General features: G+C 70.0%; 104 protein-coding genes and 3 tRNA genes (1 of these 107 cut by a window edge). 80 read left to right on the top strand and 27 right to left on the bottom strand.

What is annotated here, in order from left to right; genetic code table 11:
- Positions 1-29 precede the first annotated feature (29 nt).
- The 11 genes from QN206_07330 (at position 30) to QN206_07280 (ending at position 14,024) form a co-directional block, all read left to right on the top strand.
- Positions 30-2,129 (top strand): HDIG domain-containing protein, encoded by a 2,100-nt coding sequence (locus QN206_07330; GenBank protein ID MDR7614623.1) that lies wholly within the window; start codon positions 30-32, stop codon positions 2,127-2,129.
- A complete protein-coding gene (gene ybeY / locus QN206_07325) occupies positions 2,068-2,544 on the top strand; it encodes an rRNA maturation RNase YbeY (protein ID MDR7614622.1) in 477 nt (158 codons plus the stop codon). The genes QN206_07330 and ybeY overlap by 62 nt, the downstream gene beginning before the upstream one ends.
- Complete coding sequence (locus QN206_07320; GenBank protein MDR7614621.1) at positions 2,525-3,055, top strand: diacylglycerol kinase family protein; 531 nt, start codon at positions 2,525-2,527, stop codon at positions 3,053-3,055. The genes ybeY and QN206_07320 overlap by 20 nt, the downstream gene beginning before the upstream one ends.
- Before the next feature lies 1 nt (position 3,056).
- Positions 3,057-4,310, top strand: coding sequence for a hemolysin family protein (locus QN206_07315; GenBank protein MDR7614620.1), 1,254 nt, complete (start codon positions 3,057-3,059; stop codon positions 4,308-4,310).
- 10 nt (positions 4,311-4,320) lie between these two features.
- Complete coding sequence (locus tag QN206_07310) at positions 4,321-4,722, top strand: cytidine deaminase (GenBank protein MDR7614619.1); 402 nt, start codon at positions 4,321-4,323, stop codon at positions 4,720-4,722.
- Positions 4,719-5,609: a GTPase Era gene (gene era, locus QN206_07305; GenBank protein ID MDR7614618.1), complete on the top strand. Its 891-nt coding sequence runs from the start codon at positions 4,719-4,721 to the stop codon at positions 5,607-5,609. Before QN206_07310 ends, era begins: the two co-directional genes overlap by 4 nt.
- Before the next feature lie 51 nt (positions 5,610-5,660).
- Positions 5,661-5,873 carry a rhodanese-like domain-containing protein gene (locus QN206_07300; GenBank protein ID MDR7614617.1) on the top strand — a complete coding sequence of 71 codons (213 nt, stop codon included), beginning with the start codon at positions 5,661-5,663 and terminating at the stop codon, positions 5,871-5,873.
- A gap of 160 nt (positions 5,874-6,033) precedes the next feature.
- Entirely contained in the window at positions 6,034-8,139 is a 2,106-nt protein-coding gene (gene uvrB, locus QN206_07295) for an excinuclease ABC subunit UvrB (GenBank protein MDR7614616.1), read from the top strand.
- Positions 8,136-8,558, top strand: coding sequence for a VOC family protein (locus QN206_07290; protein MDR7614615.1), 423 nt, complete (start codon positions 8,136-8,138; stop codon positions 8,556-8,558). The genes uvrB and QN206_07290 overlap by 4 nt, the downstream gene beginning before the upstream one ends.
- Before the next feature lie 48 nt (positions 8,559-8,606).
- Complete coding sequence (uvrA, locus tag QN206_07285; protein MDR7614614.1) at positions 8,607-11,507, top strand: excinuclease ABC subunit UvrA; 2,901 nt, start codon at positions 8,607-8,609, stop codon at positions 11,505-11,507.
- Between the two features lie 24 nt (positions 11,508-11,531).
- The gene (locus tag QN206_07280; protein ID MDR7614613.1) at positions 11,532-14,024 is read left to right on the top strand and encodes an AAA family ATPase; all 2,493 of its coding nucleotides are present in this window, start codon (positions 11,532-11,534) and stop codon (positions 14,022-14,024) included.
- On the opposite strand, the gene QN206_07275 is transcribed toward QN206_07280, so the two are convergent.
- Positions 13,996-15,162, bottom strand: coding sequence for an aminotransferase class I/II-fold pyridoxal phosphate-dependent enzyme (locus QN206_07275; GenBank protein MDR7614612.1), 1,167 nt, complete (start codon positions 15,160-15,162; stop codon positions 13,996-13,998). The two genes, QN206_07280 and QN206_07275, sit on opposite strands and share 29 nt — an antisense overlap.
- An 89-nt stretch (positions 15,163-15,251) precedes the next feature.
- Here QN206_07275 and QN206_07270 point away from each other — a divergent pair, with 89 nt between their 5' ends.
- Positions 15,252-17,888, top strand: coding sequence for a cation-translocating P-type ATPase (locus QN206_07270; GenBank protein ID MDR7614611.1), 2,637 nt, complete (start codon positions 15,252-15,254; stop codon positions 17,886-17,888).
- On the opposite strand, the gene QN206_07265 is transcribed toward QN206_07270, so the two are convergent.
- The 4 genes from QN206_07265 to QN206_07250 are packed head-to-tail and all read right to left on the bottom strand — an operon-like array spanning position 17,875 to position 21,933.
- Positions 17,875-19,257, bottom strand: a complete 1,383-nt coding sequence (locus QN206_07265; protein MDR7614610.1) for a hypothetical protein — start codon at positions 19,255-19,257, stop codon at positions 17,875-17,877. The two genes, QN206_07270 and QN206_07265, sit on opposite strands and share 14 nt — an antisense overlap.
- Positions 19,254-19,922, bottom strand: coding sequence for an ABC transporter ATP-binding protein (locus QN206_07260; protein ID MDR7614609.1), 669 nt, complete (start codon positions 19,920-19,922; stop codon positions 19,254-19,256). The genes QN206_07265 and QN206_07260 overlap by 4 nt, the downstream gene beginning before the upstream one ends.
- A complete protein-coding gene (locus tag QN206_07255) occupies positions 19,919-21,085 on the bottom strand; it encodes an FtsX-like permease family protein (GenBank protein ID MDR7614608.1) in 1,167 nt (388 codons plus the stop codon). The genes QN206_07260 and QN206_07255 overlap by 4 nt, the downstream gene beginning before the upstream one ends.
- Before the next feature lie 2 nt (positions 21,086-21,087).
- Positions 21,088-21,933, bottom strand: coding sequence for an ABC transporter permease (locus QN206_07250; protein MDR7614607.1), 846 nt, complete (start codon positions 21,931-21,933; stop codon positions 21,088-21,090).
- Positions 21,934-21,960: 27 nt separating this feature from the next.
- Here QN206_07250 and QN206_07245 point away from each other — a divergent pair, with 27 nt between their 5' ends.
- Positions 21,961-26,172, top strand: coding sequence for a DEAD/DEAH box helicase (locus QN206_07245; GenBank protein ID MDR7614606.1), 4,212 nt, complete (start codon positions 21,961-21,963; stop codon positions 26,170-26,172).
- Positions 26,173-26,235: 63 nt separating this feature from the next.
- Entirely contained in the window at positions 26,236-28,119 is a 1,884-nt protein-coding gene (gene uvrC, locus QN206_07240) for an excinuclease ABC subunit UvrC (protein MDR7614605.1), read from the top strand.
- Here uvrC and QN206_07235 read toward each other — a convergent pair.
- The 5 genes from QN206_07235 to QN206_07215 are packed head-to-tail and all read right to left on the bottom strand — an operon-like array spanning position 28,095 to position 33,350.
- On the bottom strand, positions 28,095-29,222 hold the full coding sequence (locus tag QN206_07235; protein ID MDR7614604.1) for a 5-(carboxyamino)imidazole ribonucleotide synthase: 1,128 nt from the start codon (positions 29,220-29,222) through the stop codon (positions 28,095-28,097). The two genes, uvrC and QN206_07235, sit on opposite strands and share 25 nt — an antisense overlap.
- On the bottom strand, positions 29,219-29,713 hold the full coding sequence (gene purE / locus QN206_07230; protein ID MDR7614603.1) for a 5-(carboxyamino)imidazole ribonucleotide mutase: 495 nt from the start codon (positions 29,711-29,713) through the stop codon (positions 29,219-29,221). Before purE ends, QN206_07235 begins: the two co-directional genes overlap by 4 nt.
- On the bottom strand, positions 29,714-30,973 hold the full coding sequence (locus QN206_07225) for a glutamate-5-semialdehyde dehydrogenase (protein ID MDR7614602.1): 1,260 nt from the start codon (positions 30,971-30,973) through the stop codon (positions 29,714-29,716). It lies immediately after the preceding gene.
- Entirely contained in the window at positions 30,970-32,133 is a 1,164-nt protein-coding gene (gene proB / locus QN206_07220; protein MDR7614601.1) for a glutamate 5-kinase, read from the bottom strand. Before proB ends, QN206_07225 begins: the two co-directional genes overlap by 4 nt.
- Before the next feature lie 2 nt (positions 32,134-32,135).
- On the bottom strand, positions 32,136-33,350 hold the full coding sequence (locus tag QN206_07215) for a multidrug effflux MFS transporter (protein MDR7614600.1): 1,215 nt from the start codon (positions 33,348-33,350) through the stop codon (positions 32,136-32,138).
- 173 nt (positions 33,351-33,523) lie between these two features.
- Between QN206_07215 and QN206_07210 the strand changes: the two genes are divergently transcribed.
- From QN206_07210 to QN206_07100, 23 genes are all read left to right on the top strand, one after another.
- Entirely contained in the window at positions 33,524-34,699 is a 1,176-nt protein-coding gene (locus tag QN206_07210) for an ABC transporter substrate-binding protein (protein MDR7614599.1), read from the top strand.
- Between the two features lie 3 nt (positions 34,700-34,702).
- On the top strand, positions 34,703-35,632 hold the full coding sequence (locus QN206_07205; GenBank protein ID MDR7614598.1) for a branched-chain amino acid ABC transporter permease: 930 nt from the start codon (positions 34,703-34,705) through the stop codon (positions 35,630-35,632).
- Between the two features lies 1 nt (position 35,633).
- Positions 35,634-36,614, top strand: coding sequence for a branched-chain amino acid ABC transporter permease (locus QN206_07200; protein ID MDR7614597.1), 981 nt, complete (start codon positions 35,634-35,636; stop codon positions 36,612-36,614).
- Positions 36,611-38,113, top strand: coding sequence for an ATP-binding cassette domain-containing protein (locus QN206_07195; GenBank protein MDR7614596.1), 1,503 nt, complete (start codon positions 36,611-36,613; stop codon positions 38,111-38,113). The genes QN206_07200 and QN206_07195 overlap by 4 nt, the downstream gene beginning before the upstream one ends.
- A gap of 45 nt (positions 38,114-38,158) precedes the next feature.
- Positions 38,159-38,935, top strand: coding sequence for an SDR family NAD(P)-dependent oxidoreductase (locus QN206_07190; GenBank protein ID MDR7614595.1), 777 nt, complete (start codon positions 38,159-38,161; stop codon positions 38,933-38,935).
- Positions 38,936-38,946: 11 nt separating this feature from the next.
- Entirely contained in the window at positions 38,947-40,503 is a 1,557-nt protein-coding gene (locus QN206_07185) for a benzoate-CoA ligase family protein (protein MDR7614594.1), read from the top strand.
- The gene (locus QN206_07180) at positions 40,503-41,354 is read left to right on the top strand and encodes an LLM class flavin-dependent oxidoreductase (GenBank protein MDR7614593.1); all 852 of its coding nucleotides are present in this window, start codon (positions 40,503-40,505) and stop codon (positions 41,352-41,354) included. The genes QN206_07185 and QN206_07180 overlap by 1 nt, the downstream gene beginning before the upstream one ends.
- Positions 41,342-43,492, top strand: coding sequence for an FAD-dependent monooxygenase (locus tag QN206_07175; protein MDR7614592.1), 2,151 nt, complete (start codon positions 41,342-41,344; stop codon positions 43,490-43,492). Before QN206_07180 ends, QN206_07175 begins: the two co-directional genes overlap by 13 nt.
- Positions 43,493-43,505: 13 nt before the next feature.
- Positions 43,506-44,228, top strand: coding sequence for a Crp/Fnr family transcriptional regulator (locus QN206_07170; protein MDR7614591.1), 723 nt, complete (start codon positions 43,506-43,508; stop codon positions 44,226-44,228).
- A 180-nt stretch (positions 44,229-44,408) separates the two neighbouring features.
- Complete coding sequence (locus tag QN206_07165) at positions 44,409-45,890, top strand: carotenoid oxygenase family protein (GenBank protein ID MDR7614590.1); 1,482 nt, start codon at positions 44,409-44,411, stop codon at positions 45,888-45,890.
- A 46-nt stretch (positions 45,891-45,936) separates the two neighbouring features.
- Complete coding sequence (locus QN206_07160; protein ID MDR7614589.1) at positions 45,937-46,995, top strand: ABC transporter substrate-binding protein; 1,059 nt, start codon at positions 45,937-45,939, stop codon at positions 46,993-46,995.
- 36 nt (positions 46,996-47,031) lie between these two features.
- Positions 47,032-47,697 (top strand): nuclear transport factor 2 family protein, encoded by a 666-nt coding sequence (locus QN206_07155; GenBank protein MDR7614588.1) that lies wholly within the window; start codon positions 47,032-47,034, stop codon positions 47,695-47,697.
- Positions 47,698-47,731: 34 nt separating this feature from the next.
- Entirely contained in the window at positions 47,732-48,760 is a 1,029-nt protein-coding gene (locus QN206_07150) for a substrate-binding domain-containing protein (GenBank protein MDR7614587.1), read from the top strand.
- 7 nt (positions 48,761-48,767) lie between these two features.
- Positions 48,768-50,570 carry an iron ABC transporter permease gene (locus tag QN206_07145; GenBank protein MDR7614586.1) on the top strand — a complete coding sequence of 601 codons (1,803 nt, stop codon included), beginning with the start codon at positions 48,768-48,770 and terminating at the stop codon, positions 50,568-50,570.
- Positions 50,540-51,598 carry an amidohydrolase family protein gene (locus tag QN206_07140; GenBank protein ID MDR7614585.1) on the top strand — a complete coding sequence of 353 codons (1,059 nt, stop codon included), beginning with the start codon at positions 50,540-50,542 and terminating at the stop codon, positions 51,596-51,598. Before QN206_07145 ends, QN206_07140 begins: the two co-directional genes overlap by 31 nt.
- A 21-nt stretch (positions 51,599-51,619) precedes the next feature.
- Positions 51,620-52,699 (top strand): DUF763 domain-containing protein, encoded by a 1,080-nt coding sequence (locus tag QN206_07135; GenBank protein ID MDR7614584.1) that lies wholly within the window; start codon positions 51,620-51,622, stop codon positions 52,697-52,699.
- A gap of 93 nt (positions 52,700-52,792) precedes the next feature.
- On the top strand, positions 52,793-53,497 hold the full coding sequence (locus tag QN206_07130; protein MDR7614583.1) for a PD-(D/E)XK nuclease family protein: 705 nt from the start codon (positions 52,793-52,795) through the stop codon (positions 53,495-53,497).
- 74 nt (positions 53,498-53,571) lie between these two features.
- Entirely contained in the window at positions 53,572-54,063 is a 492-nt protein-coding gene (locus tag QN206_07125; GenBank protein ID MDR7614582.1) for a ferritin-like domain-containing protein, read from the top strand.
- Positions 54,064-54,180: 117 nt separating this feature from the next.
- Positions 54,181-55,941 carry an N-acetylmuramoyl-L-alanine amidase family protein gene (locus QN206_07120; GenBank protein MDR7614581.1) on the top strand — a complete coding sequence of 587 codons (1,761 nt, stop codon included), beginning with the start codon at positions 54,181-54,183 and terminating at the stop codon, positions 55,939-55,941.
- Positions 55,942-55,975: 34 nt separating this feature from the next.
- The gene (locus QN206_07115) at positions 55,976-56,731 is read left to right on the top strand and encodes an MBL fold metallo-hydrolase (protein MDR7614580.1); all 756 of its coding nucleotides are present in this window, start codon (positions 55,976-55,978) and stop codon (positions 56,729-56,731) included.
- A 23-nt stretch (positions 56,732-56,754) separates the two neighbouring features.
- Positions 56,755-57,477 (top strand): ribonuclease PH, encoded by a 723-nt coding sequence (gene rph / locus QN206_07110; GenBank protein MDR7614579.1) that lies wholly within the window; start codon positions 56,755-56,757, stop codon positions 57,475-57,477.
- Positions 57,474-58,070, top strand: a complete 597-nt coding sequence (locus tag QN206_07105; GenBank protein MDR7614578.1) for an XTP/dITP diphosphatase — start codon at positions 57,474-57,476, stop codon at positions 58,068-58,070. Before rph ends, QN206_07105 begins: the two co-directional genes overlap by 4 nt.
- A gap of 36 nt (positions 58,071-58,106) precedes the next feature.
- Complete coding sequence (locus tag QN206_07100) at positions 58,107-58,793, top strand: hypothetical protein (GenBank protein MDR7614577.1); 687 nt, start codon at positions 58,107-58,109, stop codon at positions 58,791-58,793.
- Here QN206_07100 and QN206_07095 read toward each other — a convergent pair.
- Positions 58,782-60,416 (bottom strand): DUF885 domain-containing protein, encoded by a 1,635-nt coding sequence (locus tag QN206_07095; GenBank protein ID MDR7614576.1) that lies wholly within the window; start codon positions 60,414-60,416, stop codon positions 58,782-58,784. The two genes, QN206_07100 and QN206_07095, sit on opposite strands and share 12 nt — an antisense overlap.
- A gap of 108 nt (positions 60,417-60,524) precedes the next feature.
- On the opposite strand from QN206_07095, the gene QN206_07090 reads away from it, so the two are divergent.
- The 7 genes from QN206_07090 to QN206_07060 all read left to right on the top strand — a co-directional run bounded on the left by QN206_07090 (position 60,525) and on the right by QN206_07060 (position 66,899).
- Positions 60,525-60,599, top strand: a tRNA-Pro gene (locus QN206_07090).
- 193 nt (positions 60,600-60,792) lie between these two features.
- Entirely contained in the window at positions 60,793-62,046 is a 1,254-nt protein-coding gene (locus tag QN206_07085) for an ABC transporter substrate-binding protein (GenBank protein ID MDR7614575.1), read from the top strand.
- A 6-nt stretch (positions 62,047-62,052) separates the two neighbouring features.
- Complete coding sequence (locus QN206_07080) at positions 62,053-62,922, top strand: branched-chain amino acid ABC transporter permease (protein ID MDR7614574.1); 870 nt, start codon at positions 62,053-62,055, stop codon at positions 62,920-62,922.
- A 15-nt stretch (positions 62,923-62,937) separates the two neighbouring features.
- Entirely contained in the window at positions 62,938-63,900 is a 963-nt protein-coding gene (locus tag QN206_07075) for a branched-chain amino acid ABC transporter permease (protein ID MDR7614573.1), read from the top strand.
- The gene (locus QN206_07070; protein MDR7614572.1) at positions 63,897-64,685 is read left to right on the top strand and encodes an ABC transporter ATP-binding protein; all 789 of its coding nucleotides are present in this window, start codon (positions 63,897-63,899) and stop codon (positions 64,683-64,685) included. Before QN206_07075 ends, QN206_07070 begins: the two co-directional genes overlap by 4 nt.
- Before the next feature lie 6 nt (positions 64,686-64,691).
- Positions 64,692-65,399 carry an ABC transporter ATP-binding protein gene (locus QN206_07065; protein ID MDR7614571.1) on the top strand — a complete coding sequence of 236 codons (708 nt, stop codon included), beginning with the start codon at positions 64,692-64,694 and terminating at the stop codon, positions 65,397-65,399.
- 9 nt (positions 65,400-65,408) lie between these two features.
- Positions 65,409-66,899, top strand: a complete 1,491-nt coding sequence (locus QN206_07060; GenBank protein ID MDR7614570.1) for a biotin carboxyl carrier protein — start codon at positions 65,409-65,411, stop codon at positions 66,897-66,899.
- Positions 66,900-66,908: 9 nt separating this feature from the next.
- Here the strand turns inward: QN206_07060 and QN206_07055 are convergent, their stop codons facing one another.
- A complete protein-coding gene (locus QN206_07055) occupies positions 66,909-67,934 on the bottom strand; it encodes a glycosyltransferase (GenBank protein ID MDR7614569.1) in 1,026 nt (341 codons plus the stop codon).
- A 278-nt stretch (positions 67,935-68,212) separates the two neighbouring features.
- On the opposite strand from QN206_07055, the gene QN206_07050 reads away from it, so the two are divergent.
- From QN206_07050 to QN206_07040, 3 genes are read left to right on the top strand one after another with little or no spacing between them, the layout of a single operon-like run.
- A complete protein-coding gene (locus QN206_07050) occupies positions 68,213-69,394 on the top strand; it encodes a glycosyltransferase family 4 protein (GenBank protein MDR7614568.1) in 1,182 nt (393 codons plus the stop codon).
- Positions 69,395-69,403: 9 nt separating this feature from the next.
- Positions 69,404-70,387, top strand: a complete 984-nt coding sequence (locus tag QN206_07045) for a glycosyl transferase (GenBank protein MDR7614567.1) — start codon at positions 69,404-69,406, stop codon at positions 70,385-70,387.
- Positions 70,388-71,422: a glycosyltransferase family 4 protein gene (locus QN206_07040; protein ID MDR7614566.1), complete on the top strand. Its 1,035-nt coding sequence runs from the start codon at positions 70,388-70,390 to the stop codon at positions 71,420-71,422.
- A gap of 2 nt (positions 71,423-71,424) precedes the next feature.
- Here the strand turns inward: QN206_07040 and QN206_07035 are convergent, their stop codons facing one another.
- Positions 71,425-72,441 (bottom strand): glycosidase, encoded by a 1,017-nt coding sequence (locus tag QN206_07035; GenBank protein MDR7614565.1) that lies wholly within the window; start codon positions 72,439-72,441, stop codon positions 71,425-71,427.
- A 161-nt stretch (positions 72,442-72,602) separates the two neighbouring features.
- Here QN206_07035 and QN206_07030 point away from each other — a divergent pair.
- The 6 genes from QN206_07030 (at position 72,603) to ruvB (ending at position 78,000) form a co-directional block, all read left to right on the top strand.
- Positions 72,603-72,678, top strand: a tRNA-Ala gene (locus tag QN206_07030).
- A 141-nt stretch (positions 72,679-72,819) separates the two neighbouring features.
- Positions 72,820-75,033, top strand: coding sequence for a penicillin-binding protein 1A (locus QN206_07025; GenBank protein ID MDR7614564.1), 2,214 nt, complete (start codon positions 72,820-72,822; stop codon positions 75,031-75,033).
- 48 nt (positions 75,034-75,081) lie between these two features.
- Positions 75,082-75,828, top strand: coding sequence for a YebC/PmpR family DNA-binding transcriptional regulator (locus tag QN206_07020; protein MDR7614563.1), 747 nt, complete (start codon positions 75,082-75,084; stop codon positions 75,826-75,828).
- A gap of 65 nt (positions 75,829-75,893) precedes the next feature.
- Positions 75,894-76,376, top strand: coding sequence for a crossover junction endodeoxyribonuclease RuvC (locus QN206_07015; GenBank protein ID MDR7614562.1), 483 nt, complete (start codon positions 75,894-75,896; stop codon positions 76,374-76,376).
- A complete protein-coding gene (ruvA, locus tag QN206_07010) occupies positions 76,373-76,987 on the top strand; it encodes a Holliday junction branch migration protein RuvA (protein MDR7614561.1) in 615 nt (204 codons plus the stop codon). Before QN206_07015 ends, ruvA begins: the two co-directional genes overlap by 4 nt.
- Positions 76,984-78,000 (top strand): Holliday junction branch migration DNA helicase RuvB, encoded by a 1,017-nt coding sequence (gene ruvB / locus QN206_07005; protein ID MDR7614560.1) that lies wholly within the window; start codon positions 76,984-76,986, stop codon positions 77,998-78,000. The genes ruvA and ruvB overlap by 4 nt, the downstream gene beginning before the upstream one ends.
- Positions 78,001-78,008: 8 nt before the next feature.
- On the opposite strand, the gene QN206_07000 is transcribed toward ruvB, so the two are convergent.
- Both QN206_07000 and QN206_06995 read right to left on the bottom strand, forming a co-directional pair.
- Positions 78,009-78,722: a DUF72 domain-containing protein gene (locus QN206_07000; protein MDR7614559.1), complete on the bottom strand. Its 714-nt coding sequence runs from the start codon at positions 78,720-78,722 to the stop codon at positions 78,009-78,011.
- Positions 78,723-78,734: 12 nt separating this feature from the next.
- Entirely contained in the window at positions 78,735-79,313 is a 579-nt protein-coding gene (locus tag QN206_06995; protein MDR7614558.1) for an isochorismatase family protein, read from the bottom strand.
- An 80-nt stretch (positions 79,314-79,393) separates the two neighbouring features.
- On the opposite strand from QN206_06995, the gene QN206_06990 reads away from it, so the two are divergent.
- The 12 genes from QN206_06990 to QN206_06935 all read left to right on the top strand — a co-directional run bounded on the left by QN206_06990 (position 79,394) and on the right by QN206_06935 (position 90,306).
- Entirely contained in the window at positions 79,394-79,855 is a 462-nt protein-coding gene (locus QN206_06990; protein MDR7614557.1) for a hypothetical protein, read from the top strand.
- A 2-nt stretch (positions 79,856-79,857) separates the two neighbouring features.
- The gene (locus QN206_06985; protein ID MDR7614556.1) at positions 79,858-80,205 is read left to right on the top strand and encodes an ASCH domain-containing protein; all 348 of its coding nucleotides are present in this window, start codon (positions 79,858-79,860) and stop codon (positions 80,203-80,205) included.
- A gap of 29 nt (positions 80,206-80,234) precedes the next feature.
- Positions 80,235-81,113, top strand: coding sequence for a dihydropteroate synthase (folP, locus tag QN206_06980; GenBank protein ID MDR7614555.1), 879 nt, complete (start codon positions 80,235-80,237; stop codon positions 81,111-81,113).
- Position 81,114: 1 nt separating this feature from the next.
- Positions 81,115-81,483 carry a dihydroneopterin aldolase gene (folB, locus tag QN206_06975; protein ID MDR7614554.1) on the top strand — a complete coding sequence of 123 codons (369 nt, stop codon included), beginning with the start codon at positions 81,115-81,117 and terminating at the stop codon, positions 81,481-81,483.
- The gene (locus QN206_06970; GenBank protein MDR7614553.1) at positions 81,480-82,241 is read left to right on the top strand and encodes a biotin--[acetyl-CoA-carboxylase] ligase; all 762 of its coding nucleotides are present in this window, start codon (positions 81,480-81,482) and stop codon (positions 82,239-82,241) included. Before folB ends, QN206_06970 begins: the two co-directional genes overlap by 4 nt.
- Position 82,242: 1 nt before the next feature.
- A complete protein-coding gene (locus tag QN206_06965; GenBank protein ID MDR7614552.1) occupies positions 82,243-83,205 on the top strand; it encodes a P1 family peptidase in 963 nt (320 codons plus the stop codon).
- 157 nt (positions 83,206-83,362) lie between these two features.
- Positions 83,363-84,151 carry an ECF transporter S component gene (locus tag QN206_06960; protein ID MDR7614551.1) on the top strand — a complete coding sequence of 263 codons (789 nt, stop codon included), beginning with the start codon at positions 83,363-83,365 and terminating at the stop codon, positions 84,149-84,151.
- A 1-nt stretch (position 84,152) separates the two neighbouring features.
- Entirely contained in the window at positions 84,153-84,947 is a 795-nt protein-coding gene (locus tag QN206_06955) for a type III pantothenate kinase (protein MDR7614550.1), read from the top strand.
- Between the two features lie 48 nt (positions 84,948-84,995).
- The gene (locus QN206_06950; protein MDR7614549.1) at positions 84,996-85,964 is read left to right on the top strand and encodes a quinate 5-dehydrogenase; all 969 of its coding nucleotides are present in this window, start codon (positions 84,996-84,998) and stop codon (positions 85,962-85,964) included.
- A gap of 25 nt (positions 85,965-85,989) precedes the next feature.
- Entirely contained in the window at positions 85,990-87,165 is a 1,176-nt protein-coding gene (locus QN206_06945) for a shikimate dehydrogenase (protein ID MDR7614548.1), read from the top strand.
- Positions 87,166-87,175: 10 nt separating this feature from the next.
- Positions 87,176-87,643, top strand: coding sequence for a transcription elongation factor GreA (gene greA / locus QN206_06940; protein MDR7614547.1), 468 nt, complete (start codon positions 87,176-87,178; stop codon positions 87,641-87,643).
- Positions 87,644-87,846: 203 nt separating this feature from the next.
- Complete coding sequence (locus QN206_06935; protein MDR7614546.1) at positions 87,847-90,306, top strand: ATP-dependent Clp protease ATP-binding subunit; 2,460 nt, start codon at positions 87,847-87,849, stop codon at positions 90,304-90,306.
- Here the strand turns inward: QN206_06935 and hpt are convergent.
- Positions 90,294-90,866, bottom strand: coding sequence for a hypoxanthine phosphoribosyltransferase (hpt, locus tag QN206_06930; protein MDR7614545.1), 573 nt, complete (start codon positions 90,864-90,866; stop codon positions 90,294-90,296). The two genes, QN206_06935 and hpt, sit on opposite strands and share 13 nt — an antisense overlap.
- Positions 90,863-91,216 carry a hypothetical protein gene (locus QN206_06925; GenBank protein ID MDR7614544.1) on the bottom strand — a complete coding sequence of 118 codons (354 nt, stop codon included), beginning with the start codon at positions 91,214-91,216 and terminating at the stop codon, positions 90,863-90,865. Before QN206_06925 ends, hpt begins: the two co-directional genes overlap by 4 nt.
- Positions 91,217-91,323: 107 nt before the next feature.
- Between QN206_06925 and QN206_06920 the strand changes: the two genes are divergently transcribed.
- The 11 genes from QN206_06920 (at position 91,324) to QN206_06870 (ending at position 101,653) form a co-directional block, all read left to right on the top strand.
- On the top strand, positions 91,324-92,502 hold the full coding sequence (locus tag QN206_06920; GenBank protein MDR7614543.1) for a HEAT repeat domain-containing protein: 1,179 nt from the start codon (positions 91,324-91,326) through the stop codon (positions 92,500-92,502).
- Positions 92,503-92,820, top strand: coding sequence for a divalent-cation tolerance protein CutA (gene cutA / locus QN206_06915; protein ID MDR7614542.1), 318 nt, complete (start codon positions 92,503-92,505; stop codon positions 92,818-92,820).
- A 112-nt stretch (positions 92,821-92,932) separates the two neighbouring features.
- On the top strand, positions 92,933-93,625 hold the full coding sequence (gene ftsE / locus QN206_06910; protein ID MDR7614541.1) for a cell division ATP-binding protein FtsE: 693 nt from the start codon (positions 92,933-92,935) through the stop codon (positions 93,623-93,625).
- Between the two features lie 31 nt (positions 93,626-93,656).
- Positions 93,657-94,559: a permease-like cell division protein FtsX gene (locus QN206_06905; GenBank protein MDR7614540.1), complete on the top strand. Its 903-nt coding sequence runs from the start codon at positions 93,657-93,659 to the stop codon at positions 94,557-94,559.
- On the top strand, positions 94,556-95,689 hold the full coding sequence (locus QN206_06900) for a peptidoglycan DD-metalloendopeptidase family protein (GenBank protein MDR7614539.1): 1,134 nt from the start codon (positions 94,556-94,558) through the stop codon (positions 95,687-95,689). Before QN206_06905 ends, QN206_06900 begins: the two co-directional genes overlap by 4 nt.
- 66 nt (positions 95,690-95,755) lie before the next feature.
- Positions 95,756-96,760 (top strand): radical SAM protein, encoded by a 1,005-nt coding sequence (locus QN206_06895; GenBank protein MDR7614538.1) that lies wholly within the window; start codon positions 95,756-95,758, stop codon positions 96,758-96,760.
- Positions 96,761-96,826: 66 nt separating this feature from the next.
- Entirely contained in the window at positions 96,827-97,783 is a 957-nt protein-coding gene (locus QN206_06890) for a cation diffusion facilitator family transporter (protein ID MDR7614537.1), read from the top strand.
- Positions 97,784-97,867: 84 nt separating this feature from the next.
- A complete protein-coding gene (locus QN206_06885) occupies positions 97,868-98,521 on the top strand; it encodes a metal-dependent transcriptional regulator (protein MDR7614536.1) in 654 nt (217 codons plus the stop codon).
- Entirely contained in the window at positions 98,518-99,411 is an 894-nt protein-coding gene (locus QN206_06880; GenBank protein ID MDR7614535.1) for a metal ABC transporter substrate-binding protein, read from the top strand. Before QN206_06885 ends, QN206_06880 begins: the two co-directional genes overlap by 4 nt.
- On the top strand, positions 99,408-100,166 hold the full coding sequence (locus QN206_06875) for a metal ABC transporter ATP-binding protein (GenBank protein MDR7614534.1): 759 nt from the start codon (positions 99,408-99,410) through the stop codon (positions 100,164-100,166). Before QN206_06880 ends, QN206_06875 begins: the two co-directional genes overlap by 4 nt.
- On the top strand, positions 100,163-101,653 hold the full coding sequence (locus tag QN206_06870; GenBank protein MDR7614533.1) for a metal ABC transporter permease: 1,491 nt from the start codon (positions 100,163-100,165) through the stop codon (positions 101,651-101,653). The genes QN206_06875 and QN206_06870 overlap by 4 nt, the downstream gene beginning before the upstream one ends.
- A gap of 23 nt (positions 101,654-101,676) precedes the next feature.
- On the opposite strand, the gene QN206_06865 is transcribed toward QN206_06870, so the two are convergent.
- Entirely contained in the window at positions 101,677-102,369 is a 693-nt protein-coding gene (locus QN206_06865) for a heat-stable protein (protein MDR7614532.1), read from the bottom strand.
- A gap of 119 nt (positions 102,370-102,488) precedes the next feature.
- Between QN206_06865 and QN206_06860 the strand changes: the two genes are divergently transcribed.
- Positions 102,489-102,563: transfer RNA gene (locus QN206_06860), tRNA-Thr, on the top strand.
- Positions 102,564-102,852: 289 nt separating this feature from the next.
- Here QN206_06860 and QN206_06855 read toward each other — a convergent pair.
- The 9 genes from QN206_06855 to QN206_06815 all read right to left on the bottom strand — a co-directional run bounded on the left by QN206_06855 (position 102,853) and on the right by QN206_06815 (position 112,174).
- A complete protein-coding gene (locus QN206_06855; GenBank protein ID MDR7614531.1) occupies positions 102,853-103,626 on the bottom strand; it encodes a hypothetical protein in 774 nt (257 codons plus the stop codon).
- Between the two features lie 337 nt (positions 103,627-103,963).
- Positions 103,964-104,839, bottom strand: a complete 876-nt coding sequence (locus tag QN206_06850) for an N-acetylmannosamine kinase (GenBank protein MDR7614530.1) — start codon at positions 104,837-104,839, stop codon at positions 103,964-103,966.
- Positions 104,840-104,842: 3 nt separating this feature from the next.
- A complete protein-coding gene (locus tag QN206_06845; protein MDR7614529.1) occupies positions 104,843-106,357 on the bottom strand; it encodes a DUF4127 family protein in 1,515 nt (504 codons plus the stop codon).
- Positions 106,354-107,724 (bottom strand): FAD-dependent oxidoreductase, encoded by a 1,371-nt coding sequence (locus QN206_06840; GenBank protein ID MDR7614528.1) that lies wholly within the window; start codon positions 107,722-107,724, stop codon positions 106,354-106,356. The genes QN206_06845 and QN206_06840 overlap by 4 nt, the downstream gene beginning before the upstream one ends.
- Complete coding sequence (locus QN206_06835) at positions 107,721-108,548, bottom strand: carbohydrate ABC transporter permease (GenBank protein MDR7614527.1); 828 nt, start codon at positions 108,546-108,548, stop codon at positions 107,721-107,723. Before QN206_06835 ends, QN206_06840 begins: the two co-directional genes overlap by 4 nt.
- Positions 108,542-109,465, bottom strand: a complete 924-nt coding sequence (locus QN206_06830) for a sugar ABC transporter permease (GenBank protein ID MDR7614526.1) — start codon at positions 109,463-109,465, stop codon at positions 108,542-108,544. Before QN206_06830 ends, QN206_06835 begins: the two co-directional genes overlap by 7 nt.
- Positions 109,452-110,693, bottom strand: coding sequence for a sugar ABC transporter substrate-binding protein (locus tag QN206_06825; protein MDR7614525.1), 1,242 nt, complete (start codon positions 110,691-110,693; stop codon positions 109,452-109,454). Before QN206_06825 ends, QN206_06830 begins: the two co-directional genes overlap by 14 nt.
- Positions 110,686-111,399, bottom strand: coding sequence for an N-acetylmannosamine-6-phosphate 2-epimerase (locus QN206_06820; GenBank protein ID MDR7614524.1), 714 nt, complete (start codon positions 111,397-111,399; stop codon positions 110,686-110,688). The genes QN206_06825 and QN206_06820 overlap by 8 nt, the downstream gene beginning before the upstream one ends.
- Before the next feature lie 16 nt (positions 111,400-111,415).
- On the bottom strand, positions 111,416-112,174 hold the full coding sequence (locus QN206_06815; GenBank protein ID MDR7614523.1) for a dihydrofolate reductase family protein: 759 nt from the start codon (positions 112,172-112,174) through the stop codon (positions 111,416-111,418).
- Between the two features lie 86 nt (positions 112,175-112,260).
- Here QN206_06815 and mgtE (QN206_06810) point away from each other — a divergent pair, with 86 nt between their 5' ends.
- The 3 genes in view from mgtE (QN206_06810) to recO are tightly spaced (at most 1 nt apart) and all read left to right on the top strand, a layout consistent with a single transcriptional unit that may run on beyond the window.
- Positions 112,261-113,601 carry a magnesium transporter gene (gene mgtE / locus QN206_06810; protein ID MDR7614522.1) on the top strand — a complete coding sequence of 447 codons (1,341 nt, stop codon included), beginning with the start codon at positions 112,261-112,263 and terminating at the stop codon, positions 113,599-113,601.
- The gene (gene mgtE / locus QN206_06805; protein MDR7614521.1) at positions 113,598-114,929 is read left to right on the top strand and encodes a magnesium transporter; all 1,332 of its coding nucleotides are present in this window, start codon (positions 113,598-113,600) and stop codon (positions 114,927-114,929) included. Before mgtE (QN206_06810) ends, mgtE (QN206_06805) begins: the two co-directional genes overlap by 4 nt.
- A 1-nt stretch (position 114,930) precedes the next feature.
- Positions 114,931-115,343 carry the 5' portion of a DNA repair protein RecO gene (gene recO, locus QN206_06800; GenBank protein MDR7614520.1) on the top strand. The gene runs 373 nt beyond the window's last position, so 413 of the gene's 786 nt are visible here — the first part of the coding sequence; it begins with the start codon at positions 114,931-114,933; the stop codon falls past the right edge of the window.

Here is a 115,343-nt window from a genome sequence, read left to right as displayed (position 1 = left end):
TAGGGCCGGTCTGGTACAATCCACGGGGCATGGAGCGGATCCGGGTGAACTTCCTCCGTCCCGGGCGGGTCTCTCTCCGGCGGGTCCTCCTCTTGGGGGGATTCCTCTTGGCCCTCTGCGCGGTGGGATCCGTGCAGTACCTGCCCCCGCGGGTCACCCTCCGGGAGGGCATGGTGAGCCCCTACGAGGTGGCAGCTCCCCGCAGCGTGGAGTACGTGGATTGGGAACGCACGGCGCGGCTGCGGGAGGAAGCGGCGGCCGCGGTGCGCCCCGTCTACCGCCTGGATTCCGTGGCCACCCGGGAGGCGGAGCAGTCCGTGCGCGCGGCCTTCGAGGCCATCTGGGGCATCCGATCCCGCCGGCCGCAGACGGACCTGGAGCGCCGGCAGCAGCTGGTGCGCCTGGGGCTCCGGGGTCCGGCGCTGCGGGCCGCGGAAGCCCTCAGCCGCCCAGACCTCGAACGGGTGCGCGACGGCGCCCTCGCCCTTCTCAGGCGCCTCATGCAGGAGGGGATCCGGGCGGAGGATCTCCCCGCCGCCCAGGCCCGGGGGCAGGCCCTGGCACAGGGCTTGCCCTTTGCAGAGCCGTCCAGGGCCCTGGTGGCCTGGGCCCTGGAGCGGGCGCTGCGTCCCAACCTCTTCGTGGATCACCTGCAGACCCGGCGGCAGCAGGAGGCGGCCCGGGCCAGCGTGGATCCCGTACGGGAGCGGATCCTGCGGGGGGAGGTGATCGTGCGGCGGGGAGACGTGGTGACCGCGGAGCAGGTCCGGAAGCTGGCGGCCCTGGGACTGGTCTCCCCGCCCCTCCGGTGGGAGGGGGTTGTGGGAACTTCCCTCTTCCTCGCGTTGCTCGTCGTGCTGGGAGCCGCGTACCTCTGGCGATTCCAGCCGGAGATCTGGGCCGATGAACGGCGCCTCCTCCTTCTCTGCCTGCTGGGCCTGGTGGCGGCGGTGGGCAGCCGGGTCATCGCCACCCGGCTCAGCGGGTTCCTCGTCCCCGTGGCCTCCGTGACCATGCTGCTCGCCATCCTCCTGAACCCCCGGGTGGCCTCCTTCGCGGGCGGGAGTCTGGCCCTGCTGACGGGGGTGGTGGGTGGGAACGACCTCCGGATGAGCGTGGTGGCCTACGTGGGGGGCCTCACGGGAGTTTACGTGATCCGGCGGGTGCAGCGCCGGGCGGACCTGGCATACGCGGGGCTCGCGGTGGCCGGTGCGAACGCGCTCGCGGTGACCGCGGTGGACCTGGTGGCCGGCGCACCGCTCATGGAGCTTTTGGGCGATGCGGGCTGGGGAGCCCTCAACGGGCTGCTCTCCGGGATTCTCGCGGTGGGCGCCCTGCCATACCTGGAGGAGGTGTTCGGGCTCGTGACCCCCATCAAGCTCCTGGAGCTCAGCGACCCCAGCCATCCCCTCCTGCGCCGCCTGCAGCTGGAGGCTCCCGGCACCTACCACCACACGGTGCTGGTGGCGAACCTCGCGGAGGCCGCGGCGGAGGCGGTGGGAGCGGATGCCCTGCTGGTGCGGGTGGGGACCTACTACCACGACATCGGCAAACTCCGGCGGCCGGCTTTCTACGTGGAGAACCAGCTGGGCCGCACCAACCCGCACGACCGCCTCTCCCCCAGCCTCAGCGCCCTGGTCGTCGCAGCTCACGTGCGGGATGGATTGGAGCTCGCGCGGCAGTACCGGCTGCCCAGGCCCGTGACGGCCTTCATCCCGGAGCACCACGGCACCAGCCTCATCTCGTACTTCTACCGCCGGGCCTTGGAGCACGCGGAGGGACCGGTGGACGAGCAGACCTACCGCTACGAGGGCCCCAAGCCCCAATCCAAGGAGACCGCCATCGTCATGCTGGCGGATGCGGTGGAGGCCGCGGTCCGCACCCTCCCGAATCCCACCCCGGACCGGATCGGAACCCTCGTGCGCCAGCTGATCCGGGAGCGGCTGGAGGACGGGCAGCTGGACGAATGCGACCTGACCCTCCGCGACCTGGACCGGATCGCCCAGACCTTCACCCGCATCCTGGTGGGCATGTTCCACCCCCGCATCGAGTACCCGGAGGTGAGCCTTGAGGCGCGCCGGGCGCAGCGTCGTGGCGGTGCGCAACGATCAGGGCACCCATCCCGTTGACGTGCGCTCCCTCCGGCGGGCGGTGCGGGCCACGTTGCGGCAGGAGGGGATCGAGGAGCCCGTGGAGGTGAGCGTGGTGCTGGTAGACGACGCCGCCATCCGCGCCCTGAACCGCACCTACCTCGGTCGGGACGAGCCCACGGACGTCCTGGCGTTCCCTCAACCGGGACCGCACGTGGGCCGCTGGGTGCTGGGGGACGTGGTGATCTCCGTGGACCGGGCGGCGGAGCAGGCCCGGGAGGCGGGATGGTCTCTCCACGAGGAGCTCATGTTGCTCACGGTGCATGGGACCCTGCACCTCCTGGGCTACCGGGACGAGGCCGCGTCGGACCGCGCCCGGATGTGGGAGCGGCAGGAGGCCGTCCTCCGAGCCCTGCGGATCCGGGGACCCTCCCATGCCTTCCCCCTTCCGTGATGCCCTGAGCGCGGCGCTTTGGGGGGTCCGGTACGCCGTCCGGACCCAGCGCAACCTCCGCGTCCACTTGGCCGTGGCGTTGGGGGTGTGCCTGGTGAGCCTGTGGCTCCGCGTCCGTCCCCTGGAGGCGGCCCTGCTCGTGGTGCTCATGGGGATGGTGGTGACCGCGGAACTTTTCAACACCAGCCTGGAGGCCCTGGTGGACGCGGTGATCCCGGAGCGGAGGGAGGCGGCGCGCGTGGTGAAGGACGTGTCCGCGGCCGCGGTCCTCGTGGCCGCTCTCATCGCGGTTGCGGGCGGGGCCCTCGTCCTGGGCCCCGCCTTGCTCGCACGACTGAGACTGACCAGCGGGTGGGTGACGCCCGCGGTGCTGGGAGCCCTGGCCCTCGGCGCCGCGGCGGGTCTCCTCCGGTTGAGCCGGGCCCGTCCCCCGTGGTATGATGGGGCTGACCCGCCCCCGCGGAGCGAAGAAGGGAGGGCGGGTCGGTCAAGGAGGGAGGAACGGTCCTGAATTGGACGACTCAGGCAGCTGGGTTCCGTACGTCCTGCTGGGCGTCCTGATCCTCCTTTCCGCCTTCTTCTCCCTCGCCGAGGTCGCCCTTCTCGGTGTGAGCTCCAAGCGGTTGCGGGAGCTCGCGGAGGCAAAGGGGTCCCTACGTGCCTCCATCGCCCTTCGCCTGCTGGAGCATCCCTCCCGACTGGCCAGCACCCTGATGGTGGGGAGCACCATGGCGCGGCTGGCCGCCGCCGTGGTCGCCGCCCGGATGGCCATTGAGGGGCTGGGCTTCGGGCGGGGGGAAGTGGTGGCCTTCCTGGTCATGACGGTAGGGATCCTGCTCGCCGCGGAGGTTCTGCCGAGGGCGATGGGGGCGCGTCACCGGGAGACCTGTGCCCTGTGGTGCGCGGTCCCGGCCTACCTCTGGGCTGCGCTGATGGCGCCCGTGGGTGCCCTCCTCGCCCGGCTCCCGCTGGACCGGACCGGGATCACCCAGGAGGAGCTGCGTATGCTGGTGGAGGCGGGAGAGGCGAACGGGGCCCTGGAAGCTGGGGAGCGGGAGATGATCTCCTCCATCTTCGAGTTCCGGGAGACCATCGTGCGGGAGATCATGGTGCCCCGGGTGGACATCCGGGCGGTCCCCGCGGGCGCGAAGCTGATGGAGATCGTCGACCTGCTCCTCCGGGAGGGCCATTCCCGATACCCCGTGTACCGGGAGACCGTTGACCAGGTGGTGGGCGTGGTGTACGTGAAGGACCTCTTCCGGTACATCCGGGAGGGCCGGACGGAGATCACCGCGGAGGAGATCATGCGGCCCGCGTACTTCGTGCCGGAGACCAAGAAGGTGGACGAGCTGTTCCGGGAGATGCGGCAGAACCACGTCCACCTGGCCATCGTGGTGGACGAGTACGGGGGCACCGCGGGCCTGGTCACCATCGAGGACGTCCTGGAGGAGATCGTGGGCGAGATCCGGGACGAGTACGACGTGGAGGAACTCCCCTCCCTGGTGCGGGTGGACGAGTCCACCGCGCTCGTGGACGCCCGCATGCTTCTGGAGGACGTGAACGAGACCCTGGGGCTTGCGCTCCCCACGGACGAGGTGGACACGGTGGGCGGGTTGGTCTACAGCCGATTGGGCCACGTGCCCGCCCAGGGCGAGGAGATCACGGTGAACGGGGTCCTGATCCGGGTGGAGGAGGTGGAGGGACACCGCATCGCCCGGGTTCGGATCCAGAAGATCACTCCCCAGGCGGCGCCGAGCCGCACCTGAGCCCTCCTCCATGCGCAGGGAACTCCCAGAGGACACCGCCCAGCGGCTGCTCCGGGCCGCCCGGGCGGTCCGGCGGCGTGCGTACGCCCCCTACTCCCGCTTCCGGGTGGGCGCCGCGGTGCTGGCACCGGACGGGTCCGTGTACACGGGATGCAACGTGGAGAACGGGTCCTACGGGCTTTCGGTGTGCGCGGAGCGGGTGGCGGTGCAGAAGGCGGTGAGCGAGGGGCAGCGCCGGGTGGTGGCGGTGGCGGTGGCAGGGCCGGAGGGCACAGAACTCCTGCCGTGTGGGGCGTGCCGCCAGGTGCTCCTGGAGTTCCGCACGCGGTTCGTGGTGACCGCGGGACGGGGGCATCTCCGGATCTACCGCATGGAGGAGCTCCTGCCGCAGCCCTTCCGGCGGCCCGGATGAGCGTTTTCCGGAGCGGATTCATCGCCCTCCTGGGCCCGCCCAACGCGGGGAAATCCACCCTCACCAACGCCCTGGTGGGCACCAAGGTGGCCATCGTCACCCCCATCCCCCAGACCACCCGCACCGCCATCCGGGGCGTGGTCCACCTTCCCCATGCCCAGATGGTGCTGGTGGACACCCCGGGCGTCCACTCCCCCAAGCACCGGCTGGGCGAGCACATGATGCGGACCGCCCGCGCGGCCCTGCAGGAGGCGGACGCGGTCCTCCTCGTCCTGGATGTCAGCCGGCCCGTGGGTCCGGAGACGGAGATGGCGGTGGCCCTGGCCCGGCAGAGCGGTCGGCCCGTGGTGGTGGCCCTGAACAAGTGCGACCTGGCCTCCCCCCGGGAGATCGAGGCCCGGGAGGCCTGGGTGCGGGCGGAGCTTGGCGAGGCCCGGGTGGTGCGCACGAGCGCCCTGCGGGGCCAGGGGCTTCCGGAGCTCGTGGAAATCCTGGTGGGGCTGCTGCCTCCCGGCCCCCGGTACTTCGAGGAGGAGGACCTCACGGACCAGCCCCTCCAGCGACTGGTGGCGGAACTGATCCGGGAGAAGGCCATGGAGCGGGTGCGGGAGGAGGTGCCGCACGCGGTCGGGGTGGAGATCGAGGAGTTCCGGGAAAAACCCGAAGAGGGCCTCACGTACATCCGGGCCACCCTGCACGTGGAGAAGCCTTCCCACAAACCCATCCTGATCGGAAAGGGCGGCCGTATGATCCGGGAGATCGGGACCGCGGCCCGAAAGGAGATCGAGGCCCTGCTGGGGACCCGGGTGTACCTGGACCTTTGGGTGAAGGTGAGCGAGGACTGGCGGGATGACGAGCGGATGATCCGTGCCCTCTACCCCTCCTGATCCCCCTCCCCCGTACAATGGTCCAAACACCGCAAACAGGAGGTACGTCCCGTGGCAGAGGACCTCCCGAGGATGACCGTGCAGGAAGTGGCCCGGCGTCTTGGGACGCCGGGATTCTACGTCTTCGACAACAACCACCCCCGACGCTGGGCGACCGGGCACGTACCGGGGGCCCGGCACCTGGACCCGGGTGGGTTCACCGCGGCGGACCTGCCGCCGGATCGGGACGCGGTGCTGGTCTTTTACTGCTCCGGCCCCCGCTGAAGGGCCTGTCACCGGGCGGCCCGTCGGGCCCGGCAGCTGGGCTACCGGAACGTGTACATCATGCCGGAGGGCATCACGGGGTGGGTGGCGGCCGGACTCCCCGTGGAGCGGACGGCTGAACCGGCCGTATAATGGAGTGTCGCGCGAGGGGGATCCGCCCATGCCCGAGTTCCGCATGGTCACGGACCTGCCGCCCCGAGGGGACCAGCCCAAGGCCATCGAGGAGCTGGTTCGTAGCCTCCGGGCAGGCCACAAGTACACCACCCTGCTGGGCGTGACCGGCAGCGGGAAGACGTACACCATGGCCCGGGTGATCGAGCGCATGCAACGGCCCACCCTGGTGATCGCCCACAACAAGACCCTGGCCGCGCAGCTCTACAGTGAGTTCCGGGAGTTCTTCCCCCACAACGCGGTGCGCTACTTCGTGAGCTACTACGACTACTACCAGCCCGAGGCGTACGTGCCGCAGCTGGACCTGTACATCGCGAAGGACGCCAGCATCAACGAGGAGATCGACCGGCTGCGGCACGCCACCACCAAGGCCCTCATGGAGCGCCGGGACGTCATCGTGGTGGCTTCCGTCTCCTGCATCTACGGCCTGGGCCGGCCAGAGGACTACCGGGAGGTGACGCTGGTGGTGCGCCGGGGGGAGCGCCGCGCCCGGGAGGAGATCCTCCGGCGGCTGGTGGACATCCAGTACGAGCGGAACGACGTGGACTTCGCCCGGGGTCGGTTCCGGGTGCGGGGGGACGTGATCGAGGTGTTCCCCAGCTACGAGGACCACGCGGTTCGCATCGAGCTCTTCGGCGACGAGGTGGACCGCCTCCTGGAGCTGGATCCCCTCACGGGCGAGGTGCTGGAGGAGAAGGAGGCGGTGGCCATCTGGCCCGCGAAGCACTGGGTCACCACGGAAGATCGCCTCGCGCGGGCCCTGCGGAGCATCGAGGAGGAGCTCCAGGAACGGGTGGCGTGGTTCCGCGCCCAGGGGAGGCTCCTGGAGGCCCAGCGCCTGGAGTTCCGCACCCGGTACGACATGGAACTGTTGCGGGAGACGGGGTACTGTCCGGGAATCGAGAACTACTCCCGCCACCTGGACGGCCGGGCCCCGGGCGAGCGGCCCGGGTGTTTACTGGACTACTTCCCCCGCGACTACCTGATGTTCATCGACGAGTCCCACGTCACCGTCCCCCAGATCAAGGGGATGCACGAGGGAGACCGGGCCCGCAAGAAGAACCTGGTGGACTTCGGGTGGCGGCTCCCCTCCGCCTACGACAACCGTCCCCTGCGGTGGGAGGAGTTCGAACAGCTCATCCACCAGTGCGTGTTCGTCTCCGCCACCCCGGGCCCCTTCGAGCTCGAGGTCAGCCGTTGCGTGGTGGAGCAGATCGTGCGGCCTACGGGCCTCGTGGACCCGTACGTGGAGGTGCGGCCCGCCCGGGGACAGATCGATGACCTCCTGACGGAGATCCGGGCCCAGGTGGCGCGGGGCGAGCGCACCCTGGTCACCACCCTTACCAAACGCATGGCGGAGGACCTCACGGGGTACCTCCAGGAGATGGGGATCAAGGTGCACTACCTCCACTCGGAGATCGACACCATCGAGCGGGCTCGCCTCCTCAAGGACCTGCGCCTGGGCACCTACGACGTGCTGGTGGGCATCAACCTCCTCCGGGAAGGGCTGGACCTCCCCGAGGTGTCGCTGGTGGCCATCCTGGATGCGGACCGGGAGGGGTATCTGCGCAGCGAGACCGCCCTCATCCAGACCATGGGACGGGCGGCCCGGCACGTCTCCGGTCGGGTGATCCTCTACGCGGACGAGGTCACGGAGTCCATGCGCCGGGCCATCGAGGAGACCAACCGCCGCCGCCAGATCCAGCTCCGGTACAACGAGGAACACGGGATCACCCCGCAGTCCGTGCAGAAGCCCATCCGGGACCTCCTCGACCTCCCGGAGGTCTCGGAGGAACCCGAGACCTACGCTCCGGGTGGGGAACCCGCCACCGCGGAGGAGCTGGTGGAGCTCGTGAAGGAGCGGGGACGGGTGCTCCCGTGGGAGGTGGCCCGGATGCTGCTCCTGGGCCCGGAGGAGGTGGAGGCCACCCTCCGGCGGCTGGAGTCGGAGATGCGGCGGGCGGCCGCCAACCTGGAGTTCGAGCGGGCCGCAAGGCTGCGGGACCAGATCCTGGAACTGCGACGGGGACTCGGAGAACCCGTCCAACCCGGGCACAGGGGCGTCCGGCGCGGACGGGGCTCCCGGCGACGGTGACCGTGCGCATCGAGCGGGTACACCACGTACACCTCACAGGCCCGCCGGGATGCGAGGCGCAGGCCCGGTGGTTCTACGGGGAACTTTTGGGTCTGCGGGAGATTCCGAAGCCCCCGGGGCTTGCGGAGCGGGGGGGCGTATGGTTCCTGGCGCCCAACTGTGAGGTCCACGTGGGGGTGGAGGACCCGAAACTCCTGGTGCGGTCGAGGCGGCACGTGTGCTTCGAGGTGGACGACCTGGACGAGGCCCGGGTGATCCTGCTGAGCAATGGGATCGCGGTCCAGGACCTGCCGCCTCAACCGGGGGTTCGTCGGTTCTTCTGCCGGGACCCCTTCGGCAATCAGATCGAGCTCATCAGCAGCGAGGACGCCGCCCGCCGGGCGGAGGCCCTGGACCAGGCGGCGAGCCTTGCGGAATGAGGTGGACTCCGCTGCGTTGAGATTCCTGCAGAATCCGCAGGGGGCATCATGCCGCTGGACCGGATCATCGTACGGGGCGCGCGGGAGCACAATCTGAAGAACCTGACCGTGGAGATTCCCCGGGAGAAGCTGGTGGTCTTCACGGGGATCTCGGGGTCCGGGAAGTCCACCCTGGCCTTCGACACCATCTACGCGGAGGGGCAGCGCCGGTACGTGGAGTCCCTGTCCGCGTATGCCCGGCAGTTCCTGGGCCTTATGGAGAAGCCGGATGTGGACGCCATCGAGGGCCTCTCCCCCGCGGTCTCCATCGATCAGAAGGGTGCCCCCCGCAATCCCCGATCCACCGTGGGCACGGTCACGGAGATCTACGACTACCTGCGGTTGCTGTTTGCCCGCATCGGCCAACCCCACTGTCCCGTCTGCAACCGTCCCATCGCCCGCCAGACCCCGGAGCAGATCGCGGACCGGATCCTGGCCCTCCCGGAGGGCACCCGGATCTACGTGATGGGCCCCGTGGTGCGGGGCCGCAAGGGCGAGTACCGCCAGCTGTTCGAGGACCTGCGGCGACAGGGGTTTGTGCGGGTGCGGGTGGACGGGGTGCTGTACGAGCTCGGGGAAGAGATCTCCCTGGACCGGAACCGCAAGCACGACGTCGAGGTGGTGGTGGACCGGCTGGTGGTTCGGCAGGATGTCCGTTCACGTCTGCACGACTCCCTGGAGACCGCCCTCAAGCTCGGCCAGGGGCTCGTGCACGTGTGGCGGGAGGGCTCGGACGGATCCGGGGAGGTCCTGGTCTTCTCCACCGCCTTCGCCTGCCCGGACCACGGGACCACCCTGCCGGAGATCGAGCCCCGGATCTTCTCCTTCAACAGCCCCTACGGGGCCTGCCCCGCCTGTTCGGGACTCGGGTTCCGGCAGGAGATGGACCCGGATCTGATCCTGGACATGGACAAGCCGCTCCTGGAAGGCGCGGTGGTGCCCTGGGCGGAGTCCGCGAGCGAGTACTACACGGAGTTGCTGCGCGCCCTGGCCCAGGCCCACGGGGTGGACCCGAAAGCCCCCCTCCGGAAGCTCCCGAAATCCTTCATCCGGGCCCTGCTGTACGGGTGGGACGAGCCCATCCGGGTGCGCTACCACAACCGGTACGGGATCCTGCGGGTCTACGAGACCACCTTCGAGGGCGTGGTGCACCATCTCGAGCGCCGCTACCGGGAGACGGACTCGGAGTACGTGAAGGAGGAGCTCGAACGCTACATGAGCACCACGCCCTGCCCGGAGTGCAGGGGCACGCGGCTGCGGCGGGAGAGCCTCGCGGTGCGGGTGGGCGGGAAGAACATCGCGGAAGTCACCGCCATGACCGTGCGACGGTGCCTGGAGTTCCTCGACCACCTCTCCCTGACCGAGCGGGAGGCCCTCATCGCGGCCCAGATCCTGAAGGAGGTGCGGGCCCGGCTGGGGTTCCTGGTGAACGTGGGGCTCGATTACCTCACCCTGGACCGGCCCGCCAACACCCTCTCCGGCGGGGAAGCCCAGCGCATCCGCCTCGCCACCCAGATCGGCTCGGGACTGATGGGGGTTCTGTACGTCCTGGACGAACCCAGCGTGGGCCTCCACCAGCGGGACAACCACCGGCTCATCGAGACCCTGAAGCGCCTGCGGGATCTGGGGAACACCGTCATCGTGGTGGAGCACGACGAGGACACGATTCGCGCCGCGGACTGGATCGTGGACATCGGGCCGGGGGCCGGCGTCCACGGGGGGGAGGTGGTGGTCAGCGGGACCCTGGAGGACGTGATCCGGGAGCCCCGGTCCCTCACGGGGCAGTACCTCTCCGGCAAGCGTCGGATCCCCGTACCGGAGCGCCGCCGTCCCCCGAGGGGCGGGCGCCTCGTGGTGCGGGGCGCCCGGGAGCACAACCTGAAGAACATCGACGTGGCCTTCCCCCTCGGGGTGTTCATCTGCGTCACGGGGGTGTCCGGCAGCGGGAAGTCCACCCTGGTGGATGAGATCCTCTACCGGGCCCTGGCCCAGCGGGTCATGGGGGCCCGGGTGCGGCCGGGCGCCCACGAGGGCATCGAGGGCGTGCACCTCATCGACAAGGTGATCAACATCGATCAGTCGCCCATCGGCCGTACGCCCCGCAGCAACCCTGCCACCTACACGAAGACCTTCGACCTCATCCGGGAGCTCTTCGCGCAGCTCCCGGAGGCCCGGATGCGGGGCTACAAGCCGGGCCGCTTCTCCTTCAACGTGCGGGGCGGCCGGTGCGAGGCCTGCGAGGGCGATGGGATCGTGCGGATCGAGATGCACTTCCTTCCGGACGTGTACGTGCCGTGCGAGGTGTGTAAGGGCAAGCGCTACAACCGGGAGACCCTGCAGGTCCTGTACAAGGGGAAGTCCATCGCGGATGTGCTGGAGATGACCGTGGACGAGGCCCTGGAGTTCTTCGGGGCCGTCCCTCGGCTCCGGCACAAGCTGCAGACCCTGCACGACGTGGGATTGGGCTACATCAAACTTGGGCAACCCGCCACCACCCTCTCGGGCGGGGAGGCCCAGCGGGTGAAGCTGGCGGCGGAGCTCTCCCGCCGGGACACGGGCCGCACCCTGTACATCCTGGACGAACCCACCGTGGGCCTGCATTTTGCGGACGTGGAGCGGTTGCTGCAGGTGCTGCACCGGCTGGTGGATGCGGGCAACACCGTGGTCGTCATCGAGCACAACCTGGACGTGATCAAGACCGCGGACTGGATCATCGACCTGGGGCCGGAGGGAGGGGACGGGGGCGGCTGGGTGATCGCGGAGGGAACGCCCGAGGAGGTGGCGGCCCAGGACCACTCCTACACGGGCCAGTTCCTCCGGAGGGTGCTGGACCCGGAGAAGGTGGAGGCGGCCCGACGGCGCATCCAGGCCCAGAGGGCGACTCCGGAGGCGGTGGCGGGAACCCGATGAAGATCCGCTCAAGGGGAGGGGAGCATGCAGCGACTGGAACCCGCGCATCTGCGCCGTACCGTTGATCCCACCACCCTGGGGATCGAGAGCACGGACCAGGTTCTGCCGCTCGAGGGCATCGTGGGACAGCCCCGGGCCGTGGAGTCCCTGCGGTTCGGCCTCCAGATGCGGGACCGGGGGTTCAACGTATACGTGGCGGGGCTGCCGGGGCTTGGGAAGATGACCGCGGTGCGGGCCTTCCTGGAGGAGACGGCCCGGCGGCAGCCCACCCCGCCGGACTGGTGCTACGTGAACAACTTCACGGATCCCTATCAGCCCCGGGTGGTCCAGCTGCCTCCGGGCCGCGGGCGGGAGTTCCAGCAGGACATGCGGGCCCTCATCGCCCGGGTGCGGCGGGAGATCCCCAAGGCCTTCGAGAGCGAGGAGTACGGCACCCGGCGGGACGAGATCATCAAAGGGCTGGAACGGCAGCGCTCGGAGATCTTCGAGCAGCTCCAGCAGCGGGCCGCGCAGGCGGGATTCACGCTGCAACCCACCCCCATCGGCATCCTGGTGATCCCCGTGCTGGGTGGACGGCCCATCTCGGACGCGGAGCTGCAGGCCCTGCCTGCTCCCGCGCGGGAGGAGCTCCAGCGGCGGCGGGAGACCCTGCAGGAGGAGGTGAAGGCCGCCCTCAAGCAGGTGCGGGTCCTGGAGCGGGCGGCGGAGGAGCGGCTGCGGACCCTGGACCGGCAGGTGGCCCTCCACGTGGTGGGCGGTCTCATCGAGGATCTCATGGAGAAGTACGCGAGCTGCCCGGAGATCACGGAGCATCTCCAGGCGGTGCAGCAGGACATCGTGGAGAACCTGGAGTTCTTCAAGGGACCCTCGGAGGCGCCTGCTCCTGCCGTCGGCGGGATGCTCCCGCCCATCCCGCTCCCCGTGCCCTGGAGCCGGGAGCTGTTCCTGCGGCGGTATGAAGTGAACCTGCTGGTGGACAACAGCCATCAGCAGGGCGCCCCCGTGGTGGTGGAGCTCAACCCCAGCTACACCAACCTCTTCGGCAAGGTGGAGAAGGAGACCCAGTTCGGGGCCCTCTACACGGACTTCACCATGATCAAGCCCGGTGCCCTCCACCGGGCCAACGGCGGGTACCTCGTGATCCCCGTGGAGGATCTCCTGCGCAACGCGGTGAGCTGGGACGGCCTCAAGCGGGCGTTGCGCAGCGAGCAGGTGGAGATCGAGGACCTGGTGGAACGCCTGGGGTTGGTCACCACCAAGACCCTGCGGCCCCAGCCCGTGCCCCTCCGGGTGAAGGTGGTCCTGGTGGGCCACCCCCTCTGGTATTACCTCCTGTACGCCCTGGACGAGGAGTTCGCGGAGCTCTTCAAGATCCGGGCGGACTTCGATGTCCAGATGCCCTACGATGAGGAGCACGTGCGCAGCGTGCTCGCGTTCATCTGCAAGCTGTGCCAGGAAGAGAAGCTCCGGGCCCTCGACAGCGGGGCCGCGGCGAAGATCTTGGAGCACAGCCTGCGGCTGGCGGACGATCAGGAAAAGCTCTCTGCCCGATTCGGAGCCCTCAGCGACGTGATCCGGGAGGCGAACTTCTGGGCGGAGCGGGACGGCGCGGACCGCGTCACCGCGGACCACGTCCGCAAGGCCCTGGAGAGCCGCGTCTACCGGTCCAACCTCATCGAGGAACGGATCCGGGAGCTCATCGCCCGCGGCATTCTCCTCGTGGATACGGACGGGGAGGCCGTGGGCCAGGTGAACGGACTGTCGGTGATCCAGCTGGGAGACTACGCCTTCGGACGACCCAGCCGCATCACCGCCAGCGTGGCGCCCGGGAGGGAGGGCATCATCGACATCGAGCGACAGGTGCGGCTGGGCGGTCCCATCCACAGCAAGGGGGTCCTCATCCTCAGCGGATACGTGTCCCAGCGCTACGCCCAGGACAAGCCGCTTACCCTGAGTGCGCGGTTGGTGTTCGAGCAGAGCTATGAGATGGTGGAAGGCGACAGCGCCTCCGCGGCGGAGCTGTTTGCCCTGCTCTCCGCCCTGAGCGGGGTCCCCATCCGGCAGGGGATCGCGGTCACGGGCTCCGTAAACCAGCACGGTCAGATCCAGGCCGTGGGCGGGGTGAACCAGAAGATCGAGGGGTTCTACGACGTGTGCCGGGTGAAGGGGCTCACGGGGCGGCAAGGCGTGATCATCCCCGCGAGCAACGTGAAGAACCTCATGCTCCGGGAGGATGTGGTGGAGGCGGTGCGGGAGGGGAAGTTCCACATCTGGGCCATCGAGACCGTGGACGAGGGCCTCGAGATCCTCACGGGCTTGCCCGCGGGCGAGCGGGGCCCGGACGGCCGCTTCCCCGAGGGGACGGTGAACGCCCGGGTGGACCAGCGGCTGCGGGAGTTCGCGGAGCGGGTGCGGGAGGCTCCGGCTCCCTCCCGGCCGGAGGAACGGCCCTCCGGGGAGGCTCCCCGCGAGGGGGAAGACGAGAGACCTAAACCCGGGCGTGGACAAAGGCGCTGAGCCGCCGGGCAGCCTCGGCCAGGATCTCCGGCGGCTGCACCAGGGCTACCCGGATGTACCCCCTTCCGCCCGGCCCGAAGCCCTGACCGGGGGAGACCGCGATCCCGGTCTCGCGCAGCAGTCCTACGGAGAAGGCCACGTCGTCGGTCCCCTCCGGAAGCCGGATCCACAGGTAAAGGGTGGCCTTCGGGGGCTCGATGGACCATCCGGATCCCCGCAGGGCGGACACCAGGGCGTCCCGGCGGGCCCGGAAGACCTCCACGTCCCGGCGCACCCGCTCCTCCGGGAGGGAGAGGGCCGCGATTCCCATGCGCAGGATCCCGAGATACTGGTTGAAGTCCACGGGGGCCTTTGCGGCTTCCAGGGCCGCGATGGCCTCCGGGTTGCCCAGGGCGAACCCCAGCCGGAACCCGCCCATGTGGTAGGACTTCGAGAGGCTGAACAGCTCCACCACCCGCTCCCGGGCTCCGGGCAGCGCGAGCGGGGAAGGGGCTTTCCCTTCGAACACGATGTCCACGTACGGGTTGTCGTGTACCAGTAGGAGGTCGTGCCGCCGCGCGAAGTGGAGGGCCTCCTCGAAGAAGGCCTCCGGGGCCACCGCGGCGGTGGGGTTGTTGGGGTAGTTCAGGATCAAGAGCCGCGCCCGCCGGGCCACGGCTTCGGGCACCGCGGCGAGATCCGGGAGGAGGTCGGATCGGAGGGGAACGGGGTAGACCTCCAGTCCCGCGATGGCCGCGGCCCCCCAGTACGAGGGGTATCCCACCGCGGGCAGGAGCACCAGGTCCCCGGGGTCCGTCACCGCCCACAGGAGATGCGCCAGGCCCTCCTGGGATCCCACCAGGGCCAGGGCTTCCCGATCGGGATCCAGTTCAATCCCCCACCGTCGCGCGTACCACCGGGTGGCGGCCTCCAGAAACGGCCGGGTGTCGGAGCGCAGGCAGTAGCGGTGGGTGGTGCGGTCGCGGACGGCTTCCTGCAGCACCTGAAGCACCTCCTCCGGAGGCGAGAGGTCGCTGCTGCCCAGGGAGAGGTCCACCACCTCCCGCCCGGCCTCCCGGAGCCGGCCTTTCTCCCGGTCCATGAGGAGGAAGACGCTTTCGGGCATACGGCGTACCCGTGCGGAAGTCCAGCGTCCCATGGCTGCCCTGCCGGCAGGAATTTTTTTCCAGTCTACGGACTGTCGGCCCCGCCTGCCTAGGGGCGGGCCCGTTGTACCCTGGATCCGGGATGGCCGCGGACGTCTCGGAACCCCGGTGGCACAGCCTCCCGTTAGAAGAAGTGATCCGCCAGCTCGGGACGGATCCCCATACGGGCATCTCCGACCGGGAGGCAGAAGAGCGCCTGCGCAAGTGGGGCCCCAACGCCCTCCCCCAGCCCACCGCGCGCGGTCCTCTCGGGATCTTCCTGGAGCAGTTCCGAAGCGCCCTCGTGCTCGTGCTGCTGATCGCGGTGGCCCTCTCCGCGGTCCTAGGAGACCTCCCGGAAGCCGCGGCGGTGGCCGCGGTTCTGGTGCTGAACGCCCTCCTGGGATACGTCCAGGAGTACCGGGCGGAGCGGGCCATGGAGGCCCTGCGGCGGTTGGTGGTCCCTCAAGCCCGGGTGCGTCGGGCCGGACGCATCCGAGAGATCCCCGGTACCCACCTGGCTCCGGGGGACGTGGTGATCCTGGAGGCAGGGGACCGGGTCCCCGCGGACATCCGGCTGGCGGAGACCGCGGGTCTGCGCGCGGACGAGTCCACCCTCACGGGAGAATCCGAGCCCGTGGACAAGGACGCCTCGGCACGACCGGATCCCCGGACGCCCCTCGCGGAGCGGCGCAACATGGCCTACGCGGGGACCACGGTGACGGCAGGCCGCGGGGTGGGGATCGTGGTGGCCACGGGCCTGCGGACGGAGTTGGGACGGGTGGCGTCCCTGGTGGCGGTGGTGCGGCCCGAGCGCACGCCTCTACAGGACCGGCTGGAGCGGCTTGCCCGGCAGCTGGGGATCGCGGCCCTGGGGATCGTGGCGGTGGTCACGGTCCTGGGGCTCCTGCGGGGTGAAGGGTGGGACCGGGTGCTCCTGGTGGGGGTGAGCCTGGCGGTGGCCGCGGTCCCGGAGGGATTGCCCGCGGTACTCACCATCGCGCTGAGTCTGGGAGCCCAGCGGATGCTCCGGCGCCGCGCGCTGATCCGGAAGCTCGCCGCGGTGGAGACCCTCGGGAGCGTCACCGTGGTTTGCACGGACAAGACCGGAACCCTCACCCGAAACCAGCTCTCCGTGGCCCGGTGGTGGACTGCCGGAGCTCCGTCCGAGCCGCTCCCGGCCTTTTTGGTGGCGGCGATGTGTAACGACGCCCAGCAGGACGCGGACCACCGGGTGGTGGGAGATCCCGTGGACGTGGCCCTGCTGGAGGCCGTCCGGGCAGAGGGCGGGGACGTCCGAGGCTGGCGGCAAAGGCTCCCCCGGGTGGGGGAGTGGCCCTTCGATGCCCGCCGGAAGCGCATGGTCACCGTGCACCGGGTGGAAGAGCCGACGGGGATCCCGTGGCTTGAAACCGCGCCTTACGCGGTGTTCGTGAAGGGGGCACCCGAGGTGGTGGTTCCGGGATGTACCCGGTGGTGGACTGCCGGCGGGGCGGAACGGTTGGGGGAGAAGGCGCGGGTACGGGTGAACGCCCGGGTGGAGGCCATGGCCCGAGAAGGGATGCGGGTGCTGGCCCTGGCCTTCCGTACCGCCGAGGCGCCCCCGGACCGCGAGGAAACCGCTGCGGACGGACTCGTGCTCGCGGGCCTGGTGGGGCTTGTGGATCCCCTCCGGCCGGAGGTCCCGAGGGCCGTGGAGATGTGTCACCGGGCCGGAATCCGGGTGGTCATGGTGACCGGTGACCATCCCACCGCGGCCCGGGCCATCGCCCGGGCCGCGGGGATCGTCGAGGACCCCCACGCCCAGGTGATCACGGGGTCCGAGCTGGAGGAATTGCCGCAAGAAGCCTTGGGTCGGCTGGTCCGGGAGGCCTCCGTGTACGCCCGGGTGGTGCCGGAGCAAAAGCTGCGTCTGGTGGAAGCCCTGCAGGCGCAGGGGGAGGTGGTGGCGGTCACGGGGGACGGGGTAAACGACGGACCAGCGCTGCGTCGGGCGGACGTAGGCGTGGCCATGGGAAGTGGCACGGAGGTGGCGAAGGAGGCCTCGGCGATGGTGCTGCTGGACGATCACTTCGCCACCCTCGTGGCCGCGGTGGAGGAGGGACGGGTGGTTTTCGACAACGTGCGGAAGTTCGTCCGCTACCTCTTCACCACGAACGCCGCGGAGCTGGTGACGATGCTGGCCGCGGGGATCGCGGGCCTTCCGTTCCCTCTCTACCCCCTCCAGATCCTGTGGATCAACCTCATCACGGACGGGCTCCCCGCCTTGGCCCTCGCCCTGGAGCCACCAGAGGAGGACGTGATGGATCGTCCGCCGCGCCGTCGGGACGAACCGGTTCTGGACCGTGCCTCGGGCTGGGCCGTGATCTGGGTCGGACTCCTCACGGGTCTCCTGACCCTGGGGATCGGTACGGGATACCTGCGGGCCGCAGATCCCCGGTGGCAGACGGTGGTATTCGTGGGGCTTGCCTTCGCCCAGTTCGGTGGGGTCTACGCCCTGCGCACCCATAGATCCGCGTGGCGTACCGCCCTGCAGAACCGGGCCCTGGCCGGCGCGGTGGCCCTGGGCATCGTTTTGCAGCTCGGGGTGGTGTACCTCCCGCCCCTTCAGGGGGTCTTCCGGACCCTCCCCCTGGATCCCGCTGCCCTCGGGGTGACATTCCTCCTCGGAATGGTGGCGCTCGGGGCGGTGGAGCTGGAAAAGGCGGTGCGGCGGGTGCGGCGTCCTACCGCCCCGTGAAGGTCTCCGCAAACCCCAAGGCGTCCACCGCCACCGGCCGATCCGCCACCACTCCCCGAATCCGGTAGCGGGTTCGGAGCTGCCAGAAGGTGGTTCGGCCCGTGGAGGTGGGGATGGCGTCCAGCACCTCCAGTTCCGCGGTGAGGGTGTCCCGGGCGTCGTTGGCGGCCCGGAAACGCAACCGTGTGGGGGCGGAGCGCCCGTCCTCCCGTACCGGCACCGTTCCCCGCAGGACGCTCAGCAGCCCGGACCGCGGCCGGGTGGCGTACAGGGCCACCAGGGTCTCCCGGTTCCGCAAGGAGGGGTGCCGCACGAGTCCGTACAGCAGGGCGTGGTTCGCGGTGCTCGCGCTTCCCCACTCCCACCTCACCCCGGTCCAGTTCCCCCAGTTGTGGTCGTGGTAGGCGGTCCCCCGAACCGGCAGAACCCGTGCCCCGATCCGCATCTCTCCCTTGATCTCCGCGCGGAGGGCCGGAACCGTGTACCCGGACCGGAAGCTTCCGGACCGCCACTCCACGGGCGGGAAGTACAGGCCCGGAACCGGCGTGATCTCCAAGTCCGCTGCGAACCCAACCCGGCGTACCCGGACCCGGTAGCTCCCCCCCCGAAGCTCCGCCCGGTGCGGTCCGGCCTCAAACCGAAGGGGACCCGAGCTCCCTCCAAAGGGGAGCGCCCGAGCCCGGTACCGGTCCGTCCAACGTACGAGCCCTCCGTCCCCGAGCCGCACGGTGGCACCTACCGCGGCCTCTCCTCTCGCATCCGCGATGAAGGAGAGATACCCGTAGGTGCCGTCCCCCGCCGCGAAGTTGAAGTACCACCACTCCGCCCACGCCGGACCGCTGGGGGCGTGGAACCGGTCCATCTCGGCCAGCAGGGCCGCCGAGTCCGGGCTGAGCCACGCCCGATCTTCCGCCGTATCCTCCCACCCCGGAACCGCGAGGGCGCTGCGGGTACGGTGCGCCGCGGAGGGGAGGATGCCGTTCGCCCGCACCGCGTACACTTTTCCCCGCACCCGCACGTACACCACCCGGTCCGTGACCTCCGGGGAGACGGCGGCGATGACGGGCGCGTAACGGGGCCCCAGAAGGATCTGCCGGACCAGGTACCGGGCATTGGGAATCTCCAGGTACATCCCCGTGACCCCACCCACCTTCAGGACTTCGGGGTCCACGCCCTCCGGGAGCAGCACCACATCCCCGCCCGCCACCACGTCCCGGTCCCGGGCCTGGAGGAGGAGGGCGTCCCCCACCGCGAGGAGGGCCACCATGACACCGACGCCGAGCCCGTACCCGAGGAGGAGGACCGCGGTGCGGCGAGGGCGGCTGAGGAGGGTACGGAAGGTGAGGAGGAAGGCGGTAGCCGGGTTCACACGAACCTCCCATCCCGGATGGTGAGCACCCCTTCCGCGAGGGAGGCGAGTTCCGGGTTATGGGTGACCACCACCACGGCCACCCCGTCCTCCCGGATCCTGCGGAAGAGTTTCCCGATCTCCCGCCCCGTCTCCTGGTCGAGTTCCCCGGTGGGCTCATCCGCGAGGAGCAGCCCGGGGCGGTTCGCGAGGGCGCGGGCGATGGCCCCCCGCTGCATCTCGCCGCCCGAGAGCTGCCCGGGCAGGTGGTGCCGCCGGTGCAGGAGCCCCACGTACCCCAGCAGCTCCTCCACCCGCTTCCGCCGCTCCTCCGCGGGAACCCGGGCCTCCAGCATGGGGAGGAGCACGTTCTCCTCCAGGGTGAGGTGGGGGAGGAGGAAGAACCGCTGGAAGACAAATCCCACGCGGTGCAGGCGCAGGGCCGCGCGCTGCGCCTCCGTCATGCGGTGGGTGGGGTTCCCGAACAGCCGCACCTCCCCCGCGGTGGGAAGATCCACCCCGCCCATGAGGTGCAGGAGCGTGGACTTCCCGCTGCCCGAGGGTCCCACGATGGCGAGGAAATCCCGGGGGTGTACCTGGAGGGAGACCCCCCGCAGGGCCGGGACCTCAACCCCGTTTAGCCGGTACACGCGCCAGGCCTCCCGAACCTCCACCACGGCCGTCACGCCTGCACCTCCTGGTGGAGGGTGGTGGCGAGGTGGAGGCTTCCCGCCACCCAGGCGGGGTACGCGGCCCCCAGGGTTCCCGCGGAGAGGAGGAGGAGCACGGTGTGCAGGACCGCGGAGGGGGAGAGCACGAAGAACCGGAGGTCCTGAGGTACCCCCGGCATGGTCCGGAGGATGGCGTCGAGGGGCTCGCTGAGGCCTAGCCCGATTCCAAGGGCGAGGGGAGTGCTGATGGCCGCGAGGACAAACCCCTCCGCGAGGATCAGGAGCACCACCCGAGATCTCCGGAGCCCGATGGCCCGGAGCACCGCGAGCTCTCCCAGCCGCTCCCCGATCTGCAGGGTAAGCACCGTTCCCACGAGGAGCGCGGCCACCACGAGACTCACCCCGCTCAGGATGACGGAGAAATGGTCGAAGTACCGGAGCTGTCTGCGGACCGCTTGGAGCAATGCCGGGATGGAGAGGGCCTCCAGCTCCGGGAAGGTCCGGTTCACCCACTCCCGCACCGCCTCCGGATCCGCTCCCTCCCGTACCTTCACCACCAGGAACGAGGCGCTGTCCTGGGTTCCCAACAGCGCCTCCAGGACCCGGAGGGCAACCGCGAGGGTGCGCTGGCCCCGTAGGTCAAAGGGAAATTCCCCAAGCCCCGCCACCCGCACCTCCGCGGCAGTCTCCGGGGCCAGGGTCTGGGGGCTCAGGCGGGTGCCGAGCCGAATGCGGTCCCCCGGACGCACCCGCAGTTCCCGGGCGAGAAGGGCGTTGAGCACCGCCCCCCCTCGGACGTCCGCCTCTGTCCGCACGAGGCCGGGAAGGCGGGACGGGATCCCGTAGGCCACCACGCTGAGCCGCCTTCCTCCGGCCTCCGCGTAGAGCTGGGTGGCAATCATGGGAGTTGCCCAGGCCACGTCGGGATGCGCGGCGATCCTCCTCGCGATCCCCGAGGCGTTCGGGATGAGGAGGGTGGAGGAGAGGGGGAGGGTGCCGCGGGGAACCACGCGGATCTCGTACCCCAGCCTTCCCAGCACGTCCCCGAAGCTCTCCACCAGCCCCGATCCCAGCATGGTCATGTCGAGCAGGAGGCTCCCGGAGAGGGTGATGCCCGCCAGCAAGAGCAGGGTCCGGGCAGGAGACCGGCGGAGGGAGCGGAGGGCCAGGAACGTCACCACTACCGACTCACCTGTTCGAGGGGAGGCTGGCGCAGCAGCCGCGCGGCCACGGCGACGCCCGAGAAGATGCCCAGAAGCACCGAGAAGGCCGCGGCGGCCGCCACCGTCCGCGGTTCCAGCACCGCGAAGACCAGGGAGGTCTGGAAGAGGGGCTGGTAGTACGCGTTGATGGCCGCCACGAGGACCGCACCGATCCCGAGCCCCAGCAGGGTACCCAAGAGCGCCACGCCCGTGGCGATGCCCACCACCGCGAGGGCGATGGTCCCCCGGCCGATCCCCACCAGACGCAGGGCCCCGATCTCCCGCCGCATCTCGCTGGTGCGCAGGCCCGTCACCGCCACCAGGAAGATCCCTCCGGCGAGCAGGGTCACGAGGGCGATGGCCCGGTGGAACCGGGAGACCACCACGAAGGCCCGGGAGGTGTGGGCCGCGAGCTCCTCCGCGGTGTACGCATCGAAGCCCACGGCCCACGCCTCCAAATCCTCCCGCACCCGTTGGGCCTGCGCACCCTGCCGCAGCCGCACCACCACCCGGTCCACCGTATCGGGACGACCCGTAAGGGCCTCCAGGAACGGGAGCCGCAACACCAGCCGCAGCTCCTGGCGGGCCACGTCCGCGGGGTGCTCTGCGGGGTTCCACACCACCGCCACCCGAACCCGCTGGGCGCGGCGCATGGCGGGATCCGCGGCCACCTCGAGGACATCTCCTGGCCGTACCCTCAGCCTCCGGGCTGTCCGCTCCGGGACCGCGGCCTCCGGGAGGTCCGCCGCAAACCCCGGGAGCGCGAGGAGAAAGACGAGGGGGACGAGCAGGCTTGCGCGCGCCACGCTCCTATGATGCCCCATCCTCCCGGCCCTGTCTAAAATGGTCGCATGGACCTTCCCTTCCACCCTCTCGTGACGCGCTGGTTCCGGGAACGGTTCCCGGAACCCACCCCGGCCCAGCGTCTGGGTTGGCCCGCCATCGCGGCAGGAAGGGACACCCTCATCGCGGCCCCCACGGGCTCCGGGAAGACCCTCGCGGCCTTCCTGTGGTCCCTGAGCGAGTTGCTCTCCTCGCCGCTGCTTCCGGACCAGACCCAAGTGGTGTACGTCTCGCCCCTGCGGGCCCTGAGCAACGACATCCACCGCAACCTGCAGGAGCCCCTTCAGCAGATCCGGGAGCTCGCGGGGCGGGAGGGGACGTGGGTGCCGGAGGTCCGGGTGGCGGTGCGTACGGGCGATACCCTTCCCCGCGAGCGGGACCGGATGGTGCGCCGTCCCCCCCACATCCTCGTGACCACCCCGGAGTCCCTGTACCTCCTGCTCACCGCGGAGCGCGGCCGGCGGGTTCTGCGTACCGCCCGCACGGTGATCGTGGACGAGCTGCACGCCATCGCCCAGGACAAGCGGGGAGCCCACCTCACCCTCTCCCTGGAGCGGCTGGATCACCTCGCGGGGCGGCGCTGCCAGCGCATCGGGCTTAGCGCCACCGCCCACCCTCTCGAGGAGCTGGCCCGGCTGCTGGTGGGGACCGCCCGGTGTGGGTCGGACGGCTCCCCGGACTGCGCCATCGTGGACGCGGGCTGGCAGAGGGCCTGGGATCTCTCCATCTGGGTCCCCGAGCAACTCCTCGGGCCCGTGGCCACCCATGAGATCTGGGCGGAGGTGTACGACCGGATCGCGGAGCTCGCAGGACGCCACCGCACCACCCTGGTGTTCGTCAGCACCCGGAAGCTGGCGGAACGGGTGGCCCACCGCCTCTCCGAGCGCCTGGGTGAGGGCCGGGTGGCCTCCCACCACGGGAGCCTCGCCCGCACCCTGCGGCAGGAGACGGAGCGCCGGCTCAAGCAGGGCGATCTGTCCGTGGTGGTGGCCACCGCCTCCCTGGAGCTCGGCATCGACATCGGCCACGTGGACCTGGTGTGTCACGTGGGCGCTCCCCGGGCCCTTTCCACCCTCCTCCAGCGGGTCGGCCGGTCCGGGCACGGGATGGACCGGATGCCCAAGGGCGTGCTCTTCCCCCTCACCCGGGATGAGCTCATGCAGTGCGCGGCCGCGGTACAGGCCGTTCGCCGGGGGATTTTGGACCGGGTACTCCTCCCGGAAAAGCCCCTCGACGTGCTGGCCCAGCAGATGGTGGCCATCGCGGCCTGTGCGCCCATCGCAGAGCACGAGCTCTTCGCGCTCGTGCGGGGGGCCTATCCGTACCGGAATCTGAGCCGGCGGGAGTTCGAGCAGGTGCTGGAGATGCTCTCCGAGGGGATCGCGGCCCGCCGAGGGAGAGCCGGTGCCCTGCTGCACCGGGATCGGGTGAAGGGCGTGGTGCGGGCCCGCAGGGGTGCCCGGATGGTGGCCATCACCTGCGGGGGCGCCATCCCGGAGACCTTCGACTTCGACGTGATCGCGGAGCCCGATGAGACCCTCGTCGGCCGGGTGAACGAGGAATTCGCCGTCGAGAGCGCACCGGGAGACGTGTTCCTCCTGGGCAACACCTCCTGGCGGGTGCGCCGGGTGGAAAGCAGCGGACGGGTGCGGGTGGAGAACGCACACGGTGCTCCGCCCACCATCCCCTTCTGGCTCGGGGAGGCGCCGGCCCGCACCTGGGAGCTCTCGCAGGCGGTCTCGGACCTGCGCGCGGCGGTGGCGCAACGGATCCACGACCCCTCCGGTGCCGTGGCCTGGCTCGTGCAGGAGACGGGCCTGGACGAAGCGGGCGCAAAGCAGGTGGTGGACTACATCCGGGAGACGGTGGCGGTGCTGGGCTGCGTGCCCACCCAGGATTGCTTGGTGGCGGAACGGTTCTTCGACGAGGCGGGCGGGATGCAGATCGTGCTGCACACGCCCTTCGGCGCCCGGGTGAACCGGGCATGGGGGCTCGCATTGCGCAAGCGCTTCTGCCTCACCTTCGACTTCGAGCTGCAGGCCGCGGCCACGGACGACGGGATCCTGCTCTCCCTGGGCGAGCAACACAGCTTCCCCCTCGAGCTCATCTTCTCCTTCGTGCGGTCCCAGACCGTCGAGAAGGACCTCCTCCAGGCCACCCTGCAGTCTCCGCTTTTCCTCACCCGGTGGCGACAGAACGCCCAGCGGGCCCTGGCCGTCCTGCGGCAGCGGGGCGGTCGGAAAGTACCGCCCCAGATCCAACGCATGCAGGCGGAGGACCTCCTGGCCGCGGTGTTCCCGGATCAAGTGGGCTGCCAGGACAACCGCATGGGCCCCATCACCCCGCCGGACCATCCGCTGGTAAACGAGACCATCCGCAGCTGCTTGGAGGAAGCGATGGACCTCGGGCGCCTGGCGGAGATCGTGGGACGCATGGAGCGGGGGGAGATCCGCACCGTGGCCGTGGAGACGCCGATTCCCTCCCCCGCCTCCCACGAGATCCTCAACGCGAACCCCTACGCCTTCCTCGACGACGCGCCCCTGGAGGAGCGGCGGGCCCGGGCGGTGCAGCTGCGCCGGGTGGACCCGGAGCTCGCCCGGGGCCCCGGAGCTCTGGATCCCGAGGCCATCGAGGAGGTGCGGGCCCAGGCATGGCCGGACGTGCGGGATCCGGACGAACTCCATGACCTCCTCCATACCCTCGTCCTCCTCCCGGTGCGGGAGGCGGGTCTTTGGGAAGCCTTCGCGGAGAGCCTCTTGCGCGAGGGGCGGGCCACCGTGGCGGTGGCCGGTGACCTCCGGGGATACGTGGCCGCAGAACGCGTGCCCTTCGTCCGGGCCATCTGGCCCCAGGCCCGCTTCCAACCGGAGCCCGAGCGGGCCACGGACCTACCGCAACCGACCCGGGAGGAGGCGGTGCTGGCCGTGGTACGGGGCTGGATGCCGCACCTCGGCCCCACCACGGCCCCGGCCCTGGCCGCGCGGCTGGGTCTTCCGGAAGGGGAGGTCACGGCGGCCCTCGCGGCCCTGGAAGGGACGGGGATGGTGCTGCGGGGGCACTACACCCCGGGGCTCGTGGAGGAGGAGTGGTGCGAGCGCAGGCTCCTCGCGCGGATCCACCGGCTCACCGTGGGCCGGCTGCGGCGGGAGATCGAGCCTGTGGCGCCTTCGGACTTCATGCGGTTTTTGTTCCGGTGGCAGCACGTGCACCCGGGAACCCAGCTGCACGGTCGGGACGGCCTCCTGCAGGTGATCGGCCAACTCCAGGGTCTGGAACTTCCGGCGGAGGCCTGGGAGACGAGCGTGCTTCCCGCCCGGATCCGTGCCTACAACCCCGCGGACCTGGAGGCCCTCTGCCTGAGCGGGGTCGTGACCTGGGGCCGGATCGGGCGGGACGGAAACCCGGAACCCAAGGGGATCCGGCGGCGCAGGAGCTTTTTGCGCACGACGCCCATCGCCTTCCTGCTGCGGGAGGACCTGGAGGTCTACGCGCAACGGGACGGGCTCTCCAGGGAAGGGCTTTCCGTGGTGGCCCGGGACGTCCTGGCGTACCTGGAAGCCCACGGCGCCTCCTTCCTCTCGGACATGGCGAGGGCCCTGCGCCGGCTTCCCTCGGAGGTCGAGGCGGCCCTGTGGGAGCTGGTGGGCGCGGGGCTCGTGAGCGGGGACGGGGTGGGAGGGTTGCGACAGCTCCTGCGCCGGGGGCGGCGGGGGCTGCGGGTACTCCCCGGAGGGCTCCACGGTCGGTCCCTCCCCGTGGGCCGGTGGGCCCTGTGGGGGTCTGGTGGGAAGATCCCGGAGCCGGAACGCACGGAGCGGATCGCGCAGCAACTGCTGCGGCGGTACGGGGTGGTGTTCCGGGAAGTCCTCATACGGGAGCGGATCGCCCCTCCGTGGCGGGATCTCGTGGGGGTGTACCGGCGGTGGGAGCTGCAGGGGCGGATCCGGGGAGGCCGGTTCGTCGGTGGCTTCACGGGCGAGCAGTACGCGCTCCCGGAGGCGGTGGAAGCCCTGCGGGCCGTGCGGCGGACAGCCGGAGATCCGGAAGTCGTGGTGCTCTCCGCCGCGGATCCCCTGAACCTGGTGGGGATCCTGGTCCCCGGGGAGAGGCTCCCGCCCTGGAGCGACCTGTGGATCGCCTTCCGGAACGGCGTGCCGGTGGAGGCCGCGCCGCTTGGGGCGCTGTTGCGGCGGGTGGGGGCGCAAGGTACGGACGCTTGAGGAACTCCGAGGCGGGAGCTGGAGCCGCTTTCCCCAAGAACCTTGGGATATGATGGAAGGGCCATGGAGCGGGCCCCGAACCTGGAGGAGAAGCTGCGGGCGCTTCCGGCCCAGCCCGGGGTGTACCTCCTGCGGGACCGGGCGGGCCGGGTGATCTACGTGGGGAAGGCCGCGTCCCTGCGGAACCGGGTACGCACCTACTTCCAGGACCCCCGCACCACCTCCTCCCCCCGCATCCGCCACCTCATGACGAAGGTCTTCGACTTCGACGTGGTGGTGTGCGCCAACGAGGTGGAGGCCCTGGTCCTGGAGACGAACCTCATCAAGCAGCACCGCCCACGGTACAACGTGCGGATGGCGGACGACAAGGCTTATCCCTACATCAAGATCACGAACGAGCCCTATCCCAAGATCGTGATGACCCGGAAGATCGCGCAGGACGGGGCCCGCTACTTCGGCCCCTATCCGTACCACGAGCCGAAGCTCGTGCGTCGTACCATCCGAACCATCCGGAAGCTCTTCCGGCTGCGTAGCTGCCGGATCGAGATCGATCGGTCCCTCCCGCGCCCCTGCCTGGATCACGCCATGGGGTTGTGCACCGCCCCTTGCGTGGCTTGGGGCGCCAGCCAGGAGGAATACGCGGAGCAGGTGCGCCAGGCGGTGCTGTTCCTGGAAGGGAAGCAGGAAGCGGTACTGGAGGCGCTGCGGCGGGAGATGCAGACGGCCGCAGACCGACTGGAATTCGAGCGGGCGGCGGCCCTGCGGGACCAGATCCGGGCCATCGAGGCCATCCGGCAGCGACAGCGCACCTCCGGTCCGGGCTTGGAGGATCGGGACGTGGTGGCGGTCCACGTGGACGGGGACGACGCCTGCGCCCAGGTGCTCTTCGTCCGCGGGGGGCGGCTCGTGGGGCAGGAACACTTCTTCCTCACGGGCGCCCTCGCGCACGCCCCTGCGGAGGTCCTGCGCACCTTCCTGGAGCAGTTCTACGCGCACGCCACCACCGTTCCGCCGGAGGTCCTCATCCCCGAGCCCGTGGACGACCAGGAACTCATCGCCCGGTGGCTCCGGGAGCGGCGGGGGGAGCCGGTTCGGGTGACGGTGCCGGAGCGGGAGGCGGACCGGTGCCTGGTGGAGATGGCCCGGGAGAACGCCCGGGTGCACCTGGAACAGGAGCGGGTGCGGCTCGTGGGGCGGGAGGGGGCGGCGGTGCGGGCGCTGCAGCAGGTGTTGGGGCTTGCGGAGGTCCCCTTCCGCATCGAGGGCTACGACGTCTCCAACTTCCAGTCCGGGGAGGCGGTGGCGTGTCTGGTGACCTTCGAGGGAGGGCGGCCCCGCAAGGACGCCTACCGCCGGTTCAAGATCCGGTCGACGCCCGGGCCCAACGACGTGGGCATGTTGCAAGAGGTTCTGCGCCGCCGGTTCGAAAACGCCCGGCAGGAAGAAGAAGCCCTCCAGAGGGGCGCAGTCCGCAAGCCCAAGTGGTCCGTGCTCCCGGACCTCATCCTGGTGGACGGCGGTCGATCCCAGCTCAGTGCGGCCCTGGCAATTCTATCCGGACTCGGCATGCGGATCCCCGTGGTGGCCCTCGCAAAGCGGGAGGAGCTCGTGTACCGATCCGATGCGCCGGAACCTCTCCGGCTCCCGCAGGAATCCGCGGCCCTGCAGCTCCTGCAGCGGGTGCGGGATGAGGCCCACCGGTTCGCGAATGCCTACCACCGCATGCTCCGGGACCGGCGCATCGTGTACTCGGTCCTGGACGAGATCCCGGGGATCGGGGAGAAGCGCAAGCGGGAGCTCATCCGGCACTTCGGATCGGTGCGCCGCCTGCGGGAAGCCCGGGAGGAGGAGGTGGCCGCGGTGGTGGGTCCAAAGGTGGCCCGGCGGCTGCTGGAGTACCTGCGCGGCCAGGAGGTGCCTTCTTACCGGGAGGAGGCCATCCGGTAGGGCTCCGGAAGCCGCTCTCCCGCGAGAGCGAGCAGCCGCGGGAGGAGCTCCAGGACGGCTTGCTCCGAATCCGCCCGCAGGGTGATGTGCCCCACCTTCCGGCCCGGCCGCACCCGCTTCCCGTACCAGTGGAGGTGCGTTCCGGGAAGGGCGAGCAGCTCCCGGAACTCAGGCTTCCGCCCGATGAGGTTCACCATGGCGCTCCACCCTCGCGGGGCGGTGGAGCCGAGCGGGAGTCCGGTGATGGCCCGCAGGTGGTTCTCGAATTGGCTCGTCTCCGCGCCCTCGATGGTCCAGTGCCCGCTGTTGTGGACCCGCGGGGCCATCTCGTTGGCGAGGAGCTCCGTTCCCACCTGGAACAGCTCCAGGGCGAGTACCCCCGCGTATTCCAGGGCCTCCAGGATCCGTTTTGCGTACGCCTCGGCCTTTCCCTGGAGTTCTCGGGTGAGCTGAGGCGCGGGGGCCAGGGAGAGGCGCAGCATCCCCTCCCGGTGATGGTTCTCCACGAGCGGATAGCAGGCCATCTCCCCGCTGGGGGAGCGGACCGCCAGCACGGAGAGCTCCCGATGGAAGGGCACGAACTCCTCCAAGATCAGGTTCGCTCCGCCCAGGGCCGCCCACGCGGGCTCCAGGTCTTCCCGCCTCCGGAGAAGGACCTGGCCCTTACCGTCGTACCCGCCGCGTCGGGTCTTGAGGAGGGCCGGCAGGCCGAGGCGTTCCACCCCTGCCTTGAGGTCTGTGGGGTCGTCCACCGGATGGAAGGCGGGGGTGGGAATCCCCAGGGACGCGAAGAACCGCTTCTCCGCGAGCCGGTCCTGGGCCACCTCCAGGGCCTCGGGCGGGGGGTGGAGGGGAAGGGTTTCGGCCAGAAACCGGGCGGCCTTGACCGGCACGTTCTCGAACTCGTAGGTGACGACCTCCAGCCCTTCCGCGAACCGGCGCAGGACTCCTTCATCCCCGTACTCCCCCACCTGCAACGCCCCCACCTGCCCCGCACAGGCCTCCGGGGAGGGGTCCAGGAACCGGAAGGAAAAGCCAAGAGGGTAGCCGGCCAGGGCCAGCATCCGGCCGAGCTGGCCGCCTCCGAGGATCCCGATCCTCACGGCTCCGCGCGGGGGTCCGGGCGGGCGAGCACCTCCTGCTTGCGCGCCTCCCGGTACCGCCTGACCCGCTCCAGAACCTCTGGATGCTTGAGTCCCACGATGCTCGCGGCCAGCAGAGCCGCATTGACGGCTCCGGCCCGTCCGATGGCAAGGGTGCCCACGGGCACCCCGGCCGGCATCTGCACGATGCTGAGCAGGGAATCCAGGCCCCGCAGGGCCTGGGACTCCACGGGCACGCCCAGCACCGGGAGCACCGTGTGGGCCGCGGTCATGCCGGGCAGGTGGGCGGCCCCGCCGGCGCCCGCGATGATGACGAGCAATCCCCGCTCCTCGGCACTCCGTGCGTACTCCGCCATGAGCTCCGGGGTGCGGTGGGCGCTCACCACCCGCACCTCGTACGGCACCCCGAGCTCCTCTAACGTGGCGGCCGCATGCCGCATGGTCTCCCAGTCGGAGGCGGATCCCATGATGACGCCCACCACGGGCTCCATCTAGGTCCGCACCTGCCCCTGGCCCAGGGCCACGAACTTGGTGGTGGTGAGCTCCCGCACGCCCATGGGGCCGTACGCATGAAGCTTCGTGGTGCTGATCCCGATCTCCGCGCCCAGACCCAGCTGGAACCCGTCGTTAAACCGGGTGCTGGCGTTCACCAGCACCAGGGAGGCGTCCACCTCCCGGAGGAAGCGCATGGCCCGGTCGTGGTTGCGGGTCACGATGGCCTCCGTGTGCCGGGAGCCGTACCGGGCGATGTGCTCCAGGGCTTCCTCCAGGGAGTCCACCACCCGCACCGCCAGCACAAGATCCAGGTACTCCGCCCGCCAGTCCTCCTCTTGGGCGGGCTTGAGGGCGGGCGCGATCTCCCGGGCCCGGGGACAGCCCCGGAGCTCCACCCCGGCCTCCCGCATGGCGGCCACGAGCTGGGGCAGGAACTCGGCCGCCACCGCTCGGTGTACCAGTACCTTCTCCAGGGCGTTGCAGGTGGCAGGGCGCTGGGCCTTGGCGTTGACCGCGATGCGCACCGCCATCCCGAGGTCCGCCTCCTCGTCCACGTACAGGTGGTTCACCCCCTTGGCGTGGGCCAGCACCGGGACCCGGGCATGCTCCTGCACGAACCGGATCAACTCCTCCCCACCCCTCGGGATGAGGAGGTCTAACCACCCCTCCATCCGACACATCTCCAGCACGGACTGCCGGTCCCCTGCGGGGACGAGCTGCACCGCGTCCGGAGGAAGACCGGATTCCGCCAGGGACGAGCGGATCAGGCCCACGAGGGCCTCGTTGCTGTGCCGGGCCTCTTTCCCGCCCCGCAGGAGGATGGCGTTGCCGGCCTTGAGGGCCACCGCGCTGGCCTCCACCGTGGCATCGGGTCGGGCCTCGTAGATGAGGCCGATCACGCCCAGGGGGATCCGCATCCGACCCACCAGCAAGCCGTTCGGCCGCACCACGAGCTGCTCGATCTCGCCCACGGGATCCGGGAGGGAGGCGATCTGCCGCAGGCCCTCGACGAGGTCGTCCCGCCGGCGATCCCCCAGGCGCAGGCGCTCCAGTTTGGGCTTCGGCAGCCCCTGGGCCTGCGCGGCCTCCAGGTCCCGCCGGTTCGCCTCCAGAACCTCCGACCACCGAGCCTCCAAGAGCTCCGCGGCCCGCACCAGGGCCCGCTGCTTGGCCGCGGGGGAAGCCCGCAGGAGCTGCTGCGCGGCCGCCCGGGCCCGCTCTCCCAACTGCCGCAGCTCGCTCGCCAGCTCGATCATCGCACCCCTCCCGTATAGGATGTTTCCGCCTCCAGATCCCCGGCCAGCACGAAGTGGTCCCGGTGGATCACCTCGTCGGAGTGCTTGTACCCCAGCCGGATCTCGATCTCCCGGGTATGGGCCCCCTTGATGCGCTCGATCTCGCTGGAACCGTAGTTCACCAGTCCCACGCCGACCAGTCGCCCTTCGGGGTCCAGGCACCGCACGGGATCCCCCACTCCGAACTCTCCCCGCACGCCCAGGATCCCCGCGGGCAGGAGCGAAGCGCCCTCCTCCCGGAGGGCCCGGGCCGCGCCCGCGTCCAGGAGCAGCTCCCCCGCGGGCCGCGGCAACTGGTACAGCCACAGTTTCCGACCCGAGTACCGTCTCCGGGGACTCCAGAAAAGCGTGCCGATCTGGGCTCCGGAGAGGGCCTCTCGGACGGCGCCCGGACGATGGCCGGGAAGCAGCCAGAGAGGGATGCCTGCAGCCAGGGCCTTCTCCGCGGCCAGCAGCTTCGACCGCATCCCCCCGGTGCCCACCTGCCCGGGGCCTGAGCCCGCCCGGGCCAGCAGTTCCCGGTCCACCCGGTCCACCCGTCGGATGGGCCGGGCATCGGGGTAGCGGCGGGGATCCCGGTCGTACAGGGCCTCCACGTCGGACAGCACGAGGAGCAGATCTGCGCCCACCAGGGTGGCCAGGAGCACGGAGAGGTGGTCGTTATCGCCGAACTTCAGCTCCTCCACCGCCACGGTGTCGTTCTCGTTCACCACGGGGATCGCCCCCCACCGAAGCAGGTTTTCCAGGGTGTGGCGGGCGTTGAGGAACCGCGCCCGATCCGCGAGGTCGAAGGCGGTGAGGAGTACCTGGGCCACCACGAGGTCGTGGTGGGCAAACGCCTCGGCCCACGCCTGCATGAGAAGGGGCTGGCCCACCGCGGCCGCGGCCTGCTTTGCGGGGATGGAGAGGGGTCGGGCAGGAAGCCCCAACCGCGTGCTGCCCAAGGCCACCGCCCCGGAAGAGACCACCACCACCTCCCGCCCATCCCGCCTCAGCGCTGCCAGTTCCGCCGCAAGTCGGCGGAGGGTGGAGAAGGCCGGATCCGCGATGAGGGCGCTGCCGACCTTCACCACGATCCGGCGGCACGCGGAGGGATCGAAGGGAGCGAAGTTCTCGTCCATGCTCACCTAGAAGATACCACCTCCTCTCCCGGAGCGCGTTCCTGGACGTCCTTCCGGGCCGAGGTGCGGAGGGGACCCCAGAGTCCGCAGAGGAGAGCCCCCGACCCAAGCACGAGCCATCCCACCCCGAGGCGCAGGGGGTCTCCGCCCGTCCACTGGCTCAGGACCGTCCCCAGGGAGCTCGCGAGCAGCCCGCTGCTGAACCCCACCACGCTGCTGGCAAAGCCCGCGATGCTCCCCAGGGGCTCCATCGCCAGGCTCATGGCGTTGGGAAACACGAGCCCGATGCCGAAGAACACCAGGCTCGCGTGCAGCCAGATGAGGATGGCTTTCCGGAGGAGGAGCACGTGGAGGGGGAAGAGGGCCGCGGAGGTGAAGAGGCACAGGAGCGACCACCACAGGAAGGAGCGGAGACCGAGTCGGTGGACCGCAAGCCCCGTGCACAGCATGGCCAGGCTCTGGAACGCCGCGGTCCCTCCAAAGGCCAGGGCGAATTGCGTGTTGGAAAGCCCCAGGTGCGTCTTGTACAGCTGCGGCGCGTTGAGGAGGTACATGTGGAGCATGGCATAGCTGAAGGTCAGGAGGAGGGTGGCCACCAGGCTCTCCGGGGTGCGGAGGAGAAGGCGGAGGGCATCCCGGAGCGGGCCGAAGCCCGGGGGACGGCGGCGGGGCGGGGGAAGGGTCTCTGGGAGCCGGAGGGCGGCCCACCCGAGGAGCACCAGCGCGAGTCCCCCCAGGAAGAGGAGGACCGCGCGCCAGCCGAACCCGAGGAGGAAGGTCCCGACGGAGGGTGCCAGGATAGGGACCACCAGGAACACCATCTGGATGAAGGAGAGGATGCGGGCCATGTCCTCCCCGCGGTACTGGTCCCGCACGAGGGCGGTGCCCACACTCCGCATGCTGGAGCCGAAGAACGCCTGGAAAAACCGAAGGGTCACGAGGAGGGGGAAGGAGGGGGCGAACGGGATGAGGAGGCTTAAGGCCACGAACACACCCAGGGCCGAGAGCAGCACCCCTCGCCGGCCGTAGCGGTCACTGAGGGGCCCGAAGAGGAGCTGGCCCGGGGCGAACCCCATGAGGTAGACGCCCACCACCAGCTGCGCCTTGGTCTCCGTCACCCCGTACTCCCGGGCCATGACGCTGAGGGCCGGCAGCATGGCGTCCACGCCGAAGGCCACCAGGGCCATCAGGAGCCCGAGCAGGACCGTGAGCTCCACCAGGGACACAACCTGAAGTGTACGACGCCTCCGGGGGCCGGGTGCAACCGGCCGGGGCTGGCAGACACCGGAGGGGTTGACGGAGGAACGGGCCCGGCGGTGTACATAAATAAACAAAGGCGGGCGGCCTGAAAGCACGGCCCCGCCTGCGCACAAAGATCCGGAGGGGGACCATGGGGAACCGGACGCTCTCCCGTCTGGTGATCGCTTTGGCCTTGCTGGTGGCCCTTCCCGCGGGGGCCCAGCCCCGCACCGTGCGGATCGGGTTCGTGAGCACCCTCTCGGGCGGTGGGGCAGCCTTGGGGCAGGATGTCCTGGATGCCTTCAACCTGGCCCTCCGGCATCTGGGCAACCGCCTGGGGGGACTTCCGGTGGAGGTGCTCGTGGCGGACGACCAGCAGAATCCGGACGTGGCCCGCACCGCGGTGGAGCGCATGCTGCGGCGGGACCGGGTGGATTTCGTGACGGGCATCATCTTCTCCAACGTCCTGCTGGCGGTGGGAGACCTGGTGTTCCAGAGCCAGACCTTCTACATCAGTCCAAACGCGGGGCCCTCTGAGTACGCGGGAGAGCAGTGCAACTTCTATTTCCTCAACGTGGCCTGGCAGAACGACAATATGCACGAGGCCATGGGACACTACGCCCAGCTGAAGGGGTACGAGACCGCCTTCATCCTGGCGCCCAACTACCCCGCGGGCCGGGACGCCCTCACGGGGTTCAAGCGCTTCTACAAGGGACGCGTGATCGGGGAGGTGTACACCCGCCTGGGGCAGCTGGATTACTCCGCGGAGATCGCCCAGATTCGGGCCGCGGCCCCCAAGGCCGTGTATGCCTTCTACCCGGGAGCCATGGGGGTGAACTTCATCAAGCAGTACGCGGAGGCGGGCCTCATGCAGCAGATCCCGCTTCTGCTGCCCGGCTTCTCCGCGGATGCGGACGTGATCCGGGCCGTGGGCCGGCCCATGGTCGGGGTGTTTAACAGTTCCCATTGGGCCCTGGAGCTGTTCAACCCCATCAACCGCCGGTTCGTGGAGGACTTCCGCCGCACGTACAACCGCATCCCCACCCTGTACGCCTCCCAGGGGTACGACGCGGCTCTGGCCCTGGACCACGGGCTGCGGGCGGTGGGCGGGGATCTCTCCCGCAAGGCGGAGTTCCGACGCGCGGTCCTCTCCGGGTTCGAGACCACCCGGGGTCGGGTGCGGTTCAACCGGAACGGGTACCCCATCCAGAACTACTACCTCCGGCAGGTGGTGGAGATGCCGAACGGCGAGATCGTGAACCGGCTACGGGGCACCATCTTCCGCAATCACGGGGACGCCTACGTCTCCCGTTGCAGGCTTCCGTAGGGAATGTCCGGGTTCCCCGCGGCCCTCGTTCTGGAGCAGCTGCTGAACGGGCTGCAACTGGGACTCATGCTCTTCCTGCTCGCTTCCGGCCTCACCCTGGTCCTGGGGATCATGGACGTGGTGAACCTCGCGCACGGCTCCCTGTACATGCTGGGGGCCTACTTCGCCGCCACCCTGGCCCGCGCGACGGGATCCTTCTGGGCCGGTGTGGCCCTGGCGGTCCTGGCCACCGCGGGAGTAGGGGTCCTGTTGGAGGTCTCCGTCCTGCGGCGGGTCTACGCCCGGGATCACCTCACGCAGGTGCTGGCCACCTTTGCCCTCATCCTCGTGTTCAACGAGGGGGTCCGGATGATTTGGGGGCCCCAGGCCCTGTTGCTCACCGTGCCCCAGGAGCTCGCAAGACCCGTCCGGCTCCTGCCGGGTCTGGGATATTCCGCGTACCGTCTGTTCCTCATCGGGGTCGGCATCGGGCTCGCGGCCGGCCTCTTCCTCCTGATCCACCGGACACGTCTGGGGATGTGGGTGCGGGCAGGAGCCTCCAACCGGGCCATGGCCCAGGCCATGGGGATCCCCATCCGGCGGGTCTTCACCCTGGTGTTCGGGGTGAGTGCCGGGCTGTGTGCGGTGGCAGGAGCTCTGCTGGGCCCCATCCTGGCGGTGCAGGTGGGCATGGGGGAGGAGATCCTCATCCTCGCCTTCGTGGTGATCGTGGTCGGCGGCATCGGCTCGGTGAAAGGCGCGCTCGTGGGGGCGCTCCTGGTGGGGATCGTGGACACCGCGGGCCGGGCCCTCCTCCCGCCCCTCTTCCTGCGTCTCCTGCCCCCGGAGGTGGCCTCGAACCTGGGCCCGGCCGTGGCCTCCATCCTCATCTACCTCCTCATGGCCGCGGTCCTCTTCCTGCGCCCTCAGGGGCTGTTCCCGGTCCGGGCTTAGCATGCGGATCCGGCCGCTCCCCGCTTCGGAAGTCCGCCGCATCTCGGTGGCGATCCCTCGGGGCGCGGCGGGCCGGCTCCCGCTCGCCGCGGCCGGGATCCTCCTGGTCGGGTTTCCCGCCCTCGCGGAGGCATTCGGCTGGCGGTTTTACCTGAACCTGGTCACCAAGGCCATGATCCTGGGTCTTGCCTGCAGCGGCCTCAACCTCGTCCTGGGCTATGGGGGGCTTGTGAGCTTCGGGCACGCCACCTACTTCGGGTTGGGGGCCTACACCGTGGCCGTGCTGGCGCGGGAGGGAATCCACGCCGCATGGGTGATCTGGCCCGCGGGGATCCTGGTGGCCGCGTTCGCGGCCCTCGTCATCGGTGCCGTGTGCCTGCGCACCCGGGGCCTTCCCTTCATCATGATCACCCTGGCCTTCGCTCAGATGGTGTACTACGGGGTGGTCTCCCTCAAGCAGTACGGCGGCCAGGACGGGCTCCGGGCACCCCGTACGGAGCTCGGATTCCCTCTCGGAGACGTTGCGCTCTATTACCTCACCCTGCTCCTGCTCTCCGCGTGCCTGGGGATCCTGTGGCGGGTGGTCCACGCCCGGTTCGGCCGGGCCCTGCAGGCCATCCGGGACAACGAGGCCCGGGCCGTGGCCATCGGCTTTCCCGCGTACCCTTTCCAGCTCGTGGCCTTCGTGCTCTCCGGCGCCCTCACGGGCCTGGCGGGGATCCTCATGGCCCACCACGCCCAGTACGTCTCCCCCGCCATGCTCAGCTGGCCGCAGTCCGGAGCGTTCCTGCTCATGGTGATCCTCGGCGGGGTCGGGAGGTTCTGGGGCGGGGTCGTGGGGGCGGCCGCCATGGTGGCCCTGGAGGAGGTCTTCCACGCGGCCACCATCCACTGGCAGCTGCCCGTGGGGCTGATCCTGCTCGGGGTGGTGCTCTTGGCGCCCCGGGGACTGGTGGGTCTCCTGGAGGGCAGGCCCCGATGAGGGTCCTGGAGATCCGGGGTCTCACGAAGCGGTTCGGGGGCGTGCTCGCCCTGTGGCGGTGTGACCTCGCGGTGGAGCGGGGAGAGGTGCACGCGGTCATCGGACCGAACGGCGCGGGGAAGACCACCCTCGTCAACCTGGTGGCCGGCGTCTTCCCGCCCACGGAAGGCCGGATCCTCTTCGATGGGGAGGACATCACGTACCTGCCGCCGCACGTCCGGGCCCTACGGGGGATCGCCCGCACCTTCCAGGTAACCAACCTCTTCCCCCGCCAGACCGTACTCGAGAACCTCAGCCTCGCGGTCCAGGCGCGCACGGGGAGTTCCTTCCGGTTCTGGCACCCCGTGCACCTGGAGAGAGGGCTCAGGGAGGAAGCGCGGGAGTACGCGGCGCGGGTGGGGCTTGCGGATCGTACGGACGTCCCCGTGGCGGCGCTCTCCCACGGGGAGCAGCGGCAGCTGGAGATCGGGCTGGCGCTCGCCTGCCGGCCCAGGCTCGTGCTCCTGGACGAACCCACCTCCGGCATGAGCCAGGAGGAATCCCGGCGGATGGTGGAGCTCATCCGGGGCCTGCGGGGCCAGGTGACGGTGCTGCTGGTGGAGCACGACATGGACGTGGTGTTCTCCGTGGCGGACCGGATCACGGTGCTGGTGGACGGGCGGGTGCTGGCGAGCGGCTCCCCGGAGGAGGTACGGGCAAATCCGGAAGTGCACCGGGCGTATCTCGGGGAGCCCCGGCCTCGGAGCCCCGCATCCTCCGCCCCTTCCGGGGCGCATGCGGTAGCGGGCGGGGAGCCCCTCCTGCGGGTGGAGGGGCTGCAGGCCTCCTACGGTCCCAGCCCGGTGCTCTTCGGGGTGGACCTGGAGGTCCCCGCGGGCCGCATCGTGACCCTCCTCGGCCGGAACGGCATGGGCAAGACCACCACCGTCCGCGCCATCCTGGGACTCCTGCCGCCCCGGGCCGGACGCGTGATCTTCTGCGGAGAGGAGATTCAGGGGAGGCCTCCCGAGACCATCGCCTCCGCGGGCATCGCTCTCGTCCCGGAGGGCCGTCAGATCTTTCCCAACCTCACGGTGCGGGAAAACCTCCTGGCGTTTGCGGCCAACCGCAACGGATCCTCTCGGCCGTGGACGCTGGACCGGGTGCTGGAGCTGTTCCCGCGACTCCGGGCCCGGCTGAACCGCCTGGGTGTCCAGCTTTCCGGGGGCGAGCAACAGATGCTCGCCATCGGACGGGCGCTCATGACCAACCCGCGCCTGCTGATCCTCGACGAGGCCACGGAGGGCCTTTCGCCCGTGCTCCGGGAGGAGATCTGGCGGTGTCTGGAGCAGCTCAACCGGGAAGGACTCGCCCTCCTCCTCATCGACAAGTACGTGGACCGTCTGCTGGACCTCGCGCACCATCACTTCGTCCTGGAGCGGGGGCGGGTGGTGTGGCGGGGACCCTCGGAAGCTCTGCGGGCGGATCCGGGCCTGTGGCAGCGCTACCTGAGCGTGTGAGCCGCCACAAGGAGGTCGCGGCCTTCCGTCGAAACACGGAGGGGGATGGAGCTGCGGGATCGGGTGGCGTTCATCACGGGTGGAGGCCGAGGCGTGGGCCGGGCGTGTGCCCTGGAACTGGCCCGCCGGGGCGCCCGCGTGGCGGTCGTGGCCCGCACGGCCGCGCAGGTAGAAGCCGTGGCCGGAGAGATCGAGCGCACGGGGGGACGGGCCCTGGGGCTTCCGTGTGACGTGGCGGTGCGGGAGGCTGTGGAGGTCGCGGTGGCCCGGGTCCGGGAAGTTCTGGGACCCGTCACCATCCTGGTGTACGCCGCGGGGGTGGCGGAGAGCCACCCCTTCCGGGAGATCACGGACGCGGTGTGGGAGCGCCACCTCCGCACCAACGTCACGGGTGCCCTCTACGCCATGCAGGCGGTCCTTCCGGACATGCTGGAGGTGGGGTGGGGCCGGATCGTGGCCGTGGCCTCCGTGCTGGCGAAGGTGGCCTCCCGGTACACGGCCGCGTACGCGACCTCCAAGCATGCCCTGCTGGGACTCGTACGGTCCGTGGCGTTGGAGTACGCGGATCGGGGCATCACCGCGAACGCCATCTGCCCCGGCTATCTCCAGACGGACATGACCGCGGAGAACATCCGCCGGATCAGCGCCCGCACGGGCCGCCCTCCGGAAGAAGTGCGCCGGGCCCTGGAGAGCAGCAGCCCGCAAAGGCGCCTGTTCACCCCGGAGGAGGTCGCGTCCCTGGTGGCCTACCTCTGCACGGACGCGGCGGGAGGGATCAACGGGCAGGGCATCGTCCTGGACGGAGGCGGCGTGCTTTCGTAGGGGGAAGGGAGATGGTGACGTACGAGGACGTGCCCCAGCGATTTAACGTCACCCGCTATTTCCTGGATCGTCACCTGGAGGAGGGCCGGGGGAGCCGCGTCGCCCTGTACTGCGGGGACCGCGCGGTGACCTACGCGGAGCTCGCGCACCTCACGAACCGCGTGGGAAACGTGCTCCGGGCGCTCGGGGTGGAGCCGGAGGACCGGGTGCTGCTGGCCCTCTCGGACGGGGTGGAGTTCGTGGCCACCTGGTACGCGGTACTGAAGCTGGGGGCCGTCAGCGCGGAGGTGTACACCTTCCTCCATTCCCAGGACTACGCCTACTACCTGGATTATGCCCGGCCCCGGGTGGTGGTGACGGACGCGGTCACCCACTCCAAGATCCGGGAGGCGGCCCGGGCGGTGGGCTTCCGGGGCCGGATCCTGGCGGTGGGGGTGCTGGAGCTGGAGAAGGGGGAGGTGAGCTTCGAACGGATGGTGGCGGAGGCCCCCCCGGACCTCCCGGACGCGGACACCTCCAAGGACGACTTCGCCCTGTGGAAGTTCACCACGGGCACCACCGGTCGGCCCAAGGCGGTGGTGCACTGCCACTACGCGCCCTACCTGAGCTTCTGGAACTACGCGCAGGAGGTGATCCGCTACACTCCACAGGACGTGGTCCTCCCGGTTCCCAAGCTCTTCTTCGGATACGCCCGGGACTGCACGGCCCTCTTCCCCTTCGGCGTGGGGGCCGCGGGCATCGTGTTCCCGGAGCGCAGCACCCCGGAGCGCATCTTCGAGCTCATCGCCCGCTACCGCCCCACGATCCTCGTGCAGGTTCCCACCATGATCAACGCCATGGTGAACCACCCGGACGCGGACCGGTACGACCTGTCGTGCGTGCGTCTGGCGACCTCCGCGGGGGAAGCCCTGCCCGCGGAGCTGTACCACCGGTGGAAGCAGAAGTTCGGGGTAGAAGTCGTGGACGGCATCGGGTCCTCGGAGCTGTACCACATCTACATCTCCAACCGGCCGGGCGAGGTGCGGCCGGGAAGCGTGGGCCGACCCTGTCCGGGGTACCGGGCGGAGGTGCGGGATCCGGAGGGAAACCCTCTGCCCCGGGGAGCGGTCGGGGAGCTCTGGGTATGGGGGGAGACCGCGGCGCTTTTGTACTGGAAGGATCGGGCGAAGTCCGTGCGCACCTTCTGGGGCAACTGGGTGCGCACGGGAGACCTCTTCCGGGAAGACGAAGACGGATACTTCTGGTACCAGGGCCGGGCGGACGACCTCATGAAGGTAGGGGGGATCTGGGTGGCGCCCCTGGAGATCGAGGAGTGCCTGCTCCGCCACCCCCTGGTGGCGGAGTGCGCGGTGGTGCCGTACACGGAAGAGGGCCTCACGCTCCCCCGGGCCTACGTGGTCCTGCGGGATCCGACTCAGGCCACTCCACAGACGGCACGGGCACTTCAAGAGCATGTGCGGGCTCACCTCAGCCCCCACAAGTACCCTCGGGACGTGCGGTTCGTGGAGGGCCTTCCCCGCACGCCCAGCGGGAAGGTGGACCGAAAGCGGCTTCGGGAGGAGACGTAGTGCGCATCGGCATCGGCCTGCCCAGCGGGATTCCGGGCGTGCGGGGGGATCTCGTGGTGCGGTGGGCGGAGCGGGCGGAGGCCGCCCCGTTCAGCAGCCTCGCGGTGATCGACCGGGTGGCCTACGACAGCTACGACCCCCTCCTGGCCTTGGCCGCGGCCGCGGGGGTCACCCGGCGGGTGAGACTGGTGACCGCCATCCTGGTCTCTCCCCTGCGCAACACCGTGCTGCTCGCCAAGGAGCTCGCGAGCCTGGATCAGCTCTCGGCGGGGCGGCTGGTGGTGGGGTTCGGGGTGGGGGCCCGGGAGGAGGACTACGCGATGGCGGGGGTGGACCACCGGGGAAGGGGAAGCCGGCTCACGGAGCAGCTGCGGACCCTCCGGCGCATCTGGGAGGAGGGGAAGGTGGGCCCGCCCCCGGCCCAGCCCGGTGGCCCGCCGTTCCTGGTCGGCGGGTTCGCGGACGAGGCCTTTGCCCGGGCCGCCCGCTATGCCCAGGGCTACTTCCACGGCGGAGGGCCACCCCGGGCCTTTGGCCGGGGCGCGGAGCTCGCCCGCATCGCCTGGCGGGAGGCGGGCCGCCCGGGTGAGCCCGAGCTGTGGGGCCAAGGCTACTTCGCCCTGGGAGAGGACGCCCGGGAGCGGGCAATCCGGTACATGCGGGACTACTACGCCTTCACGGGTCCCCTGGTGGAGCGCATCGTCGGGCAGCTCCTCACGACCCCGCAGGCCGTGGTGCAGTTCGTGGAGGGGTACGCGGAGGCGGGATGCCACGAGCTCGTGCTCATGCCCGCGGTCCCGGATCCGGATCAGGTGGACCGCCTCGCGGAGGCCGTGGCGTGCGCGTGGTGATCGTGGGTGGGGGGCCCGCGGGCCTGTACTTGGCCCTGCTGCTGAAGAAGGCGAGCCCGCGCGACGAGATCACGGTGTTGGAGCGCAACCCTCCGGACGCCACCTACGGGTGGGGCGTGGTCTTCAGCGACCGCACCCTGGCGGAGTTCCGGGAGGCGGATGAGGTCACCTACCGGCAGATCACGGATCGCTTCGTGCTTTGGGACGCCATCGACGTCTACGCGCACGGGGAGCGGCTGCGGTGTGGGGGCCACGTGTTCGCGGGCATCGCCCGCACCGCCCTGTTGGAGATCCTCCAGCGGCGGTGTGCGGAGCTGGGGGTGGTGCTCCGGTTCCGCACGGAGGTCCGGCAGCCCGAGGATCTCCCGCCCTATGACCTCCTGGTGGGCGCGGATGGGGTCGGCAGCACGGTGCGGTCCTGGCACGCGGAGGTCTTCCGTCCCCGCATCACCCCGGGCCGCGCGCGGTACATCTGGCTGGGAACGCCCCGTCCGTTTGGGGCCTTCACCTTCGTGTTCCGGCAGACGGAATGGGGGCTATTCCAGGCCCACGCCTACCCGTACGCGGGCCGGATGAGCACCTTCATCGTGGAGTGCGGGGAGGAGGCCTGGAAGCGAGCGGGCTTCCACGAGGCAGATGAGGTACAGACCTTGAGACGGTGCGAGGAGATCTTCGCGGAGGTGCTTCGGGGGAATCCCCTTTTCTCGAACAACTCCCGGTGGATCCGGTTCCCCACCCTGCGCACCGTTACCTGGCACCATGGCCGGATCGTGCTCCTCGGAGATGCGGCCCACACCGCCCACTTCTCCATCGGCTCCGGCACCAAGCTGGCCATGGAGGACGCCATCGCGCTGGCCCGGGCCCTCCAGACCTACGAGGACCTGGAGACGGCCCTGGAGGCGTACGAACTGGAGCGGCGGCCCGCGGTGGAGGCCTTCCAGCGGGCCGCACTTCAGAGCCAGCGGACCTTCGAGACCACCCAGCGGGCCATGCGGCTGGACCCCTACCGCTTGACCCTCTACCTCCTTACCCGCAGCGGCCGCATCTCCTACGAGGACCTGAGGGTTCGGGATGCGCGGTTCGTCCAGCGGGTGGAATCCCACCTGGCCTCGGAGTGGGATGAGGTGCGGCTGCCCTGTCCCCCCGTTCACCTCCCGTTTGCCCTGCGGGGATTGCGACTTCCGAACCGAATCGCGCGGCGGCCCGCGAGCGCTTGCGGCGCCTTGGACGGCCTTCCGGGCCAGGCTCAACAACGGGCCCTGTGCGGGCTCGCGGCGAGGGGAGCAGGGCTCGTGCTCACGGAGATCCTTGCGGTCTCGCCGGAGGGCCGGATCACCCCCGAGGACGCGGGACTTTACCGGGGGGAGCACGGGGAGGCGTGGAAGCGGATCGTGCAGGCCGTGCACGCGGAGGGTTCCCGGATCGGCGCGGTCCTCGGGCACGCGGGCCGCCGGGGGGCCACCCGCTCCCGCCGGTTCGGCGTGGACCTGCCCCTCACAGAGCCCTGGGAGCTCCTGGCTCCGAGTGCCCTCCCCTACCACCCCGACGGCCCCGTCCCCCGGGCCATGGGGCGGGAAGACATGGAGGCGGTTCGGGAGGCCTTCGTGCGGGCCGCGCGGCTTGCGGCCCACGCGGGCTTCGATCTCCTGCACCTCCACTTTGGGAGCGGCTACCTCCTCGCCAGCTTCCTCTCGCCCCTCACCAACCGCAGGGAGGACGCGTACGGCGGAAGCCTGGAGAACCGCATGCGGTTCCCCCTGGAGGTCTTCCGGGCCGTGCGGGAAGTCTGGGAGGGGCCGCTCGGGGTGACGCTCCCCGCCTCAGATCGGGCCCGGGGCGGGATCCCGGAGCAGGAAGCCCTCGCCATCGCCCGGGCCTTCCGGGAAGCAGGCTGCGACCTCGTGGAGGTCACCGCGGGCCAGACCGTCCCGGACGAGGACCCGACTTACGGCCGGGGGTATCTGGCGCCCTATGCGGAGGCCGTGCGCCTGGAGGTGGGGATCCCCGTGCTGGTCGGCGGAGGACTCACCCTGAGCGAGGCGAACGTCCTCGTGGCGAGCGGCCGGGCGGATCTATGCGTGCTGGACCTGGAAGGGGACGGGTTCGTTGACAAGAGTCCACCCTCCCTCGTTTCCTGAAGGGGGACGGACCGTGGTGCTGGCTCCCGGAGGGCTCGGAGCTGGGGGGAACCTCGCCGGGGTGGGGGCCCGGGGGTCTGCCCCTACGGATCGCCCCAGGATCGGGGAGGAACTCTTCCCCTTTGCGGATTTCCGGCTCGTGGCTTACCCGCCCCGCAGCGTCGTCTTCACCCAGGGGGATCCCGCGGATCGCCTCTACCTCATCGCGGACGGGTCCGTGCGGCTGTGCTACCTGGACGAGCTGGGGGAGGAGCACATGATCGGGGTGCTGGGGGCGGGCCACTTCGTGGGAGATGCGGGCGCTATCCGGGGAACCGTGTACGGGGTCTCCGCGGTGACCCAGGAGGCGAGCCGGCTCTACGTGATCCCCGTCACGGAGCTCCCCCGCCTGCTCCAACACCCGCAGGCGGGCTGGCTCCTCCTGGAGAGCCTCGCGCAGAAGGTGTGTGCCCTGACCCACCGGTTGTACGCGTTGACCTTCCACGCGGCCCAGGTGGCGGTGGCGCAGCTTCTCCTGGACCTGATGGCCTACCAGGACCTGCCGCAGGCGGAGGGCTTCCCCGCCCTGCGTCTGTCGCATCGGGAGATCGCCTGCGCCACCGGCCTCTCCCGCCCCACGGTGGCCAAGGCCCTCCGGGCCTTGGCCGCCAGAGACCTCATCGCGCTGTCCCGGTCCCGGATCCTCGTCAAGGACCTGGAAGGACTGCGCCACATGGTGGAGACCTCCGCGGTGTGAAGACTCGCTCGGTCAAATTTTGACTTCCGGACCGGCAAATCTTGGCTTGAGCAGATCCCCGGGGCTCCGTACCCTGCCCCCGGACGGGGCATCGTCCCGTGCCCCGGGCGGCCGATGGAACCCCGCGGCGCGGGAGGCCCCGGGGGCCGGAGATCCTGAGCGGAGGGAGGTGGGCGATCCATGAGGCGGTTTCCGGAGCTCCCCATCTACACGGGATTCAACACCCCGGACCGGATCGAGGCGGACATCTACGATCTGGAGGTCCTAGAGGGTGAGGTCCCCCGGGAGCTGCGGGGGATCTACTACCACGTGCGGCCGGATCCCCAGTACCCGCCCCTGTTGGGAGAGGACATCTACTTCAACGGGGACGGGATCGTGAGCATGTTCCGGTTCAAGGACGGCCACGTGGACTTCCGATGCCGGTACGTGCGGACGGAGAAGTTCGTGGCGGAGCGGCAAGCCCGGCGGGCCCTGTTCGGGCTGTACCGGAACCCCTACTTCGACGATGAATCCGTACGGGGTCTCCGGCGGGGAACGGCCAACACCCACGTGGTGTACCACGCGGGGCGCCTGTACGCCCTCAAGGAGGACAGCCCTCCGGTGCTCCTCGACCCTCTCACCCTGAAGACCTACGGCTACTACGATTTCGAAGGACAGCTCACGAGCAAGACCTTCACGGCCCACCCCAAGATCGATCCGCAGACGGGGGAGATGATCGCCTTCGGCTACTCCGCGACGGGCTACGGGACTCCGGACATCGCCTACTACGTCATCAGCCCGGAGGGACGCATCGTCCACGAGGCCTGGTTGCGAGCGCCCTACGCCTCCATGGTCCACGATTTCGCGGTGACCCGGGACTACGTGATCTTCCCCATCGTCCCCATCATGTACGACATGGAGCGGGCCAAGCGGGGCCTTTCGACCTTCGCCTGGGACAGCACGCGGGAGGTCTACCTGGGTGTCCTCCCGCGGTACGGCACGGGGAAGGACGTCCGGTGGTTCAAGGGGCCGAACCAGTTCGCCTCGCATGTGATGAACGCCTTCAACGAGGGAACCCGTGTCTACATCGATACCCCGGTGGCTCCCGGGAACCTGTTCCCCTTCTTCCCGGACATCCACGGCGGCGGATTCGACCGCACCAAGGCGACGCCGCGGCTCACGCGGTGGGTGGTGGATGCGGAGAGCTCCCGGGACGGATTCGAGAGCATCGAGATGTCCAAGTTCGTCGGGGAGTTCCCGCGGGTGGACGAGCGGTACCTCATGGAGCCTTACCGGCACGGGTACCTGTTGGTCCAGGACACGGACCTTCCCGCGCATCCCGCGCTGCGGTCCGCCAGCGGCTTCCAGTTCAACTGCTTGGGGCACGTGGACCTGCAGACGGGACGCCACGAGCGGTGGTTCGTGGGGCCCACCTCCTCGCTCCAAGAGCCCACCTTCGTCCCCCGGCCGGGCAGCACGGTGGAGGGGGATGGGTACCTCCTCGCCATCGCGAACCGCTACGACGAGCGCAGATCAGACCTCCTCATCTTCGATGCCCTAGCGGTCGCGGAAGGCCCCCTGGCGGTGGTCCGATTGCCCATCAAGCTGCGGCCGGGCCTGCACGGGAGCTGGGTTCCCGCGGAGCGCATCCCGGGCTTCGAGGAGGATCGGAGCTGGGACTGATCTGGAGGCGCGCGATTCCGGATGACCTGCTAAGGAAGGAGGCGGCATGCGGACAGATCGGGACGCCATGCGGAGGATGGGAACCGGCCTTGTGGCCTTCCTGGCCACGGGCCTCCTGGTGGGGACGGGCGCGCGGTTCCTGCAAGCGGCTCCCTCGCCGGTTTGCCCGCAAGCCCAACAGGGCGGTCGGGTCCGGCTTCTCACCCTCGTCCCCCTGGTGGCCGAGCCCGTGGCGAAGGTTCTGGAGACGGGACTTCCGGGCCTGCGGGTGGAAGCCGTGGCCGACCTCGCGGGCCCCACCCGGGTGATCACGGAGGCGGAGGCCGGACGGTGGAGTTTCGACGTCATGCTCTGGAGCCTCCCGGGGTTGCTCGTGTTGGCGGAGCGGGGGCTTCTCGCAGAGCTTCCGCCCGAGGAGCTGAGCGCCCTCCAGGTGCCGGCCGGTAGCCGGATGCTCGGGAACCGGATCCTGCGCGTGTACACCACCGTCTACGGGCTCGGGTACAACCGACAGCGGATCCGGCCGGAGGAGGTTCCGAAGACCTGGGACGAGATCGCCCAGCCGCGGTGGTCGGGACGCGTGGTGGGCAACGTGGGCCTGGTGGAGAACAGCATCGCCGGGCTGGGCCTCCTCCTGGGGGAGGGATGGATGGAGCGGTTCGCGCGGCGGCTGCGGGACGAGGTGCGCATCACCGTGGTGCCCAACCCCGCCACCGCCATCCAGATGATCCTCCGCGGGGAGCGGGACCTGTGGTGGTCGGGCATCGGGGAGATCCTGGAGCGGCGGGAGAAGTACCGGGAACCCATCGACTGGTCCCCCGTGCGGCCCACGTACGGTTCCGTCATCGCGGTCTCCGTGTTGCGGGGTCGGGCGGAGAACGCGGTGGCCCGGTGCGCGGCCATGTGGATGGCGGGGGCAGAGGGGAAGCGGCGCCTGGAGCGGGAGACGGTGTTCATGTCGGACGCCGCGGATCCCCAAGGGATTCTGGGGCGTACCTTGGCGCAGGCCCGTCTGAAGCCGTTCGTGGAGAACGTGGAGGCGGCCCGGAAGCGGGTGGCCCTCGCGGAGCGGGTGCGGGCCATCCTCCAGGGACGGGTGCCCTAGCAGGCGCTTGGAGATTCCGAGACGGAGGAAGAGGACATGGAGGATCTGGCAAAGCGGATCCAACGGCTGGAGGACATCGAGGCGGTGCGCCGCCTCCAGAACGTGTACGGGTACTACCTGGACAAGTGCCTGTACGAAGAAGTGGTGGAGCTTTTCTCGGATGACTGCGAGGTGCGGTTTCTGGGCGGCCGGTTCCTGGGCAAGGAAGGGGCACGGAGGCTCTACTTGGGACGGTTCCGGGAGCGGTTCGGGGGCGGGAGCAACGGGCCGCAGTACGGGGTGCTGCTGGACCACATCATCGTGCAGGACGTGATCGACGTGGACGTGGAGGCGGGCCGGGCCTGGGGAAGGTTCCGGTGCTTTCTGCAGGGCGGACGACACGAGAGCACCCCGCCCGGTCGGGCGGAGCAGGTGCGGCGGCAGTGGTGGGAGGGTGGGGTATACGAGAACGAGTACGTGAGGGAGAACGGGATCTGGAAGATCAAGGTGCTGGACTATCGGCCGTACTGGATCGCGAACTACGAGCGGGGCTGGGCGCAGTGGCCGGATCCTCCCGTGTTCGTGTTCACCAAGACCTATCCCGAGGATCCCCACGGCCCTGACGAGCTCATGGCGGATCCGCCCCGGATGTGGCCGGAGCCCTACGTGGTCCCCTTCCACTACCCGCACCCAGTGACGGGACGGAAGGTCCCGGTACCGTAAGAATTCCGGAGTCCGAGGGAGGGAGAGATCGGCGATGCGGAAGTGGCTGGGCCTGCTGGTTGGTGTGTGTCTCCTGGGGTGGGCAGCGGCGGTTCAGGGAGCAGCCCCGCTCCCGGAGCTCCGGGAGCGGGCCCGGAGGGAAGGGACCGTGGTGTTCCTCACCAGCGTCTCCCAGCTCGGGGAACCCCTCCGGCTTCGGTTCGAGGAGGGCAATCCCGGGGTCCGCGTGCAGCTCGTGCTGGATCCGAACGCGCCAAGCCGGGTGGTGGCGGAGGCCCTTGCGGGGAGACGGAACTACGACGTGCTCCTCTGGAGCCTGCCGGGACTGAGCCTGGTGCGCGGCCGGGGACTTCTGCGTCCCTACGTGGCCCGGGAGGACCTGGCGCCGCACGGGGTGCCCGTGGGGGTGCTTACCCTGGACGGGTACGGGCTGCGATTCATCAGCGGGGTGTACGCGGTGGCGTACCGGCCGGGACGGATCCGGGCGGAGGAAGTCCCGCGCACCTGGGAGGACCTCCTTCAGGAGCGGTGGCGGAACCGCTTGGTCGGGGACGCCATCGCGGTGGGGAACTGGATCGCGGGGCTCGGGGTCCTCCGGGGAGAGGAGTGGGCCTTCCAGTACGCCCGCCGTCTGCGGGAGATGGGGCTCGCGGTGGTGCCGCAGCCCACCGCGGTGGAGCAGCTGGTCCTGCGCGGGGATCGGGATCTCTGGGTGGGCGCCTTCGCCCACCAGGTGGAGCAGCGGAAGATGGCAGGGGTAGCCCTCGAGTGGGCTCCCGTGGGGCCCGTGACGTACGCCTCCCAGTTCGCCCTGGCCATCCTCCAGGGGGCGCCCCACCCGGAGGCCGCGCGGCTGTTCGCCATCTGGTACATGACCCGGGAGGGCCGGGCCGCCCTGGAGCGGGAGGGCTTCTGGGACGTGGCGCCGGGAAGCGGCACCTTCATCCGCAAGCGCTACGACCAGCGCGGCATCCGCATCGTCCTGGAGGATGAACGGCGCGCCCTGCGCCGGGTAGAGCTCTTCGAGCGGATCCGCCGGATCGTCCTCGGGGAAGAGCGATGATCCGGCCGTGGGGCAGGAAGTGCAGCTGAGGATCCAAGCCCGCGAGGAACCGGTTTCCGGACTGAGCTGGCCGGCCCGGGCGAAGACGTTCACGGAGGTGCTCGGCCGGAGGTCCTTTGAGGCCCTCGTCCTCCTCGCGGCCGGGTGGCTCCTCCTCATGCCGCTATTGACCCTGGTCCTGAGCAGCCTGCGGGTGGGCAGTAACCTCCTGCCCTTCGAGCGGGCGGCCCGGTGGGGTCTAGGGAACTACCAGGAGCTGCTGGGTGGTGGTCCCGCCTACGGCCGGATGCTCGGGCACACCCTCGTGTACGTGGTGGGTGCCACGGGCGTGGCCCTCCTGGCCGGGGGGAGCGCCGCGTGGCTCGTGGAGCGCTCGGACGTGCCCGGCCGGCGGGCCTTTTATGCCTTGATGGTGGCTCCCCTCATGGTCCCGCCCGTGGTGCACAGCATCAGCTGGATCCTCCTGTTCGCGCCGGGAACCGGGCTCGTGAACGTGCTCTTCCGGAGGCTGGGGATTTCGGGAGGCCTCCTCAATGCCTTCAGCATGCCGGGCATGGTGCTGGCCCAGGGGCTTGGCCTAGCACCCCTCACGTTCATCCTCATCTCCGGGGCCCTCCGGGGACTGGATCTGCGGCTGGAAGAAGCCGCTTGGGTTTCCGGCGCCACCGTGCCAGCGACCTTGAGGCGGGTCGTCTGGCCCCTCCTCCGCCCGGCCATCGGCGCCGCCGGGATCCTCTCCGCCCTCATCGCCCTAGAGAGCTTCGAGATCCCGCTGCTGCTCGGGGCACCCGCGGGAATCCGGGTATACAGCAGCACCCTGTACTTCGCCGTGCACTCCATCTCCGCCCTGCCGGAGTACGGGAAGGTGGCGGCCCTCGCGGTTCCGGGACTGATCCTGGGGTTTGCGGCGCTCGCCGGGCTCAGACGGTGGATGGGTGCGAGCGAGCGGTACACCACCATCGGGGGCAAGGGATTTCAGGGGGGCGGGGTGCAGTTGGGGCCGGTGGGGCAAGCCCTGGGCCTTGCATACCTGACGATCCTCGCCGCCCTCCTCGCCCTCGGCCCCATCGTTCTTCTCGGCGTCATGAGTGGCTTCCCGGAGGCCTTCAGCACCGGTTTCCAACGGCTGGGGCGGTGGGATCCGGGGGCCTGGATGCAGGTGCTGAGGGAGGAGACCACCTGGAGGGCCCTGGGGAACAGTGCCCTGGCGAGCGGGCTCGGGGCCACCCTGGCCATGGGGTTGGGGGTGGTGGTGGCGTGGCTCGATGTGCGCCGGGGAGGCCGGGTGTGGAGCGGCATGGATTACGTGCTGCTCTCCTCCGTCACCCTTCCCTCCGTGGTCCTCGGGCTGGCCGCCATGCTTCTGTACCTCTGGGTGGGGCACGGGGTGTACGGGACGGTGTGGATGCTGGGGCTCGTGTACGCGGCCCGCACGGGGATCGTGAGCCGCTCGGCCCGGGCCGCGGTGATGCAGGTGAGTCGGGAGCTGGAAGAGGCAGCCTGGGTCTACGGGGCAAGCGGGACCGCGGTCCTGCGGCGGGTGCTGATCCCCGTGATCCTGCCGGGAATCCTCGGGGGGTGGCTGCTGCACTTCGTGGCCCACTACCGGGAGAGCACCCTGGCCCTGCTGCTGTATCAGCCGGAGAGCGTGGTGGCGGGTGTGCGCATCTGGCAGCTGTACGACGCCGGGCGCATGGGCGAGGCAAGCGCCCTGGGACTGTTGGTGGTGGGAATCTTGCTGGCCACGGTGTACGCCGCGGGCCGTTGGGGAGGATCCGGATGGACGGGGAGAGCGCGCCGGGGACGCTGAAGGTGGACATCTTCAGCCACATCTACCCGGAAGCCTTCTACCGCCGTGTCGCCAGGATTCTCGGAGAAGGTGGGGGTTCCGGAGCCTTTCAGCCTCCCGTCCGCCACGTGGCGCCCCTCGTGGATCTGGATACCCGGTTCCGGCTCATGGACCGCGTCCACCCCTATGTACAGGTCCTGTGCTTGGCAAGCCCTCCCATCGAGGTTCTCGCTCGGGGGGTGCAGGCAGCGGAGCTGGCTCGGCTTGCGAACGATGAGATGGCACGGTTGGTAGATCGCTATCCCGACCGGTTCGCGGGCTTCGTGGCCTCCCTGCCCCTGGACGACGTGGAGGCCGCGGTGCGGGAGGCGGAGCGGGCGGTGGAGGAGCTGGGCGCCACCGGGATCCAGATCTTCACCAACGTGCTCGGAAAGCCCCTGGACCGACCGGAGTTCCTGCCCCTCTTTGAGCGCATGGCCGCCTACGACCTCCCCATCTGGGTCCACCCCACCCGGGGACCGGCGGCCGCGGACTATCCCACGGAGGGACGCTCGAGGGTTGGGATCTGGTGGGCCTTGGGTTGGCCGTACGAAACCGCGGCCTTCATGGTTCGCCTGGCCTTCTCCGGGATCTTCGACCGGTTCCCCAGCCTGAAGATCATCACGCACCATGCGGGTGGGGTCCTGCCCTACGTGGCCGGCCGTCTTGGGCCCCGCAGCGGGCTAGAGCGAGCGGTGCTTCACTCCGGGGACCTCGCCGCATGGGAGGGGCTGCGGCGGCCGGTCTGGGGGGATCTCCGGATGTTCTACGCGGACACGGCGCTGTTTGGAAACGCTCCCGCCCTCGCATGTGCCCTCTCGTTTTTCGGGGAGGATCGTCTGCTGTTCGGGTCTGATATGCCCTTCGGTCCGGAGGAGGGCTGGGCCTACCTGGAAGAGGCCATCCGCGCGGTGGACGCCCTGCCCATCCCCCCGGAGAAGAAACGGCAGATCTTCTCGGGAAACGCCTTCCGGATCCTCCGCCTACGGGGACTTGCCGGCACCCGCTAAACTGGGCCCGGAGGTAGAGGCGTGCGCCGGACCGGGACCGCGATCCTCCCCCTCCACTCCGGCTCCGTCCCCCGGTGGCTGTTCGCGCGCATGGTGCGGCTCGGCCGGGCGGTGCTTGCGGCCCTGGTGGAGGACATCGGCCCCCGGGGGGTGCTGCGCCGGCTCAGCGATCCGTTCTGGTTTCAGGCCTTCGGGTGTCTACTGGGCTTCGACTGGCACAGCAGCGGCCTCACCACCACCGTGTGCGGGGCCCTCAAGGAAGCGGTGCGGGGCGCGGAGAAGGACCTGGGGCTCCTCGTGGCCGGGGGCAAGGGACGAGCCGCCCGGGCCACCCCGCAGGAAGTGCGGCACTACGGCGACCGGTTGGGGGTGGACGGGGACGTCTTGACCCGCTGCAGCCGCCTTTCTGCCAAGGTGGACAGCAGTGCGGTCCAGGACGGCTACGAGCTCTACCACCACACCCTCTTTGCCACGCTGGATGGGTCCTGGGCCGTCATCCAGCAGGGGATGCGCCCTCAAGACCGCACCGCCCGGCGGTATCACTGGCTGGGCGAGACGGTCCGGTCATTCGTGTGCGAGCCCCACGCCGCGGTGTGCTGCGATGTGCAAACCCCTACCCTCAACCTGGTGGCCGAGGAGGCCCAGCCCGTCCGGGAGGCGGTGGCAGACCTGGCCCGGGCGAACCCAGAGCGGATCTTGCGGGAGTTCCCGCGGGTTCTGGCGATGCCTGCACGCCACGCGCTGCGGCCGGAAGATGTCCACCCCCGACGACTGCGCACCGTCCTCCTCCGCACGTACGAGGCTCAGGCTCCGGACTTCGAGCGCCTTCTGGAGATCCCGGGTCTCGGGGCAAAGACCCTGCGGGCCCTCGCGCTGCTCTCGGAGCTCCTGGCAGGCACCCCGCTCTCGTGGCGGGATCCGGCCCGCTACAGCTTCGCCCACGGCGGAAAGGACGGCCATCCCTATCCCGTGGATCGGCCCACCTACGACCGCACCGTGGCCGTGCTGGAAGACGCCCTGCGCCGTGCCCGTACGGGAGAAACCGAGCGCCTCGAGGCCCTCCGCCGCCTGCACCGGTTCGTCCGGTCCGCCCGCCCCTGACCCGCCAGGAATCTCCCAGCAGGAACCCTGGCCAGAGTTGGAGAAAATTTGGACGTACAGGCGTTCGAATTTTGGCACGGGCGGAGGAGGGGGATGCGCGGGCCGATCCGGATCTCCGTGCGGCGCCTGGCGGAGGTGACGGAGGGAGGTTGCCCCCGTTGCTTCTGGATCACGTACCACCTGCCGGTCCCCTACCAGATGCCCTTCCCCGGAGTGCTGGGCGAGATCGACCGGGCCACCAAGCAGGTCATCCGGGACCACGTGGACCGGCACGGGACGCTGCCCGGTTGGTTTCCCCGGCTGGGCCGGGTGGTGGGGTATGTGGCCCCGCATCGGCTCCGGTGGCAGGTGTTCCAGGTGGAGGATCGCCGCCTGGGCCTTGTGCTCCGGGGGGAGCCCGACGAGATCTTCCGATTGGCGGACGGTTCGTATCACATCGTGGATTACAAGACCGCTCGGCTCACGGAAAGCCAGGAGTGGGCCCTTGCCGCCTACGAGGTGCAACTGAACGGGTACGCGTACATCGCGGAGCGCCTGGGCTACACGCCCCTCTCCGGCCTCTCCCTGGTGTACCTGGAGCCCCGGCGGTTTCACCCGACCCGGGATGGTTCCCGGGTGGCGCTCCTGTTTCGGGCAGTTCGTCGGCGGGTTCGTCTCGATCCCGAGGGCATCATCCCGCCCCTCCTGCGCCGGGCCCGGGAGATTCTGACGCGCCCCACGCTCCCTCCGGGCCATCCGGAGTGCCAGGACTGCGAGGTCCTGATGCGGCTCTTGGACCACCTCCGTGACAGGACCTGATCGATCCGGGGGCTTCCGCGGTCGGCTCATCTGTAAGACGATGTTGAGAGAACGCCCGGACAAGGAGGGATCCCATGGGACAGAAAGGTCGCGCCATCGTGGAGCTGGATGTGGAGCAGCTCGTCCAGGAACTGAAGAGGGCGTACCTGGACGAACTCCTCGCCTTCTACTCGTACTGGCTCACCGCGCAGGTGGCGGAGGGGTGGCACGGGGAGGAGCTGGTGGAGCACTTCGAGCAGGAGGCCCGGGAGGAACTGGAGCACGCAAAGAAGCTGGCCCTTCGCATCGTGGAGCTGGGGGGCGACCCCGTGGTGCATCCCAAGGATTGGGAGGCCGGCGCGAACGCCCCGTGGACGGCTCCCCGGGGGGACTGGTCGGATGCGGACGGGATGGTGGAGGACCAGCTCCGGGCAGAGCGGCAGGCCATCGAGGTCTACAACCGCCTCGCGAAGCTGACCTTCGGGAAGGACCCCGTCACCTACCAGTTGGCCACGGAGCTCCTGGCAGACGAGGTGCGGCACGAGGAGTTCCTGGAAGCCCTGAGCGCTAAGCGCCGCCGCGGGTAAGGGGACCTGGGCCCCGCAGCGCCGGGGCCCTTTTCTTTTTCTGAATCGCGCGGCTTGCGGCAGGAGTCTTGCTCCGCCGGATCGAACCGGAGGGAGGGAGCGCTCCTGCAGCAACCCATGACGGCTGGCCGAACTCGCAGACCCACCCTGCTCGCGCTCTCCTGCGCTGGCCTCCTCCTGCTCTCCCACCTGCCGGCCCTGGGACGGCCCGCCCCGCGCTTGGTGGTCCTCGGGGAGGAGTTGCCCACCGATCCCCCGGTGCTCCTGCGGGAAGGGGTGGTCTTCGCTCCCGTAGACCAGGCCTTCGTTCCCTACCGGGTCACGGTCGACTGGAACCCCGCGCGCCGCGTGGCGGAGGTCCGTGGGATACGGGGGGAGGTGGTGGTTCTCCGGGCTGGAGACCCCCTGGCTTCCGTGGGCTCCGACCTCCACCGACTCCCCGCCGCTCCCTTCGTCCTCGGGGACCGCCTGATGGTGCCCGTGGAGTTCGTGTACCGGGCGCTCGGGGCCTGGGTGAGATGGGAGCCCGAGGAGCAGACCCTGCACGTGGCCGCCCAGGTGGTCCGACTCGTCTTCGAGCGCTCCGGGATCTCGGGCGCGCGGCTGACGGTGGAGGCCACGGGACCGGTGGAGGCGCGGACCTCTTGGCTGCGGGATCCCGACCGCTTGGTCCTCGACCTCCTGCACGCGGCCTCCCGGATCGAGGCCCGGGAGCAGGAGATCGGGCAGGTGGGGGTCCGGCGGATCCGCGTGGGGCAGCTGCAGGTCAAGCCCTACATCACCCGGGTGGTCCTCGACCTGGAAAACTCCCTGGAGGTTGAGGTAAGGCCCGGAGCAGGGTTTGACCTCCAGGTGCTGCTTCGGCCGAGACCCTTCGGCGGGCCTCCGGATCCCTCCCCACCGTCCGCGGAACCGCCGGTTCCGAACCCCCAAAGCCCCGCTCCGGTTCGATCCGAGGGCCCCTCCCCCGCGGGTGGCCCTGCCGAAGATCCACCTCGCATCTTGGAGGTGCGGGCGGTGCGGGACGTGAGCGGGTTCCGCATCGTCGTGCAGGGGGACCGGCCCCTGCGCTACCAGGAGTCCACCTTGCGGGATCCGCCGCGCCTGGTGGTGGACCTTTCAGGGGTGTTCGTCCCCGTCAAGCAGGAGCTGGTGGTGGGGGGGCCGGTGGAGGTGGTCCGGGCCGCCCAGTTCCAGGTAGGCCCGGAGATCACCCGGGTGGTGATCCAGTGGCGGACTCCCGCCCCCTACCGGATCTCCACGGAGGACGGGGGGCGGCGGGTGGTGATCTTGATCGACGCGGCCGAACCGCCCCGCGGTCCTCCCTCCGGGCACGTGGTGGCCATCGATCCCGGCCACGGGGGGACGGATCCCGGCGCCATCGGGGGGACGGGGCTTGCGGAGAAGGACGTGGTGCTGGACGTGGGCCTCCGGCTGCGGGCCTTTCTCGAGCGGCAAGGAATCCGGGTGGTGATGACCCGGGAGACGGACCTCTTCGTGGATCTGGGCGCCCGAGTGCCCATCGCCCTGCGCGAAGGGGCCACCGTGTTCGTCAGCATCCACGCGAACGCCAGCGTCCGGAGTGTCATCCGTGGGGTGGAGACGTACTACCTGAAACCCGATGGGATGCGGCTCGCGACCCTGATCCAGGAGGAGCTGGCCCGTAGCCTGGGCATCCCGGACCGGGGGATCCGCACCGCGAACTTCAAGGTGCTCCGGGACAGCCCCGTTCCCGCGGTCCTCGTGGAGATCGGCTACCTCACCAATCCCATGGACGAAGCCCTCCTGCGCACTCCGGACTTCCGGGAGGCCGTGGCTCAGGCCATCGGCCGCGGCATCCTGCGGTTCCTCCGTTCCTTGCCCCCTCCGGCACCGTGACGGGTGGGGGCGCGCCTGGTAGAGTGGGAGTGGCATGCGGGTGACGGTCCTGGGACGTTGGGGAGGGTTTCCTCCCGCGGGCGGCGCCTGCTCCGGATACCTGGTGGAGGAGGACGGACGCCGGATCCTCCTGGACTGTGGTCACGGGGTGCTCTCCCGTTTGCTCCAGCGGGTGGACGTCTACGACCTCCATGGGCTCATCCTCACCCACCTGCACCCGGACCACGTGGCGGACGTCCCGGCCCTGCGCTTGGCCCTGGAGTGGAGCTGCTTTCCGCCCGAGCCCTGGCAGGGGCGGCTCCCCGCCCTCGGGCCCACGGATGCGGAGCGCTACCTCGCGTGCACCATGCAGTCCGAGCGGGGCCTCCGGGTGTTCGACCTACGGCGGATCGCTCCGGGCGAGGAGGGGGAGTTCTGCGGGTTCCGGGTGCGGTTCGCACGGACCCGACACCCCCTGGAGACCTACGCGGTCCGCCTGGAGGGGGCCGGCGGGGTGCTGGCTTACACCGCGGACACCGCCTTCGACGGGGAAGTGGTGGGCCTGTGTCGGGGAGCGGATCTGCTGGTGGCGGAGTGCACCTTCCCCGACGGCCTGGAAGAGGTGGCCCGGGAAGTGGGGCACCTCACCCCCCGCTTGGCGGGGGAGCTGGCGGAGGCGGCCGGGGTGCGCAGGCTGCTCCTCAGCCACTTCTTCCCCACCGTGGACCCTGAAGAGCTCGCCAACGCCGCGCGTGCGGTCTTTCCCCAGACCGTCTGCGCGGAAGAGCTGTGCACCTACGAGGTACGCTGAGGGGCGTCATGAGGGAGTCCGTGATCCGACGGGCGGATGGACGTGCCCCCAATGAGCTGCGCTCGGTGCGCATCACCCGCAACTACATCAAGCACGCGGAGGGGTCTGCCCTCATCCAGCTGGGGGAAACCCGGGTGGTGTGCACCGCCACCGTGGAAGAACGGGTGCCTCCGTGGCTGCGGGGCTCCGGCTCCGGGTGGATCACCGCGGAGTACGGGATGCTCCCCCGCTCCACCCGGGAGCGCACGCCTCGGGAGGGCGGAAAACCGGGAGGCCGGGCCGCGGAGATCCAGCGGATGATCGGTCGGTCCCTGCGGGCGGCCGTGGACCTGAAGAAGCTGGGAGAGCGGACCATTTGGTTGGACTGCGATGTAATCCAGGCGGACGGCGGAACCCGGACCGCTGCGGTGACCGGCGGATTCGTGGCGCTGGTGGACGCCCTCTCCCTTCTGTACCGCACCCAGGCGCTTGACGCCTGGCCCGTGCGGGCCTTCGTGGCCGCCACGAGCGTGGGGATCGTGGACGGGATCCCCATGCTGGACCTCAACTACGAGGAGGACGCCCGGGCCCAGGTGGACATGAACCTGGTGATGACGGACACCGGGGAGCTCGTGGAGATCCAGGGGACCGCGGAAGGCCGGCCGTTCCGGCGGGAGGAGCTCGACCTGCTCCTGACCCTGGGGGAGGCGGGGATCCGCAGGCTGGTGGAGGTGCAGAAGGCCGTCCTCCAGGAACGGAGCGGATGAGGGTCCTCGTGGTGGCCACCCGCAACGAGGGGAAGCTCCGGGAGTTGCGGCGGTTGCTGGAGGACCTGCCCTTCGAACTGCGGTCCCTCCAGGACTACCCGCACCTCCCACCGGTGCCCGAGGAGGGCTCCACCTATGCGGAGAACGCAACCCGGAAGGCCCTCGCGGTGGCCCAGGCCACGGGGGAGATCTCCCTCGCGGATGACTCCGGGCTTGAGGTGGACGCCCTGGACGGGGAGCCCGGCGTCCACTCCGCCCGGTTTTTGGGGCAAGATGCCACGGACGCGGAGCGCAACGCGGAGATCCTGCGGCGCCTTGCCGGGGTTCCCTGGGAGCGGCGCACCGCCCGCTACCGGGCGGTGGTGGCCGTGGCACTGCCAGACGGGACCGTGAGGACGTTCGAGGGAACGTGCGAGGGGAGGATCGCCCTTGAGCCCCGGGGGAGCGGGGGATTCGGCTACGACCCCATCTTCTACGTCCCGGACCTGGGGCGGACGGTGGCGGAGCTCCTTCCTTACGAGAAGGACCGCATCAGCCATCGGGGAAAGGCCATGGCGCAGGCCCGCGAGTTCCTGAGAAGCCTTGCGGGATGATACCATCCTACCCGGAGCTTGCGCGGGGAGGGAACGATGGAGCGGGTGTTCTTCGACAATCCCTTCTGGAATTACTGGGCCTTGACCTTTGCGGTCTTCCTCATCTATCTCTTCTCCTTCGTGGTGGCGGGCATGGATGTCCGGGAGGAGCTCGCGGAGGCCCGGCGCAAGGCCCAGCAGCGGCGTGGCCGGGTGCAGCCCCGGTTCGAGAATCCCCTCGGGGACCGGACGGTGGCGCAGACCCTGGATCCCGGCCGCAACCGCATGCTCCCGCCCCACCTGCAGTGGGTGTACGACCAGGTGGCACCCGTCGCCCACGGACTGGGAATCCGGGCGCGCATCCTCGTGTACGAGGACTCCAGGGGGCATCCCCTCATCCACCTCACGGATGGGCAGCGGCTGGTGAGCTACCGGTTGGACAAGACCCTGGCCCAGGAGGCCCGGGCCGGGGACGCGGAGAAGGTGCGGGAGGTCCGGGAGCGGGTCGAGCGGTTCATGCGGCTGGAGTGGCTGGGCGACGAGACCGCCATGCAGCGCACCACGGAGCTCGCCCGGGAAGCCCGGCCGCAGGCAAGGCCGGAGGCCCCGGCTCCGGCCCGGAGCGCAGAGCTGGCCGCGGCAAATCCCGGGGACGAGGATCCCCGGGCGGCGGAGCGGCGCCGGATCCTCGAGGAGGCCCGGGCCCGGGCCGCGGCCCGCAAGTCTCCCCCCTCAGAGGAGTGATCCTTCCGGATTCCGGAGCAGGACCTGGCGGGCCACGGGAATCGGCGGAGCGCCCAGCTGGAGCAACCGATCGTGAAACTCCCGGAGTCGGAAAGCGCCCCCACGTTCCCTCTCGTAGTCCCGCCGCAGCTTCCGGAGCATGAGCTTGCCGAGGGTGTAGTTCAGGTAGCCGGGATCGAAGGTCCCCCGTTGCGCCTCCCGGTAGGCGGGGAGGGGCTCAAGATACGCGTCCTCCACGAACCTCCGTGCCGCCCGTGCCACCGTCATTCCCTCCGTGTGCATCTGGATGCTCACCACGAAGCGGACAGCCCGGAGGAGGGCGTCTAAGAGCTGGGCGAGCCGCAGCCTCTCGTCCCCGTATCCCTCCTCCACCATCATCTCCTCCGCGTAGTGCGCCCATCCCTCCACGAAGGAGTACGCGTGGAAGACTTTCCGGACCCTGCTGGGCACGCGGCGCATGTACAGGAAGTGGACATAGTGCCCGGGATAAACCTCGTGCACGCTGGTGTTCCGCAGGGTGTACGGATCGAACCGCCGCATCCACTCTTCCTTCTGCTCGGCGGGCCAGTCCGCCTCCGGAAGGGTGAGGTAGTAGTAGGAGTCCGTGCTGACCTCCTCGAAGGGACCCGCGGTGTCCATGAGGGCGAAGGCCCAGCGCAGGAACGGCGGGGTGGGCTCCACGTGCAGACGATCTCCCACGGGGAGGGGGACCACCTCTCGCTCTTCCAGGAAGACCCGGAGCTCCTGGAGGAGGGTGCCCGCGAGGGGGATCAACCCTTCCTCGGGAGGGTGCTCCTCGCCCAGCATGCGGACCACCTCCGCCGGAGGGCGACCGGGAGCGATGCGGCGGCTTACTTCCTCACAGGCCTCGCGGAGCCGGACGATCTCCTGCTCGCCGATCTTCAGAAGGGTGGGGAGGTCCATCTCCAGCCTTTCTCCCACCCACAGCATCCGGCGATAGAGGGTCTCTCCCAGGGCGAACGTCTCCACGGCCTTCGGCAGGACCTCCTCCTGGAGGAATTCCAGAAACGCCCGAACCGCGGCCGCGGCCTGGGCATTGGCCGCCAGCAGCCGGTGGCGGACGGCAGGGGAGGCAGCTGCCGTTGCCCGCGGGAGGTCCTGCTCCAGGTAACGCAGCATCCCCCGGAAGATCTCCATGGCCACTTCCACGTGCGGCCTCGCGTAGGGCCCCACCAGATTCCGCCGCGCCGTCTGGAGGAGACCCGGTACCTGCCGCTGGTACTCTGCCAGCCGCTCCAGGCGCTGATCCAGGGGCGCGTAGGCGCGCTTGAGATAGTGGGTGGTGTCGAGAAAGGTGCTGTACAGGATGGGGTTGCGCTCGAACTCCCGCAGCTCCTCGAGCTCAAAGCACTCCTTTTCCACCGCGGCCCGCAGCACTTGGAGGTCCAGGACCTGCTCCGGGGAGAGGACGTGCGGATCCACGGCCTCCAGCGCCCGCCGGGCGGCCCGGAGGGCTCGCAGGCGAGCGTCCCGGGAGGCCGGGTCGTACCTGCCGGCGACCCCGTCGTAGGCGTGAAGCCCAAGCCCGCTCGCCCACAGGGGGTAGAAGTCGAAAGTGGCTTGTAGGATTTCCTCCACCAACGCCTCAAAAGTTCCGCGCACGGTTCCCCTCTCCATTTCGCGGGATCTTTCCCGAGCGATTCGAGCAGTCGGGGGCGAAATCCTGGCCGTTGACGGCCCGGAAGGTGAGGGCTACAGTGGGAACGGCCCCGGGGCGTGGCGCAGGGGCAGCGCGTCGGCTTTGGGAGCCGAAGGTCGCCGGTTCAAATCCGGCCGCCCCGACCACCACGAGCCTTCCGGCCCCTCGCAGCCTCCGGATAAACTTTTTGGATTGACGGGAGGGGAGGACCTCCATAGAGTGGTGCTGTGGATTTGTATAGACAGACCGGATGACCGGGGTGCGTCGGGGGTGTGCGGGCGTTCTCGGGTGTGGCCGGCCGGGGCGGTTCCAGAAACCGGGAAAAGGAGGCGAGGGGCCATGCGACGGATGTCGGGGTGGGAAGCGGTTTGCGTCCTCCTCGGGCTGGTGGGCGTCCTGACCGTTCCCCTGCTGCGGACGGGGAGCGCGGTGGCCCAGCAGCGGGAGCCCATCCTGGTGGGGGAGATCGTCTCCGCCAGCGGGGCTTTCGCGGTGCACCACCACGGGCAGCACGGAGCCGCCCTCGCGGTGGAGGAGATCAACGCGAAGGGCGGGGTACTGGGTCGGCCGCTGCAGCTCATCACCCGGGACGACAAGTCCTCCGGGGAGGAAGGGGTGAAGGCGTTTCGGGAGCTGGCGGGGATGGGAGTGGTGGCCATCATCGGGCACTCCTTCGCGGCTACGGTCCTGGCCTCCTCGCCGCTCGCGCGGGACTTGCACATCCCCTACCTCGTGAACATGGGCTACACCGCGGAGATCACGGAGAAGGACGGGCACCCCTACATCTTCCGGACCTTCACGAACGAACGGGTCTTCACCCGGGCCTTCGCGGAGATGATCGCGAAGCTGCCGGCCCGGCGGTACTGCACCATCGCGGTGGACTTCGTCTACGGCCGGAGCGGCACGGCCCAGATCCTGGGCAGCCTCCGGGCCCTCCGTCGGGACGTGGAGGTGCTCCCCGGATGCCAGTACTGGGTCCCTGTGGGGCAGCTGGATTTCACGCCCTACATCACCGCCATCCTCGGGCAGAAGCCGGACGCCCTGCTGTTCGCCGGGATGGTGGCGCTGCCGGGGGAGGCCTTCGTGAAGCAGGCGAAGGCGTTCCGGCTCTTCGAGCAGGTCCAGGGGCTCCATCCCACCCTGGCCATGCCCGGGAACAGCGCGGGGTTGCGGCGGGAGGACATCCCGGAGGGGATCCTCACGGGCTCGGACCTCCCGTATCCCCCTCCGCGGCCCGAGCTCCGGGCCTTCGTGGAGGCCTACCGGCGGCGGTGGAACCACCTGCCCACGGAAGCCGCGGTGCATGCCTACGCCTCCGTGTACCTCCTGAAGGCGGGGCTGGAGAAGGCGAAGCGGGTGGACCGGGAGGCCTTGGCCAAGGCGCTCGTGGGCATGACCTACCTCCATCCCTCCCACGGCTGGGTCCGGCTGCGGCCGTTCGACAACCAGTCCACCGCGGGCTGGTGGTTCGGGCGGCTCACCTGGGATTCTACCTACGGTCGGGCAGGGCTTGCGGACCCGCGGTACGTGGAGGGGGAGAAGTACCTCCTGGGAGAGGAGCAGATCAAGCGGCTCCGGGCCCTGGGCCGGTAGCGCGGCATGCACGCCCTCCTGGGCCTCCAGCTCATCAGCGCCCTGGTCTCCGCCTCCTTCCTGTTCCTGCTGGCGGCCGGGGTATGGCTTGTGTTCGGCGTCTCCCGGTTCCTGAACCTCGCCCACGGATCCTTCTTCATGCTCTCGGGGTTCCTGGCGTATGCGCTGGGGGAACTGCTCCTCCATCGGGCGGGAGGCTTCTGGATCCTGATGGGGACCGTCCCCCTGCTCACGGGTCTTGTGGGGGCAGGACTGGAGCGCGTGCTCATCCGTAGATTCTATGGGGCGCCCCTCCGTGTCCAGCTCCTGCCCATGGTGGCGCTCATCTTCATGATCTCCGACCTCTGTCGGTACATCTGGGGGGAGTTCCCGAAGAGCGTTCCCGTCCTGGGGCGGTTCGGGACGATCTCCATCGGGGGAGTAACCTTCCCCGGTTACTACGCGGTGGTGATCGGGGTAAGCGGAGGGGTGGCACTGGTCCTTGGATGGATCGTGCAGCGTACCCGGTGGGGACGGCTGGTGCGGGCTGTGGCCCAGGATCGGGAGATGGCGGCCGCATGCGGGGTGGACGAATCGCGGCTCGCGACCCAGGTGTTCGCGGTGGGGACCGCCCTGGCGGGGCTCGCGGGCGTTCTGGTGGTGCCCATCTCCGGGGCGAGCTTGGGGATGGACGTGAGCGCGGTGATCGACGCCTTCGTGGTGGTGGTGGTGGGCGGATTGGGGAGCATTCTCGGGGCGGCGGCCACCGCGGTCCTGGTGGGGCTCACGCAGGCCTTCGGCATCCTCGTGCTTCCGCAGTTCGCCATCGCCTTTGTCTTCGCCCTCATGGCCCTGGTGCTGATGGTGCGACCGAAAGGGCTGTTCGGGGTGGACTGAGGGGCGAGGGGAGCCGTGGAGGCCAAGCGCTTGTGGGACGCACAGACGCTCGCGGCCGCCCGCCCAGGGACGTGGGGACGGCTCCTCATCGGGACGGTGGGGATTGTGGGACTCCTCGCGGTGCCCCTGGTCCTCCCCTCCCCCTATGTGGTGCAGGCCGTGGACGTGCTGCTGGCGGCCCTCCTGGCCACGAGCCTCAACCTCCTGGTGGGATACGGCGGCATGCTCAGCCTGGGACACGCGGCCTTCTTTGGGGTCGGCGGGTACGTGGCGGGGATCCTCGTGAAGCGCGTGGGGCTCCCGTGGTTCGCCACCGTGGGGGTGGGGACCGTGGCGGCCATCCTCGCGGCCGCAGGGGTCGGGTACTTCTGTGTCCGGCTGGCGGGCGCCTACTTCGTCATGCTCACCCTCGCCTTCGGCCAGCTCCTGTACACCGTGTTCTGGAAGTGGAAGGAATTGACGGGCGGCGACGATGGCCTCACGGATGTGTTTCCGCCGGCTCCCTGGACGGAGCCCCTGATGTACTACTACCTGGTGCTGGTGGTGGTCGGGCTCGCCCTCTGGGGGCTTTGGCGGGTCTGCGAGTCCCCCTTCGGCGCTGCCCTGAGGGCCGTGCGGGATAGCCCGCACCGGGCGGAGGCCATCGGGATCCCCGCGCGACGGGTGCAGTGGGCGGCGTTCACCCTCTCCGGAGGACTCGCGGGACTCGCGGGAGGTCTGTTCGTCTTCCACCACGGGAGCATCTTCCCCAAGGTGGCGGGCTGGCAGAGCTCTGCGGAAGCGGCCCTCATGGTGGTGCTGGGAGGGGCAGACCGGTTCGCGGGTCCTGTACTGGGGGCCGTGGTGATCAAAACCCTGACGTTCCTGGCTCCCCGGGCCACGCCCTACTGGCAGTTCTTCCTCGGGGGATTGCTGGTGTTGGCGGCCTTCCTGGCCCCCAGGGGGCTTGTGGAGGTGTGGGGTAGACGGCGGGGGTGAAGGAAGCCTTGCACGAGTGGGTCCTTCACACCGAGGACCTCTGGAAGCGGTTCGGGGGAGTGGCCGCGGTGGCCGGGGTAAACCTCGCGGTGCGCGAGGGGACCGTCCACGCCATCATCGGTCCCAACGGGGCGGGCAAGACCACCCTCTTCCACCTCCTCACGGGATTCCTGCGGCCGGACCGGGGCCGGATCTGGATCCGGGGGGAGGACGTTACGGGATTGGCCCCACATCGGGTGGTGCAGAAGCGGGTCGCACGGACGTTCCAGATCACGAGCGTCTTTCCGACCGCCACCGCTCTGGAAAACGTGCAGCTGGCCTGTGCGGTCCTGGGGGGCCACCTGTGGCAGCCGTTCGCGCCCTTCCGCCGGGTGGCGGTCGAGAAGGCGTGGGACATCCTCCGGCAGGTGCACCTGGAGGAGCAGGCCCACCGACGGGCAGGGGAGCTCCCGCACGGAGACCGCAAGAAGCTGGAGCTGGCCCTGGCCCTCGCGTGTGATCCGGAGATTCTGCTGTTGGACGAGCCCACTTCCGGGATCCCGGTCCCGGAGCGTCCATCGCTCATGGCCCTGGTGCGGAGGGTGGTGGAGGCGCGGGGGATCACCACCTTGCTCATCGAGCACGATATGGACGTGGTGTTCTCCGTGGCGGACCGCATCACCGTGCTGAACCGGGGCACGGTGATCGCGGAGGGGCGTCCGGAGGAGATCCGGGCGGATCCGGAGGTCCGGCGGGTCTACCTCGGGGAGGGGGTCCGGGGAAGCGGGAGGCCTGAGGGACGGTAAGGAACCATGCTGGTGCTGGAGCGGGTGTTCGCGGGGTATGGCCACGGCTGGGTTCTCCAGGACGTGGCCCTCTCCGTCCAGGAAGGAGAAGTCGTGTGCCTCCTGGGACGGAACGGGGCCGGCAAGAGCACCACCCTGAAGTCCATCATGGGCCTGGTCCCGCAGGTGGAAGGGCGCATCCTCTTCCGCGGGCAGAACCTGGTCGGGCGTCCCCCCCATACCATCCGGCGCATGGGGATCGGGTACGTGCCGGAGGACCGCCGCATCTTCCCCGGGTTGACGGTTCTGGAGAACCTGCTGGTGGGCGCGGAGGGACGCCCCCAAGCCCGGGGCGGCCAAGGGTGGACGGTGGAGAAGATCTTCGAGCTCTTCCCCGCCTTGGAGCCCTTGCAGAACCGGCCCGGCCGATCCCTCAGCGGGGGAGAACAGCGGATGCTGGCCATCGCCCGTGCCCTCATGGGGGATCCCAGGATCCTGCTGCTCGACGAGCCTTCCGAGGGCCTGGCCCCTTTGGTGGTCCAGGCCCTCTGGGAACAGGTCCGGAAGCTCAAGGAGACGGGACTGGCGATCCTGCTCTCCGAGCAGAACCTATGGTTCGCCGCGGGCCTCAGCTCGAGGATCTACATCCTGGACAAGGGTCAGGTACAGTTCCAGGGCACGTACGAGGCCCTCCTGGGGGACGAGTCGCTGAAGCAGGCCTATCTTGCGGTTTGAGGGAGGAGGATGGATCCGGTACGGCTTGTGGACACGACGCTTCGGGACGGAGCCCAAAGCCTGTGGGCCTCCGACATCCCCACGCGGCTCATCGCGGAGGTGGCGGAGGATCTGGTCCGGGCGGAGTTCCAGGCGGTGGAGGTGCCGGTAAATCCCATTTACTTCAAGAAGTTCGTACGGGATCTCCGGGAGGATCCGTGGGAGATGTGTCGGGTGGTGGCACGGGTCCTCCGGGACGTGACCAAGGCGTGCATGGGCGCCGTGAGCCTCAACCCCTTCGCGGGTGTCAATCCCCGCTGCCTGACCATGCTGTTCTTCGAGCGGGTGGCGGCCCTCGGGGCGTTGAACCGGGCCCAGCTCACGGCCAACACCATGGACCAGCCCAAACGGCTCTTCCCGTGGCTGGTCCCCTTCCTGCGATCCCTGAACTACCAGATCGTCTTCGCCCTCTCGTACACCCTCTCCCCCCGGCACACGGATGCGTATTACGCGGAGAAGACCCGGGAGCTCTTGGCCTTCAAACCGGATGCCATCTACCTCAAGGATCAGGGGGGACTCCTCACGCCGGACCGGGTCCGGACCCTGCTGCCCGCCATCCTGGAGGCCGCGGGGGATGTCCCGGTGGAGCTCCACTCGCACTGCACCACGGGGCTCGCGCCCCTCTGCTATCTGGAGGCCATTCAGCTGGGAGTCCGGGTCGTGCACACCGCCATCCCGCCCCTCGCGAACGGGTCCTCGCAGCCCTCCGTGTTCAACGTGATGCACAACGCCCGGTATGTGGGAGTGCCGGTGCGGGTAAAGGAGGAGGCGGTGCGGGCGGCTTCGGAGCGGCTGTGGGCGTTCGCCCGAAGGGAGGGGAGGCCCGTGGGGATGCCCTTGGAGTACGACTACGGCCAGTACGTGCACCAGGTCCCGGGAGGGGTCATCTCCAACCTGCGGTTCCAGCTGCGGGAGCTGCGCATGGAGCACCGGTTGCAGGAAGTCCTGGAGGAGATCGTGCGGGTCCGGGCAGACCTCGGGTACCCCATCATGATCACGCCCTACTCCCAGCACGTGGCCACACAGGCGGCTCTGAACGTGCTGACGGGGGAGCGATACCAGCTGGTGACGGACGAGGTGATCCGGTTCGCCCTCGGGGCCTTTGGGGAAGACTCGGGGTACACCTGGATGGATCCGGAGGTGAAGGATCGGATCCTCGGACGGGCCCGGGCGCGGGAGATCGCCGCCCAGTTGGAGGCGCTGCGGGAGGAGGAAGAGGCCCCCCTGGAGGTGGTCCGGCAGAAGCTGGGAATGGTGCACGCGGACGAGGAGACCCTGCTCCTGCACTGCATCATGAAGGGGGAGGGAGAGGTACAGGGGGTGAAGGGGAACGGCGGCCGGGCGGCCGGGGCCTCCCGGAACTCCCTGGCCGTGCTGTTGGAGCGCCTGAGCGCGCAGCCTCAGGTGCGGTACGTGGCCATCCAGAAGGGGAACACCTCCCTCGTGCTCCGATCCGCATAGGTGCCGGCCTCAGGGAACCGGGTTCGCGCGGGGGGCGCCCGTGCGCTGGAGGAGCAGGTCCTGGTACAGGTCCCGTAGCCGGATGCCCACCACTTCCAGCCGGTGCTGCTCCGCGAAGGCCCGGGCCTGCCGCGCGAGCCGTTCCCGGAGTTCGGGGTCGTCCCGGAGCTGGCGGATGTACGCGGCGAAGGCATCCGGGTCGTTGGCCATTAGGCAGTTCACCCCGTGGGCGAACCGGTCGCGGAAGCAGTCCACCGCGCGCAGCAGGAGGGGCTTTCCGCAGGCGGCTGCCTCCAGCACCGCGATCCCTTCATTCTCCACCGCGCTGGGGAAGAAGAAGACATCCCCCGCGGCGTAAGCGTCCAGCACGTTCTCCACGTACCCCGTGAACCGGACGTTCTCGGGTGCCCGCTCCAGGACCCTCAGGGTCTCGGACTTCACCGCCTTGTGGATGGGACCGAACCACACGAATCGAACCTCCGGCACCCGCCTCGCGGTCTCGCAGAAGAGCTCGATCCCCTTACGCAGGAGCACCAATCCCACCGCGAACACCACGAAGCCGTTGAGGCGATACCGGGACCGGCCCCGGATGCGCCGCCGGGGATCCGGGGTGAACCGTCGCACGTCCACCCCGTTGCTCACCACCTCCACGGGCGCCTCCACGCCATGCCGTCGGAGGATCCGGGCCGTGTAGGGGCTTGGGGCGATCACGAGGTCCGCCCGGTTGTAGAAGTACCGGAGGTAGCGTCCCAGCATGGGCGCCACTGCATCGCTCAACCGGAAAGAGTTCGCGAAGTCCTCCGCGGTGGTGTGGGCGTGTACCACCACGGGCCGCGTGCCCGCGGTGCGCTCCAGGAGCAGCAGGGAGAGAGGACCCGTGGAGTGGAGGTGCAGGAGGTCGTGCGGGTCTCGGGGCCGGAGGGCGATCTCAACCCCGGCCAGACGCAGCGCCTCCATGTGGTTCCGGTATGCGGTGCGAATCCCGCCACTGGGAAGAAGGGAGGGACGGTACTCGTAATACACGCAGACCCGCACCGGACGCTCCTCCTTTCGCATCCAGCAGGACCTGGTGTCGGCCGCGTGTGCCATCCATCACCCGGGAAGATGTTCGACGATTCTGTGCTCTCCTCCTTCCGTGGCCATCGGGCCACCATTTCGGTATACTAAAGACGCGTCTCAATCTGTCCAAGGCCGGTCCATGGGGGCCGCTCCAGTGGACAGAGGGCTTTTCGCCCGCGGCCCCGCGTGACGTCGCACCACCTTCGCTGCGGCACTCGAGGCTACGGACTCGGTTCGCAAAGGAGGTGAGAGATGTGCGCAACGCGCGGGAGAATCAAGACCGTCTGAACGTCGTCATCCTCTCCACCTATCCTCCCCGGGAGTGCGGGATCGCCACCTTCAGCCGGGACCTCGCCCGCGGGCTGCGGGAGCTGGGGGTGTGCCCCAGGGTGGTGGCCATGAACGATGAGAACGGGCCGTACCGGTACGGCCCGGAGGTGATGGGGGAGATCCGGGAGAACTGCCGGGAGGACTACCGCTCCGCGGCGTTGCGTCTCAACCGGGAGCGGGTGGACGTGGTGAACATCCAGCACGAGTTCGGGATCTTCGGGGGAGAGTGGGGGGAGGACCTGCTGGAGCTCCTGGATCATCTGGAGCGTCCCGTGGTGACCACCCTTCACACGGTGCTCTCGAATCCGCCGGCCAGGGCCCGACAGATCATCCGGACCCTTTGCCGCCGCTCCGCGGCCGTGGTGGTCCTGAGCCCCTCCGCGGTGGATCTCCTCGAGGAGCGATACGGGGTGTCCCGCAGTCGGGTGCGCATGATCTGGCACGGAGTCCCCGCGGTGGAGAGGGTTCCCCGGTCGGAGGCGAAGGCGCGGCTGGGTCTGGAGGATCGGTGGGTACTCACCACCTTCGGGTTGGTGAGCCCCGGCAAAGGCATCGAGGACGTTCTGGACGCCCTGCCTTCCGTGGCCCGGGTCTTCCCGAACGTGCTGTACCTGGTGCTGGGGGAAACCCACCCGAACCTGCGGCGCCGGGAGGGGGAGTGGTACCGGAACATGCTGGTGGAGCGGGTGCAGCGCCTGGGGATCGGGGACCTGGTGCGGTTCGAGAACCGCTACATGGGAGACGAGGAGCTCATCGGGTATCTTCAGGCCACGGACGTCTACCTCACTCCCTATCTCAACCCCGAGCAGATCGTGAGCGGCACCCTCTCCTGGGCGCTGGCGTGCGGGTGCGCGGTGGTGAGCACCCCGTACCGTTACGCGCAGGACGTGCTCGGGGACGGCCGCGGGGTTCTCGTGCCCTTCCGGTCGCCTGCCGCCATCGCGGCCGCGGTGACCGACCTCCTCTCGGATCCGGACCGGCGGGAGCGGATCGGGGAGCGGACCTGGCGGTTCGCCCAGCAGATGCGCTGGTCCGTGGTGGCTCAAGCGTACGCGGCCCTCTTCCAGGAAGTCGCGCGGCAGGTGCAGGTGGAGGCGGCGGTGTAGGGCGGACCCATGGGCCGGACGGAGCGGACCACGCTCGTAGCGGTCCGGTGGGTTCACCTGAGACGCCTCACGGACGCCTTCGGGCTCATCCAGTTCGCCCGGGGCAAGCGGCCGGACCGAGGGAGCGGCTACACCGCGGACGACAACGCGCGGGGCCTGGTGGTGGCGGCCCGGATCGGCCAGGTGGAGCTGGGCCGGATCTATCTGGACTTCCTGGCCCGTAGCCTGCGGCCCGACGGGTGGTTCCACAACCTGTGGGATGGGGATGGTCGTCCGCTCGCCTGTGAGGTCTCGGAGGACTGCCAGGGCCGGTGCGTGTGGGCCCTGGGCGAGACCATCGTTTCGCCCCTGCCGGACCCCCTGCGACGGGCGGCGCAGACGCTGTTCGGGCGATCTCTGTTCACCGTCCGGAGCCTCCGCACCTGTCGCGGTCGGGCCAATGCCCTGCTGGGCCTGCTGGCTGCGGGGGTTGAGGATGCGGCGGAGGAAGTCGGTCAAGCCCTCTACCGGCAGATGCGGGACACCCCGGAGGACTGGCCGTGGCCGGAGCCGGTGCTCACGTACGAGCTGGGTCGGGTTCCCCTGGCCCTGCTGCGGGCGGCCCACCTCCGCGGGGAGTGGGCCCATGCGGCCCTGCGTACCCTGGACTTCCTCCTGGAGGTGGTGATGGAGGACGGGATCGTGGTCCCGGTCGGGAACCGAGGGTGGTATCCGCGGGGAGGACGCAAGGCCCGCTGGGATCAGCAGCCGGTGGATCCCGGGGCATTGGTGGAGGCATGTATGGAGGCGTGGCGGTGGACGGGACGTCCGTGGTATCGGGAGGCCGCGCTCCGTGCATGGGGATGGTTCCTGGGGGAGAACCTCCTGGGGGTGCCTCTCGTGGATGAGGACGGAGCCTGCCGGGACGGCCTCGGCCCCGGAGGCCCCAACGAGAACTGCGGAGCCGAGGCGTGCCTCGCCTATCTCCTGGCCGCCCTGAGCCTGCAGGCCTAGATGCGGGTGGCCGTCCTCGCGCCCATCGCCTGGCGGTGCCCGCCCCGGCACTACGGGGGGTGGGAGCAGGCCACCAGCACCCTGGTGGAGGGATTGGTCCGGGCCGGGGTGGAGGTCACGCTGTTCGCCACCGGGGACTCCCTCACGCGGGCGAGACTGGAGAGCGTCGTCCCCCGTCCCCTTATGGAGGATCCCGAGCTCCGGCGGGCCGCGCGGGGGTATGAGATCCTGCACGCGGTGCGGTGTCTGGAGCAGGCGGAGGCCTTTGACCTCGTGCACAACCACGCGGGCTCCTTCGTGGTCTCGTACACGCCCTTCGTGCCGAGACCCGTGGTGACCACCCTCCACGGCTCAGGCGCGGAACCCGACAGCGCGGTCCTCTACCGGTCCTTCCGCCACCTTCCCTACATCGCCGTCAGCCACGCGGAGCGCCGTCTCCTCCCGGAGCTCCGCTACGTGGCCACCATCCACCACGGGGTGGAGGTGGAGCGCTTCCCCTTCAGCGACACCCCGGGCGACTTCCTGCTCTTCGTGGGACGGATCGCCCGGGTGAAGGGGGTGCACACCGCCATCGCCCTCGCGCGGCGAACCCGGATCCCCCTGGTCATCGGGGGGATCGTGCCGCCGGAGGAAGAGGCCTACTTCGCGCAGGAGGTAGAGCCCTACCTGGACGGGGACCTCGTTCGGTTCATCGGCCCCGTAACCGCCCAGGAGCGCAACCGGCTCAGCTGCCAGGCCCTGGCCTTTCTGCACTTGGTGGAATACGAGGAGGCCTTCGGGCTCACCATGATCGAGGCCATGGCATGCGGCCTCCCGGTGATCGGCACCCGACGGGGCGCGGTCCCGGAAGTCGTGGCCCACGGCCGCACGGGCTTCGTGGTGGAGGACCTGGAAGGGGCTGTGGAGGCGGTCGGGCGGGTCCGGGAGCTCTCCCGGGAGGCCTGCCGCGCGTGGGTGGAGGAACGGTTCAGCGCCCGACGGATGGTGCAGGACCACCTCCGGGCCTACGAGCGGGTCCTGCGGGAAGGGCGCTGAGCTTAGACCCGGCCGTCCCGCTGAGCGCGAAGGGCCACCTCCCGAGCCCAGGTCAGGATCCTCCCCGTGGGGACGGAGGCCACAGCCACCACCCGGTCCGCACCCCCGTAATAGACCATGAGCCGGCCTCGGTAGAACACCGCTCCGCAGGTGAAGACCACGTTGGGCACCAGTCCCTCCCGCTCGTACGGCTCCTCGGGTTCCAGGATGGGTTCCGTGGAACGGCCCAGAACCCGTCGGGGGTTGTGAAGATCCAGGAGGGCCGCGCCGAGCCGGTAGACCCGGTTTTCGTCCACCCCGTGGTAGATCAGAAGCCACCCGTACGGGGTCCGGAGGGGTGGGCCTCCTGCGCCTACCCGGTTGCTGTCCCACATACCGGGCCGGGGTCGGAGGAGGGGCCCGTAGTTGTGCCAGTGGCGTAGGTCCTTGCTCGATCCCAGGTGGATGTCCGGGAAGATCCGGTGGAGCAGCAGGTACCGGCCCTCGAACCGGGTGGGGAAGAGGGCGCCGTTCTTGTTCTCCCACTGCCCGAAGGCGATTCCCCGTCGCCGGAAGTTCCGGAAGTCCCGGGTGGTGGCGATGGCGATCCGGGTACGCCACGGTACCCCAGTGTCCCCAAAGGGGCTCGGCCGCCGGTAAGTTCTGGGCTTGAGGGCCGGGTAGAGGCTCGCGGCGGTGTAGCACACGTAGTACTGATCCGCGATGCGGGTGATCCGGGGATCCTCTACCCCCAGCCGTTCCCAGGGGTTGTTCACGTCCGGCTCGAACACTGGAAGGGGGCTCCGGTACGCGACCCGGACCCCATCCTCCTCCAAGATGGCCAGCCCGAACCGGGAGATCCAGTCCTCCCCCTGGGCCCGGTACAGGAGGTGCACCCGCCCCCGGTGGACCGCGGCCCCGGGGTTGAACACCCACCGGCACTCCCACCAGTGGGTGGTGGGCTGGAGGATGGGGTTCTCAGGATGACGCTCCAGGCGAGGAGCGTTCAGGGTGACCAGCTGCGCGGCAGAAGGATTCATGGTGTCCGCCTCCTCCCGGCTCTCACCAAGCCCCCAGCATACCACGGAGGGCAAGGGATCCGCGAAGCTCGTCCGCACCTTCCTTGCTAACGGGAACTCAGGACGGGTTGTTCCGGGGCGTTGCGGGATTCCCGCGGGTTCGGTAAAATCACGGGCGGCGTGGGGACGTAGCTCAGCTGGGAGAGCGCCGCGTTCGCAACGCGGAGGTCGGCGGTTCGAATCCGCTCGTCTCCACCAGGGAGTGCGTTCCGTGCTCATCCCCTCACTCCCGCTGCAAGCAACTCCCGTGCCAGTCCTCTCGTCCCCTCTTCGGGCCGGGTAGGCGTCGGAATTGTTTGGTACCATGGGGACGCGTGGGATCCTGTGAGGAGGTTCCGGATGAAGGGCCATGGCCGGTCCTCCCGAAGGCGGCCTCGGGGGAGAGCCCGATGGGTGGTGGTGGGTTCGGCCCTGCTCGCGAGTCTCTCCGTGGCGTCCCTCGCGGGGGTGGCCGCCCTGCTCCTGGCGGCTCGGGCCTCCCTCCCGGATGTCTCCGTCCTTTACCACCCGCCAAGCCAGGCCACCCGCATCTACGCGGCCAACGGGGAGCTCATCGCGAGCCTTTACCGCGAGAACCGCGTCTACGTGCCCCTCTCCGCCATCCCCCGGGTCCTGCAGCAGGCGGTGATCGCCATCGAGGACGAGCGGTTCTACCGGCACCGTGGCGTGGACGCCATCGGGGTGGCGCGGGCCCTCTGGGTGAACCTCACCCGGAACCGGATCCTGGAGGGGGGGAGCACCATCACCCAGCAGTTGGCCCGCACCCTGTTCCTGACCCCCGAGCGCACCCTGACCCGGAAGCTGCACGAGATGCTGCTCGCCCTGGAGATGGAGCGCCACCTCACCAAGGACGAGATCCTGGAGCGCTACCTGAACCAGGTGTACTTCGGGAACGGCGCCTACGGGGTGGAGATGGCGGCCCAGGTGTACTTCAACCGGAGGGTGGGAGAACTCGGTCTACCAGAGGCGAGCTTGCTGGCCGGGCTGATCCAGGCCCCCTCCCGCTACGATCCTTTCCGGAACTTCCCAGCCGCCAAACGCCGGCAGGAGCAGGTGCTGCGCAAGATGGTGGAGGTGGGCTTCCTCTCCGAGGAGCAAGCGCAGGCCGCCCTGCGGGCTCCCCTGGGGCTTCGCCGGACCCCGGTCAACGCAGGCCTGGTGGGAATCCGCGCCCCGTACTTCGTCTCCTATCTCCTCCCCTTTCTCCTCCAGAGGTACGGGGAGGAACGGGTGTACCGGGGGGGTCTGCGGGTCTACACCACCCTGGACGTGCGCCTCCAGGAGCTGGCCCAGCGGATCATCGCGCAGGGCATCGCGGAAGCCCGGGGAAGCAGGGTCTCCCAGGGAGCCCTTGTTGCCTTGGATCCGCGTACCGGCCACATCAAGGCCATGGTGGGCGGCGTGGACTTTCACCGGTCGCAGTTCAACCGGGCTTGGCAGGCGCGCCGTCAGCCCGGAAGCGCCTTCAAGCCCTTCATTTACGTGACCGCCCTGGAACATGGGGCCTCCCCGGAGGACATCCTCCGGGATGAGCCCGTCCGCTACCGCGTCCCGGGATTCGGAGAGTGGCAGCCGAAGAACTACGACCGGACATACTGGGGTCCCCTCTCCCTCCGTCGGGCGGTGGAGCACTCCCGGAACGTGCCCGCGGTCCGGGTGCTGGCGGAGTTGGGACCGCAGGCGGTGATCGAGACCGCCCGCCGCATGGGGATCCAGAGCGACCTCCGACCCAACCTCTCCCTCGCCTTGGGCACCTCGGAGGTCACGGTGCTGGAGATGGCCTCCGCCTACGGCACCCTGGCGGCCAACGGCGTTCACGCCCAGCCCATGGCCATCATCCGGGTGACGGACGCCGCGGGCCGCGTGCTGGACGAGTTCAGCCCGGAGCGCCGTCTCGCTCTCCGACCGGAGGTGGCGTACACCATGACGGACATCCTCCGGGGGGTGATCCTCCGGGGAACCGGACGCGCCGCGGACATCGGACGTCCGGCCGCGGGGAAGACCGGGACCACGGACGACTACCGCAACGCCTGGTTCGTGGGCTACACCCCGGATCTCGTGGCGGCGGTGTGGGTGGGCAACGACGACAACACCCCCATGCGCGGGGTGGTGGGAGGGACCGTCCCCGCCCGCCTGTGGGCCCGGTTCATGAGGGAGGCCCTCGTCAACCGGCCTCCGGTGGACTTCCCGCGTCCCGAAGGGGTCCCCGCCCCTGGGGAGCCGGGCCCCGCGGGCCGGACGGGCCCGGAGGAGGGGTCGGGGCACGTGGTCAAACTCCACGCCCCAGCGGCAGGGGATTCCGTCTCCTCCCCCTTCGAGGTGGCGGGGAAGACCACGCCCGGAAGCCGGGTGCGGGTTGTCGTCACCCTGGAAGGGGGGGCCACGCCCGTGCTCCTCCGGGATGAGTGGCTCTCGGCAGGACCGGACGGGACCTTTCGCCTCACCGTGGGCTCTCCCCTGGGGTTTCTGGGAGCCCGGTACGTGATCACGGTGACCGCCTGGAGCCCGGGGGGTGCCCAGGCCACCGCCGGGGTCACGGTCACGGAGCGGTAGCAGGCGCTACAATGGTCTCGAGCCCAAAGGGAAAAGGGGTTTAAGGCTATGGCGGGACACTCCAGGTGGCACAACATCCGGATCAAGAAGGAGAAGATGGACCGCGTGCGCGGTAAGCTCTTCAGCAAGCTCACGCGGGAGATCATCGTGGCCGCCCGCGAGGGAGGCGGTAACCCGGACGCCAACCCGCGGCTGCGCAGCGCCATCGAGCGGGCCCGGGAGGCCGGAATGCCCAACGAGAACATCCAGCGGGCCATCACCCGGGGCGCCGGAGCCGGAGGTGGGGAGCACTACGAGGAGGTGACCTACGAGGGGTACGGGCCGGGTGGGGTGGCCATCCTGGTCCGGGCCGCAACGGACAACCGCAACCGCACCGCCGCGGAGATCCGCTCCGTCTTCCACCGCTTGGGGGGGAGCATGGCGGAGGCAGGCGCCGTGGCCTGGATGTTCGACCGGAAGGGCGTGATCCAGGTAGATCGAGGCCGGATCTCTGAGGACGACCTCCTGCTGGTCGCCCTCGAGGCAGGAGCGGAGGACGTGCGGCCGGACGACGGAGTCTACGAGGTGATCACGGCCCCCGAGGACCTCAACCGGGTTCGGGAAGCCCTCACCCGGGCCGGCATCGAGATCGGCCGGGCGGAGATCACCCTCCTTCCCAGGTCCACGGTCCCCGTGCATGGCCCGGAGGCCGAGCGCGTCCTGAGGCTCCTGGAGGCCCTGGAGGACCTGGACGACGTCCAACAGGTTTACGCGAACTTCGACATCCCCGAGGAGATCCTCCAGCGGGTGGGCTAAAACTTTCCCCTTGCGGGGAGGATCCGGTTGGCCGGAGAATCAAACAGAGGTTCGCCCATCCGGCCATGATCGTGGTGGGGTTCGATCCGGGTTTACGGGCCACGGGGTACGCGGTGGTCCGGGCAGAGGGAACGGCCTCCGTGCTGGTGGAAGCCGGGGTGATCCGCACGCGGTTGGAGGGATCCCTGGAGGCGCGTCTGGGGGAGATCTACGCGGACGCCCGCGCCCTGATGGAGGAGACCCGGCCGGACATGGCGGTCCTGGAGGATGCCTTCAGCCATCTCCGGTTCCCGCATGCGGGGATCCGCATCGGACACGTGCAGGGGGTGTTGTTCCTGGCGGCCGCACACGCGGGAGTCCGGGTCGTCTCCCTCCCGCCCGCGGAGGTGAAGCGGGCCATCACGGGAAACGGCCGGGCTCCGAAAGCCCAGGTGCAGGCCGCCGTGTGCGCCCGGCTGGGGGTTGAGGGAAACCTCCCGCATCACGCCGCGGATGCCCTGGCCCTGGCCCTGGCGCTGTTGGGGAGGGTGGGGGAGGGGGGACCGTGATCAGCTACCTGCGGGGGAAGGTCCTGCACCGGATGGAGGGGGGAGTGGTGGTGGAGTGCGGGGGCGTGGGGTACGAGGTGGTGCTCCCCGCCTATCTCGCGGACGCGGGGATCCGGGAAGGAGAGGAGGTGGCCCTGTACATCTCGTACCAGGCGAGCCCGAACCAACCCAAACCCTTCCTGGTGGGATTCCGCACCTGGGTGGAGCGGGAGTTCTTCGAGCGGTTCATCACCGTGGACGGCCTCGGCCCGGCCCGGGCGGTGAGGGCCATGGCCCGTCCCGTGCACGAGATCGCGGACGCCATCGAACGGCGCGACGTGGGCTTTCTCAAACGGCTTCCGGGCCTGGGAGCCCGCACCGCGGAGAAGGTGGTGGCGGCCCTCCACGGGAAGATGGGGAAGTTCGCCCTGCTGCGCCCGGAGATCCCGAGGACGCCCGTGGAGGTGGACTTCCGGGAGGAGGTGCTGGAGATCCTCATCAAGCAGCTCGGACACCGGCCCGGGGAGGCCCGGCGCATGGTGGAGGAAGCCCTCCGCCGTAACCCCGCGGTCCGAAGCGCGGAGGAGCTCTTCCAGGAGGTGTACCGGGCGCAGCGGGAGGCTCGGTCGTGAGTCGGGAGCGGTTCACGAGCGCTTCCTTGCCTCCGGAGGACACGACCTTTCTGCGCTCCCTCCGGCCCCGCACCCTCGACGAGTGCGTGGGGCAGTCCCGGGTACGGGAGGGTCTGCGCATCGCCATCCAGGCCGCCCGGGATCGAGGGGAGGTCCTGGACCACATCCTCCTGCATGGCCCTCCCGGTCTCGGGAAAACCACCCTGGCCCACGTGATCGCCGCGGAAATGCACGCGAACCTCGTGCAGACCTCCGGACCGGCCCTGGAGCGGGGCGGAGACCTCATGGGCATCCTCACGAACCTGGAGGAGGGGGATATCCTCTTCATCGACGAGATCCACCGGCTGACCCGGGCGGTGGAGGAACTCCTGTACCCTGCCATGGAGGACTTCTGCGTGCACTTCGTGCTCGACCGCGGCGTGCACGCCCGTACCCTCCGGTACCGGCTGCGTCCCTTCACCCTCATCGGCGCCACCACCCGGGCGGGAATGCTGAGCGCCCCCCTGCGGGAGCGGTTCGGGATCTTCTTCCACCTGGACTTCTACACCCCGGAGGAGCTGGCTCAGGTGGTGCGGAGGTCGGCCCGGATCCTGGGGGTGGAGATCGCGCAGGAAGGAGCCATGGAGATCGCCCGCCGTTCACGGGGCACGCCCCGGATCGCCAACCGCCTGCTGCGGCGCGTGCGGGACTTCGCGCAGGTGCGCTCAGACGGCCGGATTACCCAGGAGGTGGCCGCGGAGGCCCTGGCCTTCGAGGGGGTGGACGAGCTGGGCCTGGATGCCCTGGATCGGGATTTCCTGCGGGTCATCGCGGAGGTGTACGGGGGAGGGCCCGTGGGGATCGAGGCCATCGCCGCCTCCCTCCAGGAGGAACCCGACACCCTGGTGGAGGTGGTGGAACCCTATCTCCTCAAGATCGGCTTCCTCGTGCGCACCCCCGCGGGCCGCCGCATCACGCCCGCCGCCTGTGCGCACCTGGGAATCTCCCTCCGGAGGAGCGGGGAGCTCTTCTGAGCTCGCCGTCACGGGGTCTGCAGGAGGGCCCGGAACCGGAGGGCGTCCTCCCACATGTGCACGTTGTTGAACAGCACGTATGCGGCTCCTGAGCACATGTCCCGGAGGGCCCGGAGATCCTCGTCCGTGTACCGGTAGCGGTATCCCCCGCGGCCGTGGAGCCGGAAGTACCTGGGTTGCCCGTACACGGGAGGGGTGACGAAGGGGTCCACGCAGTGGAGGAGGTCCAGCTCCTGACACAGCTGCGCCACCAGCTCCGCGGGCCAGTTCCCTCTGGGCTCCCACGCGCACCGGATCCCCCCGCGGTCCACCTGGGTGAAGAAGGAGCGGAGGTTTCGGAGGTGCGGCGGGTCAGGCGTGAACCGGGCCGGGCACTGGAAGACCACGATCCGCGCCCGGAGCACCTCCGCGGTCTCCCGGGTTCGCTGCCAGGCCTGCCGGACCTCCTCCGTGGGCGCGAAGAACCCGTACCGGTCCTCCGCTCCGGGCGGAATCGGCTGGCGCAGGCGCCGGTACGTGGGGCTGGAGGGCGGGTGGGTGATCAGTTGCCATGCCTTCAGGGTGAACTCGAATTCCTCAGGGACCTGTGTCCGCCATCGGGCCGCGGTCCCCGGAAGCGGGGGATGGTAGAAGGTCTGCTGGATCTCCACCACCGGGAAGGTGCGGGCATACTCCGCAAGGCCGCGCGGGAGCCCGCAGCAGCCGACCCGGATCTCCTCCATCCTCTACGGGGCCTATCCCCCCACCGGAGCCCCCAGCAGGTCCTGGGCCCTCCGGACCACCACCCCGGCCTCCTGCCATGCCCGGCGCTTCTCCTCCAGCTGCTCGGGGAACACGGGCCGGGTGGCGTCCTCGAGGATGGTGGTGCGGAATCCGGCCCGCGCCGCATCCAGGGCGGTGAAGTTCACGCACACGTCCATGGCAAGGCCGCAGACGTACACCTCCTCCACCCCCAGGGCCCGCAGCAGCTCCGCAAGCCCCGTCCCCTGGAAGCCCGAGTAGGCTTCCTCGTCCCGACGGTACGCCTTCCGGACGAGGTGCGTGATGGGCTCCCGACGCAGGAGCGGATGCAGGTCCGCGCCCGGGGTCCCCTGCACGCAGTGCACGGGCCAAGGGCCTCCCCGGGTCTGGAAGGAGACGTGGTCCGCGGGGTGCCAGTCCTGCGTGGCGATCACGGGTCGTCCCGCCTCCTGGAAGCGCAGGGAGAGCGCGTTCACCACGGACACGATGTCGTGCCCTCCCGGCACGGGGAGCGCTCCGCCTGGGCAGAAGTCGTTCTGGAGATCCACGATGATGAGCGCGCCGCGCTCCATGCTGCCACCCCCTCGGACGAGATTCCGCAGGTGTTTCCGCCTGTAGTATAGTGGGTGTCTAGGCGGACGGAGGTGCCCGGTTGCCGAAGCGATCATCCAGATCCGACGTTCCCTGGCGGACCGCCGCGGCATACGCCGCGATGGTGGTCCTCCTGGCCGTGGTGGTGGCGATCTGGCAGATCCGCTACGAGCAGGCCCGGCGCCCTCCGCCCCCCGAGGTGGTCGCGAGGCGGTTGGTGGAGGGGGTGGTGGGAGAGGGCACGGTGCGGGAGGTGCGCCTGCAGGCGGGGACCGCGGATTTCCGGGTGGTGCTGGACGGGGTCAAGGCGGTCCCCCAGGATCGGAAGCGGTGGCGGGCCTTCTTCTCGGACGTCACGGAGGTGGTTGCCGAACGGGTGTTCCAGGTTCTTCCGCTCCTCACCTCGGACCCGCCGGAGATCCAGACGGTCCGGGTGCGGTACCACCTGAGGGAGAGGGAGGTGGCGGTGGGGGAGCGGAGGCGGACGCAGCGCCAGGCGAACATCACCTTGGTAGGGCCGTAGCCGTGTATGCGCTGAATTTCTACTCCCCCGTGTTCGCGGAGCAGCTGCGCCAGGGGCGCAAGACGGCCACGGTGCGTCTGGGTGACAAGCGGGACAAGTACCGGGAGGGGCAGGTCGTCTGGGTCACCGTGGGGCGGAAGTTCGGGGAACGCCAGAAGATCTTCTGCGCGGTCATCGACCGGACGGAGTACAAGCAGCTCCGGGACCTCACCCCGCGGGAGATCGAGCGGGAGAACCCCGAGTTCCGGCGGCACGAAGAGCTTATAGAGTTCCTCTCCGCCATCTACGGGCGGCCCATCACCCTGGACGACTGGGTCACCGTGGTGCACTTCTCCCCCATTCGCGAGTGACGCTTCCGTCTGCCGCCCACGGGAGAGGGATGCTGGAAACCGTGCGCGAGCTCGCTTACGGCCGATACCGGCTGCGGTTGGGGGAGCGGACCCTCGTGATGGGGATCCTGAACGTGACCCCGGACTCCTTCAGCGGGGACGGCCTGCTCCGCCTCCCCGATCCCGTGGAAGCCGCCCTGAGCCGGGCTCAGGAGATGGTGGCGGCGGGCGCGGACCTCCTGGACGTGGGCGGCGAGTCCACCCGGCCCGGGGCGGATCCGGTGCCTCTCGAGGAAGAGCTGCGGCGGGTGATTCCCGTGGTGGAGGCCCTCTCCGCGGCCGTGGACGTTCCCATCAGCGTGGACACCCAGAAAGCCGAGGTGGCCCGAAGGGCCCTGCGGGCGGGAGCCTGGATGGTGAACGACACCAGTGCCCTTCGGGCGGATCCGGAGATGAGTCGGGTGGTGGCGGAGTTCGGGTGTCCCGTGGTGCTCATGCACATGAAGGGGACCCCGAGGGACATGCAGCGGGATCCCCGCTACGAGGACGTCATGGGGGAGATCCGGGCATTCCTCGCGGAGCGCATCGCCTTCGCGCGAGAGCAGGGCATCTCCCCGGACCGGATCGTGGTGGACCCGGGGTTCGGTTTCGGCAAGCGGCCTGAGCACAACCTGGAGCTGGTCCGACGGCTCGGAGAGCTGCGGGCCCTGGGATGCCCCATCCTCGTGGGTCCCTCCCGCAAGTCCACCATCGGCCGGATCCTCCAGGACGCACCTCCCAGGGAGCGGGTGGAGGGGACCATCGCCCTCTGCGTCCTGTCCGCGGCGAACGGGGCAGATCTCGTGCGCGTGCACGATGTCCGGGCGGTGGTCCGGGCCATGCGGGTAGCGGACGCGGTGCTCCGGGGGTGGCGGGATCCGGAGGTGTGAGGTGGACCGGATCCTCCTCAAGGACATGGCCTTTTACGGGTTCCACGGGGTTCGGCCGGAGGAGCGCGAGCGCGGCCAGCCCTTCTTCGTAGACGTGGAGGTGGTTTGCGACCTCCGAGGGCCCGGTGCCTCCGACCGCCTGGAGGATACCCTGGACTACCGGGAGGTGTATCGGGCCGTGCGGGAGGTCGTGGAGGGGCCGCCCCGTCAGCTCCTCGAGGCGCTGGCGGAGGAGATCGCCCGGCGGCTGCTGGCGCTGGAGAGGGTCCAGGGCGTGCGGGTGGAGGTCCGCAAGCCGCACGTGCGACTGGGGGGAGCCCTGGGATACGCCGCGGTACGGGTAGAGCGGTTGAGGGAGCCCGCACCGTGAGCCTCGCCGCAGGCATCCGTGACCGGCTGCGTACCCGGTACGTGGGACGTCTCCTCCACGTGTTCGAGGTGGTCTCCTCCACCCAGGATCTGGCCCGGGAGCTGGCCGCGGCCCAGGCTCCCGAGGGGACCGTGGTGGTGGCGGAGGTGCAGACCGCGGGCCGGGGCCGCCTGGGCCGTCCCTGGGTCTCACCCCGGGGCGGACTTTACCTCTCCGTGGTCCTCCGTCCCCCCGTCTCCCCCCCGGAGGTCCCCAAACTCAGCCTCGTGGGCGGGGTGGCCGCGGCCCGGGCCATCGAGCGCGCATGCGGGCTGACGGTGGGACTGCGCTGGCCCAATGACCTCCTGGTGAGCCGGAAAAAGGTGGGGGGGGTCCTCGCGGAGGCGGGACCAGACGCGCGGTGGGTGGTCCTGGGGATCGGCCTCAACGCCAACCCCTCCTCGGACCTCCCGGAAGGTGCCACCTCCCTTGCCGCGGAACTCGGCACACCCGTGGATCTCGGGGACCTGTTCTGCGCGGTGTGCGGGGAGTTGGAGGTCGTGTACGAGGCGTTTCGGGGCGACGACTTCGCCACCGTCCTCCGGTGGTGGCGCGACCGCAGCACCACCCTGGGCCGGCGGGTGCGCGTCCACCTCCCCAGCGGAACCTACGAGGGGATCGCGGAGGCCGTGGACGGGGATGGAGCCCTCCTCCTGCGCCTCCCGGACGGGTCCGCCATGCGCGTCGTGGCGGGGGAGCTCGCCCCGGGGGAGGCGTAAGATGCCGGGCATCACGGACGTGGAAGGAATCCGGGTGGGGCACGCCACGGACCGCGAGGCGGCCACCGGGTGCACCGTGGTGCTTTGCGAGCGGGGGGCTGTGGCCGGGGTGGAGGTCCGGGGATTTGCTCCGGGGACCCGGGAGACGGATCTCCTGCATCCCCTCGCGACGGTGCAAGAGGTGCACGCGGTGCTCCTCACCGGAGGGAGTGCTTTCGGTCTAGCCGCGGCGGACGGCGTGATGCGGTACCTCGAGGAGCGAGGCGTGGGGTTCGAGACCGGGGTCGCACGGGTACCCATCGTACCCGCCGCGGTGATCTACGACCTGGCCCTGGGCCGGTCGGACGTCCGGCCGGGACCGGAGATGGGCTACCGGGCCTGTGAGGCCGCGACCTCCGGGCCCGCGGAGGAGGGAAGCGTGGGGGCGGGGACCGGGGCCACGGTGGGCAAGCTTCTCGGGCCTGCGGGGGCCATGAAGGGTGGGGTGGGAAGCTGGTCTGCGTGGCTCGGGGATGGGGTGGTGGTGGGCGCCCTCATGGTGGTGAACGCGGTCGGAGACGTGGTGGAGGAGGACGGGACGGTCCTCGCGGGCACCCGGGATCCGCAAACCGGGGCATTTGTGGGCTCCCGATCCCTCTTGAAGCGGGGCGTTGGGTTTCGGCCGCTGGGGAACACGGTAATCGGCGTGGTCGCGACGAACGCCCGGCTGGACAAGGTGGCGGCGAACCGCCTCGCCCGCCTGGCCCATCACGGCATCGGCCGGGCGGTCTCCCCCTCCCACACCTCCCTCGACGGGGACGTGGTCTTCGCCCTCGCCACGGGGACGATGGAGGCCGCCTACGACGCGGTGGCCGCGGTGATCCCGGAGGTGGTGGCAGAGGCGATCCGGCGGGCCGTCCGGCTCGCCCGGGGCCTGCACGGGGTTCCGGGGCTCGGGGACCGGGGCGAGGGGGTCTCCGGGTAAAGCCCGCGGTCTTGCTCAACCCCTGATTCCGGTGGTATGGTGTGGTATGGTTTAGTCTGAACTGGCCGGCATCCTCCCGGAGGAGCCGGACCCGGCGAACCGAAGGAGATTCGGTCCGTCCGGTACTGGAAGATCCAGACTGGAACGGAGGTGCAGCATGGGTGCAGGAGACCTGCCCTCTCCGCAGCTGCGGAGGGGGTTTCGTTTGCAGACCCGGGATCTCACCGTGGTTGGGGTCCTGGGGGCCATCAGCGCGGTCATGGGCCTCGTCCCCGGGATCGGCTTCATCCCCGCGCCCACGCCGGCGGGAGCCGCCACCACCATGCATCTCCCCGCCATCCTCGCGGGCATCGCGCGGGGTCCAGCCGCCGGGGCACTGGTGGGGGCGGTGTTCGGCTTCTTCAGCTTCAGCCGCGCCACCCTCCCCTTCTTCAAGGATCCCCTCATCGCCTTCGGGCCGAGGATCCTCATCGGGGTGCTCGCCGCCTACGCCTTCGCGGTCCTCAGCCGCCGCGCCGCCCGGGGAGTCGCGTGCCTGGCGTGTGGGGCCGCGGTGTATGCGGTGCTGGGACCAGGTGCCAAAGCCTTCGAGGCGGCCTTCCGCGCGGGAAAGATCCAGCCGAGCTGGCTCGTGAACCTCTACCACGCGGTGACCTCGACCACAGCTCCGCACCCCCTGGCGGCGGTCCTGGGCGGGCTCGGGGTGGCCGGGGTGGCGTACCTCCTGCTCCGGGGCGAGCACGCGCCCGTGGCCGCGGCCGCGGTGGTGGGCACGCTCACGAATACCGTGGGGGTGCTGGGACTGATCGTGTTGCGGTTCCCTCAGCTCATGCCCCCCGGCGCCGCGGTGGTGGTGGGGGCCACCCACGGACTCCCGGAGGCCCTGCTGGCGGTGGTGGTGACCGTGCCCGTGTACCGGGCCCTGAGGGCCGCACGGCTGGTGTAGGATGCTGCTCGCCCTCAACGTGAACAACACCCTCATCAAGGCCGCGGTCTACGATCCGCCCGAGCGGGAAGGCCCTCCGGTCGTGCACTGGCGGATCGCTACGGACCCCGCCCGGACCGAGGACGAGTACGGGATGCTGCTGGGTGCCCTCTTCCACCACCATGGCCTTCGAACCGGGGACGTCCGGCACGTGGCGGTGGCCTGTGTGGTCCCGCCCCTGGTGGATACCATGGAGCGGCTGAGCGAGAAATACTTCGGATGCGAGCCCCTCATGGTGGGGCCGGGGATCCGGACCGGCATGCGCATCCTGTACGAGAACCCCCGGGAGGTCGGCGCGGATCGCATCTGCAACGCGGTGGCCGCCTACGCCCGATACGGAGGTCCCACCATCGTGGTGGATCTGGGGACCGCCACCACCTTCACCGCGGTCTCCCGGGAGGGCGATTTCCTGGGCGGTGCCATCGCGCCCGGCATCGGGGTCTCCGCGGAGGCCCTGGTGGAGCACGCGGCGCAGCTGCGCCGGGTGGAGTTCGTCCGCACCCGAAGTGTCATCGGCCGCAGCACCGTGGCCGCCATGCAGGCGGGGATCTTCTGGGGCGCGGTGGGCCTCGTGGAGGGGATTGTGGCCCGCATGAAGGCGGAGCTGGGCGGGAAGGCCACGGTGGTGGCCACCGGTGGGTGGGCGGAGCTCGTCCTCCACGAGGCCTCCTGCATCGACCACCACGACCCTCTCCTCACGCTGGAGGGCCTGCGCATCCTGTACCTGCGCAACCGCACGGAGCTCCGCGTTCCCTAAACCGGCTCTCCCCCCGCGGGGGGAGAGCCGTGTTACCCTACTCCCGGGATGAAGCGGGTGGTCAGCCTGAGCCTGGGCTCCTCCCGGCGGGACGCCCGGGTGGAGCTGGTGCTCCTGGGAGAGCCTGTGCGCATCGAGCGCATCGGGACGGACGGAGATTACGCACGGTTCCGCCGGTGGCTCCGGGAGCTGGACGGGAAGGTGGACGCCATCGGGATCGGAGGCGCGGATCTCTTCGTGGAAACGGGCCGCCGGCGCTACTACCTCCGGGACATCGTGCGCCTGGTGCGGGACGTCCGGCACACGCCCGTGGTGGACGGGAACGGCATCAAGCACACCTGGGAGCGGTACCTGGTGCGGGAGTTCCTGCCCCGGGAGGTGGGGCTCTCCCTGCGGGGGAGGAGGGTGCTCCAGGTGAACTCCGTGGACCGGTACGGGATGGCGGAGGCCCTGGCGGAGGTCGGGGCGCAGGTCCTGTACGGGGACTTCCTCTTCGCTCTGGGGCTTCCGATTCCCCTACGCTCCCTGCGCAGCGTCCAGATCCTGGGGGCGCTGCTCCTCCCCGTGATCTCCCGCCTGCCCTTCCGCTGGTTTTACCCCACGGGGGAAAAGCAGGAGCGCCGCCGGCCGCGGTTCGGTTGGGCCTTCCGGTGGGCGGAGGTGGTGTGCGGGGACTTCCACTACATCCGGCGCTACATGCCCCGGGAGCTCCCCGACCGGGTGGTGCTGACGCAGACCGTCACCCCGGAGGACGTGGAGGATCTGCGGCAACGCGGGGTGGCCCTGCTGGTGACCACGGGCCCGGAACTCGGAGGGCGTTCCTTCGCCACCAACGTGCTCCAGGCCCTGGTGGTGGCGTTCGCCGGGAAGGATCCGGAGACCATCACCCCGGAGGAGTACATGACGTGGATGCACCGGTTCGGCTTCCGGCCGCGGGTGAGCTGGCTGAACGCGCCTCGCTCCGACCCCCTCCGGAGGGTGTGGGAGGCCGCGCGGTCCACGCCCATGGAGCGCTAAGATGGAGAGGAGGGGCGGATCCCCCATGGAACGGTTCGCGTTCGTCCTCCACCCGCTGGAGCCCGTGCACTTCAGCTGGCGGTTTGCCTTCACCCGGTGGTTTCCGCCCCGCTGGGTGGAGGAGGTCTTCAAGCGCCTCCCCCCCATGGAGCTCTCCCACATCACGGGCATCCGCTCCCCCGTCGGCTCCCGGGCGGAAGGGTGGCTCATCGGGCTCCCCCTCACCCCGCGCACCCTGCTGGAATCCGACCTCCGGTTCGTGTACCACCGGCTCATCCAGTGTGCTCGGCTGGCAGAGCGGTTAGGGGCGAAGATCCTGGGCCTGGGGGCCTTCACGAAGGTGGTGGGAGACGCGGGGGTGACGGTTGCCGCGAACACCCGGCTTGCGGTCACCACGGGGAACTCCTACACCGCCGCCACCGCCATCGAGGGGGCCCTGCGGGCCGCGGACCGGATGGGGATCCCCCTCTCGGAGGCCCGGGCCGCGGTGGTGGGCGCCACCGGGTCCATCGGATCCGTGTGCGCCCGCATCCTGGCCCGCAAGGTCCCCTCCCTGGTGCTCGTGGCCAGAAGCCGCAGGCGCCTGGAATCCCTCCGGGAGCGGATTCAGGGGGAATCCGACGCGGAGGTGACGGTGAGCACGGACCCCCGCACCGGGGTGGCGGATGCGGACATCGTCCTCGCGGTCACGAGCGCCCCCCGGGTCCTCATCGAGCCCGAGGACCTCAAGCCCGGAGCCGTGGTGTGCGACGTGGCACGGCCCCGAAACGTCTCCCCGGCTGTGTACCAGCACCGGGACGACGTGCTGGTCATCGACGGGAGCGTGATCGAGGTTCCGGGGGAGGCGGAGTTCGGGTTCGATTTCGGGTATCCGCCGGGCACCTGTGAGGCCTGCATGGCGGAGACCATGATCCTCGCCTTGGAGGGCCGCTACGAGAACTTCAGCCTGGGGCGGGATCTCACGGTGGAGCAGGTCCAGGAGATCGCGCGGCTGGCGGACAAGCACGGGTTCCGCCTCGCGGCCTTCCGCCGGCTGGAGCGGACCCTCCCCGACGAGGAGGTGGATCGCATCCGGGATCGGGCCCGGGGGGTGGGCTTGGCAGGATCTTCCCGGTCCCCTATAATGGGGGCAGCCCGGTCCACCGGGGGCAACGGCGACACTGTGGGCGAGGATCGTCCACGGTGTTTCTTTTCCGGGTGAGGTGACGCGGATGGAGGAGATCTTCCTTACGCCCATCGGGTTCAGGAAGTTGGAGGAGGAGCTGGAGTACCTCAAGACGGTCCGGCGCCGCGAGGTGGCCGAGCGGATCCGGCAGGCCAAGGAGTTCGGGGATCTCAGCGAGAACTCGGAGTACGAGGACGCGAAGAACGAGCAGGCGTTCGTGGAGGGGAGGATCCGGGAGCTGGAGACGCTGCTCCGGAACGCCCGGGTGATCGCGGAGAACGGTTCCAACGGCACCGTGGAGATCGGTTCGCGGGTGCGGCTGCGGGAGCTCGGCACGGGCGAGGAGTTCGAGTTCCAGATCGTGGGGTCTGCGGAGGCGGATCCCGCGCAGAACCGGATCTCCCACAAGTCCCCGGTGGGGCAGGCCGTGCTCGGGCGACGTCCCGGAGAGGTGGTGGAGGTTCAGACCCCCGGCGGCAGGGCGGTCTACGAGGTCGTCCAGATCCTGACCTGAGGACACGGGGATGTGGAGGGGAGGGTCCTGCCGCCGGGAACTCCGGCGGTTTCTGTTTTGGAGCAGCGGGCAGAAACAGACCACCGGGCTCGTTTCTCCGGATGAGGGGTCCGGAACCGGCACGCGGAATGCAAGGGAGGGGAAGGATCGGGAGATTTGGTGGAGGGATCCGGTGAGGGGAGAAGGGCAGGGAGCAGATGGCGATGTTTGAACGCTTTACGGAGCGCGCGCGGCGCGTGATCATCCTGGCCCAGGACGAGGCGAAGCGGCTCAACCACAGCGCGGTGGGGACCGAGCACATCCTCCTGGGAATCGTGCGGGAGGGGGAGGGGGTTGCCAGCAAGGTGCTGGAGAGCCTGGGGATCTCTCCGGAGCGCATCCGGGCGGAGATCGAGGCCGCCATCGGCCGGGGAGACCGGGCCCCCTACGAGGAGGTGGCCTTCACCCCGCGGGCCAAGAAGGTGCTGGAGCTGGCCCTGGACGAGGCCCGCCGCCTGGGTCACAACTACATCGGCACGGAGCACCTGCTCCTGGGCCTCATCCGGGAGGGGGAAGGGGTCGCGGCCCGGGTCCTGGAGGCCATGGGAGCGGATCTGGAACGGGTCCGGGCTCAGGTGGTTTACCTCCTCGGAGAGGAGGGGACCACCCCCTACACGCGTCCCGCGAGCAAGACCCCCACCCTGGACGAGTTCGGCCGCGACCTCACCAAGATGGCGCGGGAGGGGAAGCTGGACCCCGTCATCGGCCGGGAGAAGGAGATCGAGCGGGTCATCCAGATCCTGAGCCGCCGCACGAAAAACAACCCCGCCCTCATCGGGGAGCCCGGGGTGGGCAAGACCGCCATCGTGGAGGGCCTGGCCCAGCGGATCGTCCGCGGGGAGGTCCCGGAGATCCTGCGGGGCAAGCGGGTGGTGCAGTTGGACCTCCCGGCCCTGGTGGCGGGGACCAAGTATCGGGGTGAATTCGAGGAGCGGATGAAGAAGGTGATGGACGAGATCCGCCGCGCCCAGGGAGAAGTGATCCTCTTCGTGGACGAGCTGCACACCCTGGTGGGTGCGGGTGCCGCGGAGGGCGCCATCGACGCCAGCAACATCCTCAAGCCGGCCCTGGCCCGGGGGGAGATGCAGTGCATCGGCGCCACTACCCTGGACGAGTTCCGGAAGTACATCGAGCGGGACGCGGCCCTGGAGCGCCGGTTCGCGCCCATTCTGGTCAGCGAGCCCACCGTGGACCAGACCATCGAGATCCTCCGGGGGCTGCGGGAGCGGTACGAGGCGCACCACAAGGTGAAGATCAGCGATGAGGCCCTGGTGGCCGCGGCGCAGCTCGCGCACCGGTACATCACGGACCGCTACCTTCCCGACAAGGCCATCGACCTCATGGATGAGGCCGCGAGCAAGATCCGCATCCAGGCCTCCTTCCTGCCCACGGAGCTCCGGCAGGCCCAGGAGCGGGTGGAGCGGGTCCGGCGGGAGAAGGAGGAGGCCATCCGCAATCAGGACTTCGAGCGGGCCGCGTTGCTGCGGGACCGGGAGCGGGTGCAGCGCCAGAAGCTGGAGGAGCTGGAGGCCAGCTGGCGGGCCCAGCACCGCCGGGACTTCAACGTGGTGACCGCGGAGGACATCGCGGAGGTGGTCAGCAGCTGGACCGGGATCCCGGTGACGAAGCTGGTGGAGGCGGAGACCCAGAAGCTCCTGAAGATGGAGGAGGCCCTCCACCGGCGGATCGTGGGCCAGGAGGACGCCGTGGCGGCCGTCTCCCGGGCCGTACGCCGGGCCCGAGCGGGACTCAAGGATCCCCGGCGGCCCATCGGCTCCTTCATCTTCCTGGGACCCACGGGCGTGGGGAAGACGGAGCTGGCCCGGGCCCTGGCGGAGTTCCTCTTCGGGGACGAGAACGCCCTCATCCGGATCGACATGTCCGAGTACAGCGAGCGACACACGGTCTCCCGCCTCGTGGGCGCTCCCCCGGGATACGTGGGGTACGAGGAGGGGGGACAGCTCACGGAGGCGGTGCGCCGGCGCCCGTACAGTGTGGTCCTGCTGGACGAGATCGAGAAGGCCCACCCGGAGATCTTCAACGTCCTCCTGCAGATCCTGGACGACGGGCGTCTCACGGATGCCCAGGGCCGGACCGTGGACTTCAAGAACTGCGTCATCATCATGACCAGCAACATCGGTGCCCCCCAGATCGAGCGGTCCGTGCCGACCCTGGGATTCCGGGCCATCACGGACGAGAAGGCGGAGCAGGAGCGGAGCTACGAGCGGATGCGGGAGCAGGTGCTGGAGGAGCTCAAGCGGACCTTCCGGCCCGAGTTCCTCAACCGCATTGACGAGGTCATCGTCTTCCGGCCGCTCACCAAGGAGCAGATGCGGGCCATCGTGGACATCATGCTGGACCGGGTCCAGCGGGAGGTCCGGACGCACGGGATCGAGCTGGAGTTCACGGATGCCGCCAAGGACCTGCTGGTGCAGGAGGGCTTCGATCCCACCTACGGCGCCCGACCCCTGCGGCGGGCCATCCAGCGACTGGTGGAGGATCCCCTCTCCGATGAGATCCTCCGGGGACGCTTCGCGGCCGGGAACACCGTGGTGGTGGACGCCGCAGATGGCCGGTTGACCTTTGAGCTCAAGCGCGAGGTGGTCGGGGTTCAGGGGGAGTAGGGGGGCTCCTGGGCGAGGACCTCTTCCCGCAGCACGCCCACGTACGGCAGGTTCCGGTACAGCTGGCGGAAGTCCAGCCCGTAGCCGACCACGAACCGGTCGGGGATCTCGAATCCGATGTATCCCAAGGGGAGGTCCTCCGCGATCCGGCGGGCCCGCTTGTCCAGGAGGACGCAGATGGTGAAGCTGGCAGGCTTGCGGGCGCGCAGCAGGCGCGTGAGGTATGCTGCGGTGAGGCCGGTGTCCACGATGTCCTCCACCAGGATCACGTGGCGATCCGTGATCTCGTCCTCCAGGTCCTTGAGGAGGCGCACGGCCCCCGTGGTGGCGTGGCGGGTTCCATAGGCGGCGATGGCCATGAAGTCGATCTCGTGTGGGATGCGGAGGTGGCGGGTGAGATCTGTGAGGAAGTATACGGAGCCGCGGAGGACCCCCACCAGGACGGGGCGGAGGTCCGCGTAGTCCCGCTCGATCTGCCGGGCAAGCTCCTGGACGCGCTCCTGAAGCCGATCGGGGGGGATCAGGATTTCGGAGATGTCTGCTTCCAGATGCGCGCTCATGAGACGATGCCGTACTTGCGGAGGAGGTTGCGGACGTCCCGGGCGTACCACAGCTGGATCCGGACCTCCGGGTAGAGGGCCCGCAGCCGCCGGAGCTTGCGGTTCTTGCGGGTCACCAGCCGCTGCTTGAGGGTGGTGAGCTCGATGTAGAGGTCGAAGTCCGGGAGGTAGAAATCGGGGGTGAACCGCTCCTTGGGACGTCCCTCCTCGTCCCAGGAGAGGACGAAGGAGCGGGGCTCGTACTCCCACCGGATCCCGTAGTAATCCAGGATCCGGGCGAACTCCGCCTCCACGGCGTTCGCGAACTTGGGCGGTGTGGTCCGGCTCGGCGCAGAAGCCACAGGGCTCACCCCTCCCATATGTACCCGGGCGCGGGCCTCCTTGCAACCGAAGGGCGTTTGCCTAGCGGGAAGGACCCGTGCGAGAATGGGATCAGGCCCAAAGGAGGACGATCTCGATGGCCAACTGGGAAGCGATGGTCGGACGCGCGTTGGAGAACCTGCGGAGCCCCGATGCGGCGGTGCGCAGCGACGCGGCCCTCACCTTGGGCAAGCTGGAGGCTCCCGAAGCGCCCGCGGAACTCGTGGGACGGGCCATCGAGGCCCTCAGCCGCATCCTGGACGACCCCGACGAGTACGTGCGCAAGAGCGCGGTGCACGCCTTGGGACGCCTGCGGCACCGGGATCCCCGGGCCCTGGAGGGCATCCGGTTCGCCCTGGGAGACCGGTCCGAACAGGTGGTGCAGGAGGCCCTCAACCAGATCCTGCAGGCCCCCGATCCCGGGGCGGTCGCCGGCCTGGTCCGGGTGCTGGGCAGGCGCGAGCGGAACCTGCAGACCGCGGCCGTGGACGCCCTCAAGCGCGTCGGTCCCGCCGCGGTCCGGCCGCTTCTGGAAACCCTCCGGGACCGCGGCAGCCGGCGCCGGGTGCAGAACCTGGCCCTGCGCATCATCATGGACCTCCGCGGTCGGGCGGTGGAGCCGCTGCTCGCGGCCCTCCAGGACGAGAACGTCCACATCCGGGAGTCCGCCATCGCCCTGCTGTGCCGGCTGGGGGACGAGCGGGTGGTGGAACCCCTCGTCCGCCTGTTCCTCGCGGATGGCCGGATGCAGGAGGCGGTGGTGAACCATCTGCCCCGCCTGGAGGAGCGGGGCGTGATCGAGCCCCCCCACGGGGACCGGGAGGCGCAGCTGCCGCCGCAGGTGGCCGCCGCGTTCCGCAAGCTGGCCTCCCCCCAGACGGAGGAGAGCCTCCGGGCCGCCCTGGGACATCCGAACCCCAAGGTGCGGAAGTTCGCCATGCGGGCCCTGTTCGACGTGGCGGGAGCCCGGTCGAAAGAGGAGCTGCTGCGGCTGCTGGAGGACGAGGACCTGGACGTGCGCCGGATCGCCATCAAGCTCCTGGGGAAGCTCCACGACAAGAGCGTGATCGAGCCCCTGCTCGCCCTGCTCACGAAGGGCGCGGGCCAGCTGGAGGAGGCGATCTGGAACACCATCAAGGTCCTCACGGACCTCCGGGAGTACGAGGCGCTCCGCTCCCGGGTTGCCCGGGAGCGGGCCGGAGCACCCGCCAAACCCACGGTACGGGTGTTCAAGGGGCGGGACGTCTCCGCGGACTGGTGGCGGGAGCAGGACTAGATGCACCTCGTTTGCCTCATCACCTGCGCCACGAAGGAGGAAGCCCTGCGCATCGCCCGGACCCTGGTCCACGAGCGCCTCGCGGCCTGCGTGAACCTCCTCCATGGCCTCCACTCCATCTACTGGTGGAAGGGCGCGGTGGAGGAGGCGGAGGAGTCCCTGCTGCTGGTGAAGACCACCCGGGAGCGCCTTCCCGCCCTCGTGGACCGGGTCCGGGCCCTCCACAGCTACACGGTGCCCGAGGTGGTGGCCCTCCCCATCGAGGGGGGGAACCCCGACTACCTCGCCTGGCTGGTGGACTCCGTGGCCGCCCGCTGACGGGGCTGCGGGCGGGATCAGAGCCCAAATTCCCCAACCCCCCTACGAGAGGAATTTCGGGAATTCCCGGATAACTCAAACAGAAGGGTGCCGTACGGAGATCCGGAGAACCATGGCACGCGTCGTCCTCCAGAACGTCACGAAGGTGTATCCGAACGGCGTCGCAGCCCTCCGGGGGGTCTCCCTCTCCATCGAGCCGGGGGAGTTCGTCTTCCTGGTGGGGGCCTCTGGGGCCGGGAAGTCCACCCTCCTGCGGCTCCTGTACCGGGCGGAGGTCCCTACGGAGGGCACCGTGTGGGTGGGCGGGGTGGAGGTCAACCGGCTGCGGCCCCGGGAGGTGCCCGGCCTCCGGCGCCGGATCGGGGTGGTGTTCCAGGACTTCAAGCTGCTCCGGGACCGGACCGTGGCCGAGAATGTGGGGTTCGCCCTCCGGGTGACGGGAGTGCCTCCCGGGTGGATCCCTTCCCGGATCCGGTGGGCCCTGGAGACGGTGGGGCTACTGGACCGGGCGGATGCCTTCCCCCACGAGCTCTCGGGAGGGGAGCAGCAGCGGGTGGCCATCGCCCGGGCCATCGCCCTGCGGCCGGGACTCCTGCTCGCGGACGAGCCCACGGGGAACCTGGACCCGGAGACCTCGTGGGAAATCATGCGGCTGCTGGTGCGCATCCACCTCCACGGCACCACGGTGGTGATGGCCACCCACAACCGCCTCCTCGTGGACATCCTCCGCCGCCGGGTCGTGGAGCTCTGCGAGGGCCGGGTCGTTCGGGACGAGGCGTGGGGTGAATACCTCGGGCGTCCGTGAGCCCCCGTGGATCGGTGTCGTCGAGGAGCCCGTGTCCCCGGGGTTCCGGCAACGGGCGGCTGCGGTCCTCGCCACCGCGGGTTACGCCCTGGAGGCCGGATGGCAGGGGGTCCGGCGGCACGCGGCCATGAGCGTGGCCTCCATGACCACCCTCATGGCCGCCCTCCTCGCTCTGGGGAGCTCGTTCCTGGTGCTCCTCAATCTCCGGCTTCTGGCCGCCCACGTGGAGGGACAGCTGGTGGCGGTGGCCTACCTCCGGGAGGGGCTGAGCCCCGGAGAGGTCCGGAAGGCGGTGGAGGCTGCGGAACGCGTGGGCCATCGGGTCGTCTTCGTCACGAGGGAGGAGGCCCTGCGCCGGCTCCAGGAATCCCTGGGGGTGGATCTGCGGGACCTGGTGCGGACCAACCCGCTCCCGGACACCCTCGAGGTGTACCCATCTAGACCCGGGGATCTCCCACGGATCGTCCGGGCCCTCCGATCCGTCCCCGGGGTCGAGGAGGTGGTCCACGGCGGGGACGTGGTGGACCGGGTGCTGGCGGCATCCCGCCTGGTGCGGTGGGCAGGGGGAGGGGCTACCGCGGTATTGGGGGTGGTGGCCGTGGTGGTGATCATGAACACCCTGCGCCTCGCCATCCACGCCCGGCGGCCGGAGATCGAGATCATGCGGCTGGTGGGCGCCACGGAGGGCTTCATCCGGGCTCCCTTCCTCGTGGAGGGAATCCTCCACGGCGGGGTGGCCGCGTTGCTGGCCCTGGGGGTGTTGGGGGTGGGGTACGTCCTTGGGGTGCGGATGCTCACGGCCTCCTGGCCCATCTGGCCCGTGGTTCCCCCGAGGGATGCGATCCCCCTCCTGGCCGCGGTGCTCCTGGCAGGCGGGGTCGGGATCGCGGGAGGGGCAAGCGCGGTCAGCACCCTGAGGCTTCCGCGGACGTGAGACCGGTGCAGGGCGGGTTCCGGGGAGTTCTTGGCCTCCTCCTGGGCGTGCTTCTAGCCTCCCCGGCCCTGGGGCTTCCGGTGAGCGTGGACCGGAAGCTGCAGGAGCTCCGGGAGGCCCTCTCCCAAAAGCGGCGGGCCCTGGTGGCCACCAGGGCCCGCGAGCGCCGGGTCCTCGCGGAACTGGAGCGCATCGAGCGCACCCGGGAAGCTCTGGAGCGGGAGCGGGAGAGATTGGCGGCCCGGCTCCAAAGGGTCCGCGCGGAGGAGCGCCGCACGCAGGAGCGCTTGATCGCCGCGGAGGTCCGTCTCCGACAGAGCAGGGCGCGGCTTGCAAGGCGGCTCCGGGACATCTACCGGGCCGGCCGTGCGGGGTACGTGGATGTGCTCCTGGGAGCCCGCACCTTTCCGGAGTTCCTCAACCGCTTCCGGTTCCTGAGCCGCATCGTGCGGGCGGATACAGCACTCCTCGACCGGACACGCCGGGAGTACGGGGCGTGGCGGGAGCTCCGGGCAGAGCTCGGGGCACGGCGACGGGAGATGGAGGCCCTCGCGCAGGCCCTGGCGGCCCGGGACCGAGCCCTCCGGGAGCACGAGCGGGACAAGCGCATGCTCCTCGATCGCATCTCCAGGGAGCGTGCCCTGTACGAGCGGGCGGTGGAGGAGCTGGAGGAGGACTCCCGACGCCTGGAGGCCCTGATCCGCCGGTTGCAGGGGAGTGCTGCGCCCACGCGGATCAGCCTACGCATCCGGGCCGGGCTCGTCTGGCCGGCCCGGGGTCCGGTGGTCTCCGGTTTCGGGGTCCGCCTGCATCCCCTCTTCCGGATCCGCAGGATGCATACGGGCGTGGACATCGCGGCTCCCTGGGGGAGCCCGGTCCGCGCCGCATCCCCGGGTACGGTGATCTACACAGGGTGGTTCGGGGGGTATGGGAAGATCGTGCTCGTGGACCACGGGGGAGGGGTGAGCACCCTCTACGGGCATCTCTCCGCCATCCTGGTCTCCCCGGGCCAGCGGGTCCCCGCCGGCGCCCTGCTGGGACGGGTGGGCAGTACGGGCTACACCACCGGTCCGCACCTCCACTTCGAGGTCCGGTTCAGGGGGCGCCCCGTGGATCCCCTGAGGCCCTGAACCTATCGAGCCGTCTTGCCCCGGGGGTTCAGATCCGCGGAGAATGCGAGGGGAGGGGTTGACGTGCTGCTCGCACAGCGTGGGATTCCCCGGGAGGTCCACGGAGACGGCCGGTTCGTGCGCCGGGAGTTCACCCCCGCCTACCTGCGGACCTACGAGGAAGGGCGGTTGCGGGAGAAGGTGGAGGAGGCCCTGGAGGCCCTGCGCGACTGCACGCTCTGCCCCCGGAACTGCCACACGAACCGCCTGGAGAACCGGTTCGCGGTGTGCCGGGTGGGCCGATACGCCCGGGTCTCCGCCTTCTTCCCCCACTTCGGGGAGGAGGACGTGCTGCGGGGCTGGCGGGGAAGCGGGACCATCTTTTTCTCGTGGTGCAACCTGAGATGCGTCTTCTGTCAGAACTTCGAGACCAGCCAGATCGGGGAAGGGGTGGATGTGACGCCTCAGGAACTGGCGGCCATGATGCTGCGGCTGCAGGAGCTGGGCTGCCACAACATCAACCTCGTGACCCCCGAGCACGTGGTGCCGCAGATCCTCGAGGCCCTTCCGTACGCCATCGAGAAGGGGTTGCGACTCCCCATCGTATACAACACCAGCGCCTACGACAGTCTCCACTCCATCCGGCTCATGGACGGGGTGGTGGACATCTACATGCCCGATTTCAAGCTGTGGGACCGGGAGCGGGCCCGGCGCTACCTCCTTGCTCCCGACTACCCGGAGGTGGCCCGGCAGGTGATCGCCGCCATGCACGCCCAGGTGGGGGACCTCACGGTGGACGAGGACGGGATCGCCCTGCGGGGTCTGCTGGTGCGGCACCTGGTGATGCCGGGCATGCTGGAGGACACCCGGGAAATCCTGCGCTGGCTGGGGCGGCTGTCTCGGGACACCTACGTGAACGTCATGGACCAGTACCATCCTGCGTGGAAGGCGAAGACGGACCCGAAGTACCGGGACATCAACCGCCGCATCTTCCCGGAGGAGCTGGAGCAGGCCTACCGCTACGCCCGGGAGGCCGGGCTGTGGCGGCTGGACCGCCGCTGGCGCCGAATTGCGGGGCTGGTGTGGCTGTAGCACGGGCTTTTTCCCCTGGCGCCCGGAGGAGTCCGGACCGCACGCGCCCCCTGGCATAGGACGATGTTGCCTCCTCCATCCAGCCCGGGCCACCGGGCGACGCCGCTGCGGGCCGCCCTCGTTTCCGTGAGCGTGAGCGTGGGGATCCTGGGGCTGAAGGCCGCCGCCTACCTCCTCACGGGGTCCGTGGCCTTTCTCTCGGATGCCGCGGAGTCCGTGGTGAACGTGGTGGCGGCGAACATCGCCCTGGTGGCTTTGGCCGTGGCCGCAAGGCCTCCGGACGCGGGGCACCCGTACGGCCACGGGAAGGCGGAGTACATCAGCGGGGCCACGGAAGGGGCCCTCGTGGCCGTGACCGGGGCATGGGTGGTGATCACCGCCTTCAGACGCCTCCTGCGTCCCGTGCCCCTCCAGGCCCTGGACTGGGGGCTCAGCCTGGTGGCCATCGCGACCCTCGCGAACTACCTGACCGCCCGGTTCCTCCTGCGCGTCTCCCGCGAGGTGGAGTCCCTGGCCCTGGAGGCGGATGCCCGGCACCTGCTGGCGGACGTCCTGACCTCCCTCGCGGCCCTGGGAGGCGTGGGCTTGGTCTGGCTCACGGGCGTGGTGTGGCTGGATCCTGTGGTGGGCGGGACCGTGGGCCTGAACATCGTGGCAATGGGCGTGCGGGTGTACCGGGAAGCCCTCGGCGGCCTCATGGACCGGTCGCTTCCGGAGCCGGAGGAGGCCAGGATCCGGGCCATCCTCGAGGCACACCGGGACGAGATCCTCGACTACCACGCCCTGCGGACCCGCAGAGTAGGGCCCCAACGCTTCCTCGACCTCCACCTCGTCCTCCACCGAACCCTCTCCGTGGGGGAAGCCCACGCCCTCTGCGATCACCTGGAGGAGGACATCCGGGAGGAACTGCCCGGTACGGACATCACCATCCACGTGGAGCCGTGCGGCCCCACCTGCCCCCGCTGCACGCCCGTCCCCTCGCGGGGCGACCCCGGGCCCGGGGAGGACTCCGGTTCCCCGTAGTCCTGGCTGTCCTTGGGGGGTGGGTGACGTGTGCTATAATTTTAGCCTGGGCGAATTTAGCATAAGCTAAATTCCGGAGGATCCATGGCCACCACCGCCGCCGTCCAGGACTACCTGAAGGCCATCTACAAGCTGGGGCAGAGCGGGTGGGTGAGCACCAACGCCATCGCCCGGCGCATGAAGGTGGCCCCGGCATCCGTCACCAAGATGCTCAAGCGCCTGAGCGCCCGGGGCCTCGTCACCCACACCCCGTATCGCGGGGTCCGGCTCACCCCGAAGGGGGAACGGGCAGCCCTGGAGGTGATCCGGCACCATCGGCTCGTGGAGCGATACCTGGCGGACCGTCTGGGCCTCCCCGTGGAGGCGGTGCACGGGGAGGCGGAGCGGCTGGAGCACGTGCTCTCCGAGCTCCTGGAGGAGCACATCGCGGCCTCCCTGGGCGACCCCGCGGTGGATCCGCACGGGGATCCCATCCCCAGTCGCGAGGGGGAGCTGCGGGAACGACGCTTCCCCCGCCTCAGCGAGATCCTCGAGGGCCCCGTGTGCGTGGTCCGGGTACGGGACAGCGACGCCCGCACCTTGCGGAAGCTCTCGGGTCTGGGCTTGCTTCCCGGCAGGCGGGCCCGGGTTCTGGGACGGCGCCCGGATGGTCGGGTGGAGGTTCAGCTCCCCTCTGGGTCCGTGGTGCGGCTCGGGCAGCGGGTGGCGGAGAGCGTCTTCGTGGAGGCTGTGCCGTGAGGCGGTTCCTTCCCCTCCTCGCCATCCTCCTGGCCGCCTGCGCGGCGCCCGCGGCGGATCCGGCATCGGGCAGACCCCGCGTGGTCGCCACCATCAACATCCTCGCGGACCTCACGCGGCAGGTGGCCGGAGACCGCCTGGAGGTCAGCAGCCTTCTCCCCGTGGGCGCCGACCCCCACACCTACGAGCCCGTTCCCCGGGACGTGCAGCGGATCGCGGAGGCGCAGGTGGTGGTCTACAACGGCCTCAAGCTGGAGAAGTGGCTGGAGAAGCTGCTGGAGAACGCGGGCGGAAGGTTCGTCCTGGTGGAGGCCACCCGGGGCCTGCAGCCCGCCGTCCAGGAGACCGGCCCGTACCGGGGCGATCCCGACCCGCACCTCTGGATGGATCCCGTGTTCGCACAGGTGTACGTCCGGAACATCCGGGATGCCCTGGTGGCCTTTGATCCCGCGGGCCGTGCGGAGTACGAGGCAAACGCCCGTCGGTATCTCCAGGAGCTGGAACGCCTGCACCGCTGGATCCGGGAGCAGATCCAGCAGATCCCGCCCGCGCGCCGGAAACTCGTGACCACCCACGACGCCTTCCGGTACTTCGGGCATCGCTACGGTTTCCAGGTGGTGGGGACCATCTGGGGGATCAGCACGGAGGATGAGCCCTCGGCCCAGGAGATCGCGCGCCTCGTAGACCGCATCCGGCGGGAGCGGGTTCCCGCGGTCTTCGTGGAGACCACCATCAACCCCAAGCTCATGGAGCGGGTGGCCCGGGAGGCCGGGGTGCGCATCGGCGGCAAGCTCTACGGGGACTCCTTGGGACCTGCGGGGAGGGGGGCGGACACCTACATCGGGATGATGCGCCACAACGTGAAGACGATCGTGGAGGCGCTGCGATGAGCAGACCGGCCATCGAGGTTCGCAACCTTACGGTCTCCTACCGGGAGCAACCCGCCGTCCGCCACGTGTCGTTCCAGATCGAGCCGGGTCTCCTCGTGGGCCTCGTGGGCCCCAACGGAGCCGGGAAGTCCACGCTCCTCAAGGCCCTGGTGGGGCTGGTCGTGCCGGACACGGGGGCGGTGCGGATCTTCGGCCAACCCATCTCGCAGACCCGACGCCTCGTGGCGTACGTGCCCCAGCGCAGTGAGGTGGACTGGGACTACCCCATCGTGGTGGAGGAGGTGGTCCTCATGGGGCGGTTCGTCCACCTGGGCTTGGTCCGCCGGCCCGGACCGGAGGACCGGAGGATCGCCCGGGAGGCCCTGCGCCAGGTGGGGATGGAGGGATTCGCGGATCGCCAGATCGGGCAGCTCTCGGGCGGCCAGCAGCAACGGGTCTTCCTCGCCCGTGCCCTGGCCCAGGAGGCCCGGGTGCTGCTTTTGGACGAACCCTTCGTGGGAGTGGACGCGGCCACGGAGGAAACCATCTATGTCCTGCTGCGCCGACTGCAGCAGGAGGGACGAACGGTGGTGGTGGCCACCCACGACCTCAGCCGGGCGCAGACCGCCTTCGATCGCCTCCTGCTCCTCAACCAGGTGCTGGTGGCCTACGGGCCGCCCGAGCGGGTCTTCACTCCCGAGCTCCTGCAACGCACCTACGGCGGCCGTCTCACCCTGCTGGAGGCCGCACATCAGAGAGGGGGGGAGGCGCCATGATCCTTCACGAGATCTTCGTGGCCCCCATGCAGTACGCGTTCATGCAGCGAGCCCTCCTGGCCGCGGTGATGGTGGGCGGGATCTGCGCGGTTTTGAGCTGCTTTCTGCTGGTGAAGCGGTGGGCCCTGCTGGGGGATGCCGTCTCCCACGCGGTGCTGCCTGGCGTGGCCTTCGCATACCTCCTGAACCTTCCCTTCTTCCTGGGAGCGGTGATCACGGGCATGGCGACGGCGCTCGGGATCTCCGCGGTGGAGCGGCACACCCGCATCAAGGAAGACTCCGCCATGGGGATCCTGTTTACCGGAGCCTTCGCCCTGGGCTTTGTGCTCATCAGCCGCATCCGCAGCCGCGCCATTGACCTTTTCCACATCCTGTTCGGAAACGTGCTCGGCGTCTCGGATGTCGACCTCCTGCTCACCGCGGCAACCGGTGTCCTGGTGCTCGGGGTGGTGGCGCTCTTCTACAAGGAGCTCGTACTGTGGACGTTCGATCCCACCGCGGCGAGCGCCATGGGGGTCCCGGTGGCAGCCCTCCACTACACCCTCATGCTTCTGCTGTCCGTCACCATCGTGGCGTCCCTGCAGGCGGTGGGGATCGTGCTGGTGGTGGCCATGCTGATCACACCGGGGGCGACCGCCTACCTCCTGGCGGACCGCATGTCCCGCATGATCCCCCTGGCGGTCGGGGTGGGGGTGGTCTCCGGCCTGAGCGGCCTGTACCTCTCCTACCACCTGAACGTGGCTTCCGGCCCCACCATGGTGCTCGTGGCCACCGTCCTCTTCCTCCTGGCCGTGCTCCTGGGGCCGCGGGAGGGGGTCCTGTGGGACGCGGTGCGGCGACGTCAGGCCGCCCGGCGGGTGGCGCGGGAGGACCTGTTGAAGCAGGCCTACCTCGCGGACCGCGGGGGAGGAGCCTCCGTGGACCTCCTGGCCCGGCGACTCGGCCTTGCGCCCTCCGCGGTGCTCGCCCTTGCCCGGCGGGCGGCGCAGGAGGGGCTGGTGGAACTGCGGGACGGTGGGGTCCGGCTCACCTCCCGGGGCCGGGAGCAGGCGGTGGCCCTGGTGCGCTCCCACCGCCTGTGGGAGCGGTACCTGGTGGACCGCGGGGGCGTGCCGTGGACCGACGTGCACGCGGAGGCGGAGCGCCTGGAGCACCTAGCTCCCCGGGAGCTCGCGGCAGAGCTGGACGAGGCCCTGGGTCGTCCGGTTCGAGATCCCCACGGTGCCCGCATTCCGAGAGATGTCCGGGAACCCTTCGAACCGGTCCGGCGGCTGATGGAACGGCAGGAGGGGGAGGTGGTGGACGTCCTCGAGGTGGAGGACGAGGATCCGGAGGTTCTGCGTCGTCTATCCGAGAAGGGGGTCCTTCCGGGAATCCGCCTCGAGGTGCTGGAGGTACGCGAGGGGGGCATCCGGGTGCGCATCGACGACCGGGAGGAGCACCTGGAACCCGATCTGGCGTGGGCGGTCCTCACCGCCGTGGACTGAGCGGGAGAGGAACCCGTGTAGGGCTACGACAGGGAGAAACGCTCCACGCGACGCTCCCGGAAGTCAAACAGAGCCGCCGATCCCTGGATGAGGAATCCTGGACTCACCACGAGGGAGGCGCCCAGGGTCTCCGTGCGCAACTCCGGGGTGCGCACCACCACGAGCTGCGGGTTATAGGTCTTCACGAGCTGGGCGAGCTCCTGGCTTCCCGCTTCCCCCAAACCTCGGTGCGCGGGCGGGGTGGTGAACAGGAAAACCTTGAGGGAGTCCTTCAGCTCCTGCAGCACCTTCAAGCGGTACTCCACCTCCCACGCCTCGTAGCGCAGGCGGGTGACTTCCTCCCGGGTGCGGGTCGCCTCGTCTATGATCTCCCCGCCCATCCCTGCGAACACCACGTGTCCGGGGCCGATGGAGAAGGTGCCGTGCACACTGTGCATGAACGGGTAGACGAGCTCGACGTTGTAGGCTTCCCGCAGGTAGTCCACGATGGGCGCGTCGTCCGGCCCCGGGACGTGATAGGTGGGCAGGTTGGCGGATCCCAGGATCTTGAAGAGGGATGCAAGGGTCTCCGCGGTGGGGTTCGGACCGGTGAGGTCCCCGACCATCGCGATGGCGTCCACCCCTCCCTCAGTGGCTGCCTTCACGAGTCTGTGGACCGCGTCCGCATCTCCCCGGGGTTCCGCGGCGAGTACCAGATGCCGAAGGGTCTTCCACATGGGATGCTCCTCCTCCCCTGCATCTTCCCCCACACCATACCCGTGGAGGACGCGGCCTGTAAAGCGCACGTATTCCTGGAATCCAGGTCCCTTGTACTCGTGCTACACTTCGGAACGGGGCCGGCGTAGCTCAAGGGAAGAGCCGCGGATTTGTAATCCGCAGGTTGCGGGTTCGAATCCCGCCGCCGGCTCCATTCCGGCCTGAGAAGCCTGCGCCCGCAAATCCCTCCAGGATCTCTGTCGGATCAGATCCGCCATCGCGAGGATCTACGCGCAGCCGGGCCCGGCTGCGGGAAGCGCTACGGGCCGGGATGCGGGCGCTTGAGCTGGAATGGCCCGACCGCATCGGCCCTGCGCTGAGCCTCCCGGTTCGCGCATCCGACACCTGGAGCGCCTGACAAAACCGCTCAGAGCCAGCCAACATCCCTGGTACTGGGCGGGTCCCCCAAAGGGGACCCCAGGCTCCGCGTTTGTGGGGCGCTCTTAAACCGGGGGGTCGGCCCGACCGTCCAGGACGCGCCACACCTGCATGGCCTCTGCCAGCGTCTCCGGATCGTCGGAGAGGACTTCTCCGGCGACCGCGCTCAAGACCGGCCTTCCCACGGCCCGCTGCAGGACCTCGGCCCTGCGCCGGGCACGTCGGACGTCATGGGCGGTCACCGTACCGGAGACCTCCGCCAGGAGGTACACCTCCTCGCCGTCTCGAAGCCCCACCGCCACCACGTCCGCTTCCAGCACGTCCGCCCGCTCCTCCGGGCTGATGTGGCCGGCGTCCAGCGCATCGTCCAGGAGCAGTCCCAGCTGCTGGTGATCCACCACCCGGATGCGACGGAGGATCCGCTGGAAGTAGCTCGCAGCCCTCTCCCGGTAGCGGCGCTCCAGAGTCTCGCCCTTGAGCGCCCCGACCTCCCGAACAAGGGTTCGCACGGTCTCCTCCGTGCGTCGCTGGGCTTCCGCGAGCTGAGCCACCACCTGCTCCAGGCGCTCCAGTCGCTCCTCCGTGCGCCGCTGGGCTTCCGCGAGCTGAGCCACCGCCTGCTCCAGACGCTCCAGCCGCTCCTCCGTGCGTCGCTGGGCGTCCGCGAGCCGCCGCAACTCCTCTTCGGTGCGCCGCTGGGCTTCCACCAGGTCCCGGACCAGGACGGGGAGCTGCAGGAACTCCTCGCCCAGCAGAGCCGCCCTCAGGGCACTCTTCCAGTGGGGCTGTTGTTCCAGCAGCCGGAGGAGATCCTGGAAGTCCTCCACGGTGAACGGCATCGCAGGACGATTGTACCGCTACCAGTCGCGGCGAGGTATCGCGGAGCTGGACGAGGTCATGGAGGGGTTCTGGAGCCGGCCTAAGGAGACCACGATGCCGAGAAGCAGACTCCCTTCAGGGTGCTTCGCCTTTTCAGTCCTCGAACACGGGCCCGGGCTCCAGCTCGAACCCGGGGAGTTCCGGGTCCAGGCCCACCCGCTCGGGGGCGTGGTGGACTTCCGCCTCACGGCCCAGACGGTAGGCCTGCACGGTCCGGGTATGTGGGGCAGGTCGATTCGGACCGCCATCCGTAGCCCTCCTCCTGACCGCGTTGTAACGAGTTAGGGGATTGCGGCCTCAAAGTCCTACCCGGTCCGCCACCCCCAGCAGGCCCGCGTCCGGTCCCAGGGCGGAGGGGAGCAAGCGGGGGCGGAAGGGACCGGGAAGGCGGGAGAGGGCGGCCTCCAGGCGCCCCCGGTAATAGGGGTTGAGACCCACGCCTCCTCCCAGCACCACGGCCTGGGGGTCCACGAGGGCCTGGAGATCTCCCAGGGCCTGCGCGAGGGCTTCGGCCGCACGGTCCACGAGCGCGCAAGCTTCCGGATTCCCGTGCTGAGCCCGCTCCAACACCGTCCGGGCGTCGAGGGGGACTCCGAACCGCCGGCGGGCGGCCTCCGCGAGGGCCATCCCGGAGGCCACGGTCTCCAGGCACCCCCTCCGGCCGCACCCGCACGCTTCCCCCTCCGGCTCGCAGACCGTGTGCCCCAGGTGGCCCGCGAGCCCCGCGGTACCCAAGAGGAGCCGGCCTCCGAGCACCAGCCCCGCGCCGATCCCCGTGGAGACGGTGACGAAGGCCAGGGATTCAAGACCCCGGCCCGCGCCGTATCGGTACTCCCCCCAGGCCGCGGCCTGGGCGTCGTTCAAAACCTCCACCGGTAGCCCCGTGGTTGCCCGGAACACCGCCCTCAGGTCCAACCCTTCCCAGTCGGGCAGGACGCGGGGGTTCGCGTGGACCACCCGACCCCGGTGGACGACCCCTCCGCTCGCCACCCCGAGCCCCACGGCCCCCCGCCTCCAGTCCTCGAGGAGGCTCAGGGCGGTGCGGATCACCGCTTGGGGCCCTTCCCGAGCGGGGGTGGGGACCTCCCGCCGCTCCAGCACAACCCCTTCCACCACCCGGGCCGCGGCGATCTTGGTGCCGCCGATGTCCAGGGCCAGGATCACCGAGCTCACGGCTCACCCTCCGGGCACGATCCGCAGCCGGACCCGGACGCCGTGCAGCCGAGGCCAACTGAGCTCCGGCGGCTCCAGGCGGAGGGCGACAGAAGGAAGCCTCGGGGCGAAGTGCTCCCGCCACAGGGCCTCGATGCGGGGAACGAGGCGTCCACGCACTTCCTCCTGGGCACGGGGCCAGAGGGGCCCGAGGTCGTAAGGGTCGGGGTGTTCCAGGGCCCGGTCCGCCTCCTGCCGCACCCGGGCCTGATAGAGCCAGTCCTCCGCGAGCCGCACGAGGAGCGCCTCCAGTCGGGGCAGGGGATTCGTCCCGAGCAGGGTCGCCACCCCGAGTCCAAGGCCACTTCCGAGGGTGTTTCCCGCGGTGTTCCACCCCGCGTAGGCCGCAAGCCGGGTGGGGTCCACCCGGTCCAACAGGAGGCGCACGAACCGGTCGTCCGCGCCGTTCGCGTAGGCCACGTCCAGGACCGCCACCGGTAAGCCGGCGCGCACGGCTTCCCCGATGCGGTCCACAAAGGCTCCCAGGTCCCGCTCCGGGGTGTCCACCCACCCGGGATCTGGCTGATGCGCGGCCTCGCCCTGGGCCCGGCCCGGCGCGTTCAGGGCCACCACGAGATCCGCTTCCTCCCCCGGCCCGGCCTCCCGGAGGCCCGCGGCCTCCAGGTGACCGCGCAGCAATCTTCCCAGGGGTTCGTCCTCGTACCGGGTGGGAATCCGCTCAAGGTCTGCCACGGGGGAGATCACCCGGACCCGCGGCCTGCGGGCGACTTCATCCAGCAGCAACCGGGCAAGGAGGGTGCACGGAACCTCGTCTGCGCCCGGGTAGATCCGCACGCGGTCCTGGAGGCCGAGGGCTCGGACGCGCTCGGAGAGGAACCGGCGGTCCATCACGGAAAGGCCCTCGGGCGCGGTGTCGTCCAGGGTGAGGTGCAGCCGCTTGAGAACCCCCCGCCGCACGAGCTCCAGGGCCTCCAGGTGGATCCTTCGGCCGCGCTCCCGTAGAACCAGGAAGTCCGCGAGGACTTCCGGAGGGAGGGCGTGTCTCACCTCCTCTAGCCGCTGTGCCGCCCCGGGGTCTCCTCGCGCGGCCCGGTCCGCCCACAGGCTGTACGACCGCAGCTGCGGGCCGAATCGCGCGTAGTACGGCCTCTCCTCGAAGGGATCGTCCCCCGTGGCCACCCGGGGGATGGTGGCGTGCGCGTAGATGCGCACGCCCCGGGCCCGCAGCGTCTCGAGCACTTCCAGCCTCCGCACCGCCTCCTCCACAGGCGTCTCCACCCGCCGGGAGGGGATGAGGCCGCCCAGGGTGAGGGTTTCAAGGCTCACCACGGCTGCCGTGGCCTCCTGGGCCCCCTCCATTAGCCATCCGTGCAGGGCCTCGAGATCTCCGGGTTCGTTGAGTCGGGGAAGGCAGGGAGCAGGCGGCGTGCGAACATCCAGCCCCGCGATCCGCGCCAGCTGCAGGGGAAGGTCCAGGGGATGAGGCCGGGTATCGGGCGGGACGAACAGCACGGTCACAGGTACGCCCCCTGCTGCCGCAAAAGCTCCCGGAGCGCCCGGCCGTCCACCTCCCGCACGCCCACGCCCCGCAGGGCCGCGAGAGCCGCGGCCACGCCCGCAGCCTGGCCCATGGCATGGGCGTTCTGCTGGATGCGGATGGAAGCCTGGGCCTCGAAGGTGGCGGAGATGCACCGCCCCGCCACCAGCACGTTCTCCAGCCCCCGCGGGATCAGACACCGATACGGGATCTCATGGTAGGCCTCGGGCCGGAAGTACGGAGCTTCCCCCCGGTCCTCGTACCGGAGCCGCTCGCCCCGCACCGGGTGGATGTCCACGGGGTAATGGTTGCGGCAGATGGCATCCGGGAAGGTACGGCACTGGAGGATGTCCTCCAGGGTGAGCACGTAGTCGCCCACGATCCTCCGGGTCTCCCGCACGCCCACCATGGGCGCCACCATCACCACGTAAGCGTGCTCGCAGCCGGGGAGGTAACGACGGCAAAACGCCACGAGCCGCTCGATGGCCCGGCGCCCGTCCACCTGGGCCGCCGAGAGCTGCCAGGGGTCCGTGCCGTCGTGGAGGTCGGATCGGATGCGGGGGCAGTTGAAGGAGAGTTCCCCGGGCCGGCCGGGCACGCTGAAGGCCTGGAAGTAATCGCCGTCCCGCTCGAGCAGCACCCCCTCCTCCACGGCCCGCCGGAAGAGGGGTTCCAGCGGCGAGCCCCGGCCCCACACCATCCACAGGTGCAGGAACCGCGGGCCCAGCTGCGGCATGCCGATCCCCACAAGGAAGTCGTGGAGGCGGGATAGATCCACGTGGCCCAGGTGGAACCGGAGGGTCATCGCCTGGTGGACCCCGGCCTCATCCCCGCCTGCGTACGGCGCGCCCGCCCGCGCCGCCAGGTCCGCGTCCCCGGTGGCATCCACGAACACCCGGGCCCGCAGTCGCCATAGCCCCCCCTTGTTGTGCACCAGGATCCCGTGCACCCATCCCCCTTCCACCTCCGGGTGCACGAAGTGGGTGTGGTAGAGCACCTCCCCGCCGGCCTCGAGCAGCATCTCCTCCAGCACGAACTTCATCCCCTCGGGGTTGAACCAGTTGTCGTTGCCGTCGGGGCTGATCCCGGCATCTCCGCGGGCTCGTAGCCGGGCCTTGAGCTCCTCCGTGAGCCCCCGGTTGAGGTTCGCCCCGCCCGCGGTGTTGCGCATCATGGGGGTGACGAGGGCCCCCGTGGCGGTCCCGCCCAGAAACCCGAAGGCCTCCACCACCAGGGTGCGGGCCTTCATGCGGGCGGCCGCGATTCCCGCCATGGCCCCCGCGGTGCCCCCGCCCACCACGATCACGTCCCAGGTCCGGTCCACCTCCACGATCGGCGGTGTCGTCATCGAACCGCCCCCTCCAGTCCCCGCATGAAGGATCGCTGGGCAAACACGAACATCGCCAGGATCGGCAGCATGGCCAGCACTGTGCCCGCAGCGATGAGACGGGTGTTGTGGGCGAACAGCCCCTGCAGGTACAGCAGCCCCACCGCGAGCGGGTACCGGTCCGGGTCCCGGAGGACCACGAGGGGCCAGATGAAGGCGTTCCAGTAGGCCACGGAGGAGAGGATCCCCAGAGCCGCGAGGGCGGGGCGGCTGAGGGGAAGTACGACCCGCGCCCAGATCCGGAGCTCCGAAGCCCCATCCACCCGGGCCGCATCCAGTAGCTCCTGGGGGATGGCGAGGTAGGCTTGGCGCAGCAGGAAAATGCCCACCACGGAGGCCAGGGAGGGCAGGACCACGCCCGTGTAGGTGTTCACAAGCCCCAGCCTTCCGAGGGTGAGGAAGTTCACCACGAACCCGGCCTCGTTCGGCAGGAGCAGCGTGCCCAGCAGGGCGGCGAGGATCGCGTCCCGGCCCGGAAAGTCCATCCGGGCCAGCGGGTAGGCGGCGAGGCTGCACACGAGAAGCGTCCCCAGCACGCCGTAGACGGTGAGGAGCACGGAGTTTAGGAAGTAGCGGCCCACCGGGAGGGCCTGGACCACTTCCACGAAGTTCGCAAGCCCCGGGCGTTCCGGAATCAGGCGGGGCGGGAACGTAAAGACGCCTCCCGCGGTGCTCAGGGCCGTGCTGAGGGTCCACAGGAATGGGAAGAGGGTGAGCAGGGCGATCCCGCAGAGCAGCCCGTACAGGAGCGCGTGACCCAGGGCGACCCGGAGTTTCCTCACCACGGCCGCAGCCCCCCTTCCCGGAAGAGGCGGACGTATAGCAGCGAGAGCCCGAGGCCCAGGGCGGCCACGAACAGCCCCGCGGCGGCCGCGAGCCCGAACCGGAACTCCTGGAAAGCCTTCTGGTAGACGTACAGGAGGGCCGTGGTGGTCTGCCCGAACGGCCCTCCTCCCGTCATCACGTACACCTCCTCGAAGACCTTCACCGCGGCCAGGGTGGAGAGGAGGGTGCACAGGAGCAGGGTGGGCCGCAGCAGGGGGAGGGTGACGAGGAGGAACGCCTGAACCCGACCCGCGCCGTCCACCCGGGCGGCCTCCAGGAGCTCCTGCGGGACCGCCTGCAGGCCCGCCAGGTACAGCACCATGTAGTACCCGATCCCCTTCCAGAAGGTGACGAGCATTACCGCGTAGAGGGCGAGGGTGGGGTGGTTGAGCCAGTCGAAGGGCCGCGCCAGCAGGCCCAGGCGGAGCCCCACCCAGTTCACCACCCCGTGCTGGGCGTACATCCAGTTCCACATCAACCCCGCCACCGCGAAGGAGGTGATCACGGGGACGTAGTAGGCGGCCCGGAACAGGGTGATCCCCGGGAGCCGGCGGTTCACCAGGAGCGCCAGCGCCAGGGCTGCGACCTGGATGGCGGGCACCACCAGGAGGTAGCGGAGGGAGTTCCGGAGGGCCACCCAGAAGGCGGGATCCCGCGCGAGGGTCCGGAAGTTCTCCGCTCCCACCCACCGGGGCGGGGCAAGGACGTTGTAGTCCGCGAAGGCAAGGAGGGTGCCGAAGGCGAGGGGTGCGAAGGTGAAGGCCCCGAGCAGCACCAGGGCCGGGGCCAGGAAGAGGTAGGCCGTGAGGGTGGTGCGCAGCCGCGGCCCCGCGAGGGAGCGGGCCGGGGCGAGGGAGAGGGCTCTAGAGCCGCGCATTCCAAAAGCGCACCGCGTCGTCCAGGGCCTGCTTGGGTGTCTTGCGGCCGAAGAAGGCGGCCTCCACGTTGTCCCGGAAGGCCTTCATGAGCTCCCCCTGGTGCGGCACCACCACGGTGAGGTCCCGGGCATAGGGGAGCTGGCGGGCGTCGAGGACGCGCGCGTGGTCCTCCGGGGTGGGCTTCGGCGGAAGCCGGGTGAAGAAGGGATCCCGGGCCGCGGCCTTGGTGGTGGGGAAGATGGTGACGATCCGGCAGAAGGCCAGCTGGTTGCGGTCCTCCGTCACGTACAGGGCGAACCGCACCGCCTCCCGCGGGTGCCGGGTGGTCCTGGGAACCGCGAGGCCCATGAGGGGTGCGTGGATCACCCGGCCCCGGTCGAGGGGATAGGGCCCCACCCGCGTCTGGTCGTAGACCGCGCGGTTGTCGTGCCGCACCCGGAGCAGGAACTGCGGGCCCGTGATGAGCATGCCGAGCTGTCCCGCGGTGTAGCGCTCCGTGGCCCCCAGATACCCCCGGCGCAGGGTCTCCTCGGGGAAGTAGTCCTGCCGGAAGAGCCGCACCCACCGCTCGAGCTCCCGCACGTGACGGTCGGAGTGAAAAACCGCCCGTCCTCCCGCCAGGATGGGAAGCCCCGCTTCCTGGAACCGCTGCAGGAGGTTCGTGCCGTCCACGTTGGGCATAAACCCGTACAGGCCCGTGCGGTCCTTGATCCGCTTCGCGTACGCGACCAGCTCCTCCGCGGTGCGGGGCGGGCGATCCGGGTCCAGCCCGGCCCGCCGCCAGATCCCCACGTGGTAGGCCACCACGGGGGGCGCCACGTACCAGGGGAGGCCGTAGAGCTTCCCCGCGATCTCGAAGGACCGGAGCATCCCCTCGAAGTACCGGTCGCGGTCCTCGGGCCGCAACAGATCCCCGAGCGGAAAGAGCCCCCCCTGCTGGGCCAGCTCCGCGGTCATGGGGACGTTGAGGTTTACCACGTCCGGGGGGGTTCCCGCCGCGAGGCTTCCCAGGAGCTTCTGCACCACGGCGCCCACGGGCTGATCCACCCACCGCACCCGCACGCCGGGGTTCTGCCGCTCGTAGGTGCGGGCGAGCTCCGTGATGTAGTCCGTGAAGAAAGGCCGCAGGGAGATGGTCCAGAACTCCAGGCGGATCTCCGGCGCTCCCGCCTGGACCGACGCGGTCAGCAGGAGGGACGCGATGGCGATGCCCAGGGTCCTACGCATGCTCTCCTCCCTTCATGGCCGTCACAAACCGCCGCGTGATGAGCTGAGGGCGGGTGATGGCGCTTCCGACCACCACCGCAAATGCGCCCAGCTCCAAACACCGCCGCGCCTGATGCGGCTCCCAGATCCGACCCTCCGCCACCACGGGGACCCCGAACCGCTCCGTCACCGTCTCCACCAAGCGCTTGAGCAGTGCGAAATCCGGAGCATAGGGATCACGGGGTCCGGGGGCCTCCGTGTACCCCGCCAGGGTGGTGGCCACCACGTCGAATCCCATCCGGGCCGCCTCCACTCCCTCCTCCACGTTGCTCACGTCCGCCCAGAGGGGAATCCCCCAGCGCCCGCGGATCTCCCGCACGAGCTGTGGAAGCGGGACCCCTCCGGGTCGGGGCCGGCCGGTGGCGTCCAGGGCGAGGATGTGGGCGCCCGCCCCGATGGCCTCCTCCGCTTCCCGGAGGGTCGGGGTGATGGTGACGGGGGAGTCCGGATAGGTGCGCTTGATAAGCCCGATCACCGGGAGCGGCACCGTCCTCCGGATGGCCCGGATGTCCTCCCTGGAGTTCGCCCGGATTCCGACCGCACCTCCCTCGTACGCCGCCACCGCCATCCGGGCCATGAGGTCAGGGCCGAAAAGCGGCTCTCCGGGAAGGGCTTGGCAGGAGACCACGAGTCCTCCCCGCAGGCGCCCGATGAGCGCGTACCCCATGGCAAGACGGAGTTCGTTATCCCGCGGGCGGTTCCTCTTTCGGGACCAGGGCGTATCGCAGCAGGAGGTCCCCCCCGTGCTCCCGGGCTTCCAGGAGGTGCAGCCGCCGGGGAGGGTTCAATACCCCGTCCACGAGGCGGCGCTCGCCGGAGCCCACCACCCAGGGCGCCAGGGTGAGGAAGAGTTCGTCCACGAGGTCCAGGGCCAGGAGCTGGGCGGCCAACACCGGTCCGCCCTCGCACACCACCCACCGGATCCCCCGTGGCCGCAGGAGGCCCAGCAGCCGGGGAAGGTCTACCTCTCCCCGCCCGCACCGCATCACCTCCGCCACCCGGGCGATCCCATCCAGGGCCTCCGTGTCCGCGTCCTCGGGAGCGACCACGAGGGGTGCCCGGCCCGGATCGGAGAAAACCCGGTGGGCCGGGTCTAAGGCAGCCCGGGCGGTGAGGATCACGAGGCGCGGGAGCGGGGCGAGTCCCCGGGCGATGCGGCGGGCCTGGGCTTCCGGAGAAAGGGCGGGCGGTCGGTAGGCCTCCTCCCGCACGGTGCCCGCGCCCACCAGGATGGCGTCGCAGGCTTCCCGCAGACGGCGGAACGCCAGACGGTCCGCGGGACCCCCCATCCCTCCGGTCCTCCCCCGGAGCGTCGCCCCCCCGTCCGCGCTCATCACCAGGTGCAGGACCACGTGAGGCCGGTCCGGGCGGTCGGGGAACCGCAGGTCCGCGTACAGGTCCTCCAGGGCCTCCTCCCGGCAATCCGGGATCAACCGACGCATCTGCTCTCTTTCCAACCGGACTCGATGCCACTAGTCTAGTGGGGAGGCGGGTTGGTGTGCCATGGACCGATCACCGCGAGGGCTCCATGTCCTCCCTGCTGGATCGTACCCGGGAGTACCTGGCGGCCCGGCAACCCGAGGGGTTGCGGGCCCTCGCGGCCGAGCTGCACCCCGCTGACCTCGCGGATCTCTTCCTCCAGCTCGAGCGCCCGGAACGCTTGACCCTGCTGCTCCTCCTGGACCCGGACCGCGCCGCCCAGGTCCTCGAAGAGCTGCCGGACGAGGTGCGCCTGCAACTCCTGGAGCACCTGAACGACGAGGAAGCCAGCCGTCTCCTCCTCCAGATGGGCGCGGACGAGGCCGCGGACGTGCTGGGAGAGCTTCCGCAGGACCGCCTCCGCCGGCTTCTGGCCCGCATGGGACGGGAGGCGGAGGCGGTGCAGGAGCTCCTGCGGTACCCCGAGGACACCGCGGGTGGCCTCATGACCACGGAGTACGTGGCCGTACGCGCCCACCTGCGGGCGCGGGACGCCCTCGAGGAGCTGCGGCGGGTGGGGCAGGAGGTGGAGCTGCCCTACTACGTGTACGTGGTGGACCCGGAGGGCCGGCTGCGGGGCGTGTTCTCCCTCCGGGATCTGGTGGTGGCTCCGCCGGATGCGCCCGTGCGGGAGATCATGCGCACGGACCTCGTCACCGTCCGGCCCGAGACGGACCGGGAAGAGGCGGCGCGGCTGGTGGAGAAGTATGACCTGCTGGCCCTGCCCGTGTGCGACAGCCAGGGGCGGATGCTGGGCATCATCACCGCGGACGACCTTTTGCGGGTGACCGCGGAGGAGGGCACCGAGGACGTGCTGCGTCTGGCGGGCGCTCCGGCTGCCCTGGCAGGGCTTGCGGGGAGGTTCCCCTGGCGGTGGGTGGCAAAGCGCGCGGGCTTTCTGGCCTTCAACCTGGTCCTGGACGTGGTGGCCGCGGTGCTCATCAGCCGGTTCGAGTCCACCCTGGAGCGGATGGTGGCCCTGGCTTTCTTCTTCCCCATGATCGCGGCCACCGCAGGGAATGTGGGAACCCAGTCCCTGGCGGTGGCGGTGCGGGGGATGGCCACGGGACTGTTGGACGAGGACCGCTGGAGGGTGGTGGTCCGGGAGGTGCTGACGGGTGCCTTGGTGGGCGGGACGTGCGGGCTTGCGGCCTTCCTGTTCGCGACCCTGTGGCAGGGGAATCCGCTGCTCGGGTTCGTGGTGGGCGGGGCCATGAGCCTGAGCCTCGCCCTCGCGGCCGCGGTGGGCATCCTGGTGCCGTTTGGCTTCGCGGCACTCCGGGTGGATCCCGCGGTGGCGAGCGGCCCGCTGCTTACGACCCTCACGGACAACCTCTCCCTCGGGCTGTACCTGATCCTGGCCACCCTGGTGCTGGGAGGGCTGCCGTGAGCCGGCTTGGGGAGTGGTTGCGCCAGCTTCTGCGGGATCCGGCCCGCGTGGGGGAGGCCCTGCGCGAAACCCACCCCGCGGACGTGGCAGAAGCCCTCAAGCGCCTGTCGGATCCGGAGGCGAGGCAGGTGCTGGAGGCCCTAGGAGCTCGGGGTGCGGAGGTGATGGCGTATCTCCCGCCCGAGCGCCAGCGGACCCTGCTCCAGGAGGTCCCTCCTGACCTCCAGATCGAGATCCTCGGGGGGATGAGTACGGACGACGCCGCAGACCTCCTGGGAAGCCTGCGGCCCGAGGAGGCCCGTACCCTCCTGGACCGGATGGCGCCCGCGGAGGCGGAGGACGTCCGCCGGCTCCTGCGCTACCGGCCGCAGACCGCGGGCGGCCGGATGACCCCGGAGTTCGTGGCGGTGCACCAGGACCAGACGGTCGAAGAGGCCCTGGAGCACCTGCGGCGCGCGGCACCTGCCGCGGAGACCGTGTACTACGTGTACGTGGTGGACTCGGAAGGCCGGCTGCGGGGCGTGGTGAGTCTGCGGGACCTCATCGTGGCCCGCCCGGAATCCCGCATCGCCGCGGTGATGACCACCCGGGTGGTCTCCGTGCAGGCGGAGGACGATCAGGAGACCGTGGCCCGCCTGTTCGAGAAGTACGGGTTACTTGCCCTTCCCGTGGTGGACCGGGCCGGCAGGCTCCTGGGCGTGGTCACCGTGGACGATGTCCTGGACGTGGTGGAGGAAGAGGCCACGGAGGACGCGTACCGGCTCACGGGGCTGGTGGAGGCGGTGGAGGTGGAACCCTCCCCTTGGCGGCGGGCCCTGCGGCGGCTCCCGTGGCTGTTGGCCCTCATGGGGCTGGAGGCCGTGGCGGCCCGGGTGGTGGGACACTTCGAGCACACCCTGCAGGCCCTGGTGGCCCTCGCCTTCTTCATCCCCATGCTGAACGACCAGGCGGGGAACATGGGGATCCAGTGCGCGGCCATCGCGGTGCGGGCCATCGCCACGGGAGAGGTGGATCGCCGGACGTATCGGGCCTTCGTGCTCCGCGAGGGGTTGGTGGGCCTCCTGTCGGCCCTGCTGAGCGCCGGGGTGGCCGCGGCGATCGGGTGGGTGTGGTGGCAGGACCCTCGCCTGAGCCTGGCCCTGGCGGCCACGGTCTTCGCGGTGATGAACCTGGCGGCCCTCTTGGGCTCCCTCGTCCCCCTCGGGCTCACGCTCCTGCGGCGGGATCCCGCGGTGGCCTCCGGTCCCTTCATCACCTCCCTGATGGACCTCGTGACCGTCACCGTGTACTTCACCGTGGCGGTACGGCTGTTGCGGCTGGGGGGCTAGGATGCCGGTCTACAAAGCGGAAGGGATCGTGCTGGGCCGCCGCAACCTGGGGGAGGCGGACCGGATCCTCGTCCTCCTCACCCGGGAGCACGGGAAGCTCGGGGTGAAGGCGAAAGCGGTGCGCCGCCCCGGTAGCCGCCTGGCGGGCCGGCTCGAGCCCTTCACCCACGCCCGGTTTCTCCTGGCCCGGGGCCGGACTTTAGACGTGGTGGCCCAGGTGGAGGTGATCGAGAGCTTCGCCGCCCTGCGCACCGACCTCCTCCGTACCGCCTGGGCCTCGGTGTGCGCGGAACTCACGGATCGGATGCTCGGAGAGCTGGAGCCGCACCCCGAGGTGTTCGAGGCCCTGCGGCAGGCCCAGGAGCTCCTGGCGGATGGGGATCCGGAGGTGGCGACGTTGTGGTACGTCCTGCG

The sequence above is a fragment of the Armatimonadota bacterium genome (assembly GCA_031460175.1).
GTDB classification, from domain to species: Bacteria; Sysuimicrobiota; Sysuimicrobiia; order Sysuimicrobiales; family Sysuimicrobiaceae; genus Sysuimicrobium; species Sysuimicrobium tengchongense.
The sequence above is the reverse complement of the archived record's forward strand: the minus strand, read 5'-3'. Positions and strand labels throughout refer to the sequence as shown.

Coding starts and splice junctions, on each gene's coding strand:
- QN206_06945 (MDR7614548.1), top strand. CDS start 85,990: ATGGAACGGTTCGCGTTCGTCCTCCACCCGCTGGAGCCCGTGCACTTC.
- QN206_07120 (MDR7614581.1), top strand. CDS start 54,181: ATGACGGCTGGCCGAACTCGCAGACCCACCCTGCTCGCGCTCTCCTGC.
- purE (MDR7614603.1), bottom strand. CDS start 29,713: ATGGAGCCCGTGGTGGGCGTCATCATGGGATCCGCCTCCGACTGGGAG.
- QN206_07280 (MDR7614613.1), top strand. CDS start 11,532: ATGCAGCGACTGGAACCCGCGCATCTGCGCCGTACCGTTGATCCCACC.
- era (MDR7614618.1), top strand. CDS start 4,719: ATGAGCGTTTTCCGGAGCGGATTCATCGCCCTCCTGGGCCCGCCCAAC.
- QN206_07125 (MDR7614582.1), top strand. CDS start 53,572: ATGGGACAGAAAGGTCGCGCCATCGTGGAGCTGGATGTGGAGCAGCTC.
- QN206_07085 (MDR7614575.1), top strand. CDS start 60,793: ATGCGACGGATGTCGGGGTGGGAAGCGGTTTGCGTCCTCCTCGGGCTG.
- mgtE (MDR7614522.1), top strand. CDS start 112,261: ATGTCCTCCCTGCTGGATCGTACCCGGGAGTACCTGGCGGCCCGGCAA.
- uvrB (MDR7614616.1), top strand. CDS start 6,034: ATGCCCGAGTTCCGCATGGTCACGGACCTGCCGCCCCGAGGGGACCAG.
- QN206_07035 (MDR7614565.1), bottom strand. CDS start 72,441: ATGAATCCTTCTGCCGCGCAGCTGGTCACCCTGAACGCTCCTCGCCTG.
- QN206_07105 (MDR7614578.1), top strand. CDS start 57,474: ATGAGGGTCCTCGTGGTGGCCACCCGCAACGAGGGGAAGCTCCGGGAG.
- QN206_06920 (MDR7614543.1), top strand. CDS start 91,324: ATGGCCAACTGGGAAGCGATGGTCGGACGCGCGTTGGAGAACCTGCGG.
- QN206_06960 (MDR7614551.1), top strand. CDS start 83,363: ATGGGTGCAGGAGACCTGCCCTCTCCGCAGCTGCGGAGGGGGTTTCGT.
- uvrA (MDR7614614.1), top strand. CDS start 8,607: ATGCCGCTGGACCGGATCATCGTACGGGGCGCGCGGGAGCACAATCTG.
- cutA (MDR7614542.1), top strand. CDS start 92,503: ATGCACCTCGTTTGCCTCATCACCTGCGCCACGAAGGAGGAAGCCCTG.
- QN206_07000 (MDR7614559.1), bottom strand. CDS start 78,722: ATGGAGGAGATCCGGGTCGGCTGCTGCGGGCTCCCGCGCGGCCTTGCG.
- QN206_07165 (MDR7614590.1), top strand. CDS start 44,409: ATGAGGCGGTTTCCGGAGCTCCCCATCTACACGGGATTCAACACCCCG.
- QN206_07160 (MDR7614589.1), top strand. CDS start 45,937: ATGCGGACAGATCGGGACGCCATGCGGAGGATGGGAACCGGCCTTGTG.
- QN206_06995 (MDR7614558.1), bottom strand. CDS start 79,313: ATGGAGCGCGGCGCGCTCATCATCGTGGATCTCCAGAACGACTTCTGC.
- QN206_06870 (MDR7614533.1), top strand. CDS start 100,163: ATGATCCTTCACGAGATCTTCGTGGCCCCCATGCAGTACGCGTTCATG.
- QN206_06950 (MDR7614549.1), top strand. CDS start 84,996: ATGAAGCGGGTGGTCAGCCTGAGCCTGGGCTCCTCCCGGCGGGACGCC.
- uvrC (MDR7614605.1), top strand. CDS start 26,236: ATGGAGCGGGCCCCGAACCTGGAGGAGAAGCTGCGGGCGCTTCCGGCC.
- QN206_07130 (MDR7614583.1), top strand. CDS start 52,793: ATGCGCGGGCCGATCCGGATCTCCGTGCGGCGCCTGGCGGAGGTGACG.
- QN206_06875 (MDR7614534.1), top strand. CDS start 99,408: ATGAGCAGACCGGCCATCGAGGTTCGCAACCTTACGGTCTCCTACCGG.
- QN206_07330 (MDR7614623.1), top strand. CDS start 30: ATGGAGCGGATCCGGGTGAACTTCCTCCGTCCCGGGCGGGTCTCTCTC.
- QN206_07270 (MDR7614611.1), top strand. CDS start 15,252: ATGGCCGCGGACGTCTCGGAACCCCGGTGGCACAGCCTCCCGTTAGAA.
- QN206_06935 (MDR7614546.1), top strand. CDS start 87,847: ATGTTTGAACGCTTTACGGAGCGCGCGCGGCGCGTGATCATCCTGGCC.
- QN206_06830 (MDR7614526.1), bottom strand. CDS start 109,465: ATGCGCGGCTCTAGAGCCCTCTCCCTCGCCCCGGCCCGCTCCCTCGCG.
- QN206_07060 (MDR7614570.1), top strand. CDS start 65,409: ATGGATCCGGTACGGCTTGTGGACACGACGCTTCGGGACGGAGCCCAA.
- QN206_07205 (MDR7614598.1), top strand. CDS start 34,703: ATGTCCGGGTTCCCCGCGGCCCTCGTTCTGGAGCAGCTGCTGAACGGG.
- QN206_06820 (MDR7614524.1), bottom strand. CDS start 111,399: ATGGGGTACGCGCTCATCGGGCGCCTGCGGGGAGGACTCGTGGTCTCC.
- QN206_06885 (MDR7614536.1), top strand. CDS start 97,868: ATGGCCACCACCGCCGCCGTCCAGGACTACCTGAAGGCCATCTACAAG.
- QN206_06955 (MDR7614550.1), top strand. CDS start 84,153: ATGCTGCTCGCCCTCAACGTGAACAACACCCTCATCAAGGCCGCGGTC.
- QN206_07025 (MDR7614564.1), top strand. CDS start 72,820: ATGAAGGGCCATGGCCGGTCCTCCCGAAGGCGGCCTCGGGGGAGAGCC.
- QN206_07320 (MDR7614621.1), top strand. CDS start 2,525: ATGCCTTCCCCCTTCCGTGATGCCCTGAGCGCGGCGCTTTGGGGGGTC.
- QN206_06855 (MDR7614531.1), bottom strand. CDS start 103,626: ATGCCGTTCACCGTGGAGGACTTCCAGGATCTCCTCCGGCTGCTGGAA.
- QN206_07150 (MDR7614587.1), top strand. CDS start 47,732: ATGCGGAAGTGGCTGGGCCTGCTGGTTGGTGTGTGTCTCCTGGGGTGG.
- QN206_07045 (MDR7614567.1), top strand. CDS start 69,404: ATGGGCCGGACGGAGCGGACCACGCTCGTAGCGGTCCGGTGGGTTCAC.
- QN206_06865 (MDR7614532.1), bottom strand. CDS start 102,369: ATGTGGAAGACCCTTCGGCATCTGGTACTCGCCGCGGAACCCCGGGGA.
- QN206_07020 (MDR7614563.1), top strand. CDS start 75,082: ATGGCGGGACACTCCAGGTGGCACAACATCCGGATCAAGAAGGAGAAG.
- QN206_07015 (MDR7614562.1), top strand. CDS start 75,894: ATGATCGTGGTGGGGTTCGATCCGGGTTTACGGGCCACGGGGTACGCG.
- QN206_06965 (MDR7614552.1), top strand. CDS start 82,243: ATGCCGGGCATCACGGACGTGGAAGGAATCCGGGTGGGGCACGCCACG.
- QN206_07275 (MDR7614612.1), bottom strand. CDS start 15,162: ATGGGACGCTGGACTTCCGCACGGGTACGCCGTATGCCCGAAAGCGTC.
- QN206_07100 (MDR7614577.1), top strand. CDS start 58,107: ATGGAGCGGGTGTTCTTCGACAATCCCTTCTGGAATTACTGGGCCTTG.
- QN206_07065 (MDR7614571.1), top strand. CDS start 64,692: ATGCTGGTGCTGGAGCGGGTGTTCGCGGGGTATGGCCACGGCTGGGTT.
- QN206_07080 (MDR7614574.1), top strand. CDS start 62,053: ATGCACGCCCTCCTGGGCCTCCAGCTCATCAGCGCCCTGGTCTCCGCC.
- QN206_07245 (MDR7614606.1), top strand. CDS start 21,961: ATGGACCTTCCCTTCCACCCTCTCGTGACGCGCTGGTTCCGGGAACGG.
- QN206_07190 (MDR7614595.1), top strand. CDS start 38,159: ATGGAGCTGCGGGATCGGGTGGCGTTCATCACGGGTGGAGGCCGAGGC.
- QN206_07225 (MDR7614602.1), bottom strand. CDS start 30,973: ATGATCGAGCTGGCGAGCGAGCTGCGGCAGTTGGGAGAGCGGGCCCGG.
- QN206_06815 (MDR7614523.1), bottom strand. CDS start 112,174: ATGCGTCGGTTGATCCCGGATTGCCGGGAGGAGGCCCTGGAGGACCTG.
- proB (MDR7614601.1), bottom strand. CDS start 32,133: ATGGACGAGAACTTCGCTCCCTTCGATCCCTCCGCGTGCCGCCGGATC.
- QN206_07155 (MDR7614588.1), top strand. CDS start 47,032: ATGGAGGATCTGGCAAAGCGGATCCAACGGCTGGAGGACATCGAGGCG.
- QN206_07040 (MDR7614566.1), top strand. CDS start 70,388: ATGCGGGTGGCCGTCCTCGCGCCCATCGCCTGGCGGTGCCCGCCCCGG.
- hpt (MDR7614545.1), bottom strand. CDS start 90,866: ATGAGCGCGCATCTGGAAGCAGACATCTCCGAAATCCTGATCCCCCCC.
- QN206_06825 (MDR7614525.1), bottom strand. CDS start 110,693: ATGCGTAGGACCCTGGGCATCGCCATCGCGTCCCTCCTGCTGACCGCG.
- QN206_07210 (MDR7614599.1), top strand. CDS start 33,524: ATGGGGAACCGGACGCTCTCCCGTCTGGTGATCGCTTTGGCCTTGCTG.
- greA (MDR7614547.1), top strand. CDS start 87,176: ATGGAGGAGATCTTCCTTACGCCCATCGGGTTCAGGAAGTTGGAGGAG.
- QN206_07310 (MDR7614619.1), top strand. CDS start 4,321: ATGCGCAGGGAACTCCCAGAGGACACCGCCCAGCGGCTGCTCCGGGCC.
- QN206_07200 (MDR7614597.1), top strand. CDS start 35,634: ATGCGGATCCGGCCGCTCCCCGCTTCGGAAGTCCGCCGCATCTCGGTG.
- QN206_07115 (MDR7614580.1), top strand. CDS start 55,976: ATGCGGGTGACGGTCCTGGGACGTTGGGGAGGGTTTCCTCCCGCGGGC.
- QN206_07140 (MDR7614585.1), top strand. CDS start 50,540: ATGGACGGGGAGAGCGCGCCGGGGACGCTGAAGGTGGACATCTTCAGC.
- ftsE (MDR7614541.1), top strand. CDS start 92,933: ATGGCACGCGTCGTCCTCCAGAACGTCACGAAGGTGTATCCGAACGGC.
- QN206_07250 (MDR7614607.1), bottom strand. CDS start 21,933: ATGGGGCATCATAGGAGCGTGGCGCGCGCAAGCCTGCTCGTCCCCCTC.
- QN206_07195 (MDR7614596.1), top strand. CDS start 36,611: ATGAGGGTCCTGGAGATCCGGGGTCTCACGAAGCGGTTCGGGGGCGTG.
- folP (MDR7614555.1), top strand. CDS start 80,235: ATGCTGGAAACCGTGCGCGAGCTCGCTTACGGCCGATACCGGCTGCGG.
- QN206_06840 (MDR7614528.1), bottom strand. CDS start 107,724: ATGACGACACCGCCGATCGTGGAGGTGGACCGGACCTGGGACGTGATC.
- QN206_07185 (MDR7614594.1), top strand. CDS start 38,947: ATGGTGACGTACGAGGACGTGCCCCAGCGATTTAACGTCACCCGCTAT.